This is a genomic window from Streptomyces sp. NPDC091282 (assembly GCF_044757385.1).
GTDB lineage: Bacteria > Actinomycetota > Actinomycetes > Streptomycetales > Streptomycetaceae > Streptomyces > Streptomyces gramineus.
Genome location: NZ_JBIVUX010000010.1, coordinates 19,643 through 128,964 on the forward strand (window position 1 = coordinate 19,643; position 109,322 = coordinate 128,964).

The following is a 109,322-nucleotide window of genomic DNA, read 5'->3' on the forward strand; positions in this document are numbered from 1 at the left end:
TTTCGGCGGGGGGCCCGGGGGGGGGGGTGGCGTGGTTGTCCCCCCGCGCGCGCCCCCGCGCCCCGCCGCCCCCCCCCCCCCCCCCCCCCGCATGGCCTACCTTCTCGACGGGCTGCCGGTCGAGGTCCTGGGACGGATGCGATCGGACCGTGTCATGCGACGGCCGACACCCACACAGCTGGAGTACGCCCTGGCGTATCCCCAAGGCGGTCCCCCACCGTGCGGAGGAGGCGTCATCGTGCGAGAGGTCCCGTGGGGCGCCCTAAGCGCTCACCCGTCGGTCAGTTCCTCGGTGGCCAGGCGGCCCGCGTCGGCTGTGCGGCGGAGGAAGTCGGCGAGCAGTTCGAGGGCGGACTCGTCGTAGTCGGCGCAGATGCGGTCGACCGAGGAGTTCATTCCGGCGAAGAGGGCAAGCAGTTCGCCGTTGCGCTCTCGCAGGGCCCGGACCAGCAGTCCTCGTCGGTCGGCGGGGTCGCGGTCGCGGGCCACCCAGCCGGCGCGTTCCAGGCGGTCGAGGACGCCGGTCGTCGTGGCCGCGTGCAGGCCGGCGCGTTGGGCGAGGGCGGTCGGGCTCAGCGGGCCGTGTGCGTTGATCAGGTCGAGGCAGTCCAGGTCGATGTCCTTGAGGCCCAGCTGGGTGCCGACCCTGCGGTTGAGCAGGGCCAGTTCGGCGCCGAGGGCGCGCAGGCCCTGCTTCACCTCGACCGTGGCCTGCCGCCGGCGGCGAGCACCCTCCCCAGATGTTACGGGTTCCATAATGTATGACTCCTAAATTGATGTGCTACGGTTCTCGTATATTACGCGCTTCGAAATACCTTGTCGATCAAGGAAGGCTGGCCATGTTCGTGGTGATCGGTGCGACCGGAAACGTGGGGCGCGAGGCGGTCGCCCTGCTGCGGAGGACGGGTGAAGAGGTGGCGGCGGTCAGCCGCGATCCCGCCGCCGTGCTGCCCGACGGGGTGCGGCTGGTGCGGGGTGATCCGTCCGAGCCGGACAGCATCACCGCCTGGCCCGACGACATCGAGGCGGTGCTGCTCAGTCCGCGGGCCGTCGGCGGAGCCACCGCAGACCTGCTGGCGCTCGCCGCGGCCCGCGGTGCGCGGCGGGTGGTGTCGCTGTCGGCGGCGACCGTGAAGCATCCGGCCGGAGAGCGTCGATTCGCCGACGAGTTCAGGGCCGTCGAGCGGGAGGTACGGGAGTCCGGGCTGCCCTGGACGTTTCTTCGGTGCGCCGACTTCGCGGCCAACTCCCTCGCCTGGGCGCCGCAGATCCGCGCGACCGGTGTCGTCCGGGGTGCCTACGGCGGCGCGGCGACCTCGCCGATCCATCACCGTGACATCGCGGAAGTCGCCGTCCGGGCCCTCACCGGCCCCGACCACGCGGGACACGCCTACCTCCTCACCGGCCCGCAGCGACTCGACCAGCGCGACAAGGTCCGCCTCATCGGCGAGGCCCTGGGCCGCGACCTGGCCTTTGAGGAGATCACCCCCGAGGAGGTCCGGCGGGCCATGCTCGGGCAGGGACTGCCCGAGGACGTACCCGACCGGTATCTCGGCTCCTTGGCGGACTACGCGAAAACGCCCGGACCGACCACGGACACCGTCCGGCAGCTGCTGGGCCGGCCCGCGCTCACGTTCGCCACCTGGGCCGCCGAGAACACCGCCGCCTTCATGATCCCGGCCGGCTCATGACGCCCCCACGCGTGGAAGCGGGAGAACCGCGGTGAACAGCCCGCTCGCCAGAGCCGCGCGCTGGGCGAGCCGCCTCTTCTCGGGAGTCTTCGCCGGCTTCCTCATGGGCGTGCTCGTCCTCGAATGGTCCCTGCGGTCCTTCGACCGCCATGTGTACACCCAGGTCCGACAGGTCGAACTGGACTCCCTGGACAGACTCGCCGTCGGCACGCTCCTGCCCGCGCTCCTCGCCACGGCACTGCTCACCGTCATCAGCGCCAGAGCGACCAAGCGCGTTCCGTGGCTGCCGTTGACGGCGTTGACCCTGCTGATCGCGATCCTGGTGCTGACCGTGGAGATCAACCTTCCCATCAACGCCGACCAGCTCGCATGGAACGCACAGGCGCCGCCCGCCAACTGGGCCTCTGTACGCGACCGTTGGCAGATCGCTCACGCCGTACGGTCCGCGGCCGCGCTGCTCGCCTTCGCGGTTCTGAGCGCCGACACGACGAAGGGGGCGGCAAGTCGTGCCGTCCCGGACGCCGTGTCCACGGACCGTGAACTCCCCGCCGTACCGACGAACTGAGGGAGATTGTCATGCCGGAGATCGAACTGTCGGCCGGGACCATCGCCTACCGGGACACCGGCGGTGACGGGCCGGTGGTCGTACTGCTGCACGGACTGATGATGGACGCCTCGCTCTGGGACGGGCCCGTCGCCGAGCTGTCCGCCGATCACCGGTGCGTGGCGCCCACACTGCCGCTCGGCGCGCACCGTCACGCGATGGACCCTCACGCGGACCTGTCACTGCCCGGAGTGGCGGGGCTGGTCGCGGAGTTGCTCGACCGGCTCGACCTGCGGGACGTGACCCTCGTCGGCAACGACACCGGCGGAGCCCTCGTCCAGTTGCTCATGCGCGACGAGGTCACCCGCGTCGGACGGGCCGTGCTCGTCTCGTGCGACGCGTTCGACAACGTCCCGCCCGGCCTGACCGGCAGGACGCTCGTGCTCGCGGGCAAGCTACCGGCCCGGCTGTTCGGGCTGTTCATGCAGCAGATGAGGCTGAAGGCGGTCCGTCGGCTGCCGATCGCGTTCGGGTGGCTGACCCGGCGCGGTGACGCCGCCACGCTGCGCTGGGCCGGGCCGGTCATGCGGCGGTCCGACATCCGCCGGGACACCGTACGGGCCCTGCGCGCCCTCGCCGCGGACACCGCCGTCCTGGAGAGGGCCACGGACCGACTGCGGGGTTTCGAACGACCCGCCCTCGTGATCTGGGCGAGCGAGGACCGCGTCATGCCCCTCGCGCACGGCCGACGCCTGTCCGAGCTGTTGCCACGAGGGCGGCTGGTCGAGATCGAGGACAGCTACACCCTCGTACCCCTGGACCAGCCGCGGCATCTCGCCCGGCTCATCCGGGAGTTCACCTCCGCCGCCACCGACGTCACGCCCTCCGGGAGCGGAGGTCCTCAGCCGTCGTAGCGGGTGGGCGGAAACGGATCGCGGTCCTTGCGCCGGGACGTGCTGGACTGCACCTCGCCCGTGTCGACCTGGCGATCGACCTCCGCCTGGGCCTCCTCGTACTGCGCGCCTGCCGACTCGGGCGCGCCCGCCCGCAGTCCGACGTCGCGCCGGTCCTCCTCGGTACGGCGCTCCAGTTCCGTCTCGTCGGGCCTGCGGGGCATGCCGCGTCCGTGGTCGCTGTCCGGGTCTCCCTCGACCTGCCGGTTGGCCTTGTGGTGATGCACCATGGTCTTCTCCTTGAGGTGAGCACCCGGGTGCCGATGCGACCGGGTCTACCACCGTGTCGCGCGCCGTCCCTGCGGGCGGGCCACGCGCGCCGGCCTCACGGGTGTCCGGTTCCGCTGCCGGTTCCTCGTAGCATCCGGGGAATCGCCGCCGCCGTATGCCGGCCGTCGGACGTCGTACGCAAGCCGTCGGACGTAGACCGGCGGCCAGGGGCGATGAGGCTGGTTTTGTCCGCTTCGTCTCATGCTATACGGCCGACGACCCACCTTCTCGGTCAACCGTTCAACCGTTCCGCTTCCTGGCCCGGCGGCAGCCCGGTCCGTCTCGCGCGCGGACCGGTCACCTGGCCCGTCACCACTGCACAAGCACGCGACGGGCCAGGCGGATCACGACGAGGTCGCCGTCGGCACGCTGCGCCTCACGACCGGTGGTCGCCGCGTCGGAAGGGACTCACAGCGAGGGCCGGAGTACCGGCGGTCATCAAGGCCAGGCGAACCGCCGACGGCGCCGCCGTTCGGCCGGCTCCTCCTCACGGGCGACGATCAAGACGGCCCCCGTCCGTGACAGCCCGACCCGGCACACCCGCCGGCGGCGCCTACCGGCTTCCGTCCCGGCCGCCCGGCGAGTGGCCGGCCGACGAGTGGCCGTCCGGCGGGCAGGAGGCGTCCTGGGTGTCCTTCGGCTCCGGCCGTACGGTGCTCGACGCGGCCAGGGCGACGAAAAGCGGCATCTTGTACAGCGGAGGGGGCTCGCCCGCCAGGCCCAGGCGCTGCCAGGCCAGCCGAGCCGAGATCTTCAGGACCCGGCGTGCGCGCAGAACGAGCACGCCGGCGAGCGGCAGCTCCACCAGCACCGCCGAGGCGACGCTCTCCCAGACATCGTCTCCGCCCACGTTCAAGGAGACGTCGAACCAGGCGTCGCAGACCAGCAGGGTGGCCGCGACGAAGGACAGCGGAATCAGCGCCTGCCGTCTCAGCAGGACCGCCACCCCCGCGGCGGCCAGCGAGACGAGCAGCATGATGTCGAAGCCCACCCACACCATCGGCCAGTACCGGGCCTCGAAGCGATGGGGCAGGGAGAAGGCCAGGTACACGGTCCAGGGAACGAGCACGAACACGCACAGGGCGAACTGCACCACCGCGCTTCGGTGGTGGCGGCGCAGTGTGGAACGGTCCGGTAGGAGCGCCTTGGCTCGGCGGACCGCCGAGTGGGCGGGGTCGTGCTGCTCGCTCAACGTCGTCTGTCCCTGCTGTCGGCTCCGGGCGGGCCGCTCCCCCGAGCCGGCTCCGTCGGCGTGCGCGCGGTTGCTGTCGTCGCACGGCAGCCGACGGGCGTCAGGCCGAGCCGCGAAACCTGTGGATCGTCCCTCGATGGTACGGCGCGCGCGTTTTCCGTCCGCGGCCGGTGCTACCGGCCGGGCAGCGGGACGCCTCCTGTCATCCTCACGCCGGCCTCGGCGACGCGGGCCGCGATCCCGGCGGTGGCGCGTTCGGCCAGTGCGGCGATGGTCAGGGACGGATTGACGGTGAGGGAGGCCGGAACAGCCGAGCCGTCCGTGACGAACAGGCCGTGCAGTCCGCGTAGTTCATGTGTGTCGTCCAGGGCACTGGTGGCCGGGTCGTCACCGATGCGGGCGGATCCGAGGGGGTGGGCCGTCACCGTGCCGGCCAGGGACTCGCTCCACGGCCGGACCTGGGACAGGCCGTCCTTCTCCAGGATGCCGCGGAGCGCCGTGTCCGCCCGTTCCCATGCCTGGCGGGTTCGGTCGGTGGGTCGGAAGGACATCGTGCCCTGCCCGAGTCCGGGTGCCAGGCGGATGAAGCTTCCGGTGGGTGGCACCGCCCCGAAGGTTCCTTCGTTGTCGTCCTCGGTCATCGCGAGCAGGGTGAGCCATGACGTCCAGCGGGCCCGCATCCGCCGCTTCTCCACGCCGAACCAGCCCGGTGAGCCGGCCGCCTGCGCCAGGACGTCGGTCAGCGGAGGGAAGTAGATCTGCTGGAGCATGAACCGGCTGTACTCCGGTGCGGACGCGTCCAGGTGGTCGTACGTGGCGGAGGTGATCGGCCGGCCGATCGGCAGGCCCTGGTAGCCCGTACCGTCGGGGCGGGTGAGTCCGAGCAGCGACTTCACCTTGCCCTCGTCGACGTCGGCGACGCTGACGTGATCGCCGTTGCCGGAGAAGTAGCGGCCGACCGCGCCCGGGATGCCGCCGAGCAGCGGGGCCGACCGCCGGAGGATCACCGGCGTGCCCACCGCTCCCGCGGCCAGCACCACGGCCCTGGCGTGGATGATCCCCGCGTTCGCGGTGCAGGTGTAGTCGTCGGGGTCGAGGACCGTGTAGGCGACGGCGTAGCGGTAGCCGGACTCCGGTGAGGGCGTGATCAGCTGTACCTCGTGGAGCGGCCGGATGACCGCGCCATGGGCCTCCGCCGCGGGGAGGTAGTTGAGCAGCATGGAGCGCTTGGCGTCGAACGCGCAGCCCGACAGCATCCAGTTGCAGTTGGTGCAGGCCTCGGTGTCCACGGCCACCGGCACCGGATTGCAGGTGTGCCCGGCGCGGCGGCAGGCGGCGGCCAGCACCCCGCCCGCGTAGGAGACGTCCTGCCAGCCGGTGCGGGCGACCGGCAACGCCTCCTCCACCCGGTCGTACCAGGGGTCGAGCGTGGCACGGCTGATGGACGTCGGCCACATCCGCCGCCCGATGCCGCCGCGGCGCTCGAAGGCGTACGACGGTGCCCGCAGCGAGGCGGCGAAGTAGACGACGCTGCCGCCGCCCACGCAGTTGCCCGCGACCACCGACACGCCGTCGCCGCGGATCACGTCGACGATCTTGTTGTAGGTGCCCAGGCGCATGGAGTGGCTGAACTGCGCCGCGCCGAGTCGGGGTCCGCGCTCCAGCACGGTCACGCGCGCGCCGCCCGCGGCCAGGTAGTAGGCGGGGATGGCGCCGCCGAAGCCGCTGCCGATCACCAGGACGTCCGTGGTCTCGGTCATGCCGGGCTCCCGGAGGGGGTCGTGGCGGGATGGAGTTCCGCGAGCGGGCGGCCGTAGGAGAAGTCGGGGAACCGCCACAGGCCGTCCGGTCCGGGGGCGGGAAACCTCAGCCAGGTCAGGCCCGGATGGCCCTGGGCCAGGGCGGTGGCGGTGTCCGTCTGCCCGGCGGTGTCGAACGCGATTCCGACGATCAGGCTCATCACCTGCCAGACCGGTTCGTCGATGTCGTCCGAGCCGAACAGTGCGCCGACCAGGTCGGTGCGGTGCGCGAAGGTGAGGCCGACGAACGGCGGCCGGCCGAGGGGCAGCCAGATCAGCCGGGCCGTCGCGTACGCGACGGCCCGTGCGTCGAGCAGGGCCGCGATCTCCGGGAGCAGCGGGGCCAGTGGCAGCTGGGGTGACTTCATGACGTCGATGACGCCCGCCTGGACGGCGCCCGGCCCGGTGACCGCTCCGGCGCACACCTGGTCTCCGGGGAACCGGTGCTCGCCGGGAACGATCGTGTCGGCGAAGGCTCCGAGGGTCTGGGTCGTCCAGTCCTCGGCGACGCGCGCCGCGGCTGCCGCCGGGGCGGCGGTGAGCCCTCCGGTGGCCAGGACGGCAACCGATGCGGTGAGCGCCTTGAGGATCGCTCGTCGGTCCACGGTGGACATGGCCGGTCAGCCGATCAGCGCGCAGCCGGGGTCGGACGGCAGCGCCACCGTCAGACCGGTCTCTCCGGCCTCCTCGCCGTACGCGGACAGCGCGTCGGCGAGGTTGTCGAAGTGTGAGGCGCGCAGGGCGGCGACGGCGTCGCCGATGCCCGCCGTCCTGCCGTCGACGCTGAAGTGGGTGAGGCGGGCGCCGGCCCGTCGGCCGGTCCTGTCCCACCAGTACTGGCCGTCCCACGCCACGTACGGGACGGCGCCGCCGGTGGCCTGCACGCTCCAGTGGTCCTTCTGGTAGTAGCGGCACGTCAGCATGGTGACGGCGAAACGGGAGGGTTCGGCGGCCAGGAAGCGCAGGGCCCCGCCGTCGTCGAAGGTGATGTCGCGCTTGCTGTACTCCACGCACAGCGGGTTCGCGAACATCAGCCACAGGGGCGGCCGTTCGCCCTCGCCGAAGGTGTGCCAGGTACAGGTGGCGGCGAAGCCGGGCTCGGCGAAGGGCCCGACAGGAGGCACGTCCAAGGACGTCCGTACCGCTGGGGAACTCACGTTCCGGACCGTGTGGACGGCGGCGGCCGGTCCGGCGGGTGCGGCGGATGCGTCATGGCTCGGGAACAGCGTGGCGCAGACCCCGAGGGCCAGCGCGAAACCGGCCGCGGTCGTACGCGGGTGTGCGGGGGACACAGGACCTCCTGGACGCGGAGAAGTGTGGTGTCGCTCGGGAAGGGCCGCCGGGGGCGGAGCACCGGCGGGCCGGAGGTGGGCACTTGGCTCAGGGGCAGAGGCGGTGCGAGTGACGGGCCGGGACACGATGGCGACGACGGTCGTCCCGGCGGGGGCGGGGAGGGGCTGTGCGACGGGTCATCGGTCGCCGACTTCGGCGTGGGCGGTGCCCGACAGCCGCCAGACGGCTTCCCGCCGCCATGTGCCCCGCCAGCGCTCCAGGCTGACCACCGCGTCCGCCCTCTCGCTGTTGCGGCAGACCGCGGCGGAACCGTCGGGGTCGGTGTAGTCGAGCGTCAGTGTCCGGTGCGGCGGCTGGGTGACGGTCACCTTGATGCGTCGCAGGCCCGACCGGCCCTCGACCCGCCACTCGGGCAGGCCGAGGTCCGCGCGGAACCGGCCGATGCCCGCCCAGCCCACGGCGGAGCGTTCCGCGCGTCGGGGCCAGCTGCGGCCGTTCCGGTGCAGGCGCAGGAAGACCAGCGGAGGCAGCCTGTCGAGTCCGCGGCGCATGGACACCGCGGCGACGACCTCCAGGACGTCACCGCCACCCAGGTCGGCGTGGAGCCAGGCCCAGCGGCGGGCGTTGCCGTGGCCGTAGATGCGGGCCTCGGCCCCGGGAGCGTGGTCCAGTCGCAGCTCACCGGCGCCGTACTGGACGGTTCCGTCGTAGCGGGAGCGGACCGCGGGGAGCATGTGCGCGGCCGGAAGCCAGGGACGCCGCCAGGACCAGCGGGGAAACGTGTACAGCGGCGGGCCCTCGGGGCTCTCGGTGAGCGACCAGGTGAAGTCTCCCGCGGAGCCCGTGAGCCGTCCGGGCCGGACGCGGACGCCCTCGGCGGTGAAGCCGTCCGGATGCGCCGTCCACGGCACGGGGCCGAAGCGCGCGTGTTCGACGGGGCCGTCCTTGGGGAAGACGGCGATCCAGCCGTGCGCGTAGGCGGCGGAGCCGTCGGACGGCGCGACCAGTTCGTGGTGCAGCCAGATCCCGCTGTCCGTGGCCGGATCGGTCAGCGTCGTGTACCAGACCTCGGTCCGCCCCGGTGTGCGATCCCAGCGCGACGCCTGCTGCCGGTCGGCGGCGGCCACGTCGGCGGCACGCGGGAACCGGAAGCTCGCGAGGAAGGGCAGCAGGCCGGTGAAGAGAGGAAACCGCAGCGTCCCCTCGCCCACGGGGTCACCGTCCTCGTTCTCCCTGAACTCGGTTCCGCGTGACCTCACAGGGCACCTCCCCGGCGTCGCCCGGAGCACGCCGGCCCGTCGGGCATCGTGCGTTCCGTCGCCGCCGGACGCTCGGCGGCGACGGAACGCACCGCACGCTCGGAAGGCGGGTAACTCCCGGCGGGACGACGCTCGGTGAGGAAGTCCTCGCGCGGTCGTCGCTCCAGCGCGTCGACGGTCGTCTCGCGTGGCAGTGCCTCCACCCTGGCCCCCAGCCGTTACGTGGTTCAGTGGCTGAGCCACTGAACCACCGCCGGTGACACGACGTCAATAACCATGCGGCAAAAGGGGTTACGCCTGGACGGATGGGATTGGCTGGTCCTGAGCGCGGTCGCAAAGCCGCGCGCGTCAGGCGGTGAAGCCGCCGTCGACGTGGATCGAGGCTCCGGTGATGTACGCGCCGTCCGCACTCGCCAGGTGGGCGACGGTGGCCGCGATCTCGGCCGGTCGGGCGTAGCGGCCCACGGCCGTGAACCCGGCTGCCACCGGTGATCAGGGCCACGCTTCCTTCAAGTCGCTTCATGATGTTGAGCATCGCTGGCACCGGTGCCGGAGGCCGGCGGTGATCAGACCTGGCGCTCGCCCTCGGACGAGGTCTGCAGGACCGTGCGCCTCACGCCCGGCAACTCCACCTCCCTCAGGCGCCGTTGCGGCCGAGACTCGCACCGCCGTCGACGCGCAGGGTCTGACCGATGATGAACCTTGCGCGGTCGGATCGGCCTCCCCCACGGGCGTCGGCCGCACCACACCCACGCCGTCGAACGGTCCGGCGGCCAGCACCTCGTCCAGGACCCGACCGGTGACAGCCCGGTCGGCGAGGTCGGCTTCGTAGAACCCGCCGGGAAAGGAACGCGGTGCACTGCGGGCGACACCCACAGGGGTACCCCCTTGCTCGCCATGGGCTCGGCCACGGCGCCGCCGATGCCGCCGTACGGCTCTCGCACCCCGGCTCGCGGCTGCCCGTCCACCAGGACGGCCGTCGACACCCGAGCCCCGCCGACGGAGCCTTCGGCAGAGCCGTCGGCCGCCGTTCGGCGCGATCGGCACCGGAGGACTGCCGGGCCGGTGCCGACCTGCGGAGGAAGCGTCGAGAGGGACCGTTTCGCTCGCCGCCGCACGGGCACGCGGCCAGTGAGATCCGCGGAGGTGCTGACATGAGCGTCGGAGAGAAGACGAAGGCGAAGGCCGAGCAGATCGCCGGAAAGATCGTACGGAAAGCGGCCCACGCGGCGCACAACGAAACCCTCGCGGCCAAGGGTGCCGCCCTCGAAGCGCGGGGCAGGGGCCGGGGCATGAAGGAGAGCGCGAAGGACACCTTCCGGCACTGATGACCATGCGGGCGCCCATGACCTCGTGCGGGCGCCGCTGCCTTCCGGAGAGCGGCCCGCAGGCGCGCCATCTGCCCGCGGGGCGGGTACCGTACGCCTGTCCCGCGGCGCTCAGGGCCGCCGTCGCGAGGCCGGCCGCTGGATAGGCTCGCACCGGAGCGACCCCGCACCACCGTCCGTTCTCACCGTCTCCGGGAGCCCTCATGTTCCGCGGCCTCAGCGCGTTCCCTCTCACGCCCACCGACGAGCACGACATCGACCACAGCGCGTACGCGACGCTCGTCTCCCGTCTCGCGGCCGCGGGCGTCGATTCCATCGGCGCGCTCGGCTCCACCGGCGGCTACGCCTACCTCAGCCGCGAGCAGCGCGCCCAGGCCGCGAAAACCGCCGTGGAGGCCGCCGAGGGCGTCCCGGTGATCGTCAGCATCGGCGCCCTGCGGACCTCCCAGGTCCTGGAGCTGGCCGAGGACGCGCAGAACGCGGGAGCCGCCGGGGTGCTGCTGGCCGCGATGACGTACCAGCCACTGACGGACGAGGAGGTGTTCGGCCTCTACGAGGACGTCACCCGCGAGCTGTCCGTGCCGCTGTGCGTGTACGACAACCCGCGCACCACGAAGGTACGGTTCAGCACGGAACTGCACGGCCGCATCGCCCGGCTCCCGAACGTCGGCTCGATCAAGATCCCCGCGGTGTCCGACGATCCCGGCGAGGCGAGGGCACGCGTCGACGCGCTGCGGGCGGTCGTCCCGGAGACGGTCACCATCGGTGTGAGCGGTGACTGGGCAGGCGTCCGCGGCCTGAACGCGGGATGCGACGTCTGGTACTCGGCGGTCGGCGGCCTGTTCCCGCGGGCCACCCTCGCCCTGGCCCGCGCCGCGCAGGCGGGCGAGGCGGCGAAGGCCGACGCCCTCTCCGACGAACTCGCGCCCCTGTGGGACCTGTTCACGCGGTACGGCGGACTGCGTGTCCTGTCCGCCGCCGCCTCGCAGCTCGGCCTGGCCGCGGAGCCGAACCTGCCGCGCCCCCTGCTCGGACTGGACGAGGCGGCCCGGGGCGAGGTCGCGGAGGTGCTGGAACTGCTCCGCCTCACGGCCGACTGAGACCCGGACACCGAGCGGCGAGGCGCATCCCGACGTGCGGGGCCGGTTCGGCGACCGTCTCGGCGTTCAAGTCACCGTCGTCGACCCTCACCGTCGTCATCGATCGTCAGCGGCGACTGCGGCGAGCGGATCAGTTTCCGTCGCTCAAACGGACTCAGAACGCAGCGCTTCGGTCAACATGCGTCAGACCCGGAGACGACGTCCCTCCCGCGCGCGCCCCGGCCTACGGTCCGTGCAGGGGCCGAGGCCGTGACGGCCGGTCCCGCCGCAACCGGAATCCAAAGGGGAGGCGCCGCCATGGCGAGCGTGGAAGTGTCACTGAAGGAAATGATGACCGTCGTCGAGGGTTCGCTGGGAGCCGCGGTCGTCGACTACACCACCGGCATGGCCCTGGGGACGTTAGGCGGGGGCAAGGATCTCGACCTGACGATCGCCGCCGCCGGGAACACGGACGTGATCCGGGCCAAGGTACGCACGATGGGAGAGCTGGGCCTCAAGAGCAACATCGAGGACATCCTGATCACACTCGAGAAGCAGTACCACCTGATGCGCCTGATCACCGGGCGCAACGGGAACGGGCTCTTCCTCTACCTGGTCCTCGACAAGGAGCGCTCGAACCTCGCCATGGCCCGTCACCAGCTCAGGCGCGTCGAGGAACAGCTCGAGGTCTAGAGACGGCTCAGGGCACGGGGCCTCGCGCGCCCACGATGTGAAGACTTCTGCAAGTCACCACATCAGCATGATCCCAAGTCATGTCTGCGCGTGGCCCCGGAAGGCAAGGATCGGCCGTACAGGACCGACGCGGCGGCGCCGCCAGGCGCCGCCGCACCCCGAAGTCCCCTCCAGACCCGACCGGCAGAGAGCGAGCGGTCATGCAAGTCCCCCTCTACCAAGCCAAGGCAGACTTCTTCCGCATGCTCGGGCACCCGGTACGGATCAGGGTCCTGGAACTGCTCCAGTACGGGCCCGTCCCGGTGAGGGACCTTCTCGCCGACATCGAGATCGAACCGTCCAGCCTCTCGCAGCAACTGGCCGTCCTGCGCCGGTCCGGCATCGTCGTCTCCATCCGGGAGGGATCCACGGTCAGTTACGCGCTGGCCGGCGGTGACGTCGCCGAACTCCTCCGCGCGGCCCGCCGCATCCTCACCGAACTCCTCGACGGCCAGAACGTGCTCCTCGCCGAACTCCGCCAGGCCGACGCCTCCGCCTCGCCGCTGCCCGCGGCCAACGGGGCCAACGGCGGCTGACCGGCGGGGCACACGGCGTCCGAGGACGCGCCGCATGCGGTGTCCGGGGCTCTTGTCCACGTCCAGGCAAAGGCCGCGCCCCGCCCCTTGACTGGTCTGGACCAATCAGGCTTTGCTGCTGAAGCCACCACTCACCCCCCTACCTCTGGAGTGGCAGATGAGCACAGCCATGCCCGGCGAGCACCGCAGATTCGCCTATGGCAGGTACATGACTTCCCTGCTGGCCGTCCTGGCCTGCCTTTTCAGCGCGTTCACCGTCCTCGGCACCGCGAGCCCCGCGGCGGCGGCGAGCTGCGCCACGGCCTGGAGCTCCGGCGCCGTCTACACGGGCGGCATGACCGCCTCCTACAACGGCGAGAACTGGCAGGCCAAGTGGTGGACGCAGGGTGAGACGCCCGGGGTCGCCGAAGTCTGGGCCGAGCAGGGAGCCTGCGGCGGCTCCGGCGGCGGAGGCGGCGGCACCACCTGCAACTACCCCGCCTGGGCGGCCGGACAGTCGTACGCGACCGGAGCCATCGTGCGGTACACCCCCAACGGCCAGTACTACATAGCCACCCACGACAACCCCGGCTACGACCCCACCATCAGCACCTGGTACTGGTCTCCCTACACCTGTACCGGAGGCTCCGGCGGAGGCGGCGGGGGCGGCGGCACCGGCGGATTCGTGGTCAGCGAAGCCCAGTTCAACCAGATGTTCCCGGGCCGGAACTCGTTCTACACCTACAGCGGTCTGGTGGCCGCGCTCAGCGCCTACCCCGGGTTCGCCACCACCGGCAGCGCCACCGTGCAGAAGCAGGAGGCGGCGGCGTTCCTGGCCAACGTCGACCACGAGACCGGCGGCCTCGTCTACATCAACGAGGTGGACCAGTCCGGGAACTACTGCGCGAGCGAGCCGTACGGCTGCCCCGCCGGCACGTTTGCGTACTACGGACGCGGCCCGATGCAGCTCAGCTGGAACTTCAACTACAAGGCCGCCGGCGACGCACTCGGCATCGACCTGCTGGACAACCCCGGCCTCGTCGCCACCGACCCGGCCGTCTCCTGGAAGACCGGCCTCTGGTACTGGAACACCCAGACCGGTCCCGGCACGATGACCGCCCACAACGCCATGGTGAACGGCGCGGGCTTCGGCCAGACCATCCGCAGCATCAACGGCAGCATCGAGTGCAACGGCGGCAACACCGCCGAGATGCAGGACCGCGTCAACGACTACGTCTCCTTCACCTCCATCCTCGGCGTGCCCGCGGGCTCCAACCTCACCTGCTGACCACTGCCCTCAGCATGAATACCTCCTGAGCGTGTGCGCGTGTGGTCCCGGTTCGCGCAGCCGGGGCCACACCACACCCGCGAGCCTGCGCCGCCGCGGCGGCGGCCGGCTTCCCGGGCCGATCCGCAATGCATCCAAAGCTCCTATCACTCCCGAAGAGACAGGTAAGACGCATTCCGACCGAATGCCTCCATCACCGTTTCTGTCACATCGGGAGTGATCATGGTCGTGCAGAAGCTCCACGACGCAGGCGTCACCAGCGAGCACGCCTACATGGCGGCGACCGCCTCGATCGGTCTTTCGCTCGTCTCCTGGCTGACATCGAGCAGGACGGAGGACCTTGAGCGCGCCGACCGCTGGGGCATATTCGTCGGCGAGTGGGCGCCCACCTTCTTCGCCCTCGGACTGGCCTTGGCCAACTACGAGGAGCGGGAGCAACGCCTCGGCGCGAAGGACGCGGTCTCATGACGGACGCGCTTCGCCCACCTGAAGAGACTCCCCCGGCCGAGGGATCGACCGCGGAAGCCCACCCCGAGCAGCCGGACGGAGGGATCTGGGAACACCCTCGCTTCTGGCTGGCCCTGATCGTCATCGGGTGCCTGCTGGTGGCCGCGTTCTTCGCCGTCCGGTTCATCGACCTGTGACACCGGGAACCGATCACCAGCCGCCGGTGCGGTCGCCGCCCTTGAACGGTCCCCTGACCTCGGGGGTGATCCAGCCGCCGTAGAAGTCGCCCTCCTGCGGCCGCACCGTGTGGCCGGCCACCGTACAGCGGTCCACCCTCCCCGCGTAGAAGGCGAAGTGGCCGACGAGCTGCTCGTAGGGAGGACGGGGTGCCGGGTAGCTCCAGGCCGCGAGCAGGCGGATGTCCGGTCCGACGACGACGTCCCAGTACTCGGCGCCTCCCTTCCACTCGCACCAGCTGTGATGGGCGGCCGCACGGAGCAGGTCGGTGCGGACGTCCTCCGGCGGGACGTAGAAGACCGGCGGATGGCTGGTCTCCAGGATCTTCAGCGCCCCGGTGGTGGCGGCGACGATCTCTCCGGCGCACTCGACGACGATCCGCCGTGAGTCGCGGCGCAGGGCGGGTGGCCGCGGGTAGTCCCACACCGACTCCGTCGGCGGCATCTCGTGTGAGGGCATGACGGGCCTCCTCGGGGGCGGTCAGCGGACTGCTCTGTATTCCACCGGTACCCCCGGGGCGGATGCGATCCGCCCGGAGATTCGACGTCGAAGGGGAGGCCGCCGTGGTCGGCCCCGGACCGGCGGCTGGCTTCGGAGACCGGTCATTCGGGTGGGGCCGCGCGGCCGCTGTCCTCGGCGAGCAGGCGGGAGATCGCCCGCGCCGTCGCCCGTACGGCAGGACCGAAGGCCGGGGTTCCCGGACCCGTGTCCGGTGCCACGACCGACAGGGCGGCCACCACCTCCTTGCCGTCCCGGACCGGAGCGGCGACCGTGATCACGGGCCAGGGCCGGTCCTGGCGGCCCACGGCGTGGTCCCCGCGCCGGATCTCCGCGAGCACCCGGCGCAGGTCGTCGAGCGTACGGATGTCGTCGTCGCCGCGCTCCGGGCGGTGGGCGGCCACGGCCTCCTCCTGCACGGACGGCGGCGCGAAGGCGAGCAGCACCAGGCCGACCCCGGTCGAGGTCAGCGGAAGACGGCCGCCCACGCGGTAGCGGACCGGGCTCGCGTCCCGCGCCGACAGCCGTTCGACGAGCAGCGCCTCCCCGGCGTCCCGCACGGCCAGCAGCACGTGCTGGCGGGTGACGTGGAACAGATCCTCCATGTACGGCATCGCCACCGCCCGCAGCCCGTGGCCGCGCGGTGCCAGGGACGCGGTCTCCAGGAGCCGCAGCCCGACGACGTAGCGGCCGTCCTCCAGGCGCTCCAGGGCACCCACGCTCGTCAAGGTGCGGGCCAGTCGCAGCGCGCTGCTGCGGGGGATGCCGCTCCGTTGCGCGAGTTCGGCGAGCGTCTGCGCACGGTGGTCGCCGTCGAAGGAGGCGAGCAGGGCGAAGGCCCTCTCGATCACCGGCTGCCCCTCGGGCGGCCGCCCTCCGCCCCTGCGCCGCGCACCGCTCTCCGACACCGCCGTCCCTTTCCCGTTCCCCTCATCATGTTCCATTCATCGGAATGGACGATGCCAATGAACGGCCCGCTTCCTAACGTGGCGTCCGTAGTCACCCGCGGCAGGCGGCGCCGGAGTACCCGAGCACGGCCCCGCGGGATTCCCGGAGCGAAGGAGACCTCATATGCCGTCCACCGGACTCGTCGACGTCCACGCGCACTTCCTCACCGACGGGTACGTGACCGCCGCCCGGTCCGCCGGGGTGGAGCATCCCGACGGGATGCCCGGCTGGCCTTCCTGGAGCGTGGAACAGCACCTCGGCCTGATGGACCGTTCCGGGATCGAGAAGTCCTACCTGTCGGTCTCCTCCCCCGGTGTGCACTTCGGGAACGACGGGGCGGCCCGCGCGCTGGCCCGCGAGGTCAACGAGTTCGGCGCCCTCGTCCACGCCCGGCACCCGCAACGGTTCGGCCACTTCGCCTCCCTGCCGCTGCCCGACGTGGAGGGTGCGCTCGTCGAGGCCGCCCACGCGCTCGACGTCCTGGGCGCGGACGGCGTCACGGTGGAGAGCAACCACCACGGCGTCTACCTCGGTGATCCGCGCCTCGAACCGCTCTGGGAGGAGCTGGACCGACGCGGTGCCGTCGTCTTCGTCCACCCCACCTCGCCGCCCCACGCGGGCGACCTCGCCCTCGGCCGTCCCCGGCCGATGCTGGAGTTCCTGTTCGACACCGCCCGTACGGCGAGTGACCTGCTCTTCCGTGGCGTCCTCGCCCGCCGGCCGCGCATCCGGTGGATCCTCACCCACGGCGGAGGAGCCCTGCCATTGCTGGCCGACCGGATGGAACTCTTCCGCACCCACCTCGGCGGCGGCCCCGCGGACGGGCCGAGCGTCATCGATCAGCTCGGCCGCCTCTGGTACGACGTGGCCGGTACGCCCTTCCCCCGCCAGGTCCCGGCCTTCGACGCCGCCTTCGGGACCGAGCGGCTCCTCTACGGAAGCGACTACTGCTGGACACCCGTCGAGGCCGTCCTCGCGCAGGTCGCCTCGGTCGACTCCGCGCCCGGTCCGTCCGGCGCCGGGTCCTGGCGCGATCTGACCACGGGCAACGCGCTCCGTCTCTTCTCGGCCGCCACCCGCTGACCACGGTCGCGCGCCGCGGCCGCCTCAAGGATCCGTGGGTGTGGTGGAACGCAGGTGGCGCAGGCACAGGAGGGCTGCCACGGCGGTGGCCAGCTCGCCGGTGACGAGGGCCGCCCAGACGCCGTCGACGCCGAGCCGGCCCAGGGCGACGACGAGGGGCACTTTGATCAGGAGCAGGGTGCCGAGGCTGAGGAGGTAGGCGGGCAGGGGGCGGCCCAGTGCCTGTGCGTAGGCGGCGACGAGCGGGCCGATGCCGGCGACGGCGAGACCGACGACGAGGACGCGCAGGGCCTGGGTGGCGGTGGCGACGGCGGCCGCGTCTTTCAGGAAGACGGCGGCGAGGGGCCGGGCCGGCAGGGCGAGCGCGACCGCGGTGAGCAGTCCGTAGCAGAGGGATCCGCGCAGGGCGAGGTCGCGGGCGCGCAGGGCGCGGTGGTGGAGGCCGCGGCCGGTGTTGTAGCCGACGATGGGCTGCAGGCCCTGGCCGATACCGGTGTGCGGCATCGTCGCGAAGGTCTGCAGACGGGCGCAGACGGCGTAGGCGGCCAGGGCGGTGGCCGATCCGGTGGCGGCCAGGGTGGTGTTCACCAGGACGGCGAGCACGGTGATGCCCGTTCCGGCCAGGAAGGACGGCAGGCCGACGGCGAGGAGGGCCCTGAGGGTCGGGCCGTGCGGCAGCAGGTCGCGAAGGCCGATGGCGTACGGGCGTCCGCGTCTGCGCAAGAAGAACCACAGGCTCATCGCCGCGGAGACGGCCTGGCCGCCGACGGTTCCCAGAGCCGCGCCACGCACGCCGAGGCCGCATCCGAAGATCAGCAGCGGGTCCAGGGTGATCTGTACGGCGACGGCGACGACCCACAGCAGCGTGGAATAGCCGGTGCGGCCCTCTGCTCGTACAAGGCTGGAGAAGCCGGTGGAGACCATCGCCCCGCACAGCAGCACCACGGCGTAGGGGCGGGCGATCTCGCGCAGTTCGCCGTGGGCGCCGAGCAGGGCGAGCAGCGGGTCGAGGAAGGCCAGTCCCAGTCCGGTGGTGGCGGCGGCGCAGATCCAGAACAGGGCGAAGGAGTTGCCCGTCGCCCGGGCGGCGGCGTCCCGGTCGCCCGCGCCCAGAGCGCGGGAGACGAGGGAGGCGCCGCCCGCGCCGACGGTGGTGGACACCGCGCCGAGCAACAGCAGCAGCGGGGCCGCGAGGTTGACCGCGGCCATCGCGTCGTCGCCGACGCCGTGGCCGACGAACCAAGCGTTGGTCAGGGCGTAGACGCCGTACACGCCGACCGCGGCGGTCGTCTGGGCGCAGGCGCGCCACAGCAGCCGGCCCACCGGCTCGGTGCCGAGCCGGGTGGTGCTGGTGTCGGGGCCGGCGGCGACGCGTGTGCCGGTCAACGGCGGGTGCGGCCCAGCGACGCCATGGCCTCGTCGAGCTTCGGGCGGGCCCAGTCGTACTGGGTGGTGTCGGCGTGCGCGCGGAAGACGGTCTCGATGACCATGATCAGCATCAGGTACAGGCCGTACAGGTTGCGGCGGACCTGCTGGGTCGCGGTCAGCTCGCCCTGGCCGTAGCCGCGCATGAAGGCCGCCGGGTCGCCGAAGGCGGACAGCTGGCTGCCGGTGAATCCCGCCTCGATCAACGGGTCGCCGTAGAAGGCCCGTTCGTGGTCGATGACGCAGACGAGCTTGCCGTCGCGGACCATGACGTTGCTGTCCCAGAGGTCCCATTCGACCAGACGCGGTTCGGTGACCTCGTCGAGGCCGGCGGCGTGTTCGGCCAGGACCGCCCGGACCGTGTCGTAGTCCCATCCGATGTCCACGCCCCGGCGCTCGCCGTCACGCAGGACGTCTTCGAACATGCCGGTGAACACCCGGCGCCAGCTGGGATCGCCAGGTCCGGCCAGGGGTCCGAACGCCGTGCCGCGCAGCGAGTTGATCTCCCGGTTGGCGGCGCCTACCTGTTCCATGTAGGCGTCGTGGTCGGCGGTGGGAAGCGTCTTGGCGATGATCCCGAGGTTCTCGGCGTCGATGTACGGCATGAAGAAGTAGTCGGCGTCGCACAGTTCGTGGCTCTGGTCGGCGAAGTCGACGGTCGGCACGGGCACGGAGGTGTGTGTGCGCAGAAGCTCCAGCGTGGCCAGTTCGGTCGACATCGCGCCGCGCTCGTAGGTCATCACCTCCACCTGCGGCGGCGGGGCTATCTTCAGAACGACCTCGGCGCCGTCACGCAGGCGTATGCGGTAGGCCACGTTGAACCAGCCGTGTCCCAGCTCGCTCGCCCAGCCGTCGCCGGCCGGCACCCGGTCGGTGCCGTAGGCGCGCTCGACCATGGCCCGCAGGGCGTCCGGCGACTGCCTGTTCTTGGTGATGCTCTCCACGCGTGCCCCTTTGTTCCCGCCGTAGGGCCGGCCGCACCGGGGAGTTGGCTCCCTGACGAGCGACCGGCGCTGCGGACGCAGCCGTTCCACGCGTATGACACCACATGGCTTGATCCCTGAACACGGGCGGTGCGTGGGCGGCAGCGGCTTCACACCAGGGGCTCGGGTGCACCCGTCCGCGCGGCTCCCGGCTGGACACGGCTCGGTGGGGTCACGCCTGGAACTCGGTGAGATCGATGGCGTGGACGTGCAGCGGATAGCCGTGCACCGGGTGTGCGGTCTCCCGTTCCGGTGCCATGCCCAGCTTGCGGATGACATTCTCGGAGGCCGTGTCGCCCACGCGGCTGATACTGATGACACGGTCGAGACCACGGTCCTGGAGCGCGAATTCCAGCGCTGCCTGGGCGGCCTCGGACGCGTACCCCTGCCCCCAGAACTGTGCGCCGAGCCGCCAGCTGATCGCCACCGCGGGCATCACCTGCGGCAGGAAGTGCGGGACGGACAGCCCGGTGAATCCGGCCAGTTCCCCCGAGGCGAGCAGTTCGACGGCGAAGAGCCCGAAGCCCTCCTCGTCCCACTCCTCCTCCCACTCCTCGATGGCTTCCGCCGTGTGGTCCAGGTCGTACACCGAACCGTCGTCGACCCAGCGCATGACCCTGGGGTCCGCGTTGATGTCCGCCATGGAGGTGAGGTCGTCGTCATGCCAGCGGCGCAGGAGAAGGCGGGGTGTGTGAATTTCGGTCATGCGGCTCATCCTGCCGAAGGCGGCGACGTCATGGGTAATCGCCTGGGCGCCCGGCCACGGACGTGGGGCCCCTTCGACGTGGGGCAGCCTCGTGGTGTCATCGACCCTCTAGCTGTTCACCAGGAGGATCTTGCCGAGGTGGCCGCCGGTCTCCATGAGGCGGTGGGCCTCGGCGGCCTCGGCCATGGGGACGGTCCGGTCGATGAGCAGGCGCACGGCGCCGTTCTCGATCATCGGCCAGACGTGCTTCCGCACGTCGGCGATGATGGCCGCCTTCTGTTCCTTGGACCGGGTGCGCAGGGTCGTCCCGTGTACGGAGGCGCGCTTGAAGACCAGTTCGGCGAGGTTGAGGTTGCCCTCCAGGCCGTTCTGCAGGCCGATGACGAGCAGGCGACCGTCGGCGGCGAGGGAGCGGACGTTGCGTTCGAGGTAGTCGCCGCCGACGACGTCGAGGATCACGTCGTACGGGCCGGACTCGGCGAAGTCCTCGGTCCGGTGGTCGACGGCCACGTCGGCGCCCAGTTCCCGCGCCCGTGCGACCTTCTCGGGTCCGCCGACCGTGGTGACGACCCGTGCGCCGAGCGCCTTGGCGATCTGGATCGCCGCGGTGCCGACGCCTCCGGCCCCGCCGTGCACGAGAAGGGTCTCGCCCCTCTTCAGTCCGGCGGTCATCACGATGTTGGACCAGACCGTGGCCACCGCTTCGGGCAGGCCCGCCGCCTCGACCAGGCCGATGCCCTCGGGCACCGGCAGCAGTTGCCCGGCGGGGACGGCGACCTTCTGCGCGTAGCCGCCGCCCGTCAGCAGCGCGCACACCTCGTCGCCCACCTGCCAGCCGGTCACGCTTTCGCCGACGGCGCTGATGCGGCCCGACGCCTCCAGCCCCGGATACGGCGACGTACCGGGCGCCAGCGGGTAGAGGCCCAGGCGCTGCATGACGTCCGCCCGGTTCAGGGCGCTGGCCGCCACATCGACGACCACCTCACCGGCCGCGGGCCGCGGGTCCTCGGCCTCGATCCACTCCAGGACCTCGGGGCCGCCGGGTTCCTTGATCGATACTGCCTTCATGATGCTCCGTTCATATGATGGGGCCAGGGGCTTCTGCGGACGTACGGGGCGCCCGCGCATCCCCTGTGTTGCCTCGGCGCCGTCGTCTCAGCGGACGCCGGTCGCCTTGAGGACCTTCAGCGCGCCCGTCAGCAGCGTGGCCCAGGTCTCGGGGCTGATGCGCGCCGGTGGCGTGAATCCCTGGACGCGCTGGTGGGCGACGGTCTGCGGCTCGGTGTACTTGAGGATGCCGTCGGCTCCGTGCCGCCGGCCGAGACCGGAGTCGCCCATGCCGCCCATCGGCGCGTCGACGCTGCCCCACGCGGCGGCGAACGCCTCGTTCACGTTGACGGTGCCGGCGTGCACGCGGGCCGCGACGGCACGGCCGCGAGCCCCGTTGCCTGACCAGACACTGGCGTTGAGGCCGTACGGGGAGGCGTTGGCCAGGGCGATCGCCTCGTCGACGTCACGGTAGGAGTAGACCGAGACGACGGGTCCGAACGTCTCGTGCTCGCACAGGGTCATGTCCGGGGTGACGTCGGTGAGGATGGTCGGCTCGTAGAACAGCGGGCCCAGGTCAGGTCGCGCCTTGCCCCCGGCCAGGACGGTCGCACCCTTGGCCACCGCGTCGTCGACGTGCTCGGTGACGGTCCGCAGCTGGGAGGGGGTGGTGAGGCTGCCGACGTCGATGCTGTAGTCGTAGGCGGCACCGACCCTGAGTTGCCCGGTACGGGCGGCGAACGCGGCGACGAACCGGTCGCGTATCGACTCGGCCACGTACAACCGCTCGACGGAGACGCAGAGTTGGCCCGCCGAGGGGAAGCAGGCGGCCACCGCGCCGTCGGCTGCCCTGTCGATGTCCGCGTCGTCCAGGACGATCATGGCGTTCTTGCCGCCGAGTTCGAGGGACGCGCCGATCAGGCGCCGCCCGGCATCGCTCGCGATCTTCCGTCCGCTGGCGGTGGAGCCGGTGAACATCACGTAGTCGGCGTTGTCCATCAGCGCGTCGCCGATCGAGCTGCCGCGTCCGACCACCATCTGCCACACCCCGGACGGGAGACCGGCCTCGCGCATCAGGTCCAGGGACCACAGGGCGGTCAACGCGGTCTGTGTGTCGGGTTTCTGGACGACGGCGTTGCCGGCCATCAGGGCGGCGACCGCGTCGCCGGCGGCCATGCTCAGGGGGTAGTTCCACGGGGAGATGACCGTGACGACGCCTTTGGGGTGGCGCAGTTCGGTGGTGTGGGTCAGCACCGGGATCGCCCCGCGACGCCGCCTGGGCGCCAGGTACTTCGCGGCGGTGCGGGCGTAGTAGCGGGAGGTGATCGCGATGTCGGCCACCTCCAGGAGCGCGTCGCGGCGGGTCTTGCCGTTCTCCGCCTGCATCAGGTCCAGCGCCTCGTCCCGGCGGGCGAGCACCAGGTCGTGGAAGCGCAGCAGGACCTGCTTCCGGCGGCTCGACGAGAGGGCGGCCCAGGCCTTCTGGGCGATGCGGGCGCGGGCGAAGGCGTCCGCCACGTCACCCGGCGTGGCAACCGGCAGGTCGGCCAACGGGGCCCCGGTGTACGGGGCGTTGGTGGTGACCCGGGCTGATCCGGGTGCGGCGACGGCGAGTTCCGCCAGCCGCGCGATCCTCGTCGCGGTGAGGGACGCGGGCAGGACGGAACCGTGGGACGCGGCAGCGGGAGGGGCGGCGCTCGGGCGGGTCCCGGCGGCGGAGGGGACCGTGTGCTCGGTGGTCATGGAAGCGCTCCTGTCCTACCGGCCGCGGACCGAGGTCGGGACCGGCATGTGCAGAGCGAGCTGCCCCTCGGTGACGACGTCGAACTGAATCGTGCGGACCGGCCTGAGGGAGCGCAGGTCGTCGGCCATCCGCCCCTCCCCCACCCGCAGCGCGAGCTTGCGCGGGACCAACTCGGTGCCCGCCGACAGGATGTTGGTCTGGCTCAGCGTCGAGTGCCACGCGTCGCCGATCGACGTGTACGAGGTGAGGGCCGAGACCCGGCTGCCGCTCGGGTAGGCGGTCTGGCCCGGTGTGGGTGCGGAGAGCGCCAGATCGGTGCCGCCGTGGTCGTTGGCCACGTGCGCGGTCGTCCGCCGGGCGTCGATGTCGACGTCGAGGGCGGTGACCCACTTGGGGAATCCGTATCCGTCGTGGCCGCGCACCTGGGCTATCTCCGTGCTCACTGGCAGGGACAGCACGTACGAGTCGAGGTGTTCGTTCTTGAGTGCGGCGACCAGGTCGACGAAGCCGAGCTTTCCGTGCCGGGCCGGCTTCACGGCGATCCCGACGGCGGCTTCGGTGTAGAAGTCGATGTCGCACACGTCGTAGCGGAAGAACATGACCGAGACGAGGCCGAGTCCGGGCGCCACCTCCAGCGGTGCCAGTTCCCCGGGCAGCCGGGAGCGGATCGCGCGGGAGCGGGCGAGCATCGTGATCCGGGCGGTGGAGATGCGGTAGTAGAAGTTCGGGGTGAGCGTGGCGCCGATCGGGGATTCGACCCTGGTCTTGGGCAGCGGCCGGAAGAAGTCGACGCCGCTGACGCGCGGGTCGCGGGCGACCTCGTCCAGATCGGTGTCCATCCGGTAGCGGTCGTACAGACCGCCCTTGGGGACCGTGACCGTACGGCCTCCCAGATCGACCTTGACTGTTTCCTGCTGGGGCGAGGGCATGAGGCGGCTCCCTGGCTCAGATGTTGACGGTGATTACATGAGAGTAGACCCGCATGTGAGCACCGTCAACACCGACCCTGGGGAGCACCCCGAGAACGACGAAGCCGGGTCCGCCGGTACCCCGCGGGGTACCGGCGGACCCGGCTCACGAGTCCCTGCGGCAGCCTCAGCCGCCGTGCAGCGCCGTCTTCAGGAAGTCGACGGAGATCTTGCGAGCGATGTTGGCGGCCCGCGTGTCGCGCAGGCTGTCCAGGAGCATGAAGTCGTGGACCATGCCCGCCACCCGGACCGCGGTGACGTCCACGCCCGCCTCGCGCAGCTTGTTGGCGTACTGCTCGCCCTCGTCGCGCAGCACGTCCGCCTCGTCGGTGATCACGAGAGTCGTGGGCAGCCCCCGCAGCAGTTCGAGCGGCGCTTGGAGCGGAGAGGCGTGCACCTCGGCACGCTGGGAGTCGTCGCTGGTGTACGCGTCCCAGAACCACTTCATGCCGTCACGGGTGAGGTAGTAGCCCTCGGCGAACTGGTGGTAGGACGGGGTGTCGAAGTCGGCGTTGGTCACCGGGTAGAGCAGGCACTGGGCCTTCAGGTCGATGCCGTTGCGCTCCTTGTTCATCAGCGCGAAGACCGCCGACATGCAGCCGCCGACCGACTCGCCCGCGACGGCGATCCGCGAGGTGTCCAGGCCGTGTTCCGAGCCGTGCTTCACGACCCACTGGCCCACGGCGTAGTTCTGCTCGACCTGCGTGGGGTACTTCGCTTCCGGCGCACGGTCGTAGACCGGGAAGACACCCGCCGCGTTCGCTCCGACGGTCAGTTCGCGGAAGAGGCGGTCGTGGGTCTTGTCGTCGCCGAAGACCCAGCCGGCACCGTGGATGTAGAACACCACCGGCAGCGGCCCGGTGACGCCCTTGGGCCGGATGATGCGGGTGCGGACCGTGCCCCACTCGCCGGCGTCGACGTCCACCCACTCCTCGTCGACGTCGGGGCGGGGCACGCTCGTGTCGCTCTGCAGGCCGAGGAGGATGTCGCGGCCCTTCTCCGGCGGGACCTCGTAGATCCGCGGATGCGGGTCGGTCGCCTCCGTCAGCTCCTTCGCGGCGGGTTCGAGGTACGGGGTGATCGGCGGCGGAAGATCGGTCACGCTCACCACTCCATGTCTCGGGCCCGGTGGGCCCGGTCATGCGGCCGGGCGCACCGGCCGCCCACAGTGACGGACACCCCCCGGGACGAGCCTCCCCGCCCCATCGTCGGCGCACCCACCACGGCGCGCAACCGCCACCCGCGGCCCCGGCCAGGAAGTGCCGGCCCCCGCGGGCGCGCGCCACCCGTACCGGAAGGAGTGTCGACACTGCCTGCTTGGCGTTCCACGCTCCACATGCAAGCGATGCATACATACATCTGCATACATACATCTGGAGGAGAGGCGCAGGACCACGGTCCGGTTCGTCGTGTCCGCAGCCACCATCCAGAGCCGGCTGGACACCCCCGAGGCACTGGAGACGATCGACCCTGGCGGCTTCGACGGTAGTCCGAGAACTCAGCCGCGGGGGCTCGTGATCCGTTCGGGCTCGATCAGGTAGATCACGCGCACCTGGTCGCGGCCGCCGAACCACGGGTAGGGCCCGCCGAGGTACTTCTGCGCGAGCGCCTCGATGTGCTCGACCGCCCCCTCGGTGGTCACCCGCACCACCCGGCCGCGGATCTGCACGTACGAGGACGGGTCCGCGGGATCGGAGACGGCGAGGGCGATCCGCGGATCACGCGCGATGTTCCGGGTCTTCTGATGCGATTCCACGCTGTTGATCAAGACGTGCTCACCATCGGTGTCGACCCAGGTCTGGGTGAGCTGGGGCGAGCCGTCGGGCATCGTCGTGGCGATGTAGCAGGTGCTGGGGCGTCGCAGCAGCGTCAGCACGTCCTCGCCGAGAGGCACGGACACGGAGATCTCCAGGGGTAGAGCAGGTGAGTACGGCGCCCACGGTAGTCATGCGTGCCGACCGGTCCACGTCCGGCCCCGGCCGGCGCGCACCGCACGCCACCACACGGGCGGACGACGGACAGGCCGGTGGCGGCCTGCCAGGCCTGGTCCTCGTCCTCATCCGCCGCGTTTGCCCGCGTCATGGACGGGATCTACGGTCGAAAGGTATGCGCGCCGCCTGAGCGGAACCCCGGACGACGAGCCGGTGCCGGTGCCGGCGAGGGGGACGCACGAACGGAGCAGACATGCCCAGCGAGACCCACACCGTCACACGCGTCGACGTCCACACGGGCGTGCCCTACGCGCAGTTCGTCACGGCGCTGGAGAAGGCCGCACCGCCCTTCGACCCAGGTGTGTTCGAACTGATCGACGAGGAGGGCGGCAGCTGGGACGACGTCCGTGACGCCATGGCCGCCGAGGCTCCGCACCACCTGATCCGCTACTGGAGGATCAACGCCACTCCGGCCCTCAAGCTGGCGGGCGGGTCGGTCCGCTCCACGGAGTACCTCATCGGCAACCACGTCATCGCGGAGAGCATGTTCCGTCACGATCCTCGCGCCCTGCTGTACGCGCCGCTGCGCATGCTGGTCCGCAGCGACGAGAACGGCGACGCGATCTTCACGATGCACCGCCCGAGCGACGAGTTCCGCAGCCTCGGCAACGCGGAAGTGACACAGGTCGGTGAAGTCCTCGACAGGTACGTGATCGAACTCCTCCGCCTGTGCGGCGTGGACGCCGAAGCGGACTTCGCGTAGCCAGACGGCCCGCCGCGGAACCGACGCGTGCGGAGCCGCGTGATCACGTCCGCCCCAGCGGAAACGTGGCTCGCTTCCGCCAGCGTGTCCCGTCGTGCACCAGCAACTCGACCGCCGAGACCTGCGCGACGACGGGCAGGCCTGCGAGCAGATCCGCCTCGGCCTTCCTCATCACGGCCTCCGTCTGGCCCTGGGCGACGGTCAGATGCGGAACGGCGTCGTCGAACTGCCCACCGAAGGGCGGGTTTTCCGGCCACCGCTCCACGATCGCCTCCGTCAGGCGCCGAAAGCCGGTGTCCGGATCGGGGGCGAGATACAGCACTCCGGGGAACCTGCCGCACTGCTCGAACCGCGCCTCGAAGGGCTGTTGCCCGCCCACCACCTCGCCGATCGCACGGCGGACCCGCTCGTCCACGCGGTTCGCGTCGAGGAACGGGAAGAGCACCGTGACGTGGGCCGGAACGCCCGCGCGGGAGGAAGGGTCAAGCGTGTCACGCCACGGTCCCACCAAGGGCTCCGCCTCCGGAACCCTCACGATCAGCCCCGACTGTCCCGCCCGGAATGCCTGCGCGTCCTCGTCCGCCATCGCATCTGTCTACCAGCCGCCGGCGACCGGCGGGGAGCACTCCGGCTTCCCCGCTGGGCCCAGCGGGGACGGAGCACCGCCCGTGCACGGAGGTGACGGACCGAGGTGCCTCGTACGGGCGCACTCAGTCGCCCGTGGTGAGGACCATGCGGAAGCGGGCCTGTCCCGACTGCTGGATCTTCAGTGCCTCGGCCGCCTCGTCCAGCGGCGCGGTCCGCACCTGCGGGCGTACCCCGGTCGCCAGGGCGAAGCGCATGGCCTGTTCGGTGTCGAGCGGGCTGCCCGTGACGTGCCCGGTGACGTGTCGGGCGTGCATCACCAGCTTGTCCAGCGGCAGTTGCAGAGGCGTTCCGTCGAAGCCGACGACCGTGAGCCGGCCGTGCGGTGTGAGACCGTCGACGAGAGCGGCGAGCGGCTTGCCGCTGGAGGCCGTGGAGAGGATCAGTCGGGCGCCGCCCATCACGCGCAGAGTCCTGCCGGCGTCCTCGGCCGCACCGTCGACGTAGTGGTGCGCGCCGAGGCGGAGCGCGGCCTGCCGCTTGTCCTCGCCGCGGCCGATGGCGACCGTCTCGAAGCCCATGGCGGCGGCGAACTGCAGGGCGAGGTGGCCCAGTCCGCCGATTCCGAGGACGGCGACCCGGTCGCCCGGCTCCGCCCCGCCGTGCCACAGCGCGTTGAAGGTGGTCACGCCCGCGCAGCCGAACGGCGCGGCCTCCTCGAAGGAGAGGCCGTCGGGGACACGGATGAGGGCGGTGGCGGGGACCGTGACGGTGGTGGACCAACCGCCCGCGTAGCTGAGCCCGGGAACCCGGCGTTCCGCGCAGCGGACCACGTCGCCGGAACGGCAGGCGGGGCAGTGCCCGCAGGAACCGCCGAACCAGCCGACAGCGGCCCGCTCCCCGATCGCCCAGCCCGCGACACCCTCGCCCACCGCGGCGACGACCCCGGCGGCCTCGTGTCCGGGAGTGATCGGAAAGCCGTAGGCGGGTGACGGGTGCGCGGCCATGCCCGCGTCGGCCCCGCAGATGCCGGACGCCTTCACCCGCAGTCGTACCTCGCCCGGTCCCGGCTCGCGCGGCTCCACGGCGACGACGCGCAATGGGCCGCCCGATTCGGTCACCTGCGCGGCGCGATGCGCGGGACGGTATTTCTGGGGCACGTTCCTCACTCCTGACGATGGGCCCCCGTAGGAAAGCCCGACGGAAATGTGCGGGAATTGCTTCGCCCACCGTAGGACGCGTACTCGGCGTCCGGTAGAAGGTGATCACGAATGCGGCTATAGCCTGGGGCTGTGACCGGAAGGGGTTCACGATGAACATCGAAGGGCTCCGGTACGCGCAGGCCGTGTCCCGGACGAGGTCGTTCAGCGCCGCGGCACGCGACTACGGCGTCACGCAGCCGGCGCTGTCGAACGGGGTGGCCCGCCTGGAGGCGGAGCTGGGCGTCAAGCTGTTCGACCGCTCACCGCGCGGCGTCACGCCCACGGCGCACGGTGCCCGCGTGCTGCCGATGATCGACCGGGCCCTGGAGGCGCTGGACTCGGTCACGGCCGAGGCGCGGCGGCTGATCGGCCCGGCCGCCGGGGCGATCCGCGTGGGTGTCTCGCCGCTGATCGGCGCGGATCTGGTGGGCTGCGCCTTCAGCGCCGCCCGCGCTCTGAGCCGCCCGCGTGACCTGGTGCTGCGCGAGGCGGACCTGGATCTGCTGCGGGTCGCCCTCAAGGACGGCGAGCTGGACGTGCTGCTGGTGCCCGAGGTGGAGGCCATGCCCGCCCACCGGCACCGCACCATCTTCACCGAGGCGGTCGTCGTGATCGACCCGGCCCTCTCCCCCGGCGCCGACGGACCTGTGGAGCTGAGCGACGCCGCCGGCGCCGACTTCATCCTCGTCCCGGACACCTGCGGCCTGACCACCTTCACCACGCGGCTGTTCCAGGACGCCGATCTGCCGCTGCGCACCTATCCGGGCGAGGCCGCCAGCTACCGGGTCCTCGACGAATGGGCGCGCCTGGGCGTCGGGGCCGCCCTTCTGCCCGGCTCCAAGGTGACGGCGGACCACGCCGGCTGTCGTCCGCTGGTGCGCGGCGGCCGGCCGGTGGAGATCTCCTACGAGGCGGTCTGGGGCCGTGACAACCCGCTCGGTGCCGATCTGGAGGCGTTCGTCGGCCACCTCGCCGACTCGGCGGCCTGTCGTCCGACCGGCCGTCGGCCTGATGGCGCGAACCGTGCGGACCGGGACGGGGATCCGCCGCCGCCAGGTTCCTCCTGACCCATTCACACTGGTTATATCCGCATCACAAAAGATCCTCTACCGGACGCTTTCGCAGACGCCTACCTTTTTCTCGTCCGAACCGTTCGCGGACATATCCGCGAGCGCATTCCGGCGGGCGCATATCGGTAATGACCTGCCGGGAAATCACCAAGGACGCCTAGCCCCCACTCACCACTTTTCATCAGGAGCACGGCATGTCCCGCACCACCATCGACCTCACCGGCAAGAAGGCCGTCGTCATCGGCGGCACCAGCGGCATCGGCCTGTCCGTCGCCCGGCGCGTCCTGGACGCCGGTGGCAGTGTCGTCGTCACCGGCCGGTCGGACGCCAGTGCCGCGAAGGCCGTGGCCGATCTGGGCGGCCCGCACGCGCGAGGTCTCGGCGCCGACCTGAACGACCCCGCGGCCGTGGAGCGCCTGCGGACCGAGTTGGCGCGCGACCACGCCGACGCCGCTCTCCTGGTCAACGCGGCCGGTGTCTTCGCGCCCAAGCCGTTCCTGGAGCACACGCCCGAGGACTACGACCGCTACCAGGCCATCAACCGGGCTTTCTTCCTCGTCACCCAGACCGTCGCCGCCGGCATGGTCGAACACGGCGTCAAGGGCTCCATCGTCAACGTGGGGTCCATGTGGGCCCACCAGGCCGTCGCCGCGACGCCGTCCTCGGCGTACTCCATGGCCAAGGCGGGGCTGCACTCCCTCACCCAGCACCTGGGCATGGAGCTGGCGCCGTACGGCATCCGTGTCAACGCCGTCGCCCCGGCCGTCGTACGCACGCCCATCTACGAGGAGTTCATCCCCAGGGCCGAGATGGATGCCACGCTGGACGGCTTCAACTCCTTCCACCCGCTGGGCCGTACCGGCACCCCCGACGACATCGCCGCCACCGTGCTGTTCCTGCTCTCCGACCAGACGGACTGGGTGACCGGTGCGGTCTGGGACGTCGACGGCGGTGTCATGGCCGGCCGCAACTGACAGGGCCGCCGGGAACGGAGCGGGTCCCGTCGATGAAGAGGGACGGGTCGCCGCCGGGGAGTCGGGCGCGCGGTTGCCCTCGTTGGACTCGTAGAGGCGTGAGCGACGATCCCTCCCCCAGGCGCAGACGGCGTGGACGCGGTGCACGGGAGCGGATCCTCAAGGCGGCCACGGAGCTGTTCACCGCCCAGGGCGTCAACGCGACCGGCATGGATCAGCTGACCTCCGCGGGCCAGGTGTCCAAGCGCACCCTGTACACGCACTTCGGAGGCAAGTACGACCTCGTCCTCGCCTACCTGCGCGAACTCCAGGACGGACTGCTGCCCGGCGCGCCCTCGGCCGGTGCCGATCCCCGCGACCAACTTCGGCGAGCGGCTCGCCCTGCTCTACGACGGCGCCGTGGCGCTCGTCGACCCGCCGATACGCGGACGGGCACGCCTGCCTGACCCGGCCGTGCTCGCCCTCCCGCGCCGTCGGGGACGGTGAGCCCGCATGACAGGAATGTGAAACATCCCCCCGACGGGATGATGTGCGCGGACACCTCCGTTGTGCGCAGGACAGGACACGCACCGAGGGGAGACCGACATGAGCGTGCAGGACGTCGAGCGGGTGGGCTTCGTGCAGGAGTGGACGGAGTGGCACCGGCAGAGGGAGGCGGGGCTGGCCGGGCCGCACGGTTTCCTGGCGATCACCGGCCTCCACTGGCTCAGCGACGTGCCCACCCGGTTCGAGGACGCACCCGGCGCCTGGTCGAGCACCGCCGAAGGAGTGGTCGTGGAACTGGACGGCGACGAGGAGGTGGCCGTCGACGGGCAGGCCGTACGGGGCCGCCACGACTTCGGTGTCCTCGCCGAACGCGCCAGCGTGTACGTCGGCTGGGGAGACGCGGTGATCGAGGTCGCCAAGCGCGGCGGCCACGACATCGTGCGTCCCCGCCACCCCGGCAACGCACTGCGGACGGCGTTCACCGGCACGCCCGCCTACGAGCCCGACCCGCGCTGGGTGCTCTCCGGCCGCTTCCAGCCCTACGACACCCCGCGCCCGGTGACCGTGGGCGCCGCCGTCGAGGGCCTGGAGCACGTGTACGACTCCCCCGGCCAGGTCGAGTTCGAACTGGACGGCGCCGTGCACCGGCTCACCGCGTTCAACGGTCACACGCCCGGAGCCCTGATGGTCCTCTTCACCGACAAGACCTCCGGCGTGACCACGTACGCCGCGAACCGCTCCCTGCAGATCTCCGCCCCCGACGCCGAGGGCACGGTGACCATCGACTTCAACCGCGCCACCAACCTGCCCTGCGCCTACACCGACCTGGCCACCTGCCCGCTGCCGCCGGCCGAGAACCGGCTGCCGGTCGCGATCGAGACGGGCGAGAGGATCCCGCTGGAGCGCGGCGGACGACCCTGACGAGACCGGCTCACCCTCGTCGTCCTTGACGGGGCCGACCTCGGGGGTACGCCACCACGTTCCCCGCGGTCGCCTCCCGTCAGGTGCGCCCCGGACGACACGCGTCCGGCCTGTACGACACCACGTGGTGAGTGAATTTCCGTGGCGCACGGTCGTGTCGGAACGCGCCCGGGTCGCGTCGGCCGGACGCTGAGGAACATGTCCCACCACCTCAGCGGGCCCGACCTCCGGCCGCCCATGAACGACGGCCGACTCGACATGACCGACCTGTTCGCGTTCACGACGGACGACGACCGCACCACCTTGATCATGAACGCGAATCCCGTCGCCCCGACCATGGGGGACGCCTACCACCCCGACGCGGTGTACCGCATCAACGTGGACACCGACGGCGACCACCAGGCGGACGTGGCCTTCAGCTTCGTCTTCGGCCGGCCCGAGAACGGCCGCCAGACGTTCACGCTGCACCGGGCCGACGGCGTACAGGCGCGGGCCCACGCGGCGGGCGGCCGAGCCATCGTCAGCGACGGGCCGGTCTCCTTCGGGCAGCGACCCGAGATCGTCACCGCCGGTCCCTACCGCGTCTCCGTCGGGCTGCGCAGCGACCCGTTCTTCGCCGACCTCGAAGGCATCGGCAACGACTTCACGTGGACGGGCAAGGACTGGGGAGCGGACAAGAACGTGTTCGGCATCGTCCTGGACATGCCCTCCGCCGAACTGAGCCCCGATCCGGTCATCGGCGTCTGGGGCCGGGTGAGCGTGCACCACGACGGCCTGCTCAAGTCCGTCGACCGCGGCGCCCACCCTTCCGTCACCGCGTACTTCAACCAGGAGGACGCCAAGGACGCGTACAACGAAGGGGAACCGGCACGGGACTGGGACACCTATCTCCAACCGTGGAGCGCGGTCCTCGCACACACCGGCCAGTACAGCGCCGAGGAAGCCGAGGCGACGCTGCGGACGATCCTCCCGGACGTCCTGCGCTACGACCGCGGCCGCCCGGCCCGCTACCCCAACGGCCGCACCCTCACCGACGACGTCGAGACGGCACGGATCGACATGGTCTCGCGCGGCCGGATCCCCCACGCCGGCATCCCCCCGCACACCGACCTCCTGCCCGAGTTCCCCTACCTCGGCACGCCCCATCCGGCCCCACCCGCCTGACCGTCCCACAGCGTTCATCGATCGGCGAGCACGGCGGCGTCCCGTGTCACGCCCGCCGTGCCTCGCACCCCGAGGCGCTGTCGGTCCCTGGTGCCGTCATCCTCCAGACCCGGTCCCGACCGAAGTAGCCTCACCATGCCGGAGCGCACCGTTGTGGGAGCACAGCGCCTGCTCCTCTCCCAGCCTCCGATGCGCCCTCGCAGTCGGTGCGTACGGCACGAAGGCGTTACCGTGCCGCTGTGTGCATCTCAACAGGTGAAGCCGTGTTCTCCGGCACGATCGTGTACTGCGGACGGCAGCACCACCCCGAGCACGGCCTCATCCACGTCCTGGGCTACCAGAACTCCGCCGCCAACCTGGCGGACGGCCCGAACGCCATGCTGCTGCATCTGCCCACCAGGCAGCTCACCCCTCGGCACTTCCTGTCCGCCGGACGCACCGGCGACGTCCTGCGCCGTATGGTCACCGCCGTCGAGTCCAGCGCCGCGGACGTTGAGGGCATCGCCTGGATGAGCGCGGAAACCCCGACCGTCCAGGTCTTCGACCATGACGTCTACACGGTGCTCCTGGCCGCCGACCCCACCGCGATCCCGGCCGCGCTGCGACAGGTACCGCCGCACCGGCGCCCCGACCTCGCCCCGGACCTTCTGCGCTTCTACGCCGACCACTTCCCGGACCACACCATCGCCGTGTGCTGTTTCGACAACCCCGACGCGCAACGCGCCAAGCCCCTGCTGCTCTGGTACCCGCCCCTGGACCCCGACCGGCTGACCCTGCCCGCCCTCGACAGCCATACCGGTGGGGCGCCGGACCTCGACACCGCCGTTGCCGTCGACCCCGACCGGCGGGACAACACACTTCTGCCGAACCGCGCGTCGCCCAGCCGAGTCCAGTAGCGTCAGATCCATGATCGTATGGCTCAACGGCACCCACGGCGCGGGCAAGTCGACGACCAGCACGCTCGTACAGCAACTGCTGCCGCAATCACGGGTGTTCGACGCCGAGAAGGTCGGCGAGACGCTCATGGACATCACGCCGCGACTACCGGCGACCGACAACTTCCAGCACTGGCCGCCGTGGCGCGTCCTCGTGGTCGAGACCGCCCGTCACGTCCTCGACTACACCGGCGGCACCCTGGTGATCCCCATGACGGTCCTGGTCGAACAGTACTGGCGCGAGATCAGCTCGGGTCTGGCCCAGCACGCCATCCCGGTACGGCACTTCGTGCTCCACGCCGACCAGGACACCCTCCGCGCGCGCATCGCCGGGGACACCGTGCTCGGCCCCGACTCGCCGTTCCGTCTCCGACACCTGGAGCCCTACGCCGAGGCGTCCCGCACCTGGCTGCACGCCGAGGCCGAGGTCGTCGACACCACGCACCTCACACCGGCCCAGGCCGCCTTGCGTATCGCGGAGGCCGTCAAGAACTGATCCCCCGTCGCATCACTGCACGTCCGACGACCCCAGCCTGACGAACTGCTCCAGGACCTCCCGCGCCCGCGCGCCGAGGGCACTCAGCTCCGTCTTGTCGGCCGCCTTGTGCAGGTTCGACGTCAGCGTGTAAGCCTCCTGCGCGGTGTCGATCAGCGGCCGCGCGCTCGCTATGAGCTGGACCCTGAACAGCGCGTGCAGGGCGACCCCGCGGAGCCGGTGAGCGTCCGTGCGAGCTTCGGCGTAGGCGGGCCCGTACGGATCCTCGTCCCTGCGATGCCAGCGGTCCTGTTGCCCGCGCCGGAACTCCGTCAGCGCTCCGGCGAAGTCGCTGTAGACGGCCATCCGGTCGGCGCGGAGCTGCTGCTGACTCACGAACAGCTGGTCGCGCGCGGACGCGCTGCGCTGGAAGACATGCGTGACGGCGGAGCCCAACAGCGTTCCCACAATGGCGATCAAGGCCGCGATGACACCATCCACCGCAGTATGAGACCACGAGATCGTTTCCCCTGCCCAGCACCGGGACGAGCCGCACTGACCCGAAGTGCCTGACGGCACTTCAGCTCAGCAGCCCCTCGGCACCCGGGCCCGGCAGGACCCGCCGGCAGACGCGTCAGGCCGTCGGACCCGGTGACGACCGTCGTCTACGGCACGGACGCGACGGCCGAGGGCTCCGGCTGCGGAACGGTGGTCGTGGGGGCGACGGTTGGGCTCGAAGGCCGTGCGGGCGGTGCCGGGTGGGAGCGGTCCGGAGTGGCGGCGAACAGCACGATGACGATGGCGGCCGCGGCCGCCGCCGTGGCGGCGACGGCGACGGACAACACCCTCCGCATGCGCCGCGTGCCCCAGGTACTACCGGTGGGCGGGCGGCCCGGTGACAGGTCGTGGGCGCTGATGAGCTGCCCGCGCGCTTGGAGTGCGGCGCGCAGCCGCTCCTCGAGCGGTGCCTGATGACTCATCGGTCCACCTCCAAAAGCTTTTCCAGAGTGGCGAGCGCACGGCTCGCGGTCGACTTGACTGTGCCACGTGAGATGCCGAGGGTGTCGGCGATCTGCGCCTCGGTCAGGTCGGACCAGTAGCGCAGGACCAGCACCTCGCGCTGGCGGGCGGTGAGTTGGGCGAGCGCGTCGAATACCTGCCGGTGCTCCTCGGCGAGCAGCAGCAGTTCGTCGACCGGCGCACCCGGGCCCTGGTGGGGCGGGGTGTACGCGCGTGCGGTGCGCCGCCGACGCAGCATCGAGCGGGCGGCGTTGACCACCGCGGTGTGCAGGTAGGCGTGCGCGTCCTGGAGGTCGTCGAGCCGTTCGCCGTGCCGGCGGCAGACGGCGGCGAAGGCGTCCTGGACGACGTCCTCGGCGGAGTGCAGGTCGTCCACCAGGAACGTCGCCAGCCTGACCATGTCGAGCCGCCGGGTCCGGTACAGGTCGGCGAGTGTGGGGGCATCCTGCCCGCCGTCCCGGTCAGCGACCGAATACAGGTTCCGGAATCGCCGGCCGGTGTGCGGCGCGCCCGACGCCGGAGTGGAGGTGGTGGTCCGGGCGCGGCGCAAGAGCCGGGCCCACCAGGGCGGGGCAAGGGTGAGCTGCATCGTCCTCGTTCAGATCAGGGGTACGGCGGGGCCGGCTCCGGTCCGGCCCCGCTCATGGTCAGGCGGCTCAGCGGCCGGTGGTCCCCGGGTAGGGCTTGCCGTTCGCGTCGCCCGGAACCGGAACCGGGTCACCGTGGCCGGAGCCGTGCGTGCCCGGGGTGGAGGGGACCGGCTTCGGGTAGGGCTTGCCGTTCTCGTCACCCGGGACCGGGGTCGGGTCGCCGTGGCCGGAGCCGTGCGTGCCCGGGGTGGAGGGAACGGGCTTCGGGTCGGACGGTGCCGACTGGGTCGGGTGGGCGTGGCCGCCGGTGGCGGCCTGGGCGGCGATGCCGCCGCCGACCACCAGGGCGAGACCGGCAGCCGGCCCGAGCACCCAGGTGCGCAGGGAACGGTTCGACTTCTTGGGGCGGGAGTGCCGCATAGGAAAGGACTCCAAAGAGTTCAGAGACGACGCTGACGTGTCGGGCGGCTCCCCGGGGCCGTACATGCCGTCCCGGGAACCGCCTTTCAACCCACCAGACGTGCGGCCCCGTCCGAGGTTGTCGCGTTCCGCGAAAAATTCTTCAGCCTTCGTGAACCCGGCCGGTGCGACGTCCTCGGAGGGACGCCGGTGAGGCCCTGCGACGCCTCGGCAAACCTGGTCACACGGTGGCCGACGCATGCGTCGAGGACACGGAGACCCCACCGGGCGCCGCGGTTCGTGCGTGTCTCCGGCTGCTCGATGACGCCCGGGGATGTCACATCTCGTCGACGAGGTCACTAAGCCGACGGGTCAGCTCGGTGACCACGGCCCGCTGGTCGGGCGTGAGTTCACGGAAGGCACGGAGCTGGCGTTCCCGCAGTCGGCTGCGGTGGTCGGCGAGCAGGGTGGCGCCGGATTCGGTGAGCGCGATCTCGACCCGGCGTTCGTCGCCGGGTGTGCGGGTGCGGGTGACGATGCCGTCGCGTTCGAGCTGCTTGAGCATGCGGGTGGCGGTGGGCGTGGTGACGCCCGCGTACTCGGCGGTCTCGCTGACGCCGAGCGGGCCGTGATCGGCGAGTGACTCCAGCAGCTGGACCTGGGACAGCGACAAGGTGGGCCGCGTCTGACCGGCGAGCCGGCCGCGGCTGCGGCGGACGGCGGTCAGGAGATCCTGTACGGCCCGGGTGAACTCCTGGAACTGCGCGTCGTCGGCCTGCGGCAGCGCGTCGCCGGTCCGCCCCTCGGCGGGGTGTCCGTTTTGCCTGGGCGAGGTCATGGGCCTACCGTAGCAGCGAAGCTAATAATTAGCTTGCTAAGTTACTGAGAGGTGAGTAACCGTGACCACTCCCGCGCGCATCGACACCCACCATCACATCGTTCCGCCGCAGTACCGCGACTGGCTGCTCTCCCACGGGGAGACCGCCGGCGGCATGCCCGTCCCGCGCTGGGACGTGGACACCGAACTGGCGTTCATGGACAGCCAGGGCATCCGGACCGCGATCATGTCGGTCTCCACTCCCGGCACCCACCTCGGTGACGACGCCGAGGCCACCACCTGGGCCCGCAAGGTCAACGACTACGCCGCCGAGATCGCCAAGGACCACCCCGACCGCTACGGCTTCTTCGCCACCCTCACGCTGCCCGACGTGGACGGCGCGCTCAACGAGGCCGCCCGCGCCTTGGACGAACTCGGCGCCGACGGCATCGTCCTGCTCGCCAACCACCGCGGTGTCTACCTCGGCGACCCGGCCTTCGAACCGCTCATGGCCGAGCTCGGCCGCCGCGGCACGACCGTCTTCGTCCACCCCTCCGAGCTGCCCGGACCACTCGTCCCCGGCCTGCCGCCGTACGCCGCGGACTTCCTGCTCGACACCACCCGCGCCGCGATGAACCTCGTCCTGTCCGGCACCACCGCCCGCCACCCGGGCATCCGGTTCATCCTGTCCCACGGCGGCGGCTTCCTCCCCTACGCCGCCCACCGCATCGCCCTGGCCCTCCAGGCCCACCAGCAGGTCGGCGGCGTCCAGCCCGTCATGGACCACGAGACGATCCTCGCCGAACTCCGCCGCTTCTACTTCGACACGGCCCTGAGCGCGAACCCCGACACCCTGCCCACCCTTCTCACCTTCGCCGACCCCACCCACATCACCTTCGGCAGCGACTTCCCCTACGCCAGTCCCGAGATGTCCGCCTACTTCACCCGGCAACTCGACGCCTACCCCCTCGACGACGACCAGCGCACCGCCATCAACCACGGCAACGCCCAGACCCTGTTCCCGCGCCTGTCCGACAACGACCAGTAATCCAGTGTGCCTTCGTGATCGATCTGCTTGAGTGGTCGCCGAGTCTTCACCGGTAGCGGCTGCGGTCGGGCCGTCCGGGATGACGAGACAGCTACGTACCTTTGCCCGACAAAAGAACTGCCTGCAGTTGGCCGAACAGCCTGGCCACGCCCGACGTTCATTCAGTGGACGACCCAACTCCACGGTGCAACGCCCCGTAGGAAAACCGGTGGACTACGTCGGGATACTGCCGTCATGGCCGTCACTCAGCAACTCGCTCGGATCCCCGTCGGGTACCTAGCCGCCTGCCGGCAGTCGGCCGATGCGTCGGCGGAGGGTGATCCGTTCTGGGATCCACCGTCGGCGGACGTCCTCGACCTGGATTGGGCGCCCGTGCTGCTCGAACGGGTCTGCGAGCTGGGAGGGCTCGACGACGTCCGCCGCCACGCTCTTCAACAGGCCCTCGACGGCGACACCGTCATCGACGTCGCCTTCCTCAACACCCCTCGGCATGCCATCGGCCCCTTCGGGCCGGCGCCCACGGCTCTGTCTCCGGCTCAAGTCGCCCTGGCTGCCGAACTGCTCGATCAGATCGACTTTCCAGCACTCCTGGCCGCCCTGCCGGCAGACCAGGCAACGGCCGCCTCCCTGATAGGAAACGGCGCGGACAAGATCGCCGGTGGCGTGACGGCCTACCTGCTGGAGCACTTCACCGCGCTGCGCGAGTTCTACCGCACCGCCTCCCAACGGCGCCTTCTCGTTGTGCTCTGGTGGGACTGAGCCGAACCGTCCGGCCCTCGGCTCGTGTCAGGGACCGGGCGGACGTGACGCGGATCATGGGTCTGGGAGAGCATGGATGTCGTGCGCCGCCCGCTGTTTCGTTGGCCGCATGAACAGTCATCGTGAAGATCTTCCCCCCGTTCCGTCCCACTGGATCGACGGCCGTGCCGTGATAGGCCGCGGACCGCGCATCGAGATCGTCAATCCGGCCGACGGGTGCGTGAGCGGGTTCGTCCATGAGGCCACGGCCGAGGAACTGGACGATGCCGTGGCGGCCGCGCTCACCGCCTTTCCCGCCTGGTCGTCGACGTCCCCGGAGGACCGCATCGCGATCATGCGGAACATCGCGCTCGGCATGCAGGAGCGTTCCGAGGATCTCGCGGCCGCGATCACCCTGGAGATGGGTGCTCCCATCAGCTTCTCGCGGCAGGCGCAGGTCGGGTTTCCGGTCGCCTCCACGCTGGCCGCGGCCGCCGCGGCCGAGACGTACACGTGGTCGGAGGAGGTGGGGAACTCCCTCGTCCTGCGAGAGCCGATCGGTGTCGTAGGCGCCGTCACACCGTGGAACTTCCCGCTCCAGCAGTTGGTGACCAAGGTGGTCCCGGCCCTGCTGGGTGGCAACACGGTCGTACTCAAGCCCTCGGAGTCGGCCCCCGCCGGCGCCCGGATGTTCGCGGAGATCGCCGCCGAGGCCGGTCTGCCGGCCGGCGTGTTCAACGTGGTGCAGGGCACCGGCCCCGTGGTCGGAGACGCCCTCGCGCGGCATCCGAAGATCGACATGATCTCGTTCACCGGGTCCACCAGGGCGGGCAGGAGCGTCGCCGCCGCGGCCTCCGGGACGGTCAAGCGGGTGGCGCTGGAGCTTGGCGGCAAAGCCGCGCACATCGTGCTGCCCGAGGCCGACCTCGACTTCGCGGTCCAGCGCGGACTGGCCTACGCCTGGTCCAACGCGGGCCAGGCGTGCGGTGCCTACTCCCGCATGCTCGTACCCGAGCACCTGCAGCAGACCGTGGTCGAGAAGCTTCGTGCCGCGGCCGAGCAGTACCCGCTCGGCGCGCCCGGCGACGAGACGACCCGGATCGGGCCGCTCGCGTCGGAAGCCCAGCGTGCGCGTGTCGACGGCTACATCCGGCGTGGTGTCGCCGACGGAGCCACCCTCGTAGTCGGAGGGCCCGGCAGGCCGGAAGGGTTCGAGACCGGCGCCTACGTCAGGCCGACGATCTTCTCGGACGTCGACCCCAACTCCGTCATCGCGCAGGAGGAGATCTTCGGACCGGTGCTGACCGTGATCCCGTACGGCGACGACGATCACGCCGTCGAGATCGCCAACGGCACCGTCTACGGCCTGAACGCCGCGGTCACCGGGGCCGAGGACCATGCCATGGCGATCGCGCGGCGGCTGCGCGTGGGCCAGGTCGACGTCAATGGCGGAGAGCACAACTTCCAGGCACCGTTCGGCGGTTACAAGCAGTCCGGGAACGGCAGGGAGATGGGTCACGCCGGTATCGAGGAGTTCCTGGAGACCAAGGCGATCACCCGCTGACCCTGCCACGGTCCTGTGCGGCCCCCGGCCCGGAGTCCGCGGTCCGCCACGCCCGGCCCCGTGCGGCGTCGGATGTCACATCGGCTGGTGCTGAGCGGTCTGATGGAAGAGGGCCGCTCATCGGTGGACCCGCCGTCGCGTCACCCGCGCACGTCGCAGGAAAGGACCCGAGCCATGTCGTATCCCTATCCGGAACAGAAGTACTGGGGCGAGGACGGAGAGGTCAGCGCCGTTTTCCGCCCCGCGAGCACCCCGCCGGACATCGGGGAGAGCGGCACCGGGAAGGACGCCCTCCACTACCTGGCGACCACGGACGTCACCCGAGGTGAGTTCGGGCTGTACCGGGTGGAGATGAGGCCGCGGGCCGGCGGCCCCAAGACACACTTCCACCGGCGCATCTCCGAGTCGTTCTACATCCTGGAGGGCACCGTGCGGGTGTTCGACGGTGTGCGGTGGGTCGACGCGCGCAAGGGCGACTTCCTGCACGTGCCGCAGGGCGGCCTGCACGCCTTCCGCAACGACTCCGACGCCCCGGCGGACATGCTCCTGCTGTTCACGCCGGGCGCACCGCGCGAGGAGTACTTCGAACAGGTCTCGCAGCTGGCGGACGCCTCGGAGGAGGAGCGTGCCGCGTTCTTCGACAAGCACGACTCCTACTTCGTGGAGTAGCCGCGAGGAGCCGCCTCGACGGTGAGGCGCCGGCCGAGTCATCGGCCGGCGCCTCTCGCTGTCCCCGCGGTGCGCGCACCGGCTCAGTCGTCGGGGTGGGCCGCCCAGTGCGCTTCCAGGAGCGAGGCGACCTCCGCCGGCCGTTCGAGCACCGTCCAGTGGTTGCAGTCGAGCCGGGCGACCCGGGTCGCGCGCAGGGACGCGCCGAGCCGCTCGCCGAACTCCAGCTGGCAGGCGGGGTCGCGTGCGCCCCAGAACACGAGACACGGAGCAGCGACGTCGGCCAGGCCCGGTTCCCACTCCTTGCCCATCGTCAGCGCGGACCGGTACAGCCTGAGCACGCTGTCCTTCATGACGTCGTCGACGCGGCCGGCCATCTCCTCGGCGGCTCGGGCGGGAACGTCGAAACCGCGCACCAGGTCCGCGGCGAAGGAGTCCGCTTCGAGCAGTTCCATGAAGCGGTCTCCGGCTGCCTGGTCCTGCCATGTCCGCGCGAGCGGGTGCCAGGCGTACTCCGCGCTGATCGGGCCGTTGCCGCCGGCCCAGGTGCGGACGAGATCGGGACGCAAGGACGCGACACGGGCAGTGAAGATGCAGCCCCAGTCGTGACCGACCAGGTCGACCGGCTCACCGATCCGCTCCAACCGGTCGATGAGCCAGACGACGTACTCCTCCTTGGTGGACGCGAACCCGTCCGGCCGCGGCGCGGCAAAGCCGGGGAGGTCCCAGGCTTCCACGTCGGTCCGGGAGAGGTTGCGGCGGACGTCGTCCCACACGTGGTGGGTGTCAGGTACGCCGTGGATCAGGATGGCGGGCATGGATGGTGCCTTTCGTCGGCGACGGGCGTGGGCGTGCTGGGGCGCGAAGTGGTGGGGTGGGCGGCCGGTGCTCGCCGGGGCGTGCGCTCGGGCCGTGCTCTTCTCAGCGGGCGGGACGATGTCACACGGTGGTACGGCTCGGTGAATGGATGGCCCCGGCGGGGAACTCTGCCTCCCAGGAGGCCAGTTGACCGAGCCGAGCACTGCCATGAAGACCGGGTGGACCGCGGAATTGTGACAGCCGTGCCGTCAGGTCCAGGAGCGGAGCTTGTCCGGATTCAAGGTGACCCAGACCTGGACGACGTAGGGAGCGGCGACGTCCAGGGTGAGGACCGCGGCTATCTCACGGTCGTAGTGGGCGACGAGGCCGGTACGACCGTTCACGGAGCCGGTGTTCAGGGTGGTCCGGGGCTGCGGCGCCAGGAGGGTCAGCAGGCTGCGGGCGACCTGTCGGCTGCCGTGGACGCTGCGGACCCGGGTCCGTACCTTGCCTCCTCCGTCGAAGGAGACGCTCACGTCCGGCGCGAGCAGCGCCGCCAAGGCCTCGGGGGCCTGTGTCACGCAGGCGTCCCGCAGTGCGCCGCTCACCGCGTCGTGCTCCTGCGGGGCCGTGGGCCGTGCGCGTCGGGCCCGCAGGCTGTGACGTGCGCGGTCGCCGGGCCCACCGCGTTCCCAGTCCCACTCCCGCTCCGGCTCCGGCTCCGGCTCCGGCTCCGGCTCCGGCTCCGGCTTTCCGACGATGGCGGAGTGCGCGTCCGGTGTCGTGCCGAGGACCCGGTACCGGACGTTAGTGGCCTCGCCCGGTCGGCCGGGGGGCGGGCCGTCCGGCGGGCTCGACGGTCCGGCGGCGAGCCGTGCCAGACAGATGTGGCCGGTGCTCGTGACCAGCCAGGAGAGCGGCCGCACGATCCGCGCCCGCTCACGCGCGGACAGGCCGTACCACCGCCGGTACACCTCGTCGACCACGCTGCCGGCCCCGGCTCTGCTGCCGAGCATCCGGTGCGCGACTGCCGTCAGATGCCGCCGCTCTTCCACCATCTCCGCGATCGACATCACATCGTCGACGGAATCCATGCGCGCGCCTCCACACCCACAGCGTCGAGCTGGGCGTTCCTCCGGCGGCCTCCCGGTCGTGCGCCCGGCGCGCCTGCGGCCTGCCCCCTTCACAAAGTGTGCACGGATTTCACGGCGCGCGCCAGGGAGTCCAGCACATTGTGTTTTGGGCTGCGCGTCACGTCGGACGATCGTCACGGGGACCGTGTCGAACACGATGGGATTGACGTTGTGTTCAGCGTACGCGCACCGGTTCAACGCCAACGCCCGTCACCGCGACGTCCTGGCCGCCGAGCGCAGGGAACACGCCTTGACCGCGAACCCACCCGGTCACAGCCCTAGCTTCCGGTGAAGGCGTTGATCAGGTTGTGGGGGGTGTCGGCGCCCAGCATGTCGTGAAGATCGGGGGCCTGGGCGTTGGCCGCGGCACTGCGCGCGAACATGGCCTGCTCGTACGCGGTGAGTGCGGTCTCGATGTCGTCGGGGTGCGCGGCGATGGCCTTGCCCAGTTCGGCGCCGTCGTACATGGCCAGGTTGGCGCCTTCGCCGTTGGGGGCCGTCAGATGTGCGGCGTCGCCGAGGAGCGTCACCCCGGGCGTCCGATCCCATCGGTGCTCGACGGGCAGGGTGTAGATGTGGCGCAGGACCGGCGGGGTCTCGCCGTCGGTGACCAGAGCGGTGAGTTCCGGCGCCCACCCGCTGAATTCCTGGACGATCCGTGCGGTGGCCGTGGCGGGATCGGTGAAGTCGACACCGGCGAACCAGTCCTGCGGCCTGGCGAGCATCACCCAGGTGTGAAGGTTCCCGCCGCGCTCCCGGTGAGCCAGGATCCCCTTGCCCGGTTCGAGCACCATCATCGCTCCGCCGCCGACGATTTCCGCGCTGGTCGGATGCCGGGTGTCACCTTCGAACAGGTGGGTCTCGACGAAGGAGAAACCGGTGTACTCGGGGACCGCCTCGGAAAGCAGCGATCGGACCCGGGACCAGGCGCCGTCCGCGCCGACCAGCAGGCTCGTGGTGGCGGTGGTGCCGTCGGTGAAGGCCACCTCGTGGCGCCCTTCGCCGACGGCACGGATGCTGCCGGCTTTGCGACCCCACCGGACGGTGCCGCTCGGGAGCGAGTCGAGCAGCATCTGCCGCAGTTCGCCGCGCTGCACTTCCGGGTTGCCGCCCGTACCGTCGTCGGGCACGTCGAGCAGGACCTTTCCGCCCCGGTCCAGGAGCCGCATCGCCTGGCGTCCCTCCAGGATGAGCCTGCGGAACTCCTCGGTCAGCCCCGCGGTCTCCAGCGCCGGCTGGCCGTTGTAGTCGCGGATGTCGAGCAGGCCCCCCTGCGTGCGCGCCGTCGCGGACGTCTCTCCCTCGTACACCGTGGAGGTGATCCCGTGGACATGCAGCACGCGGGCGAGCGTGAGACCGCCCAGGCCTGCGCCGATGATCGTGACGTGACTGCTCATAGTGCTTCCTCACCTGTTCACGCCTGCCGGAGGAACGCCCGGCAGGATCTCCGCACAACGTGACAGGCCCCGCCGACAGGGGGCCGACAAAGCACCGACACCCACCGACACCTCGGCTACAGCCGTTCCCGGCTTCCGACAGCGCACAGACAGGCGCACGGGCAGCCGGACCGGCACACCACGGACGGGCGACGCCGGGCCGATGTGCCGGGTGCCTATCGCAGGCCTTCGCGGGAGGGGTCGGTGGGCCGCGGCAGCAGGATGCCGTCCACGTACAGGTCGACGTGTTCGTTGTAGAAGGCGACGAGTCCGGCCACGCGGTTGGCGTGGATGGTCGGGAAGTCGTAGCCCCAGGCGATGTCCTCGTGGGCGCCGCTCGTGCCGTCGAAGGACCAGTATCCGCTCGTCGTCCCCTTGTACGGGCACTGGCTGACCGTGGCTGACCGGCGCAGCCTGGTCCAGTCGACGTACATGCGCTCGACGTAGTAGCGCGTCGGCAGCCCCGTCTCGAACAGCTTCACGCAGCTGGGCGCGTCCGCGAGCACGACTCCGTCGAGTTCGACACGGACGCTGCTCGACGAACGCAGGGCGTCCACGCGGGAGTAGGGGCTCCTGGGGTGCACGTAGACCGGCTCGTCCTCCTCGAACCAGGTGTCCAGCGCGTTCCATTCGAACCGGACGGTGCCGTGCAGGGAGTTCGGGGCGTCGGTGTCCCACACCCATGCCGCGCCCTCGCGGACTTCGGGGCCGACCCGCAGGGTGTGGCGGTGGGCGTGGCCCGCACCGTGGTGCTCGGTGTGATGGTCGTCGACGAGCGTCGCGTCGACCAAGTCCTCGACCGGGATGCTGAATTGCGGGTAGGCACGCCACTCCCACACGTAGAGCGCGCGGCGGCTGTCGAAGACGACCCGGCCTCCGATGACACCCCGGACGCGGCGCGGGACGGGCTCGACGTGACCGACCGGGACGATCAGGCTCGGGTGCAGGATGCTTTCGGTTGCCATGTGGTGCCTCGCAGGAGTCGGAACGGGAGAAGGAGCTTCTGGGTGGCGGCCGGGCACCTGCGCGGGAGGGACACGCAGGTGTGCGCACCGGCCGTGGCCCGGGGCACCGCCGGCCTCCTCCTCCACTGACCGGACGGGCGGCGCAACTGTGACGGCGTCAGGCGCTCCGGCCGCCGCGGAACCGCACTGTCACATCGCCCGCTGGCAGGCGGTCAGTGTTCTCGTACGCGGTCTGTGCCCCGCGCGGAGGCGAACGCTCCGAGGTCATCGCATGCGATGCGCCTGGTGCGCCACCGGCGTCCGCGCTCCCCACCTCCCGGCAACGAAGGGACGACGCACCATGGCATCTCACGGCCGGCTCCCGGCGCCTGAACACGGCCTTCTCCTCTCACACTTCCTCACCGTGCGGGACGTCGCCGTCTCGCGGCGGTTCTATGCCGACGTGTTCGGCGGCGAGGTGGTGATGGACGAGAATCCGGCGATCGTGCAGATCGCCAACAGCTGGATCATCATGAATCCCGGCGGTGGACCGACCCCCGACAAGCCCGGCGTCACCCTGGAGGTGCCGCAGGACAGTGAGCGGGTGTCCGCCTTTCTCAACGTGCGCGTCGCCGACATGGCCGCGTTCTACGCCCAAGCCGTCGCCAAGGGCGCCCGGTTCCTCACGGAGCCCGTCGACCGTGCCTCCGAGTTGCGCTGCTATCTCCGCGATCCCGACGGCTACTTGATCGAGGTGGGCCAGTCCACCGGCCTGACCAAGGGCATCAAGGCCGCCCCGGCGGCTCCGGAAGAGTAGGCCGTCCGTCGGCAGTGCTCTAGGTTGGCCGACGTGCTGGAGCGTGGGCGGAGTTATCGGTACGTCGGACCGGCTGAGCTGAAGGCCGCGGTCCGGCCTGACGAGGGCGGTCGCCGGATCGGTTCGGCGACCGCCTTCGACGGCTGGATCGCGGAGCAGTCGGCGGCGGAGCTGACCGAACCGTTCACCTTCGTGGTCGGCCTGGACGGAGTGCTCCGGCTGGCACCGCGGCGCGGCGAGCATGTCGCCTGTGCCGGCGGCGACACGGTCCTGAGCGCCGGCGAGATCAGCTTCACGCGCGCAAGGGACCGTTGGACCGTGAACGAGGTCAGCAACCAGTCCACCGGCTACTGCCCGGACGTCACCTCCTGGCCGGAGGTCGCGCGTGCTCTGGACGCGGCGGACCTACGGCATCCCTCCGGCTTCACCCACGAGGTGGTGTTCCGGCGGTGCCCCGACTGCCAGGAGCACAACATCGTCCGCGAGGACGACTTCGTCTGCGTCTTCTGCGGCAGCGATCTGCCCGCGGCGTGGAACGTGGATCCCAGGGCGTGACAGCCGGGGGTGGCGACCGCTCGCCGCCGGCTACGAGGTCAAGCTGTTCCGGTTCGCGTTCACCTTCACGGGGTGGACACCTTCGTTGTCATCTCCGCAGGCACCCCGTCGACCACTCGACCAGGAGGAACCCGTGTCACTCCCGCGACTGAGTATCCCTGAGGAGAAACTCGCCGCCGCGAAGGAGGAGTTGAATCTCCCGCGAATCGTCGTGATCTGCGGCTCCATCCGCTTCATGGCCGAGATGCGCGACGCCGATCTGCGGGAGACCACGGCCGGAAGGATCGTCGTCAAGCCCGTCTGGGAAATGAAGTCGCCGGGCGGATTCTGCTCCGATCCTGTCGAGGCGGAGGCGTTGAAGGTTCGACTCGGCGATCTGCACCGGGCGAAGATCCGGCTCGCTGACGAGGTGCTGGTGGTCGGCGACTACGTCGGAGACAGCACCCGGGCGGAAATCGCCTACGCCCGGTCGCTGGGCAAGCCCGTACGGTTCACGCACCCCGAAGTCGACCCCGACGCCTGACCCGCTCACGGTGGCCCCGCCGTCCCATCCACCCCGCAACTCCCCCTGGGCGTCCGTCGATCAGGTGCGGTGGTGGCCGGCGTTCTCGTACTCCTGGCGGGTTGGCTTGGGTATCTGGGTGCCTGGGCCGTAGAGGGCGCGGCTGAGGGCGGCGCGGAGGCGCTGTGCGCGGCGTGCGGGAGCGCTGTCGGTGGGCCGTGGTGGCATCTCCAGGGGGCTGTACTGCACATGCGCGGTCAGTGTGTGGAGGCGGGCCTGGTCGAGCGGCTCGTGGACTTCGACGTACTCGCCGTGCGGGAGACGTTCGACGGTGCCGGTCTCGCGGCCGTGCAGGACCTCGTCGCGGTCCCGTCGCTGCAGGCCGAGGGCCCAGCGTTTGGCGACGACGAAGACGACGACCGGTGCGGCGAACAGGCCGATGCGGACCGTCCAGGTGACGGCGTTCACGGAGAGATGCAGGTGGGTGGCGATCACGTCGTTGGCGGCGCCGACGAGTGCCATGACGTAGACGGTGATCCAGGCCGATCCCAGGGCGGTGCGCACGGGACGGTTCCGCGGGCGGTCCAGCAGGTTCCGCTCGCCGTCGTCGCCGGTGACCCACGCCTCCAGGAACGGGTAGGCGCCGAGCGCGAGGAACATCAACACCCCGCCCAGCAGCGGCAGGAGGACGTCCAGCGCCAGGGTGTGACCCCAGAGGCCGACCTCCCACCCGGGCATCACCCGCAGCAGTCCGTCGGCGACGCCCATGTACCAGTCGGGCTGGGAGCCGCTGGAGACCTGGTCGGGCCGGAAGGGGCCGTAGTGCCAGACGGGATTGATCTGCGCGATGCCGGCCAGGAGGGCGATCACGCCGACGACCAGGAAGGAGAAGGCGGTCGCCTTGGCCGCGGTCACACGCGGCGGCAGACCGGTCACCCGGGTGTCCGTGCGGCCGGATCCCGGGTACTGGGCCGGCCTGTGACGGATCGTCAGCATTACGCACAGGGCGATCAGGGCGGCCATCCCGCCGGGCAGGATCACGGTGTGCAGGGTGTTGAAGCGGGCGATCAGGTCGCCTCCGGGGAACTCGCCGCCGAAGAGGAGGAACGACAGGTACGTGCCGACGACCGGCAGGGAGAGGATCGTGCCGTTGACGACCTGGAGGCCGGTGCCCGACAGCAGGTCGCCGGGCAGGTCGTAGCCGGTCAGGCCCGCGAACATGCCGAGGACGAGCAGCAGGAACCCGGCCACCCAGCCGATCTCCCGCGGTCTGCGGAACGCACCCGTGAAGAAGATCCGCAGCAGGTGGACCAGCAGCGACGCGAGGAAGATCAGCGCCGCCCAGTGGTGCGCCTGCCGGACGAGCAGTCCGCCGCGGACGTCGAAGGAGACGCGCAGGGTCGAGGCGTAGGCCTCCGACACCGGCAGACCTCGCAGCGGCGCGTAACTCCCGTGGTAGATCACCTGTTGCGAGGACGGATGGAACCAGAGGCTCAGCCAGACGCCCGTGATCACGAGGACCACGAAGCTATTGAGCACGATCAGTCCGAGCATCAGCGACCAGTGGTCCGGAAACACCGCGTGCCGCAGGCGACGGGCGACGCCGCGGGAGCCCAGGCGGCTGTCGGCCCACACGGCGAACCGCTCCTCGGTGCGGGCCTGTCCGGCGGCGGCCGGGGCGCTGTCGTCGCCCATCACTTCACCGTTCCTTTCCTTCGCCACACCCGACGCTCGCGCCCGCTGGCCGCCGCGTCGGCGACGCCTGCGCGTGGCGCACGCTCTGGACGGGTTCGTCGCGAGTCGTCCGCGGTGGTACCGACCGGGCGTGGTTCGCTGGCTGTTGTCCCTCATCTGACCGACCACGGCAGCCGGGTGTGACACGCATGGGACACATCGCACAAGGAGCCCTGACACCGTCCTGCCGCACCCGCACCCGCACCCGCATCCCGTCTCGGTCGGTGCGCCGGCCGCCGCATGTCTGTCACAGGCGCGCCGACAGCGCGGTCATGGTGGGTGACGGCCGACGACGGCCGCGGAGACGATCCGACGAGGAAGGACGCCCGTCATGTACCTGGACTCCGACATCAGGCTCTCCCTGGCAGCCGAGGCCGCCGCTCTCGAAGCGCATGCCGTGATGCTCGGGGAGGCGATCGAGATGCTCGATGGCGACATCCGGGCGGCGAGCGAACGTCTGGCGCGGCTGCGCGGCCCGGCCCGCACCGGCCCGGACGACGCAGCCCCGGTGGACCCGCGCGGCCGGCTTCCCTGACATCGGTGCGCGGTGGGAAGCAGGCGGCCGGGACGACGATGAGTGCTGCCGAATAACAGCGTGTGTCACGACATGACTGCGTGCCTCCGTGCGGTCACACCTTTCGAGCAGCGTGCTGGGGACACGCTGCTAGCATGGGCGGTGACCAGGTCAGAGGGGACGTTTCATGCACGGCGACGCCGGATCCGAGGCCCTCGATCAAGCGACGAGGGACTTCCTCGCGGTCCGGTCGCGGCTCTTCGGCATCGCCTACCGTGTGCTGGGCAGCGCGGCGGAGGCCGAGGACGTGGTCCAGGAGACCTGGCTGCGGTGGCAGAACACCGACCGTTCGAAGGTGATCGAACCCGCCGCTTTCCTGGCCACGACCGCGACCCGCCTGGCGATCAACGTGGCGCAGTCGGCCAGGGTACGGCGGGAGTCGTACATCGGGCCGTGGCTTCCCGAGCCCGTCGACACGCGCAACGACCCCCAGCTCGGTGCCGAGCGGGACGAGGCCGTGGAGATGGCCGTCCTGCTGCTGATGGAGAAGCTGAACCCGGTGGAGCGCGCCGCCTACGTGCTGCGGCAGGCGTTCGACTACCCGTACGCGCGGATCGCCGACATGCTGGAGACCAGCGAGGCCAACGCCCGCCAGCTGGTGAGCCGGGGGCGCAGGCATCTGGCCGCCGAACGCAGGGAGCAGGTCAGCCCGGAAGCCCACCGCCGTTTCCTCGAAGTGCTGCTGTCCGCGGCGCGGACCGGGGATCTGAAGGTGCTGGAGGACGTGCTCACCGCGGACGTCGTCAGTTATTCGGACGGCGGCGGGATCCGTGGGGCGTCCAGGATCCCGGTCGTCGGACGGCCGCACGTCTCGCGGTATCTCGCCGCCTTCGCGCCGCGCTTCTGGCCGGACAAGGAGATCCGCTGGGTCGAGGCGAACGGCCGCCCTGCGGTGCTGGTGTCGTCCGACGGGGAGGCGGTGGCCCTGCTCTCCGTGGACGTCTCCGTGGACGGCATCGACCGGCTGATGTGGGTGATGAACCCGGACAAGCTCCTGCCGTACGCGGCGTCGCTGAGCGGCTGACCGCCGTACGGTCCGCGCGGCCGTGTCGGCGGCGCCCCTTGCGGGCCCCGGTCGGAGACGTGGAAGAGCGTGTTCGCGCGGACGGTGGAGACGGAGGAGGACGGCATGGCGGACCGTGCGGCGCTGGCCGCGTTCCTGCGGACGCGCCGGGAGGCCCTCCAGCCCGAGGACGTCGGTCTGCCCCGCGGACGCCGCAGACGCACCGGCGGACTGCGCCGGGAGGAGGTGGCCGCGCTGTGCGACGTGTCGGCCGACTACTACGGCCGTCTCGAACAGCCGCGGGGCCCTCGCCCCTCCGAGCAGGTGCTCGCGGCGCTGGCCCGCGGCCTGCGCCTGTCGCCGGAGGAACGGGATCACCTGTTCCGCACCGCCGGGCACCCCGTGCCGCGCCGGGAGCGGCGGGGCGACCAGGTCGGCGCGGGGATGCTGAGCATCCTCGACCGCCTCGCGGACACCCCCGCCCAGGTGGTGAACCAACTCGGTGAGACCCTCGTGCAGACCCGCGCAGCCGTCGCGCTGCTCGGCGACGAGACCGCCCACACGGGCCGGGCGCGCAGCGCGCACTATCGCTGGTTCACCGATCCGGCCTCCCGAATCGTCCGTCCCGCGAGCGACCACGCCGCGCTGAGCCGCCTGATGGCGGCCGACCTCCGGGGCGCGTACACCCAGGACGGAAGCGACTCGCCCACGGCGCACCTCGTCGACGCGCTGCTTCGGGAGAGCCCCGAGTTCGCCGCCCTGTGGTGGGAGCACCTTCTGCCGGGGCCGAGCTGTGCCTCGGAGCGTTTCGTGCATCCGCGGGTCGGCCTCCTGGAACTCGACTGCCAGACGCTCCTCGACCCCGACCGGTCCCAGCGGCTCGTCGTCTACACGGCCGCTCCGGGATCCGCGAGCCATACCCGGCTGCGGGAGTTGCAGCCGCCCGGCCTCCGCTGAGGCGGGGTGACACGGGACGCTGTCACAGATACCGGCCCTCAACGGTCTTCATGGATGTACGACATGGATGTACGACTGGATGTACGACGACTTCCGAGGGCGCCCGGCACGGCACAGTGCACGGGCTGACGGGCGGTGGAACGTGATCACGAAACACGGCGGTGTCCAGGTCTTCCGGATCACCACGGCGAGACAGGGACTTCACGAGGACGTCCGCGGCCGTCAGCGCCGCTACATCGCCTCCATGTCCGTGCGCACGCTCTCGGTGATCCTGGCGGCCACCCTGTGGAACGTCGAACGGTACGTCGCCCTCGTCGCGTTGGTGCTCGGCGTCCTGCTGCCGTGCGCGGCCGTCGTCGTCGCCAACGCCGGCCGCAGGAGTGACACCGCATCGCTGCCGGCCGTCGAGCCCGCCGCCGTCTCCCGCCCGGCGATCTCCCCGCTGCACGACGGCGCACCGACGCGACCCTGATCGTAGGGGGCGCTCTGGCCCGGAGCGGTTCAGCCGGTCGGCGTCGTCCGGTCGAGGAAGCGCCGCAGGCCGGTTCGGACGCCGTCCGTGGGCACCGTGGTGGCGAAGGAGGCCGCTTCGACGGCCGGCCCCTCGTCGACGGGCAGGTTGACGCCGCGGGTGACCGCCCGCAGGCAGTGCGACGCAGACCGCGAGCGGCGCGGCTTCGGTGATCTCGCAACCACCGCCGTACGCGAAGCCGTTGACCGCGACGATCATGGGCTTCGGGAATTCCTTGATGCGCCGGGTCAGTGCCTGGCCGCGTCGGACGATCTCGCGCAGCGCTCGTTCGGGACCGCCGGCGATACTGGCCGCGAGCGGCGGATCGCGCTGGCCACGGCCACCCGTGTCTACGCCGAACTCGGCGCGCTGGGGCTGGTCGTGGGAGAGCCGGGGCGGGGCACGTTCGTCAGGGTGCGCTCCGGCTTCGACGGGCTGGAGCCGTCACGCGATCTGCCGGTGCCCCGGGTGGCGGACCTGTCGTTCAACCAGCCGCTCGCCCCGGGGCAGGGCGACCAGTTGCGGCAGGCCCTGCGCGCGCCGGCGACCGCCGGAGACGTCGAGGCGCTGCTGCGCGGGCAGCCGCCGGGCGGGCATCGCCACGACCGTGCGGTGGTGGCCACCCATCTGCTGGGGCGGGGCATCGACACCGTGCCGCACAACGTCCTGCTCACCAGCGGGATCCAGCAGGCGCTCGACGTCGTGCTGCACGCGGTCACGCGTCGGTGACGTCGTCGCCGTCGACGCGGTCACCTGTCCCGGCATCAAGCTCCTCGCCTCGGCACACGGCCTCGACCTGGTGCCCGTCCCGGCCGCGGCCAGCGGTCCGGACCTCGACGTCCTCGATCGGCTGTGCCGTGCCCGGCCCGTCCGCGCGCTCCACACGATCCCGACCGTGCACAATCCGCTCGGCCGGGTGCTCGACCGGGACCGGCGCGAGCGGCTGGCCGCCGTCGCCCGGTCGCACGACTGCGTGATCGTCGAGGACGGTACCCATGCCTTCCTCGAATCCTCTCCCCCGCCGCCGCTGCAAGCCCTCGCGCCCGAGCGCACCTGTCACGTCGCCGACCGCCGCGAGGAGGCGGCCGCCCGGCAGGGCATCGCCCGCGCCGCTCTGGCCGGCCTGGACGTCACCGCCCACCCCGTCTCCTACGTGGTGTGGCTCGGCCTGGAGCCGCACCAGTGTCCCGACCAGGTCGCGGACGCGCTCGCGGAGCGGGGCGTCCTGGTGTCCACCCGCGACGCCTTCGCCGTCGGCCCGCACCGTCCCCGAGCGCTCCGGCTCGCGCCGGCGGGCCCGCGCCGGGACGACCTCGGGCCGGTGCTGCGGACCGTACGGGACGTCCTCGACGCCATCCTGCCGTGAGGTCCGTGTGCGTCTCCCTCATCGATCGGAAACGACCAAAAGGTGTGACACGGATCCCCGCGCACGGGAACGGTGCCTATCATGTGTGTGCGGTATCCACGTCCGCGTCCGGGCCGGCCGGCACGCCGTCGGCGGGATGTGGCCGCAGCGGACAGAGGATGAGAGGAACGCATGGGCTCTGCAACCCGCTCGATGCACGACGTCGAGGCCACCGCCGAACGTCTCCAGGAGGACCTGGCCCGTCTGCAGCTCCAGAAGCAGGCGCTGGAGAGGGAACTGGCGGCGGTCGTGGCGCATCTCGGCTCGGTGCGCCAGGCTCTCGGCGCCTTCGAGGCCCTGATGCGTACCCCGGCCGGCGCCGAGCAGGTGACGGTCCCTCAGCCCGCCGCCGGCGAGGCGGAAGCCGGCGTACCGGAGGCCGCGGCCGTCCCGGCGCCCGCTGCTCCCCGCAGGCCCCCGGCCGAGACCGAGGACACCGGCTCTCCCGCCCCGGACGGGGACGACACGGACGGGCAGCAGAAGTACGGCCGCCTGACCGAGCAGATCATGGACTTCTTCGCCTCCGCCGGCGACACCGACGTACGCGCCCGTGACGTGGCCGCCGCCCTGGGCCGTGACACCGACAGCGGAACCATCAACGGCGTCCGCAGCACACTCGACCGTCTGGTCGGCGCCTCCCGCATCCAGCGCACCGGGCGAGGCCTGTACCGCGCCCGTCGTTCCTAGCGCGGACGTCTCACACCGCCGTGCAGTCACTCCTGGGGCGCTCGTCGGGCCGCCGCGGGTCGCCGCTGGTGACGAACGCGTCCCGTGGATGCTGCACGGAGGCGAGGGACACCAGGTCGCGTCCGAAGACGGCGGCCGTGAGCCAGACCGCGAGGACGCGGATCTTGCGTTCCCAGGAGGGCACGGCCAGCACGTGGTAGCCGCGGTGCATCAGCCAGGCCGGGAATCCCTTGATGACGATCCCCTTGTACTGGAAGATCCCTCGTCCCAGCCCCAGCGTGGCCACCACGCCGAGACTGCTGTGCCGGTAGTCCGCGACGCGTCCGCCGCGCAGGTCGGCGACGATGTTCTTCGCCAGGCGCCGGCCCTGCCGCACGGCGTGCTGGGCGTTCGGCACGGTGTGCGCGCCCGGCACCGTGGACGCCAGGTCGGGCACCGCCGCGTCGTCTCCGGCCGCCCACGCGTCCGGCACGGGCTGCCCGTCGGTGCCCACCCGCAGGTCGGCCCGGACCACGAGCAGGCCGCGTTCGTCGACCGGGAGATCCGTGTGGTTGTGCACGACGGGGTTGGAGGCGTTGCCCGCGGTCCACACGACGAGCGCGGAGTCGAACTCCTCACCGTCGGAGAGCACCACCCGGCCGTCGGCCAGCGAGCTGATCTGCGTGCCGAGGTGGACGTGCGCGCCGCGGCGCTCCAGTTCGCGCACCACCCAGGCGCCCGGCCCGTCGCCGACCTCGGGCAGGATCCGGTCGCGTGCCTCGACCAGGTGGAAGGACAGCTCGTCGCGGCTCAGTTCCGGATACGACGTGAGCATCGCCGTGGCCAGTGACAGCAGTTCCCCGAAGCCCTCGACGCCGGAGAACCCGCCGCCCGCGAAGGTCACGGTCAGCAGCCTCCGCCGCTCCGCGCCGTGCGGCAGGGACGCCGCCTGGTCGAAGGCGGTCATCAGGCGGTCCCGGATGGCGACCGCCTCCTCGACGTGCTTCAGACCGATCGCGTGCTGCGCGAGTCCGGGGATCGGGAAGGTGCGGGTGACGGCGCCGGCGGTGACGACGAGGGTGTCGTAGCCAAGCTCGTACTCGGCGCCGTGCACGGGCCGTACCGTCAGCGACCGGTCCGCGTGGCGGATCGAGGTCACGGTCCCGGCGATCAGCCGGGTGCGGCGCAGGTGGCGCCGCAGGGAGACGGCGGCGTGCCGGGCCTCGACCGATCCGGCCGTCACCTCGGGCAGGAACGGCTGGTACGTCATGTACGGGCGGGGGTCGACGACGGTGATCCGCGCCTCCGCCGGACGGAGCCTCTTCTCCAGGCCCCACGCGGCGTAGAAGCCCGCGTAGCCGCCACCGACAATCACAATCTCACGCATCAGGCCCTCTGTCTGTTGTCCGACACCATGGAGACCGGACAGCCACCCACCATGTGACACAGCGTGTGAACGGCTTGCCTCGCGGGTCCTGCCGGCCCGGTCACAGGCGTTTGACAGCGCGGCCGGACTTCCACCATGCTTCCATTAATTCATTAGTACAAGCATGGTGGAACCGAGGAAGGCGACGTGATCGACTACCGGATCGACCGCGGCGGCGGCGTACCGGCTTACGTGCAGATCGTCGAGCAGACCGAGCGGGCGCTCCGGATGGGCTTCCTCAAGGTCGGAGACAAGCTGCCCACGGCCAAGGAGGTGGTGGCGGCGACCGCCATCAACCCCAACACCGTGCTCCGGGCCTACCGCGACCTGGAGCAGGCGGGCCTCGTCGAGCTGCGTCGCGGTCTCGGGACCTTCGTGACGCGGTCGCTCGCCAGGCCAGGCGCGGAGGACGACTCGCCGCTGCGCCGCGAGCTGGGCGACTGGGTGGCACGCGCACGGGCCGAAGGCCTCGAACGGGCCGACGTCCTCGCCATGGTCACCGCGGCCCTCGACACCCATGACACCGCACACGACAGCCGTGCCCCGCAGGACCGGGCACGGACGAAGGAGGACGCATGACCGGGCCTGACGCGCCGGACGCACTGCGCGCCACGGGACTCGGATTCCGCTACCGAAGGCGAGGCGGCTGGGCCTTGCGGGACTGCGGCTTCACCGTGCCCCGCGGCCGCATCACCGCGCTCGTCGGACGCAACGGCGCCGGCAAGAGCACCCTGCTGCACCTGGCCGGGGGCCTCCTGCGGGCCGGTCACGGAGACCTGCGCGTCCTGGGCGCCGAGCCGGGTACGGCCGAGGCGCGCGACCGGGTCGCCCTGCTCACCCAGGACAAGCCGCTCTACCCCCGTTTCACCGTGGCGGACACCCTGTTGATGGGCGAGAAGCTGAACCTCTCGTGGGACCGGACGGCCGCCGAGCGGATCGTCCACGGGGGCGGCATCCCGCTGCATTCCCGCGTGGGCGAGCTGTCCCCCGGGCGACGCACCCGGGTCGCCCTCGCCCTCGCCCTCGGCAAGCGCCCCGACCTCCTGCTCCTCGACGAACCGCTCGCCGACCTCGATCCCGTGGCGCGTGGGGAGATCATGGCGGAGCTGATGGCCGAGGCCGCCGAGCGCGGCACCAGCATCGTGCTGTCCTCGCACGTCCTGCCCGAACTGGAGGAGACCTGCGACTGGGTGCTGGCGTTGCGCGACGGCCGCGCGGAACTGAGCGAGGACGCCGAGGCACTGCGCGAGAGCCACACCGTCCTGACCGGATCCGTCGGCCAGGCCGACGCCCTGACCGGCACGCACACCGTCGTACAGCGCCGGACCGCAGGCCGGCAGGTGACCGCGCTGATACGCCGGAACGGACCGCTGCGCGGTGACTGGCACACCGCACATCCGAGGCTGGAGGACATCTTGATCGGCTATCTCCAGGCGGACGAACAGCCGGAGCGGGCCACCGCTGCTGCGCGGACGGAGGCCGCGGCGTGAAGGGTTCTCTCTGGCTCGCCTGGCGCCAGCAGCGGGTGGCGGCGGGAATCGGCGCGGGCGTCCTGCTCCTCGCCGCGGCGATCGCCGCGTACTCCCGCTCGGACATGCTCGACGCCTTGCACAGCGGGCTGTTCGACCACTGCGCCACCGGTCCGCTGTACTGCACTCAGTCCGGCACGGGCCTGCCCCTGCTGCTAGACATCGAGCCGCTGAAGTATCTCGGGGCGCTGAACATCGCGCTGCCGGTCCTCATCGGCGTCTTCTGGGGTGCCCCGCTGCTGGGCCGCGACCGGGAACTGGGCACGCACCGCCTGGTCCTCGCGCAGGGCCTGAGCCGCGGCCAGTGGTTCGCCTCCCGGTTCGCGCTGGCCGCGCTCACCACGACCGCCCTCGCCGGGCTGCTGGCGGGGCTGTTCGCCTGGTGGTGGCGACCGGCGGCCGACCGCAGCTACGGACTGTTCTGGTACGACAACACCGCCCTCAGCGGTTCGGGCCCGCGCGTCGTCGCGGCCGCCCTGTTCGGCCTGGCCGCCGGCACGCTGCTGGGCCTGCTGACCCGCCGGGTCCTGGCGGCGATGGGCCTGACCCTGCTGGCGACCGGAGCAGCGACGCTCCTGCTGGAGTGGACGCACTGGTCCCGGATCCTGGTCCCGCCGCACAGCTACGTCAGCGCCGGCGACGTCCCCAAGGCCCCGATGGGCGAGAAGTGGTCCACCGGCGACTACGGCCTGATCACCGCTTCCGGCCGCCACGACTCGGTGTTCGCCTGCGCGTACCCCTCGGGAGCCCAGCTCAGGGAGTGCATGTCGGCACACGGCTACGTCGCCCGCTTCTACCGGGCCAACCCCGCCGGTGACTACTGGGCCTTCCAGTGGACCGACACCGCGATCCTCGGCGGCCTGGCCGTCCTGCTCACGGTCGTCACGGTGCTGATGCTGCGCCGCCGCGTCTGACACACCGCTGCCGCACACCGTTCGTGCCGCCGCCTCCGACCGAGGCGGCCGCATCGAGGCCAGTCGCCCGCCTCACCATTCCTCATTCCTCCACGTCCCACTGTTCCCATTTTCCGCACCGCACGGAGGTCACTTCGTCATGCCCACCGACGCCAACTCGCCGATACGTGTCAGCCGTACGCCGCTCCCCGCCGCGTCCTGACACGGCCGCCCGTGACACCATGCCGTCTCCCGATACCCACGACGACCGGCCGCGCCTCGCGGCGATAGACGGACTCCGTCTGCTGGCCGCGTTGATGGTGGCCGCCTACCACTTCCTCGGCACGCCCACCCCGCACTTCTGGGGCCGCGTCGAACTCCGCGCGTTCGCCCCGTTCCTGCACGAGATCAGCCGCTACGGCTGGCTCGGCGTCGAATTCTTCTTCCTCATCAGCGGATTCGTGATCTGCATGAGCTGCTGGGGACGGACTCCCGCGCAGTTCACCGTCTCCCGCATCGCACGCCTCTTCCCCGCCTACTGGTGCGCCGTCGTCCTGGTGGTCCTGCTCGTCCTGGTCTCACGTCTGGGGCACCGGGCCGCCGCCACGTCCATCGACCCCAGGACCGTCCTCGGGAATCTGACCATGGCCCCGGGGCCCCTGGGGCTCGATCCGGTCGACGGCGTCAGCTGGACCCTCTGGGTGGAGGCCCGCTTCTACCTTCTGATGGCCGTGCTGCTGGCCTTCGGCCTGACCTACCGGCGCGTGGTGGCCTGCTGCGGATGCTGGCTGCTCGCCAGCGTCATCGCGCTCGAACTCCACGCACCGCTGCTCGACGAACTCCTCCTGCCCCGGTACAGCGGCCTGTTCGTCGCCGGGATCCTGCTCCACCTGATGCACAGGTTCGGGCCGAGCCTCCTGCTCTGGCTGCTGCTCGGTTTCGCCTGGTGCTACCAGCTCACCGTGCTCGACCTGCGTGTCGCCGACCACGCGGCCGTGCCTCCGGGCGAGGCCCGGCCCTCCTGGGCCGTCTGCGCGGTCGTCCTCACGCTCTGCCTCGGGCTGCTGGCCCTCGCCGCGACGGGCCCGCTCACCGGCGTCCGCCGGCGTTGGCTGGTCACCGCGGGCGCCCTCACCTACCCCTTCTACCTCGTCCACCAGAGCCTCGGAATCCCCCTCGCCAAGGGACTGATCCAGGCGTTCCCGGCGCTGGGACCGCTGCCCTCGATGACCTTGTCCGTCGTCGGCATGCTGGGCCTGTCGCTGCTCGTCCACCGTCTGGTGGAGCGCCCGCTCGGGCGCCGCCTGAGGCGTCGGCTGGCGCTCGACATGCGCAAACCCGACCCCGCCGCGCACCTGTCGCTCAGCCGCGCGCGCTGATCCCGGACCCGCACCGGGGCGCGCCGGCACCGGACCGCCGCCGAAGCGCGACCACCCTCGCATCACACCGAAGGAAGCACCCGCATGATCTTCAACGCCTCTCCCAGACGGCGGCGCGTCCTCGTCGCCGCGGCGACCGCCATAGCAGCCGTCCTGGCCGTCGCCGTGACGCTGGCCCTGACGGTCACCACCTACGACCACACCTCGCCGCGCGCCGCACGGGAGGGGGCATCGGGATCGGTCAGCGGATCCGTCGACTGCCGCAAGGCGAAGTGCGTCGCCCTCAGCTTCGACGGCGGTCCCAGCCCGACCACTCCGAAGCTCCTGGACATCCTCCGACAGCGCAGACTGCACGCCACGTTCTTCGTGCAGGGCAAGGGCCACATCTCCAAGTACCCGGACATCCTGCGCCGGATCGCCGACGAGGGCCACGAGATCGGCAACCACACGTGGAACCACAAGAGGCTGACCGACCTCGACGAGAGCGACGCCCGCGAGGAACTGGCCAGGACGCAGAACGCCATCGAGCGGATCACCGGCACCACGCCGGTCCTGATGCGGCCGCCGGAGGGCCGCACCAGCCGCAAGGTGGCCAAGGTCTGCCAGGACCTGGGACTGGCACAGGTGTTGTGGAGCGTCACCGCCAAGGACTACGAGACGACCGACTCGGCCCTGATCACCGAGCGGGTGCTCGACCAGACCCACCGCGACGGCATCATCCTGCTGCACGACCTGCACAAGGGGACCGTGCCCGCAGTGCCGGGGATCCTCGACGCGCTGGAGCGGCGCGGATACACCATCGTCACGGTGTCGCAGCTGCTCGCTCCGGCCAAGCCGCGGCCCGGCATGGTCTACCGGCCGTGAGGTGCCGTACGCCGCGAGGCGAACCCGCCGTCGGGTGAACCCGCCGTCAGCCGAGGCGGCCGGAGGTCGGCTCCGGCGGTGCCGAGGTGTCCGACCACGACCTGCCGGGCTGGTCGATCATCTGGGCCAGTTGGAGCGGGCTGACGTTCAGCAGGCGCAGCAGCGCGGCCGTCTGCCGGGCGTCACCGGTCCACAGGCTCCGTTCCTCTGCCTGCTCGTACTCGACCGTGTCCATGCCGATGGAGTGGGCCAGCCTGGCCGTCGTGAACTGCCGTTCCAGACGGTGCTCCATCAGCGTGCGGGATTCGTCGATCCCCATGAGGTCCGTGGTACGGCACCACAGGACGTCGGCGAGGGCGAACAGCTCCTGCTCCGTGGGGTGGTAGTCGCCGAACTCCCAGGCGTGGACGTGCGAGATGTCGATCGAAGCACCGCACGCGTTCATCTGCTCCGCCACTTGCTGCGGCGACATTCCCAGGCTCTGCCTGGCCGCCAGGGCAACGGCGGGCACGAAGGGCGGTCGGTTCACGGGGCGGCCTCTCCTGTTGCTGTGTGCTGAGGACCTGTGCCGACGAGACTCCGTCGCCGGGTGCCGGTCCGGGCGCGCGAGCCTCGGTGCCGCGGACACCGGCACCTCGCGTGATCACGCTGCCGAGCAGAGTGTCCCTGCCGCACTCCTCCACATGCGACGCATGTAACACACATGTGCACGGCCGACCCTCACACCTGCCCTGCCGGTCATCACCGTCCACCACCACGGGTCCTCACGGGGCACAGGCGTGGTGGCCGACAGGGCAGCGGCCCGCCGACGCGTGGAGCCGCGGGGTTCGGGGGATCAGTCTCGCGTCGCCGCCGCGCAGGGTTTCTCCATGAGGGTGAACGACTTGGGTGGACCGCCGGGTTGCGGCTTGCCCTCCTTGTGGCCGACGACCCGGTAACCGGCCTGTAGGTAATAGGAGTTGAGGCGCGCGTTGCCGGACAGGCAGTCCAGGCGCACGAACGCCCGCCCCTGTGCGGCGATGCGCTGCTCCGCCGCACGGAGCAGGACCCGCCCCGTCCCCGGTCGGGCGTTGCCCCGGTGCACCATCAGCCGGTGCACGTAGCCGGCCACCGGCGGCTGCGGCCCCCACGCGTCCTCGTCCTCCCACCACAGCTCCCAGGCCCCGGCCACGCGGCCGTCGGCCTCGGCGATCCAGACCTCACCGCGGCGCATGACCCCGCGGAAGTGGTCCGCGTCGAGCTGACCCGGCTGCCACTGACCGGTGATGCCCTGGGCGAGCATCCAGCGGGCGGCGTCGTCACGCAGCCGCACGAGAGCGGCGAGGTCCGTCTCCTCGGCGGGACGGAAGCACAGATCGTTCACGCCGGGATCCTCGCACAGGCCGGGACGGACGTCGGAGACGGCGCTGCCGGCAGGACACCGCACCGGGCGTCGGTGTGACACATGCGTCGAACGGCGTCGGCGCGGCGGTGCCGCTGCGCGTCACGTCGTCACAGATCGGTTCCGTGTCCGGTCAATGGAGGTGGAAGAGCAGGTGGTGGCGAGGACCACCAGCACGCGCCGGACGGCCGACGGACCGTCCGGGCGCGGTCGAGTCAGGGAAGGTACGTCACAGTGTCAGAGAATGCGCAGCACAGCCACGGTCACGGGCACGGTCACGGGGACGGCGGTGAGGACGGGCCGAGCTGGACCAGGGCGGCCACGCTCCTCCAGGACGCGGCGCCGATCACGATTCCCGAGGGCGCCTCGGCGATGACCATCCACGTGGCGTGGGAGCCGGGCGACCCCGGAACCCCGCCGCACCGCCACTCCGGACCGGCGTTCGGCTACGTCGTCAAGGGTGCGGTCCGCTTCGAACTCGAGGGCGAGCCCGAGCGCGTCGTCGAGGCGGGCGGCACGTTCTGGGAGCCCGGCGGCGACGCCATCCACTACCAGGACGGCAACGCGCTGGCGGACGCCAGGACCGAGTTCGTCGTCACCATGATGTGCGCCCCGGGCAAGCCCATGCTCGAACTCGTCGACGAGGAGGAGCTCAAGCAGCGCGCCCACCTGCGCGCTCCGCGGCCCACGGCCTGATCCGCCTCCGCCCCACACGCCACGCGGGAGGGGACGTGCGGACATGAACGCCTCCGGCGTCGTGCACATGATGCTGACCGTGCTCTTCACGGCCACCGCCGTGCACGGCGTGCACCGGGCCGTGGCGCCCCGCCGGGCGGGATGGCGTGAACGCGGAGACCAACTGCTGCATGCCGCCATGGCAGCCACCATGGCGGCCATGCCGTGGAGCCACGGCGCGTCCCTGCCCCACCCCGCAGGAACGGCGTTCTTCACGGTCGCGGCGCTCTGGTTCCCCGTGACCGCCGTCCGCCGAGACCATGGGTCCCGGCTCGCCGCCCTCGCCAGGAGGCTGCCTCCCGCGACCGGCATGGCCGCCATGGCGTGGATGGAGTGGCAGACGCACGCCATGGCCGGCCTGTCGGCCCCCGCACATCACCTCGGCGCGCTCGGCCACACGGCCCACCTGTCGGCGACCGTCCGGACGGTCACCGCCGCACTGGCCCTGTGCCTCCTGGTCTGCGCGCTGTCGTCACTGGCCCGCGTGCTACCCGGCCGGCGCACCCGGTCCGCCCCGGCCGCGGACTCGATCGACTGGCCCGAGCCGTACGGGCCGTTCTGGGACGGTTCGATGGCACTGGGCACGAGCATCATGCTGCTCCTGCACCACTGAACGGCACCGAGCGCCCGTCATCGCGCATCCGCGGGCCGAGCCGTCCGCATGTTTCGCGGTCACTCCGCGCGGGTGCGGAGGTCGGTGTCCAGGGTGCGGGTCAGTTCGCCGACCCGTCCGCCGCCGCTCGGGGCCGCCGGATAGCGTTCGAGCACGTCCAGGACGGCCGGTGTCGCCAGGTGTGCGGCCCTCCGGAGGTGTTCGGCGGCCACGTTCCGATCGTCGTCGGCGGCGGCGAGTTCGGCGGCTCTGGCCACGTGGGCGGCGGCGCCGAGAATGTGCTTGACCTGGGTGCTCCTGGCCAGCGGATGCAGATACGCGGCGGCTGCCGCGGCCATGGCCGCGCGGGCTCCCTCGCCCGCGGCCGCGGTGTCCGTGTCCTTGGCCGCCCTGAGCGCCGCCCATGCTCTGTCGCGCAGCTCCTTCCCTCGCTCACCGCCGCGGGCGAACGCCCACGCGGCGGTGACGGCGTCCCTGGGCCGCGAGTCGTCCGGCTGGTCGGTCTCGAACACGTCGAGCACCGTTTCCGCGCACGCCGCGGCGAACCCGGTGACCTCGCGGAGGTCCCGCATGCTCAGAGCGATCTCGTCTGCTTCCCCTCTCATGTCTCCATTCTTGTGCCGGCGCGCTCGTGGCCCGTCTTGATCACGTCACCGCGGGCGGGACGTGCCGGAGGGACGCGTCGGCGGTTTGGCGCGGTCCGGTCGGGTCGTGGCATCGCGCCGGTGCCCGCCGTTCAGGGTGGCGGCGCCGGAGAGGGCGTCCGGCAGCGCGCGGCGCGAGTTGATCCCGAGCTTCGTGTAGACCTTCCGCAGGTGCCACTCCACCGTGTGCGGACTGATGAACAGCTCGGCGCCGATCCTCGCGTTGGTCATCCCGTCGGCGGCGAGGGCCGCGATCTGGGACTCCTGCGCCGTCAGGCTGTTCGTCGCCTTGGTCACGCGGGCCTTGACGTGCTCACCGGTGGCGATCAGCTCGCGGCGGGCGCGCTCGGCGAACGCGTCGGCCGGCATGCCGTCGAACATCTCGTAGGCCGTGCGCAGGTGGTCGCGGGCCTGCGACGGTCGACGGTTGCGGCGGAGCCACTCGCCGTACAGCAGGTGGGTGCGGGCGACTTCGACGGTCACGCCACCACGGCCGAACTCCTCGACGGCGGTCCGGTAGAGGGCGTCGGCCTCGTCGCCGTCGGCGAGCAGGGCCCGGCTCCGCGCGCCCGCGCCCGCGGCCCATCCGGATTCGGCGGCACGGGTGAGTTCGAGCAGCCGGGCGAGGGAGGCGTGGGCCAGGTCGGGTCTGCCGCACCGGGTGGCGGCCTCGATGTGTTCGACCAGCGACAGGCCGGTGAAGTTGAACCCGTCGTGCTCGATGCCCGAGCGAGCGGCCGCCAGGGCGTCCTCGTAGCGCGCCAGTCCGTTGAACAGGACGCCCTGGATGTAGCCGGTGGCGCCGAGGAGGGACACCTCGCCGCGTTCCACGGCTCGGGTCCGGGCGTCGTCGATGATGCGGGCGGCCGCGTCCGCCTCGCCCCGCCACGCGGCCAGGACGAGCGCCGCGTACGTGTGCGGTGCGTGCCCGGTCGCGGCGGCGAGCGTGTCGGCTTCGTGGATCATCCGGGCGGCCTCGGCGAAGTCGCCGTCATGGATGCGGACTCCGCCGGCGTAGATCAGCGCCGGCGGCAGCGCGCCGAGCGCACCGATGTCGCGGGCCAGCCGTACCGCGCGCGTCGCCAGCCTGTCCCAGGCGTGCAGGTCCCACGCGTAGTGGATGAACGCCTCCAGGGCGACCGGGACGAGCAGGAGCCAGCGCATGGTGGCCTCACGGGTGCGGAGTTCCTCCTGCGCGAGGAGGTCCAACGCGCGGCGCAGCGCCGGGAGTCCGGTCTCGTAGCCGTCGGTGAGGATCGCCGCAACGCCCTCCAGGAGGAGGTCGGCCGCCTCGGACCCCGAGGGCGGCGCACCGGACGCGCGTGCCGCCGCGGCGGCGGCACGCGCACCCGTCGGACCGTGCACCCGGCCCGCGAAGATGGTCGCGCTGATCGCTTCGAGGTAGGTCTCCCGTGCCAGTGGTGACTTGGCGGCGGTGAACTGCGCTGCGGCTTCGAGGAGGAGCGGGGCGGCCTCGTCGCTGCGGCTGCGTGCGAAGAGGATCCGGGCGCGCAGTCGCGCCAGGCGCGCGCGGTCCAGTGAGCTGAGGGTGCACAGTTCGGCGAGCGTCGCCTGTTCGGTGGCGCGATCGGGCGAGGCGGCCGAGAAGTGGGCCTCGGCCGCGGCGACGGCCCGGCGTCCACGGCGCCGGGCGTCCGGCGTCAACTGCGACGCGCGCTCCAGGAGTACCGCCTCGGCGGCGATTCCGCCGCGCTGTCGCGCCCGGTCGGCCGCCCGTTCCAGCTCCACGGCGACCTCCTCGTCCGGCCCGCAGGCGGCCTGCGCCGTGTGCCAGGCACGCCGGTCGGGATCCTGTGCGGGGTCCGTTGCCGCGGCCAGCGCCCGGTGCACCGCCCGGCGCTCCTCGGGCCCGGCCCGGTGGTAGACGGCGGAGCGGACGAGCGGGTGCCGGAAGCGGAGGAACCCGTGGAGGTCGATCAGCCCCGCCGACTTGGCCGGAGCGGCGTCGGGAACGATGTCGAGCGAGGCCGCGGCGCGCGTCAGGAGTCCGGCGTCCCCGACCGGTTCCGCGGCGGCGATGAGCAGCAGGGTGCGGGTCGGTCCGGGCAGCGAGCCGAGCCGATCGGCGAAGTCCCGTTCCAGGCGGCTCGACACCGTTGCCTCGAACCCCGGAGAGGCGGACGAGTCCAGGCCGTAGGCCAGTTCGGCGGCGGTACGGCCGCGGGAGAACTCCAGCAGGGCGAGCGGATTGCCGTGCATCTCGGCGACGAACCGGTCCCGGACCCGCTTGTCCAGCCGCCCGCCCACCGTGGACTCCAGCAGTTCCGAGGCCGCGAGGGCGTCGAGTCCACCGATGCGGGTCCCCGGCAGACCGGCGAGCGCGGCCTTCCCCTCGGGATCGCGTACGGCGAAGACCATCGCGACGGCCTCGGCGAGCAGCCGTCGGGCCACGAACTCCAGTGTCTGCAAGGACACTTGGTCGAGCCACTGGGCATCGTCGACCACGACGAGCACCGGCCGGGTCTCCGAGGCCCGGGTGAGCAGGGACAGCACCGCGAGGCCGACCAGGAAGCGGTCGGGCGGGTCTCCGGCCGCCGTCCCGAAGGCCACGCGAAGGGCGTCGCGTTGGGGTCCCGGCAGCGCGTCGACCTGCCCCAGGAACGGAGCGCACAGCTGGTGCAGGCTCGCGTACGGCAGTTCCATGTCCGCCTCGACGCCTTGCGCCCGGGTGACCGTCACCTGCGTCGCCCGGGCGACGGCGTACTCCAGCAGTACCGACTTCCCGATGCCGGCCTCGCCACGGAACACCCGCACGCGGGACTCACCGGCGCGCAGACCGACCAGGAGGTCGTCGAGCGCGGCTCGTTCATCCTGCCGGCCGACCAGATCGGGAAGCGTGCTGGTGGTCATGGGACGCGACTCCTATCGGGCTGCGGGTACCTCGCGCGGACTGTGCATGTGCGCGCACAGGCCCGTACACCCGACTGACCGGGAACCGGCAGGATTTGTGACGAGCGGACCGCGGCCGATCCGTCAGTGCGGGCGGCGAGCCTTCCAGCGCCCGCCGCAGGGTCCGCCGACCCCGGCCAGGACGAGGCGCTAGCCGCACCACTCCGGCGACGCGCCCGTGTCCCGCTGCTCTCCCCGCAGGTACCGCAGCAGCTCTCCGTCGGTGTCCTCGGCGGCCATCTGTCCGACGGCGCCGGTGACGGCCCGGTGCAGGACCGGCGTGCCGATCCGCAGCGTGTCGTGGGCGACGGCGGTGAGTTCGATCTCGATGCTGCGACGGTCGTCGCTGGAGGTGCGGACGGTGATCAGGCCGCGGTCCTGGAGGCGGGCGACGAGACGGCTGGTCGCGGACTGGCTCAGCCCGACGACCGCGGCGAGGTCACCCAGGTAGAGGGACCCCTTGCCCGCCCACGTCCCGCGCCGCAGGGCACCCAGCGCGGAGAACTCCCGGGCCCCGAGACCCACGTGCCGGCGAAGATCTCCCTCGATCCGGGCCTCGATCCTCTTGTGGACGCGGTTCATCGTGGTCCATCGCCTGACCATCACCAGATCGTCGCTCACCGGAGAGTGCTCTTTCCCTGTCATGGCCCGTCCGTCACCTCGTGGGACGACCACCGTCCCGGCCGCCGGGGCCTCGGCGCGCCTTCCCCATCAGACAGGGCAGCGGCTCCCCACGTGACACTCGACGGGCACCGGCCAGGCGCCGACGGTCCCCGGTCCGGGGCGGCGTCAGATGAGTTCCAGGCCGCCGTCGACGGTGATGACCTGTCCGGTCGCGTGCCGTCCTGCGGGCTCCGCGAGGCGCAGAACCCAGTGGGCGACCTCCTCGGCATCGGCGATGCGGTGGGTCGGGATGCGCTCACGCTCGTAGGCGTACATGTCGTTCGCGGCCTCGGGGCTGAGGCCGGCGTGCAGCATGACGTCGGTCCGCGTCGGGCCGGGAGCGATCGAGTTGACGCGGACGCCCTCGGCGGCGAGTTCCAGCGCCCAGCTGCGCGTCAGCTGCTCCACGGCGGCCTTCGTGGCCGCGTAGTGGGCGCCTCCTGCCATGGGCCGGTGGCCGTAGGTGCTGGACAGGTTGAGGATCGTGCCGGAGGTTTCGCGCAGGTGCGGCAGGGCCTCGTGGGCGAGCAGGCTCGGGGCCACGACATTGAGCGCGAACAGGTCCTGCACCACCTTCTTGTCCGTCTCGGCCAGCGGCATGACGGCGGTCGCTCCGGCGTTGTTGACCAGGTGGTCGAGGCGCCCCCATCTCCGGACGGCGGCGCCGACGATCTGCGCGGGTGCTCCGTCCTCGCACACGTCGATGGCGAGGATCTCGATGTTGCCGTCGATCGCCGCCGTGTCCTTCAGCGGCTTCTCACGCCGGCCCACTCCGAGCACGTGCGCACCGGCCTGCGCGAAGGCCACGGCCGTGGCCCGTCCGATGCCGGACCCGGCACCGGTGACGATCGCGACGTGTCCGGAGAAGCTTCGGTCCGTTGATTTCGTGATCATGAGACTCTCATCGTTCGAAGGTCGTCGTCCGCGAAACATGATGTGCAAGCGTTTCCCACGCAGTCAAACATGTCCGGCGATCCGTGACGCGAGGCACAGAAAAGTGTCACACCTTGTTGTTCGTCATGCCGCTCGACGGCCGCACGTCCGAGCCGGTTGTCACAGAACGTCCCGGTCGCCGGTCTGTTGACCGACCCACCCAAGCGATCGGAGCAGTCGTGGTTGCCACCGAAAAACGTCTTTCCACCATGGTGCTGGTGATCGGTACCGGCGGCGCGGGCCTGCGCGCGTCGATCGAGCTGGCGGAGGCCGGCGTCGATGTCATCGCCGTGGGCAAGCGCCCCAAGGAGGACGCCCACACCTCCCTCGCCGCCGGCGGCATCAACGCCGCCCTGGCCACGATGGACCCCGAGGACAGCTGGCAGCAGCACGCGGCCGACACCCTCAAGGAGAGCTACCTGCTGGGCGACCCCCGCACCGCCGAGATCGTGACCCGGGGCGCCGCGCGGGGCATCGACGACCTGGAGCGCTACGGCATGGCCTTCGCCCGGGAGGCGGACGGCCGTATCTCCCAGCGGTTCTTCGGGGCCCACAAGTACCGCCGTACCGCTTTCGCCGGCGACTACACGGGGCTGGAGATCCAGCGGACGCTCATCCGGCGCGCCGGCCAGCTGGACATACCCGTGCTGGACGGCGTCTACATCACCCGCCTGCTGGTCGAGGACGGTGCCGTCTTCGGTGCCTACGGCTTCGACCTGGCCTCCGGTACCCGGTACCTCGTGCACGCCGACGCCGTCATCCTGGCCGCGGGCGGCCACACCCGGATCTGGCGCCGCACGTCGTCCCGGCGCGACGAGAACACCGGGGACTCCTTCCGGCTCGCCGTGGAGGCCGGCGCGCGGCTGCGCGACCCGGAGCTGGTCCAGTTCCATCCGTCGGGGATCATCGAGCCGGAGAACGCGGCGGGCACCCTGGTCAGCGAGGCGGCCCGCGGCGAGGGCGGTGTCCTGCGCAACGCCCTCGGCGAGCGGTACATGAGCCGCTACGACCCGGCGCGGATGGAACTGTCCACCCGCGACCGGGTGGCCCTGGCCTCCTACACGGAGATCAAGGAGGGCCGCGGCACACCCGACGGCGGCGTGTGGCTGGACGTGTCGCACCTCCCCCGCCAGACCATCATGCAGCGGCTCCCCCGGGTCTATCAGACCCTCCTCGACCTGCAGATGCTGGACATCACCCGGGATCCGATCGAGGTCGCCCCGACCGCGCACTACTCGATGGGCGGAGTCTGGGTGCGCCCGGAGGACCACGGCACGGACGTACGCGGGCTGTACGCCATCGGCGAGGCGGCGAGCGGCCTGCACGGCGCCAACCGGCTGGGCGGCAACAGCCTCATCGAGCTGCTGGTCTACGGCCGGCTCACCGGGCAGGCGGCGGCCGCGTACTCCGAGTCGCTCACCGCTCAGCGACGGTCGGCCTCCGCGGTCGCCGAGGCGCGGGCCGAGGTCGACGGGCTGCTCGCCGCGGACGGGCCCGAGAACGTGCGCGCCCTGCAGCGTGCCATCCGCGACATCATGACCGAGTACGCCGGTGTCGTCCGCGACGAGCAGGGGCTGCGCACCGGACTCGCGGAGCTGGCGGCCGTCGAGAAACGGATGGACGACGTCGGTGTGCATCCCGACATCGCCGGCTTCCAGGACCTCGCGCACGCCTTCGACCTGAAGTCGGCGGCGCTGGCGGCCCGGGCCACCCTGGAAGCCGCCCTCGAACGGCGGGAGACACGCGGCTGCCACAACCGCAGCGACTACCCGCAGACCGATCCCGCGCTGCGGGTCAACCTGGTGTGGTCCCCCGCGACCGGCGTCACGCGCGAGAGCATCTCCGCCGTCCCGAACGAGATCGCCTCCTTGATGGAGGACGTCACGACCGACGGGAAGCTCGTCGAGTAGGCCCGGAGCCGGCGCTCCGCCCTGTCGGTGTGCCGCAGCCCGCGCGCGTGGCCGTGCCCGGGGCCCGTCGTCCGCACCGGGGAACGGCGGGCCCTTCGCGCTGCCCGTCACCGGTTCCTCCTCCGGCGAGGCCAGGGTGTCCCCCCTCCCCCTCCCCCTCCCCCCGGGCCCCTGGTCCCCGGCCACGCAGCCACCACGCGCTCACCACGTACCGGCCACGGACGGTCAAGGGCGCGACCCACCACCTCGGGAAGCGAGGTTGGTTGCGCGGCCGTCGCGGACCGCTCACCCCCCACAGGACCGAGGAGAAGACCGTGGACACCACCCTCATGGAAGCGAGGCGCGAGCCCGGCGTGCAGGACGCTCCCGCGCTGCCGGACATCGCGGAACTGGACGACGCGGTCGCCGTGTTCACCCGGACCCGCCCCTCGCTGCTGCACATAGCGCACCGCATCGTCGGCAGTCCGACGGAGGCCGAGGACGTCGTGCAGGAAGTCTGGCTGCGGCTGCAGGGCACGGACCGGACGGTCGTGAAGAATCCGTCCGCTCTGCTGCGGACGATCACCGCGCGGTTGGCGGTGAACGTGGCCCTGTCGGCCCGCAGACGCCGCGAGGTCAGCGCCAGTCCCTGGATTCCCGATACGGCGGACCTCGACGTGTCACCGGAGTCGGTCGCCGAGCGGCATGACACCGTGGCACACGCCGTCGCCCTGCTGCTGGCCACGCTGACACCGAGGCAGCGAGCGGCGTACGTGCTGCGCGAGGGGTTCGGGTACTCCTACGACGGCATCGCGGCGCTGCTCCACCTCAGCGTCGTCAACGCACGGCAGCAGGTGGCACGTGCGCAGCAGCGGCTCGGCAGCCGTCGTCACCGCCAGGAGGTCGATCCCGTCGCGCACCGCCGCCTGGTGCAGGCGTTCCTCGGGGCCGCGCGCACCGGCGAACTGGCGCACCTGGAGCGTGTTCTCGTGGCGGACGCGCAGTGAGGGCCCCCAGCACGCGCACCGCCCGATCAGGTCAGCAGGCCGACGAGCAGAGCCGTGCAGGCGATCACCACGACGAGGGCCAGGGCCATACCGATCAGTGTTCCGCGCAGCCACCGTCCGAGGCGCACACGGTGCATCTCCTCCGCCGCGCTGATACTGCCCGCGATGTGGTCCGTGACCATGCGTGCCACGTACCGCTGCTCGTCGAGGTACCACCTCTCGAGCGCGTCCTTCTGGGCCGGGCTGAAGTCGTCTGCCCGCGCGATGAATTCGGCCAGTCGCCGGCGGGCCGCGCCGAGGTGGGCCTCCTGGTAGAGGTAGGCCTCGATGTCGATCAGGCCGCGGGCCGCTGCCTGCTTGTCCGTGTCCATCGTGCGCTCCGAAGTGGTGGGGTACGGCCGCTCGGGTCCCGGTGGCGGCGGCCACCGGCGGGCCTGTTAGCGGCGCCGGAACCCGGGTGGGGGTTTTCACCCCATAGGACCGGGTCGGAGGGTCCGCTGTGACACCGCTCGACGGCCACCACGGCGCGCACGAGACAGTGGCACCACTCTCTGAGAAGTATCCTTTTCCTCCAGTGTCTTACGGTTCGGTACGTATCGCGATACCCGCCCCGCCCCCGCCCCGGCACGCCCGTCCGTCAGGCGGGGGTCTCGGCGTTCGCCACCAGGACCGCCCGGCCGAGGGTGTGGCCGGCCATGGTGAAACCGAGGACGGCCGGGGTGGCGTCGGCCGCGACCCCCGTGGACTCGACGTCGAGGGCGTGCACCACGACGAAGTAGCGGTGCGGGCCGTGGCCGGCCGGCGGGGCGGCGCCGATGAAGCGGGCCGCGCGGGCGTCGCCCGGTATCTGGAAGGCACCGTCGAGCAGCCCCGATCCGGTGTCGTCGCCGGCGCCCTCGGGCAGGTCGGTGACCGTGGCGGGGATGTCGGCGACCGCCCAGTGCCAGAACCCGGACCCGGTGGGGGCGTCGGGGTCGTAGACGGTGACGGCGTAGCTCCTGGTGCCTTCCGGGGCGCCGCTCCAGGACAGCTGCGGGGAGACGTCCTTGCCGCCGGGGACGCCGAAGATGCCGGAGAACTGCTCGGGCGGCCAGGTGCCGCCCTCACGGACGGTGGTGCTGGTGACGGTGAAGGGGGCTGCTCCATCCCGTCGGGGAAGGGGAAGCAGATGCTCTCCGAGCAGGTCCACGCACACCTGCGGGACGCGATCATGCGCGGGGACCACGCCTCCGGCGCCGTCCTCAAGCCGCAGGAGCTGGCCAGGGAGCAGGGCGTGAGCCTGGCCGTCGTACGCGAGGCGCTCGTACGGCTGGTCGGCGAAGGACTCGCCGACCGGCTGCCCAACCGCGGCTTCGCCGTCCCCGCCGCCTCCGACCGTCGCTGGCAGGAGATCGCGGAGGCCCGCCGTACCGTCGAACCGGTCCTGCTGCGCATGTCGATCGAGCGCGGCGACCTCGACTGGGAGGCGCACGTACGCGCCGCCCACCATCGCCTGACCCGCACCCCGCCCTACGTGCCCGGGGAAGGCGAGTACTACAGCGAGGCGTGGTCCGAGGCCCACCGCCTCTTCCACCGCGCCCTGTTGGAGGGCTGCGGCAACCCGGTGCTGCTGGAGACCTTCGACCGGATGTGGACCGCGAGCGAGCTGGCCCGCCGCTTCTCGGCCCGTCGCAATCCGGACCGGGACGGCTTCGACGAGCACCGCCGCCTGGAGGAAGCCGCCCTGGCCCGGAACGCCGACACGGCGGCGGCGCTGCTGACGCGGCACCTCACGCAGACCGCCACCGGGCTGTCGGGCACCTGACCGACCTCCGCGGGTGGCGGCCCGCGGCGGGTCAGCGGGCCGGGAAGGCGTTGAGGTTGCCGAAGTCCTCGGCGCCGTCCAGGGCCGTGCAGGTGCCGCTGGAACGGAATTCGACGGCGGTCTTCTTCGCCAGGCCGTGGAGGGCCTGTGGGCGCCCACTTCGGCAAGCGGATGCACACGACCCCGACCTCGTACCGGCGCACGTTCGCCAACCGGCCCCGGTGGTCGATCACTCGGCCTGACGGCCGGCCCGGCCGAAGATCGACCGAGCCGCTAGTCTCCGAGGCGTGGATCAATCCCCTCGCCCCCGGCAGACGGTCACGCGACTCGTCGGCGGGCACATCTGCGCCTACGAACCGACCGCCGACGCCATGGGTGTTCTGGCCCCGGCAGCAGTGTTTCCGCCCTCCCCGGCCGACGACGTCGCGGGCCGCGCCGTCGCCTCGGACCTGCGGCGCGCCTACTACACGACCCTCGACGCCGCCGTCTGCGTGACCGCGGACGGGACCGAGGTCTGGCGGTCGCCGTTCGAGCCCCGTTCGGACCGGCGGCACGGACACCGGCCCGGCTGCGTGCTGTCGTCGGACCAGCGGGTGCTGTGGGTCTATCGCCCGGACGCCATGGCCGGCCGCGACCGGCCCGACCAGTGGGTCGCGCTGGACTCCGGGACCGGAGCGGTCGTCGCGCAGGCGGATCTGGACACCGTCGGGCACGGCGGGCTGCAACTGCCGCATCCGGCGGACGGTCACGTCCTCCTCGACGTGGGCGAGGGACAGGACGGCTCGGTCGTCTACCGCGCGTCGCTGACCGGGTCCCGGATGGACCTCGTCGCCTATCCGTGGGACGACCGGTGTCTCATCGACCTGTCACCGGACGGCCAGCAGTTCATGACGATCGATCACGGACAGGCCGACGTCGCGGTGCACACCTACCCGGACGGCGCGGTGAGGTTCACGCTGCCCGTCGACGCCTTCGGGCACGATCCCGACGAGATCTGCATGGAGTGGAGCGGCGGCTACCTGACCCAGGACACGATCGTCGTCACCCTCGCCGGCGAGACCGAGGACGAGCAGGAGTGGTTCCGCCACTACCGCGTGGACGCGCTCTCCGGCCAGGTCCGAGCGGTGTTCGAGGCGCACGCCGACAACCCCTACGACATCCAGCCGCTCGGCGACGGGTCCTGGCTCACCACGGACACGTCCGGCCACCCCGTCCGCCGGACCGACGCGTAGCCGCGGCCGCCGGGCCTCCGGGCGGGGCACGGCACCGTGGGCCGCGGTGCCGTCGTGCCCGACCTGGCCCGACGGGTCAGGGAGATCACTCGCCGTATGCTCGCTGCCATGAGTGCCGTACAGCCCGCCCGGAAGCGCGACAGCGCCGCGACGCGTGAGGCCATTCTCGCCGCCGCGATCATCGAGTTCACCGAGCACGGGTACGCCGCGGCCGGGGTCCGGCAGATCTCCGAGCGGGCCGGCGTCACGGCCATGATGATCAACCGCTACTTCGGGTCGAAGCGGAACCTCTTCGCCGAGGCCGTGGAACGCGCTTTCGCACCGCCGACGATCATCGGCGACGATCCGGCCGGGCTGTCCCACGCCGTCGCCCGTACCCTCGCGGAGCGCACGGCGCCGGACGCCGAACGGCTCGACCCGTTCCTTCTCCTGCTGCGTTCGGCCGCGGAACCCGAAGCCGCGGACATCCTCCGCGCGGGCATCGAGTCCCACGTGGGCGCCCGCTTCGCCGGGCTGCTCGACGGACCTGACGCGGAGGTTCGCGCACAGCTCGGCCTCGCACTGGTCGCGGGCACCTGGCTGCTGCGTGCCGTGGTCGGCACGACCGCACTGGCGGAGGCCGGTAACGAGGAGCTGGCGGATCTGGTCTCCGGCATGCTCGATCCCGTCGTCGGCCGGCGCGAGCCCGCCCCGGCGGCCGACGGCGCCGAGCAGTAGCACCGCGCCGCGGCCGGGCGAAGCGCGGGAGAAGCCCCCAGCACAACCGTTCGCATATGCGAATAATTGTCCACAGTGCGGGCCCGCTCATCCTCCCGCGTCAGAACGCGGACCGGATCACGCCGCCGTCGACCCGGAGGGTGGCTCCGCTGACGTACTGGGCGTGCTCGCTGCACAGGTAGGCGACGGCCGCCGCGATCTCGCGCGGCTCGCCGAACCGCTCCTGATCGTTCGGGATGAGCGCCTCGACGGAGTTGCGCTCGATCTCCTCCCACGACTCGCCCCACCCGCGAGCGGGCGCGATGCCCGTCAGGAGGTCCTTCACCGAGTCCACGAGGATCGCGCCGGGCGACACCACGTTCGAGGTCACCCCGGTGCCCTTGAGTTCACGGGCCAACGAGACCGCGAGGTTGTGCCGAGCGGCCAGGGTGGCGTTGTACTGCGGGTGCGTGTCCATCGGCTGGGAGGCGAGCCCGCCGCCGATCGTGACCACCCGGCCCCAGCCCCTCTCACGCATGGGCGGCACCAGGTGCCGGATCATCCGCACCCCCGAGACGACGTTGATGTCGTACGTCGAGAGCCACTCCTCGGGAGTCGCCTCCGACCAGCCCAGATGCCGGTAGAAGCCCGCGTTGTTGACGAGGATGTCGACCGGGCCGTGCTCGGCCGCCGCGCGGGCGACGTCGGCGGCCTCCCCGTCGTGCGCGAGGTCGCCGAGCGCCGTGGTCGCCGAGCCGCCGGCCGCGCGGATCTCGTCGGCGACCCGTTCCGTGCGGCCCTTGTCCCGTCCATGGACGACCACCGCCGCGCCTTCGGCCGCCAGCATCTTCGCGACGGCCTCGCCGAGCCCGGAGCTCGAACCGGTGACCAACGCCCGCTTCCCCACCAGATTCAGGTCCATGCCGTGTTCTCTTCCGTGAGCAGATCACATCGGGGCACCGTCAGGTGACGTTCCCGACAGCAAGTCTACACTTGCATACTTACGACATGCCGACCTTCGTGACCCGCCCCCGCGCCATCCCGGAGCGCACGTCGGCGCCTCTCCGGGGGACATCCCCGGGACGTACTTGGCCGAAAGCGTTTGCTCGACGCTCGAATCGTGTTCTCGGCGTGCGGGCGTCCGCACACCGTCGTCACAGAATGCCGGGTTCCGGACGTTCAAGATCAGTCAGAAACGGGTCAAGTTGCGTATCACACGCATGTGTGGCGAGGGCGGTTTCCCGACTAACTGAACTCGTGTGAGGGATCAGGTCGTTGGTACAGTCCGAGGGGTTCGAGGGGTGGCTAGCATGAGCGGCGTGCGTGAACCGGAAGCCCGCCGTCCTGAAACGGCTGTGCTCCGGGACGTCTACGACGTCCAGTCGCCCACGTGATCTCTGCTCATACGGACCGAGGGACCGCGGAATGCCAGTGCCTGCTCGCCCCCGTCAGCGTCGACGCGGGAAAGGGGCGCGCTCATCCCCCACCGTGTTCCCGGTGATCCTGGTCCTCGCGGCCGCGGGCGCCGCCACCACGGTCCTCCTCGCTCCCGAAGGCGCCCGCACCTGGGTCATGGGCACGGCCGTCGCCGCCTGCGGCTGCCTCGTGGCCGTCGTCAGCACCGCCTCCTACCTCCTGCGCCGCGCCCTGCGGCAGGCGGACGCCTCCGGCGGCGAGCTGGAGATGACCAAGGACAACTGGCGGCAGCAGGAGGCGCAGACGGCCCAGCTCGTCGGCGTCACCCTGCCGGGCGTCGCACGGCACCTGAAGAGCGGCGCCGGCGCCGACGAGGCCCTGTCCCGGGTCGCCGTCCCGTCCGACCCGCAACTGCGCCAGATGCTGCACACGTTCACCGGCGAACTCGCCGAATCGGTTCGACGCGCCGTCCAGGCCGAGGAGCAGCTGCGTGCCGCCCGGACCGAGCTGACGCAGGAGAGGGCCGAGCTGGAGCGCCTGATCGGCGAGACGCTGCCCGCCGCGGTGGCCCTGCTGCGGGAAGGCAGTTCGGGCAACACCGTCCTCACCAAGCTCGCCTGGCCGCAGGACGACGTGCTGGCCGGCTCGGCCGAGTGGTTCGTCCGGGAACTGGCCTACAGCGAACGGCGGTCCGCCGCCGCCCAGGCAGCCTCGGCCAAGGCACTGAGCCGGGTCCAGGCGAAGACCGTCTCCATGCTCGCCGACCTGCGGGACATGCAGGACCGTCACGGCGGCGAGGTCTTCGGCGACCTGCTGCGGCTGGACCACAGCACCTCCCAGCTCGGCCTGATGACCGACCGGCTCGCGCTGCTGATGGGCGGCCGGTCCAGCCGCGTGTGGAACAAGCCGATCATCATGGAGAGCATCCTGCGCGGCGCGGTCGGCCGGATCGCCGCCTACCGGCGCGTGCGGCTGCACTCCTCCAGCAAGGCGGCGATCGCCGGCTTCGCCTCCGAAGGCGTGATGCACCTGCTCGCCGAACTCATGGACAACGCCGCCAACTTCTCGCCGCCCATCGACGAGGTCCACGTCTACGTGGAGGAGCGCAGCGCGGGTGTCGTCGTCACCATCGAGGACAGCGGTCTGAAGATGTCCGACGCCGCCATGCGCCGGGCGGAGGAGTCCGTGTCGGGCCGTGTCACCGACCTCGCCTCGCTGCAGGGCACCCGCCTCGGCCTGGCCGTGGTGGGACGCCTCGCCGAGCGGTACGGCATCAGCGTCAACTACCGGCCCTCCTCGCGCGGCGGCACCGGTGTCGTCGTCCTGCTGCCGCCGCAGCTGGTGGCCCAGCAGCGGGAACCGCTCGTCGAGCGGCCACGGCGCGGCGCTCAGGCCCCGGCGACCGTACCCGCTCCCGCGGCGCCGGAGCCGGCCGCCCGGCTCGCTCCGCCGGTCGCTCCTGCGGACCTCGTGCCGGATCCCGGTCCCGCACCTTCGGCCGACCAGGACACCGTCACCGACAACGGACTGCCCGTGCGCGCCCCCGGCCGCACCATGGCCGAGGCCGAACGCGCCCGGCAGAAACCGTCGGTGCCGGCGCCCTCGGCCGGGTCCCGTGAGCCGGGACCCGCGCGCAGCGCCGGAAGCCAGTTCGGTGCCTTCCACCGTGCCCGGCACGGCGGTACGGCCCCCGACCCGGCCGCCCGCCCCGACGACGGGCCGGGAACAGCGGCCGACTAGGCCGCGAGCGACCACACATCCACGTACGCCCCTGCGCGTACTCCTCAAGGGCAGCCGCCCACCGCCATCGCGCCTCGCCGCCGCCGACGATCGATTGGAGGAACGGGCCGGGTGACCTCACCGGTCACAACCCGTCCCAGCCACCATGGAGACCACTGACAACAGCCTCACCTGGCTCCTGACGAACCTCTTGGAGCGCACCCCGGGCACCCGCCACGCGCTCGTCCTGTCCCGGGACGGCCTGAAGCTGTGCTGGACGGAGCACATGGCCCTCGACCAGGCCGACCAGCTGGCGGCCATCTGCTCCGGCATCCAGGCCCTCGCGCAGGGCGCGTCCGCCGAGTTCGGCGACGGAACGGGCGGCGTACGGCACTCCATGACGGAGTTCCACGGCGGCCTGCTGTTCATCGTCGAGGCCGGTGAGGGCGCGCACCTCGCGGTCGTCGCGCAGGAGGACGCCGACCCCGGTGTCGTCGGCCACCAGATGACGGAACTCGTCGAGCAGATCGGCGAGCACCTGCGGGCCGAGCCGCGCACGCCCGCCGGCCGAGGTGCCTCCGCGTGATGCACAAACCCGTGGACGTGGGCGATCCCGACCGGCTCTACATGGTCACGGGCGGCCGCAGCACCGCCGACGACGCCTTCGACCTGGTGACGCTGATCGTCAGCGAGAGCGAACCCAGCACCGGCATGCAGTCCGAGCACGTGCGGATCCTGGAGCTGTGCCGGCACCCCACGGCGCTGGTCGAGATCTCCGCAGAACTGAAGCTGCCCATCACCGTCACCCGGATCCTCGTCGGCGACCTCCATGACATGGGCAAGGTCAGCGCCCGTCACCCCCGGGCGGCCGAATCGGTCGCCTCGCTCCCCGAAACCGCCCTGCTCCAGGAGGTCCTCCATGGGCTCCGCAACCTCTGAGCTGCCCTCCCAGCGCACGCCGCTGACCGACACCGCCGAGACCGGCCTGAAGATCGTCGTCGTCGGCGGCTTCGGCGTGGGAAAGACCACCCTGGTGCGCTCGGTGAGCGAGATCAGGCCGCTGAACACCGAAGAGGTCATGACGCAGGCGGGACAGGGCGTCGACGAGACGGCCGGGGTGGAGCGCAAGACCACCACGACCGTCGCGTTCGACTTCGGCCGCATCAGCCTCAATCAGCGCATGGTCCTGTACCTGTTCGGCGCACCGGGCCAGGAGCGGTTCTGGTTCCTGTGGGACCGCCTGTTCTCCGGCACCCTTGGCGCGGTCGTCCTCGTCGACACGCGCCGCATGCAGGACTCCTGGTACGCGATAGACCGACTGGAACACCACCGGACGCCGTTCGTGGTGGCCGTGAACCGCTTCGACGACGACGCGAGCCGTTTCTCGCTCGAAGAGATCCGCAAGGCCCTCGCCCTCGGCGAGCACGTCCCGATGGTCGACTGCGACGCCCGGGTCCGGTCCTCCTGCAAGGAGGTCCTCATCACCCTCGTGGACCACCTCTACTCAATGGCCCTGTCCCAGGAGAGCACACCGTGAGCGACCCCACCGGCTCCCCGTCCGCGCCCCCGCCGCCACCCGGCTGCCCCGCGCACGGCTCGGCCGTGCAGCTGGCCGGCCTCCAGTACCAGCAGACGCCCTCGCAGCTGTACCGCTCCCTGCGCCGGGAGCACGGTCCGGTCGCGCCGGTGCTGCTGGACGGCGACATCCCGGCCTGGCTCGTCCTCGGCTACCCCGAGGTCTCCTACGTCACCAGCCACGACGAGCTGTTCGCGCGGGACTCGCGGCGGTGGAACCAGTGGGACGCCATCCCGCCGGACTGGCCGCTGCTGCCGTACGTCGGCTACCAGCCCTCGGTGCTGTTCACGGAGGGGACGGAGCACCAGCGCCGGGCGGGTGTCATCACGCAGGCGCTGGAGGGCGTGGACCAGTTCGAGCTGGCCCGTGAATGCGAGCTGATCGCGGGGCAGTTGATCTCCTCGTTCGCCGGCAGCGGCGAGGCCGAGCTGATGAGTACGTACGCGCACGCGCTGCCGGCCCGTGGCGTGCTGTGGATGTGCGGCATGCCGCAGGACAGCACGGACACCGAGCAACTCGTCGACGACCTGCGGATCTCGCTCGACGCGGGCGAGGGCGACGACCCGGTGGCGGCGTACATGCGCGTCGGCGAGCGGATCATGCAGCTCGTCAAGGAGAAGCGGGATCGGCCGGGCTCGGACGTCACCTCGCGGATGCTGCTGGATCCGGCGGGGCTCAGCGACGAGGAGATCGTGCAGGACCTGATCTCCGTCATCGCCGCCGCGCAGCAGCCGACGGCCAACTGGATCTGCAACACGCTACGGCTGCTGCTCACCGACGAGCGGTTCGCGCTCAACGTCTCCGGCGGCCGGGTGAGCGTGGGCGAGGCCCTCAACGAGGTGCTGTGGCTGGACACTCCGACGCAGAACTTCATCGGCCGCTGGGCCGTGCGCGACACGCAGCTCGGCGGGCGCCTGATCCGGGAGGGCGACTGTCTCGTCCTGGGCCTGGCGGCGGCCAACACCGACCCGCAGATCTGGCCCGAGTCGCACGTCGGCGCGGAGAACTCGGCGCACCTGTCCTTCAGCAACGGCGAGCACCGCTGTCCCTATCCGGCGCCGCTCCTCGCGGACGTGATGGCGCGTACGGCGGTGGAGACGCTGCTGGAGCGCCTCCCCGACCTGGTGCTGGCCGTCGAGGCGGATGACCTGACGTGGCGTCCGTCGGTGTGGATGCGCGGACTGACGTCCCTGCCGGTGCGGTTCACCCCGACCGTCCAGTAGCGGCCGCGGCCCGCGCCGCCGGGCCGGGCAGGTGTACGGCGGCTGCCCGGATCGCCGGCGGGACCGTGGAGCCGGCGGCGGCTCTCAGCCGGCGTTCGGAGTGAAGCGGACCGGCAGCGACTGCGGTCCGCGGGTGAACACCCCCTGCTCGACCGGGTCGAAGCCGTCGGCGAGGCGGAGGTCGGGCATCGCGTCGAGCAGCTGGTTCACGCCGGTCTCGACCTCCGCCTTGGCCAGCAGGGCGCCGACGCAGAAGTGGCGGCCGAGCGCGAAGGCCAGGTGGTCGGCGGCCGCCGAGAACGCCGACGTCGTGGTGAGGTCGTCGCGGAAGATGTCGAACCGGTCGGGCTCGCGGAAGCGCTGCTCGTCCCGGTTGGCGGCACCGATGAGGCAGGTCACGGTGGCCCCGGCCGGGATGGTGCCGCCGCTGACCTCGACGTCCGTGGCCGACTGCCGCATGATCATGTGCACCGGCGGGGTGTAGCGCAGCGTCTCCGCGAAGGCCGCGGATATCAGGCTCCGGTCCTCGCGGACGGCCGCCAACTGCTCCGGATGCACCAGCAGGTTGGCCAGGATGCTCGCGATCGCCTTGTCGGTGGTCTCGCCGCCGGCCGCGAGGAGCAGGCTGCAGAAGGCCTTGATGTCCTCGTCGCTCATCCGGACGCCGTCGACCTCGGCGGCGCACAGCGAGGACAGCAGGTCGTCCCCCAGGTTGTCGCGCCGTTCGCGGATGATCGGGATCATGTACTCGGCGAACTCCACCCGGGTGCGCTCGCCCGCCGCGGTCACACCGGGGTCGCCGGAGAGGTTGCCGAGGAAGGCGATCACGGCGGTGTACCAGCCGTGGAAGCGGGTGTGGTCCGCCTTGTCCAGGCCCAGCATGTCCGCGATGACGTTGACCGGGAACCGGGTCGCGTAGTCGGCGACGATGTCGGCGGAGCCGGAGTGCCGGAAGGCGTCGATGAGTTCACGCGAATTGCGCTCGATGACCGGCATGAACTTCTCCTGCAGGTCGCTGCCGCGGAAGGCGGGGGCGACGAGCGCCCGGCGCACCGCGTGCTCACGGCCGCTCAGCTGCAGGATGGTCTTGCCGTGGACCGGCTCCAGCTGCCAGTCGTAGTTGTCGGTCGTGAACTCCGCGTTCTTGTCCTTGAAGACGCGCTCGACGTCCTGGTAGCGGGAGATGACGTAACTCTGGGTCGCCTCGTGCCAGATGAGCGGTTCCTTCTCCCGCATCACCGCGTAGGCGGGGTAGGGGTCCATGGCGAACTCGGGGGAAAGGATGTCGGGTACCAGCGGGGCAGCGGACACGGAACTCCTCAGGTAGATGCCTGCGCTCACGCGACACATTAATGATCTTCCGGTGACTCAAACAGGCCAGTCCTGGCCGAAGTTGAGCGTGCAACCGATTCATCTGGCGCGCAAGGCATGCGGAGTTCGCCCGGACGCCGGTTCAACGGGCCCTCACATAGGCGGAGCCCGCGATCCGGAGGGCGGTGTGGGAGCTTCGGCACCGCGCCCGCGCGGCTTCCAGGGCTTCCTCGACCTCCGGCGCGAACCGGCCACCGCTCACCGGCCCGAGGACGATGTCGGGCAGATCCATGGCCGCCCGCCACGCGGTCTCGATGGCCCCCACCAGCACGGGCTCGGCGTCGACGAGGAGGCCGACCCGGTCACGGGCGACCGTGGCCGCGCTGCGCGTGGTCGCGCGGGCCGCGCGCTCCTCCGCCGTCTCGGCGTCGCCCGCGCGGCGGGACTCGACGAACAGCCAGTGCACTTCACGGTGGCGTACGACGGCCTCCAGCAACTCGGCGACGGCGCGCGTCACCTCCTGGCGATGCGCGTGCAGGCGAGCCTGCCGATCGCTGGACCGCTGGGCGTGTCCCGCCAGCGCGACACCGGCGAGTGTGCCGAGGACGGCGACGATCGTGGACCACATCAAGGACTCCTTGGACGTGCGGCCACAGCCGGGTTGTGGAGCCCCGGCATCGCCGCGGACGATCTCGACGACGTCGATCTTCCCGCGCCGACGGCGTCGCGGGGAGTCTCGGTGGCGCCCTTCGTGAGGGTCCTGCCGCCCGGCCGGTACGGGTCCGCCCGCACACGGCTGTGGCCCGCCCCATGGGAAACGGGACGGGCCACAGTCGGGTGAGGCGGCGCGGAGGGCGCCGTACGTGCCGGACGCCTTCCGCGTGCGAAGCCTAGGCCGCTCCGAGCGGTTGTTCCGCCGGTACGGGGACCGGCGCGCCGGTGTGCGGGATTCCGCTGTGCGGGAGAGGTGTGGCACCTGCCGGGCTCTGGAGCCGGCCGGCGGGCAGGACGGCCCGCACCCGGTCCGTCCCGGTCGCCGCGCCCGCACCTGCGCCGCCGCTGCTGTCGATCGGCTGGTCGAGGTAGTCGTGCGCCGCTCGCAGGGCGTGGGCGATCTCCCGCGTCCCGGTGGACACGCACAGCGTGTAGACCAGGTCCTCCAGGCGTGCGCCGGGCGCGGTGCCGTCGGCGCGTGTGTCGGCCGCGAGGAGCGTTTCGTACTCCGTGAGCAGTCTGCGCAGGGTGGCGGGGTGGGGCATGAGCATGGGACGGGCTCCTCGGATGCCGGCTGTGGGTAGCGGGGTGTGCGGGGTGTGCGGGGTGTGCGGGATGGCGGCGTGCGTCACTGGTGGAGGGCCTGGGCCCGGACCGTGGCGCAGCTGCGGGTGATGAGGCGGGAGACGTGCATCTGGGAGATGCCGAGCTTGTCGGCGATCCGGCTCTGCGTCATGTCCTCGAAGAAACGCATGTAGAGGATTTCCCGCTCCCTCTCGGGCAGCCGGCGCAGGCCTTCCTTGACGGCTTCCCGGTCCACGACGGTGTCGAAGGAGCCGTCCACGTCTCCGAGGGTGTCGGCGAGGCTGTGGCCGTCCTCGCCGGCGGAGAGTTCGGCGTCCAGGGACAGGGTGCTGAAACTCTCCAGCGCCTCCAGACCGGCCTTGACCTCGTCCTCGGTCAGCCCGGTGTGGGCGGCGAGTGCGGCCCGGGACGGTTCCGGGCTGCCCGGCCGCTCCATGAGTTCGCGACGGGCCACCCGTACGCGGTTGCGCAGTTCCTGCACGCTGCGGGGCACGCGCAGCGCCCACATCCGGTCGCGGAAGTGCCGCTTGACCTCACCGGTGATGGTGGGGATCGCGTAGCTCTCGAAGGCGCCGCGGGACGGTTCGTAGCGGTCGACGGCCTTGACCAGCCCGAGGGCGGCCACCTGGCGCAGATCCTCGATGTTCTCGCCGCGGTCGCGGAAGCGGCCGGCGAGACGGTGCGCCATGGGCAGCCAGGCGGCCACCAGTTCGTCGCGCAGGGCGTCCCGTTCGGGGCCGTCACCGAGGGCGGCGAGCCGGGCGAAGCGGGCGGCGGTCTCGGGGGCGTCGTCGTGGGGGTGCCGGGACGGGGCACGCGCGGGCGTGCGGGACCGGCTGGAGGCGATGTTGCCGGGCATGCGAACAACTCCTGGACGGATGTTCGGAAAGCCCCGGAATTCGGATTCCGGATCTCTGAACGCGTGGTCAGGGGTGCCGCAACGAGGGGACCCGGCACCAGAGGAGCCGGGCAGTCGGGGATGTCCCCGCTGGGCATGCGCCTCCGGTCCGAAGCACTGACCTTCGCGTGCCCCCGATCGCGCACCGCAAACCGAGGAGTGGAACGCACGGGAGCGGCGCGTCCCGACGCGGAGGTCTGAGACCGATCAGGCAGGGGACCCGGGGACAAGGAACGGGTGCGGGAGATTTCCCCCGGGGGAGCCGGCCCGGTCCAGGCTTCTCCGGTTCAGACCGTGAGCCGGAGAAGCCGCCTCCACCGCGACTACAGAGCGCCCTGTTCGCACATCCGGCGGGCGACCTCGCGGAGCTTGACGTTCTGTTCCTGGGAGTACCGGCGCAGGACGTCGAAGGCCTGGTCCTCGGTGAGGTGGCGGGCGCCCATGAGGATGCCCATGGCCTCGCCGATGGTGTGGCGGGTGGTGACCGCCTGTTCCATCTGGGCGTGGGTGCGGGCGGCGGAGAACGCCACCGCGGCGTGCGAGGCCAGCAGCAGACCGGCCGTCTCGCTGGTGGCGGTGAACGCGCCGGGCTCGCGGGAGTACAGGTTCAGGGCGCCGAGGTCTTCGTCGTCGGTGTACAGCAGGAAGCCCATCATGCTGCCGATCCCCAGCTTGTGGGCCTGCGGGGCGTAGGCGGGCCAGCGCTGATGGGCGGCGGTGAGGTCGGAGATACGGAAGACCCGCTCGCCGAGCGAACTCCTCGCGGCGTCGAAGCACGGGCCCTCTCCGAGGTGTTCCTGGAGCCGGTCACTGTCGACGGCCAGCTGGGCGGTGGGGGCGAGCGTCTCCACCTGCCGGTCGTGCAGCACGAGGATGCCGGCCGCGTCGCAGCCCTCGACCAGCTCGGTCGCCGAACCGGTGATCCTTTCCAGCGTGCCGGCCACCGAATCCTGTGCCAGCAGATCACGCGCCATCGCGGCCATCTGCTGCGCGAACCGACCCCAGTCCACGTCGTCCACCCTCTCGTCTCCGGTTACGAGGAGTCTTGTACCCCGTCCTCCGCACACCGCGCAGGGCGAGTTCGACGAGAGCGGCCTTCCGCTTCCCCGGCCCGCGGTCCGCCCCGCAGCGGGGCCGGCCCGTCACCCGCCGATCGAGTCCGCCACGGTGGGCCGGACGTCCAGCACCCGGTCCGCTCCCGTGAGCGCCAGCACCCTGGCGAGCGGGGACGCGGGAGAGGCCACGCGCAGCACGGCCTTCCGGTGGAAGTGCAGCAGCAGGTTCAGGACCGTCGAGTCGGCGAAGGTGAGGCCGGAGGCGTCCACCACCACCGTGGAGTGGGTCCGGACTCCGCTCTCCAGCGCCGCCGACAGCGCGGAGACCGAGTTCAGGTCGAAGGCGCCGACGACGGTCACCACCCACGCGTCACCCTGCGCCTCCTGCGTGACGTGCGGCAGCGACCCCGTGGGCGCCGTGGTCGGTTCCGGCGGCCTCTCTTCGCCGCCACTCGCGGAATTCATGCCGGTGAGTATGTCGTGAAGATCGTGCGTGCGCGAGGGGGCACAGGCACCCGTCGTGCCGAGGGAGCGCGTCTCGCGGGCTCCGGGGCGCGGCGCGGGGAGCACGAGAAGGGGAGGCCGTCGTCGTTTTCCCGGCGGTGCGGCGGGCACCCGGCCGGTGGACGGCCACAGGCCCCGGCCGTCGGCTTCCGCCGCGGCCGGACCGGCGGTTTGCGCCCGCGGGCGCGGACGAAGACGGGCCGAAAGGCGTCCGTGCGGGTCGGCGGCCCGGCTGGTGTCCGACCCCGATCCCCGACCGCGGGAAGGAGCGACGTGATCATGCCGACCGCGACGAAGAAGGCAACCGTCGACGCCCTGCTCACCGCCCACGGTCAGACCTACGCGCAGGAGGCGGGCGTGCGCCTGCGCGACACTCCCCAGCCTCTCTACCAGTTGCTGGTCCTCGCCCACCTGCTCAGCGCACGCATCAGGGCGTCCGTCGCCACGGACGCCGCCCGTGCGCTGTTCGACGACGGGATGCGCACCCCGAAGCGCATGAGCGACGCCACCTGGCAGCAGCGCGTGGACGCGCTCGGCAAGGGGCACTACCGCCGGTACGACGAGCGCACCGCCACTCAGCTCGGCGAAGCCGCCGACCAGCTGCTCGACCGGTACGGCGGCGATCTGCGCAGGCTCCGCAAGGCCGCGGGCGGCGACATCGGGGAATGCGGGCGCCTGCTGCGCGAACTGCCCGGCATCGGTCCCGCCGGATCGGACATCTTCCTGCGCGAGGCCCAGGGCGTCTGGCCCGAGGCCGCGCCCTACTTCGACGCCAAGGCGCTCCAGGGTGCCGCCCGCCTCGGCCTCCCGACGTCACCGGACGCCCTCGCCCGCCTGGCCGGAGCCGAAGACTTCCCGGCGCTCGCGGCGGGCCTGGTGCGATCCGCCCTCGACCGCCGGGTCGCGGAGGACGTCACCGCGCGGGCCGACCGCTGACGGCACCGGACGACGCGGAGGGAACGGCGCCTATGCACGGTCCCGGAGCGGGTACCCGGCCGCGGCGACGGACCGGCCCACGGCACGGGCCGCCACCCCGGCGCCCTGCCCGGCCCCTCCCCCGCGCCGTGGCCACCGCCACCGTCACCGCCGCTGCCACCGCCCTCAGCACATCAGGAAAGGTCGTCGAACATGTCGAAGAAGGTCTCCGACAAGATCCTTGAGCGTCTGCGCGAATGGGGCGTGGAGCACGTCTTCGCCTATCCCGGCGACGGGATCAACGGCCTGCTCGCGGCCTGGGGCCGCGCCGACGACAACCCCCGCTTCATCCAGGCCCGCCACGAGGAGATGTCCGCCTTCCAGGCCGTGGGCTACGCCAAGTTCTCCGGCAAGGTCGGTGTCTGCGCCGCCACTTCCGGCCCCGGCGCCATCCACCTCCTCAACGGCCTGTACGACGCCAAGCTCGACCACGTGCCCGTCGTCGCGATCGTCGGGCAGACCAACCGCAGCGCCATGGGCGGCTCCTACCAGCAGGAGGTCGACCTGCTGAGCCTCTACAAGGACGTCGCCTCGGACTTCTGCGAGATGGTGACCGTCCCCGAGCAGCTGCCCAACGTGCTGGACCGGGCCATGCGGACCGCGATGGCCCGCCGTTCGGTCACGGCCGTGATCGTCCCCGCCGACGTGCAGGAACTGGACTACTCCGCGCCCGGACACGCCTTCAAGATGGTCCCCTCCAGCCTCGGGGCGCCGCACTACGCGCCCGTGCCCGCCGACGAGGATCTCACCCGTGCCGCCGACGTCCTCAACGCCGGTGAGAAGGTGGCGATCCTCATCGGGCAGGGCGCCCGCGGAGCCCGCCAGGAGGTCATGGAGGTCGCCGACCGGCTCGGCGCCGGAGTGGCCAAGGCGCTGCTGGGCAAGGACGCCCTGGACGACGGCCTGCCGTACGTCACCGGCTCCATCGGTCTGCTGGGGACCCGTCCGTCGTACGAGCTCATGACCGGCTGCGACACCCTCCTTGTCATCGGCTCGTCGTTCCCGTACAGCCAGTTCCTCCCCGAGTTCGGCAAGGCACGGGCCGTGCAGATCGACATCGACCCGCACATGGTCGGGCTGCGCTACCCGTTCGAGGTCAACCTGGTCGGCGACGCCCGCGAGACGCTGAGGCGGCTACTGCCGCTGCTCGACCGGGTGGAGGACCGGGGCTGGCGGGAGAAGATCGAGAAGGACACCGCGCGCTGGTGGGAGGTCATGGAACGGCGCGCCGCCGTGGACGCCGACCCGGTCAACCCCGAGTACGTCGTGCACGCCCTGAACGACCTGCTGCCGGAGAACGTGATCCTCTCCGCCGACTCCGGGTCCGCCGCCAACTGGTACGCCCGGCACCTGAAGCTGCGCGGCGCCATGCGCGGTTCGCTGTCCGGCACGCTGGCCACCATGGGCCCCGGCGTGCCCTACGCCATCGGCGCCAAGTTCGCCCACGGCGACCGGCCCGCCGTCGCACTCGTCGGCGACGGTGCGATGCAGATGAACGGCATGGCCGAGCTGATCACCGTCGCCAAGTACTACCGGGAGTGGGAGGACCCGCGTCTCGTCGTCGCCGTCCTGAACAACCGGGACCTCAACCAGGTCACCTGGGAGATGCGCGCCATGGGCGGCGCCCCGCAGTTCGAGCCCTCCCAGTCCCTTCCCGACTTCCCCTACGCCGAGGCCGCCCGGCTGGCCGGCCTGGAGGGTCTGCGGGTCGAGAAGCCGGAGGACGTCCACAGCGCGTGGCAGACGGCGCTGGCCGCCGACCGGCCCTGTGTGCTGGACTTCGTGACCGACCCCGCGGTCCCGCCCATCCCGCCGCACGCCACCCTGGAGCAGATCGAGGCCGCGGCCTCCTCCGTGCTCAAGGGGGACAGCGACCGCGCGGGCATGGTGCGCCAGGGCTTCAAGGCCAAGATGCAGGAGTTCCTGCCGGGTCACCGCCACCGCGAGGACCGGCCCGGCACCGAGGACGGCGCGTGAGCGACACCCCGGGCGAGGGCGGTGCGGACACCACCGTCCGCACCGCCCTCGCCCGGTCTCCCCGCGAAGGCCGTTCCCCCGCCGTAGTCCGCCGTCGCCGGAGGTGGCCGCGGCGCGGTGCGCCCCCGGCCGTGGACCCGCGGCGTCTCAGCCCGCGTCCGGCAGCCGGACGGCGAGGACGCCGTCCGGTTCGGTCCTGGTCTCGAAGCGCGGCTGCGGCGCGGTCGCCGGCCCGCGCACCGGGGCGCCGTCCGACAGCCGGAACACGCTGCCGTGCCAGGGGCAGACCACGCAGCCGTCCGTGACGTCGCCCTCGGACAGCGGTCCCGACAGATGACTGCACCGGTCCGCCAGTACGTCGATGCCGCCGTTCTCGTCCCGGACGACCAGCAGGGACACCTCGCCGAGCATGCGCCGCTCGGGGACTCCCGGCCTCAGGGTGTCCACCGGGCCGAGCCGGTGCCAGCCCGGCTCCACCAGGTGGGCCACGGGCTCGGCCTTGTTGGGGCCCGCGGCCTGCCGGTAGGCGAGATGGCCGCCCACGAACCCGCCGACGCCCGCGCAGACCAGACCGCCGAGTCCGAGCGCCCGGCCGGTCAGCGGGCGCCGCCCCCGCACGACGAACGAGGCGCCGAAGAGCCACACGGCGCCGGCGTTGGCGGCCGCGTGCACCAGGCCGGTCCGCATCTGCTGCTCGTGCTGTTCCGCCCAGTCCGTCCATCCGGCCAGCCCCGCGGGCAGCGCCGCCAGCGTGCCCACCCCGACGAGGACGCGGGCGGACCGCCCGGCGCCGGGCACGAAGTCCAGGATCACGGACGACAGCCAGGCACCCATCGGCACCTGCACCAGCACCGGATGGAGCGGATGGCCGAGCTGACGGCCGTGCAGCACGTCGCGAAGCGGGCCGAGCGGCAGGACCCGTACGGCCATCCGCACGGGTGTCACGACGTGGTCGAGGGCCTTGGCGTTCTCCACCCGGTCGAGGAGACCGATGCAGGAGCGCAGCAGACGGGGCACGGAGGCGGCGGCCCGGACGGGCAGGGTCCGGTGCGGCGGGGCGGTGGTCATAGCTGCCGGTTCCCCTGCGCCATATCCGGCAAAACAGAACATGCGTGCCGTCACCTGAACGGCCATGCGCCCGGGCCTCTCGCGTCCCGACCGCACGGGTACGGCCGTCAGCGGCTCCCGGGCGGGACGTCCGCGACGGTGCCGTCGGCCAGGGCGATGCGGGCGGTGACGCTCTTGCCGGACGACTCCAGGCGGACCTGGAACGACTCGGCGACGGCCATGACGATCTCCAGGCCGTGCTGACCGACCCGGCCCGGATCTCCCGGCCGGGCGGCGGGGTGCAGGCGCACGCTGTCCCGCACGGTCACCTCCACCGTCCCGGCCGCCAGACCCAGCTCCATCCACAGGGGTCCGGGAGCGTACTTGCGGGCGTTGGTGACCAGTTCGCTCACCACGAGCCGGGTGAGGTCCACCGCTCGCGCCGACACCGTCACGCCCTGGTCGGTCCGGGCGCGGTCCAGGAAGTCCGCGGCGAGATGGCGTGCCTGGGCGATGCAGGAGTCGTCCTCTTCCAAGGGGAAGACGGTGGTCGCCGGACGGACACGTGATTCCTCGTCGCCGTCACTGTCGACAGACTGCACGCTTGGTCACCTTCGCTCCCCTTGCCCGCGGGCGTCCGCCACGTGCGCCGCGCCTCTTGTTCTTCTTACTCCAAGTGCCCAGTTCCACGAGCGCTGTTCCCCGTAGTATCTGCGGTGACTCCTCACACAGGAGTCGGCGGCCCAGCCGCTCCAGCGAACGCAGTCGAGGAATCGGTGACAGACGCCCATCCGGACCAGCGTGGCCAACTGACCGTCAGCGAATCCACCGTCGCCGGCATCCGGGTCGTCGCCCTGCGAGGCGAACTGGACCACACCACCCGAGACATCGCCCGGCGGGCACTGGCACCGGCGGCCGACGGCACCTCCTCGCGGACCGTCGCCGACCTCACCCGGCTGACCTTCATGGACTCGGCAGGCATCAACGCGCTCATCGCCGCCTACCGCGCGTCCGCGGACGCCCAGGGCTGGCTGCGCGTGGCCGGCGCCCAGCCGGCCGTCCTGCGTGTGCTGCAACTCGTCGGCATCGACGCCCTCATCCCCTGTCTCCCCACGGTGCGCGACGCGCTGGAGAACTGACCCCGACAGGGGTGCCGTAAGCTGCACAAGCCATATGTTGGCACATCAGTACGAAAACCGAAGGGGCGTCCACATGGCGAAGCCGGGCAACACCGTAGAGCTGGTGAGGCTCCTCTCCGACAAGGACCAGGACCTGGCCGCGGTGTGGGTCGCCGAGGTGACGCGGACGCTGGGCAGTCGCGTGAGCGCGGCCGAGGTCGACCGCGAGCTCCGCGAACTCTACGACGCCCTGGTGGCGGCGCTGCGCGAGGGCGCGTCCGACGTCCACTCGGAGCAGATGTACGAGGTCAGGGCGCTGCTGACCGAACTGTCACGGAACCGTGCCCGGCAGGGCTTCTCGCCGAGCGAGACCGCCGTCGGCGTCTTCGCCCTGAAGCAGGTGCTCGAACCGCTCCTGGCGGACGGCAGCACCGAGGAGATCCAGGCCTACCTGCGGCTCGGCCGCATCCTGGACGGCCTGGGACTGTTCACGATCGAGACCTACACGCAGACCCGCGAGGAACTGATCACCGCGCAGGCCGAACAGCTCCTGGAACTGTCCACGCCGGTCGTGCGGCTGTGGGACGGCGTGATCGCCGTACCGCTGGTCGGCACCCTGGACTCGGCGCGCACCCAGGTGGTGATGGAGAAGCTGCTGCAGGCTCTCGTCGACACCGGCTCCGAGCAGGCGATCATCGACATCACCGGCGTCCCGGCCGTGGACACCCAGGTCGCCCAGCACCTCCTCAAGACCATCGTCGCCGCCCGCCTGATGGGCGCCGAGTGCACCGTGTCCGGGATCAGCCCGCAGATCGCGCAGACCATCGTGGCGCTCGGCATCGAGTTCGACGGGATCGTGACGAAGGCCAGCCTCGCGGACGCCCTCAAGCTGGCCCTGCGCCGGTCCGGCGTGGACATGGTCACGCACCGGAGCGAGCAGCGATGAGCGAACGCATCCCGATCCTGCGGATCGGAGACGTCCTGCTGGTGTCCGTCCAGTCCGACCTGGAGGACCAGACCGTCCTGAACCTCCAGGAGGACCTGGCCGACCAGATCGTCGCCAGGTCGGCCGGCGGCGTCGTCATCGACATCAGCGCCCTGGAGATCGTCGACTCCTTCGTGGGCCGCATGCTGGCCACCATGGCCGCCATCTCCCGCATGCTCGACGCCCGTACCGTGGTCGTGGGCATGCGCCCGGCCGTGGCCATCACCCTGGTCGAGCTGGGCCTCTCGCTCGGCGGTGTCAGCACGGCCCTGGACCTGGAGAAGGGCCTGGCGAAGCTGCGGCGGCCGTCCGGTGCGGCTCCGCGATGACCGCGCCCTGGACGGCCGAAGAGGAGCTCCAGGTCCATCCGATCGCGCGCAGCGGCGACCTCGTCCAGGTCCGCCAGGTCATCCGGACGCTGTCCCAGCAGTGCGGTCTCTCCCTGGTCGACCAGACGAAGATGATCACCGCGGCCAGCGAACTCGCCCGTAACACGCTGATCTACGGCGGCGGCGGCACGGCCAGGACCGGCCTGGTCAGCGCGCGCGGCCGACGCGGTGTGGCGGCCGTGTTCGAGGACTCGGGACCCGGCATCCCCGACGTCGAGCAGGCGATGACGGACGGCTGGACATCGGGCAGCGGCCTGGGCCTGGGCCTCAGCGGCGCCCGTCGCCTCGTCGACGACTTCGAGCTGAACACCGTGCCCGGCGAGGGCACGTCCGTGACCATCGTCAAGTGGGTCCGGTGAGTACCGCGACCACGGTGGACGGCGAGGACGTGGCCTGGTTCCGGGACGACGAGTCGCTGGCACCGGCCGCCCGGGGCGCGGCGGCGACGCTCGCCCGGCGACTGGGACTCACCGGCCACCGCGGCGCCGAGGTCGCCCTCGCCGTCACCGAGGCCGCCACGAACCTGCAACGGCACGCCGAGGACGGCGCGCTGCTGCTGCGCGTGGTGCGCACCGGCGGCGAGGCCGGAGTCGAGTTCCTCACCATCGACTCGGGCCCCGGTATCACGGACATCAGCGCCGCCCTGAGCGACGGCACCTCCAGCGCCGGCACCCTCGGGATCGGACTGGGCGCCGTCGCCCGGCTGTCGGACCACTTCGACCTGCACTCCGTACCGGGCCGCGGCACGGTCATGACCGCGCAGTTCTGGCCCCGCACCGCCGAGAGCCGTGCCGTCCCCGCCGGCCCGCCGCCGGCGCCGGCCGCCGGTGTGACCAGGCCCATCAGCGGGGAGAGCGTGTGCGGGGACGCGTGGGCCACCCGTACCGTGCCCGCCGCGAGCGGACCGCCCGTCATCCTGGTCATGCTGTGCGACGGACTCGGTCACGGACCCCTCGCGGCCCGCGCCAGCCAGAACGCGGTCAAGGCCTTCCACGAGACGGACGACCTGACCCCGGAGGGCGTCCTCGACGCCGTGCACCGCGCCCTGCGCGGGACCCGCGGCGGAGCGGTCGCCGTGGCGCGGATCGAACCCGCCGCCGGCCGGGTGCTGTACTGCGGCATCGGCAACGTCAGCGGTTTCCTCATCGGCGGCAGCCGGCGCCGTGCTCTGCTCTCGGCTCCCGGCATCGTCGGAGCGCAGATGCGGCGCCTGCGGACGTTCGAGGAACCGCTGCCGCGGCACGGCGCCCTGGTGATGCACTCCGACGGCCTGACCGAACGCTGGGACCACGAGACGCTGCCGGGCCTGCTCGGTCACTCACCGCTCGTCGTGGCCGGACACCTGCTCCGCGAAGCGGGCGTCCGACGGGACGACGCGAGTGTGGTGGTCGTCAAGGATGCCTGGTGACCGGTGACGAGTGAGGTGATCATGACACCCGACGGGCTTGAGCGGACTCCGGGCGGCCGCGCACGGGTCCCGGGTCCCGTGTCCGTCGCGACCGACCCGCCGACCCACTTCCGCCTGTTCTCCGCCCAGGACGTCTTCGGTCTGCGCCGCAGTGCTCAGCAGGCGGCCACGGCGGTGGCGCTGGACCGGCAGGACCAGGTCCGGCTGGCGACCGCGCTCAGCGAACTCGGACGGGACCGGCTCGGATGCGATGAGCTGGAGGTCACCTTCGGCCTGGACAGGGCCGACCGGCCCACCGCCCTCGTCGTCACGTTCTCCTGGAACGGCGGACCGCCGCCCGCCCAGGACACGCTCGACCTGGTCGCAAAGCTCGTGCAGGTCGACCACCAGGCCGGCACCCCGGTCAGCCGTGTCGTCATCACGCAGCCGCTCCCCGCCGAGGACACGAAGCCGGACGAGCTGCGCAACCGGCTGGCCGACGCCCTCCATGGCGGCACCCGGACCACCGAGGCGGACCATCTCCGCGCCCAGACACGGGACTTGATCGCCACCCTGGAGGAGACCCGCGCCCAGCGCGAGGAACTCCGCCGGCTCAACGAAGAGCTGGAGGAGACCAACCGCGGAGTGCTCGCCCTGTACTCGGAGCTGACCCAGGAGCTCGAGACCACCAACAGCGGTGTGCTGGCGCTCCACTCCGAACTGGAGGACAAGCGCCACCAGTTGCAGGAGGCCAGCGAGGCGAAGACCCGGTTCTGGACGAACATCAGCCACGAACTGCGCACCCCCGTCAACTCCGTGGTCGCCCTGTCCAGACTGCTGCTGGCCCCCGGCTCCCCGCCGCTCCTCGGTGAGCAGCTGGAACAGGTCGAACTCATCGCGTCCTCCGGCCAGTCGCTCCTGTCCCTCGTGAACGATCTCCTCGACGTCGCGAAGGCCGAGGCCGGCCATCTCGACATCCATCCGGAACCCGTCGACCTGCGCCTGCTCGTCACCCACCTCAGCCGGCTCCTCGTCAGCAGCCACGGCAGGGAGGGTGTCACGCTGGCCACGCCCGGCCTGGAGGACCTCCCGACCCTGGTGACCGACGAGACACTCCTGGTCCGGATCCTGCGCAACGTCCTGTCCAACGCCCTGAAGTTCACCGAGCGGGGCGAGGTGAACCTGACCGTCACCGCGGACCCCGAACCCTCCGCCCCCGCGGTCCTGTTCACCGTCACGGACACCGGCATCGGGATACCTCCCGAGGAGACCGACCGGGTCTTCGAGGCGTTCTACCAGGTCCGCGGCCCGCTGCAGAGCAGGCGGCCCGGCACCGGACTGGGCCTGCCCTACGCCCGTACCCTCACCGAACTCCTCGGCGGTTCCCTCACCCTCACCAGCCAGGCCGGAGCCGGTACCCGGGTACGGATACGGCTGCCGGACCTCGGTCACGCGTACCCGAAGCAACCAGAGGCGGGAGGATCGAGCCGTGACCGGTAGAGCCGAGGACCTGCTGCCCGCGACCGTGCTCGTCATCGACGACAACGAGACGAACCGCTACCTCCTCACCAGCTGGCTGCAGCGCGCGGGACACACCGTCACCGCCGTCGAGACCGGCCGGCAGGGCCTCGACCGGCTGGACTCCACGTCCGCCGACGCGCTCCCGGACCTCGCGATCATCGACGTCCTCCTCCCCGACATGAGCGGCTTCGAGGTCAGCGAACAGCTCAAGGGGTCTTTGCGGACGGCCCATCTGCCGATCATCCAGATCTCCGCGGCCGCCATGAGCCCCGACGACCACGCCGAGGGCCTGCGGCGCGGCGCCGACGCCTATCTCGACCAGCCGATCGATCCCGGTGAACTCCTCGCCACCGTCACCGCCACCCTGCGCTACGCCCGGGCCCGCCGACGCGCCGAACGGCTCGCGCAGCGCCTGTTCGCGCTGAACAGCGCCACGCTGAACGTGTACAGCGCCGTCGGCTTCCACTCCTTCGCCTCCGCGGCGACCGGCGGAGCGGCCGCCGTCCTCGCCAGTCCGGCCACCGCCGTGTTCCTCTCGCCGCACGGGCAGGCGGTGCACAGCGCCGTCGACGGCCCCGAGGACACCGTCGGCACCCACCCGGTCCCTCCCGGCCTGCTGGACCAACTGGCGGCCCGCTGCCTGCCGGAGGAGACCGGTGTCGCGATCACCCGCCTCCCGGCCGGCCAGTGGCGTGCCCTGCTGCCCGCCGACCGCCTCCGGGGCGACGTCGCCCTCGCGGTCGCCCGGACCAAGCGCGGCCGTCCGCCGGTCTGTCTCGCCGTACCCGCCGCAGCCCTGCACGGCACCGACGACGAGCAGTTCTTCCAGCAGCTCGCCAACTCCAGCGCGCTCGCGCTCGAAGCCCTGCGCACCTACAACGAGGAACACGCCCTGGGCCTCGCCCTGCAACGCTCCTTCCTCCCCAAGGAGATGCCGACCGTCCCGGGCGTCGAACTCGCCTTCCGCTACCTGCCCGCGTCCGAACACGCCGAGATCGGCGGCGACTTCTACGAGGCGGTGCCGACGGTCAACGGTCTGCTGCTCGCCATCGGGGACGTCGTCGGCCATTCGCTGGTCGCCGCCACCGTCATGGGCGAGGTCCGCCACGCCCTGCGCGCCTACGCCATCGAGGGCCACCCCCCGCACCACATCCTGCAACGGCTCGAAACGCTGCTGTGCCAGTCCCAGCCCGGCATCACGGTCACCCTCTGCCTCGCCCTCATCACCCCCGACCACCACCTGCACATCGCCAACGCCGGCCACATCCCGCCGCTGGTCATCGACCCGCGGGACGGCCCGCGCTTCCACCACCCGCACGGGCCCCTGCTGGGTCTGGGCCTCCCCCATCCGCCGCCCGCCGTCCTCCCGGCCCCGCCCGGAACCCGGCTGCTCATGGTGACGGACGGCCTCATCGAGGTGCGCCACGCCACCCTCGACACCAGCCTCACCGAACTCAGCGACACCGTGGCCGCCGGACCGACCGGCCTGGAAGACATGTGCGACCTGCTGCTCGACCGCTTCGGACAGAACAAGGACGACGACATCGCCCTGATCACGGCGTCACTCGGGTGAGAAGGCCGAGGATCCGGGCACGGCGCCGTCCGATGAGCTGACGGCGCGTCACGCCACCCGTCGTGCGGCGTAGGAGGGGTTCCGCGGGATACCCGGCACGCATGCACAGGCTTCGTATTCCACGGCGGACGGCAGACCGGAACACCGGCGAGGACACGGCACACCCGATACCGACGCCCGAGGAAGCGGGGCCCGGAGCCGACGTGGAACGGCGGGCGCCGGACGCGCCGACGAAACTCCCCCGACGGGCCTGGGCCGCCGTCTTCAAGGGCTCCCTGCGCGAGTTCGGGGCGGACGAGCTGACCGATCGCGCCGCGGCCCTGACGTACTACGGCGTACTGTCGATGTTCCCGGGCCTGCTGGTGGTCGTCTCCCTGCTGGGGTTCGCGGGCGGGTCGACCGTCGACGCGGTCCTGCGCACGGTACGGCCGCTGGCACCGGGAGCGGCGCGGGACATCGTCACCGAGGCCGTGGAGGAATTGCGGGGCAAGGCCGGTGCCGGGTCCGTCATGGCGGTCGTCGGTCTGGTGCTGGCCCTCTGGTCGGCCTCCGGCTACGTGGCGGCGTTCATCCGGGCCGCGAACACGGTCTACGACATGCCGGAGGGCCGCCCGCTGTGGAAGATCCTCCCCCTGCGCGTCCTGCTCACCCTGGCGTTGATGGTGATGGCGGCGGCCGGTGCGCTCATCGTGGTCTTCACCGGCGGCCTCGCCCGCCGGGCCGGCGCGACCCTCGGACTCGGCGACGGCGTACTCACGGTCTGGTCGATCGCCAAGTGGCCTGCGCTCGTGCTCCTGGTCACGCTGATGATCGCCGTCCTCTACTGGGCGAGCCCGAACGCCAAGGTCCGGGGCTTCCGCTGGATCACGCCGGGCAGCGTCGTCGCCCTGCTGATCTGGCTGACCGCCTCCGCCGGGTTCGGGATCTACGTCGCGGGCTTCGCCTCGTACAACAAGACCTACGGGACCATGGCGGGCGTCGTCGTGTTCCTCGTCTGGCTGTGGATCAGCAACCTGGCCATCCTGCTGGGCCTGGAGTTCGACGCGGAGACCGCACGCCAACGGGCCGTCGCGGGCGGCCTGCCACGCGACACGGAGCCCTACACCGAGCCCCGTTCCACCCGGACCTGGGACGAGGCCGACGTACGCAGGCTGGACGAGGCATCGCCCTCCCCCGCCGACACCGCCGGCGACGACTGTCCTGAAACCGGCTGATCGGGGTACTCGCGCGAACGTCACACCGCCGGGCACGACAGGCCCGACGGGCGGGAACGGAAGAGGAGGTGAACGCCGTGTCGAGCACAGAGCCGTACCAGGCCTCGACGAGCCCGGGCACGGAGCGCCCCGGCCAGGAGCCGGTCGGCGAACTGGTGCAGCGGGCCTCGCAGCAGCTGACCGAGCTGGTCCGCGGCGAACTGAGGCTGGCGCAGGCCGAGATCAAGGAAAAGGGCAGGCACTACGGCAAAGGGGGCGGCCTGTTCGGCGGCGCCGGTGTCGTCGGCTTGCTGACGCTCCAGGCGCTGGTGGCCACCGTCATCGCCGCGCTCGCGTTGGTGCTGCCGGTCTGGGCCGCCGGGCTGATCATCACGGCCGTACTCGGCGTGACCACCGCGGCGCTCGCCCGGAGCGGAAAGAAGCAGATCGGGCAGGCGGCACCGCCCGCGCCCGAGCAGACGGTCGAAAACGTGAAGGCCGACGTGGCCACGATCAAGGAGAGTGCGCACCGATGACCCAGCCGCCCCACGACGAACCCACCGCTTCCACTCCCGAGGAGCTCCGCGAGCAGGTCGAGCAGACCCGTGCCGAGCTGGGAGAGACGGTCGAGGCCCTCGCGGCGAAGACCGACGTCAAGGCGCGCGCCCGGCAGAAGGGCGCCGAGGTCAAGGAACAGGCGGCGGAGCGGGCCCAGGTGGTGAAGGAGCAGGCCGCGGACCGGGCCCACGTGGTCAAGGAACAGGCCGCCGCGAAGGCCGAACAGGTCAAGGCCAAGGCCGCCGACCTCGCGCACCAGGCCCAGGACCGGCTGCCCGACCCCGTCACCGACAAGGCCGCGCGAGGAGCACGTCTGGCCCAGGACAACCGCAAGGTGCTGTGGGCGATAGCGGGTACCACCGTCGTGCTGTGGGCGATCCTCCGTCGTTCGAAGAGGTGAGCGGCGTGAAGGCTTCGAAGATCGCTTACAAGCCGGTGGGGCTGGCTCTCGGTGTGGCCGGCGGCCTGGCCGCGGGGGCCCTGTTCCGGCAGACCTGGAAAGTGCTCGGCCACGACGAGGACGCTCCGAAGGCCACCGACGAGTACCGGTCCTGGAACGAGGTGCTGACCGCCGCCGCGCTCCAGGGCGCCATATTCGCGGTGGTCAAGGCGGCCGTCGCCCGTGGCGGCGCCACCGGCGTCCGCGGCCTCACGGGCACCTGGCCCGGCTGACACGGACGGGAGACACCCCGGCACCGCGACGCGGCGGTAACCCGCCTGCGTCCGGTGCCGGGGTGTCTCCCGTCCCCGCCGCGGCCGGCGGCGCCGGACGGTAAGGAGTGCGGGGGAAAGGTGTGCGGTCCGGGCGGTGGTGTCACTGCCCGCCGAGTGCTTCGGCGCGGACGCGGGCGCAACTGCTGGTGATGAGGCGGGAGACGTGCATCTGGGAGAGGCCCAGGCTCTCCGCGATGCGGCTCTGCGTCATGTCCTCGAAGAAGCGCATGTAGAGGATGGCGCGTTCCCGTTCGGGGAGCCGGCGCAGCCCTTGCTTGGCCGCCTCCCGGTCGATGACGGTGTCGAAGGAGCCGTCGGCGCCGCCGAAGGTGTCGGCGAGGCTGTATCCGTCGTCGCCGGCGGAGAGTTCGGCGTCCAGCGACAGGGTGCTGAAGCTCTCCAGCGCCTCCAGACCGGCGCTGACCTCGTCCTCCGTCAGCCCGGTGTGGGCGGCGAGGTCGGCCACGGTGGGCTCGGCGGAACCCGGGTTCTCGGTGAGTTCGCGGCGGGCGACCCGGACCCGGTTGCGGTATTCCTGGACCCGGCGGGGGACCCGAAGCGCCCACATGCGGTCGCGGAAGTGCCGCTTGACCTCGCCGGTGATGGTGGGCACCGCGTAGCTCTCGAAGGCGCCGCGGGAGGGGTCGAAGCGGTCGACGGCCTTGACCAGGCCGAGCGCGGCAACCTGACGCAGGTCCTCGATGTTCTCGCCGCGGTCACGGAAACGCCCGGCGATGCGGTGCGCCATCGGCAGCCAGGCGGCCACCAGTTCGTCGCGCAGGGCGTCCCGCTCGGGGCCCTCGCCGAGGTCGGCGAGCCGGGCGAAGACGGCGGCGGTGTCGGGGGCGTCGTCGTGCGAGCGGCGGGACGGGGTGTGCGTGCTGCGGCCGGGCGCGGTGTTGATCGGCATGCGGATTCGCTCCTGGACGGTTCCAGAAGACCCGGAACTCGGTTCCGGGAATCTCCTGACTTCTTCTCGGGGGAGTCGCCGCAGCGGAGTGAGACGCCGGCACCGGAGGGCGCCGACAGCTCGGAAGACGTTCCCGCTGGGCAGGCGCCTCCGGTCCGAAGCGCTGGCCACCCGTCTGCCCCCGGCCATGGGCCGCAAACCCGGTACTCCGAATACCTCGGACAGTCCTGTGCGACACCCGTGCGCAACGCCCCTGAGCTGCGGTGCGGGCACTTCGGCCGCACTCTGGGGAAGAGGCCGCACAGACGTGAAGGAGTGCTGTCGTGACACGCAGGCACAAGGCGGGCAAGGACCTGAAGAAGGACGACAAGGTGACGTGGGAGAGCCACGGCGGGCACGCCGAGGGGAAGGTCGAGAAGAAGATCACCGATCGTGTGGAGGCCGCCGGCCGCACCGTGGACGCGTCGGCGGACGAGCCGCAGTACCAGGTGCGGAGCGACAAGTCCGGCCGGTCCGCGGTGCACAAGCCGTCCAGCCTGAAGAAGAAGTGAGCCGGCACGCCCGGCCGGAACGGGGCGTGCGGCGACGGGACACGCAGTCGACGCGTCCATGAGGCATGGCCGCTGCCGATCGGGCAACGCGGCAGGGGTGACACGTAGACGGGCCAAGGGCACGGACGCCGAGGAGCCGTACGGCACCGAACGGGACGTGTACCGGCCGGGTCACGAGTTCCTGGTGCCGTCGATGGCGCCGTGCCCGGTGCCGGAGACGCCGCCGCGCGTGCGGATCGGCGGGCCGGACTGCGGCCGTCCGTACGACATGGCGCTCCTGAACGTCTCGGCGATGAGCTTCGGCTCGCTCTCCGCCAACGCCGTGCTCGCGCTCAACGGTGGCGCGGCCGCGGGAGGTTTCGCCCAGGACACCGGTGAGGGCGGTCTCTCCGAGTACCACCTCCGTCCGGGCGGCGACCTCATCTGGGAGATCGGCACCGGCTACTTCGGCTGCCGTACCGACACCGGCGACTTCGACGCGGCCGAGTTCGCCGGGAAGGCCGCCCACGACCAGGTCAAGTGCGTGTCCCTGAAGCTGTCGCAGGGCGCCAAGCCCGGTATCGGCGGTGTCCTGCCCGGCGCCAAGGTGAACGCGGAGATCGCCGGCGTCCGTGACGTACCCGAAGGGCGGACGGTGGTCTCACCGCCGTACCACCGGGTGTTCTCCACTCCGCGCGGGCGATGATGTTCGCCGTCGGCTGCATCCAGGCCCAGAAGTGCCATACGAACAAGTGCCCCACCGGCGTCACGACCCAGGACCCCCGCCGCGCCCGCGCCCTGAACGTTCCCGACAAGACGGCACGCGTGCGGCGCTTCCAGGAGGCGACCGTGGCGAGCGCCTTGCAGATCATGGCGTCCATGGGAGTCACCGATCCCGGCCGGCTCGCCCCGCACATGCTCCGCCGACGGGTGGACCCCAGCACCGAGCGCTCCTTCGCGGAACTCTACGAGTGGCTCGCGCCGGGAGAACTGCTCGCCGCTTCCCCGGCCTCCTGGGCGGTGGACTTGGCGCGGCGGATCTTGTCCTCCGTGAGATCCAACCGGTCGGCTCGCGCACCGAGGCAGGTGTGTGGCGGCGGTCAGTCCTCGCCGCGTACGACGTTCCAGTCGTCGTCCCGCCGCGTGCCCAGCGGTTCGTGGTCCAGCGTCGCGCGCAGGCAGGTGCGTACGCCTCCTCGCCCGCGCAGCCGACGTGCCCTCGCCCAGCCCGTCTCGGGTCGGCGAACGACGGTCGTACCGAGGGTTTCCGCAGTCACGGCGGCTCAACTTCCTTCCGGATGGGTCTGGTCGAGGTCCGTGGCATCCCGCCCGTCCTCGACGTCCGTCCCGTGCCGGGTGTCCAACGGGCCGTGCGGGAAACCCGATTCGCCCCGGCTGAGACCCGGTCCTCACGAAATCGCCGGAGTCACGGCGTCCTGCTCGCGCAGCGCGGTTACTCCCCCGCGCCAGGCTCCGAGGATCCTGTCGGCGAGCCGGTTCTCCAGCCAGGTCGTCGCGCGGATGCCGAACACGATGTCCGTGTCGAGGTGCGGTTCGCACTCCAGCAGTCCGCCGACGACGTCGTGGCGTACGACCTGTTCGTGCACGGCGTCCGCCTCCACGTGCTCGGTGTAGAACCGTACGGCCGCGGGGCCCGCGCCGGCGCGGCGCATCGCCTCGGCGAGGCGGCGCGAGGCCGGGGACGAGGTCACCTCCACGGCGGCGAAGTGCCCGACGAGCGCGGCCCGCAGCGAGCGGTGCAGACCGAGCAGGGACATCAGGTTGACGGTGGCGAGCGCTTCGGCGGGAGCGGCGTCCACGTACCGGCCGTAGGCGGTGTCCAGGCCGAGGTCCGCCATGAGGGCGGCGAAGAGTTCCGCGTGGATCTCGTCGGCGCGGCCGGCGCCGAACTCGTCGTACTCGACGGCGACCATGGCCGCCTTGGCGCGCCCGCGCAGCCGTGGGATCACCCAGGCGTGCGGATCGGCCTCCTTGAGGTGATAGAGCGAGCGCAGTGCGGCGTACTCCCTCAGGTGCGGGAGGGAGCCTTCCGCCTGGAGGTAGTGCGAGACGCTGTCTCCGGGATCGGCGGCCGGTTCGATCTGGAGTGCGTCGAGGGCCCGCTCGGCGGTGTCGGTGTCCACGTCGACCGGTACGTCGGCGTGGAGCGCGCTCAGGAAGCGGTCCTCCAGCGCATGGCGGACCGCCAGCAGCCCGCTGTCCCATTCCAGGTCGTCGGGTACGGCGTCGAAGCCCCGGTAGTGCAGTTCGTAGAGGGCGTAGAGCGCGAGTTGGAGGTCGTCACCGTAGGGCGACGAGTGCGCCGTGGACGGCACGGCCGCCGGGGCGGCGCCGCGCAGGGCGTCGAGTACGGCGCAGGAGAGCGGGCCGCGGGGCCCGGGCAGTGGGGGCGCGGGGCTGCGGGTCATGCCGCACCGCCTTCCTGCGGTCGCCTGCCGCGGCAGCGATGACTGGTGTCGCACCAGGGGAAGATCCGGCTGCGGCGGCAGGTGCAGACGGCCACCGCGAACCGCTTCGACGCGGTCACCTCGCCGTCCTCGCCCACGACCTCGACCGGACCCTCGACGAGGAGCGGACCGTCGCGCTGGACGCGGATGCGGCAGGGGCGCTCAGGTGTGTTCGGCACGGATCACCACCAGTTCCTCCGTCGTGCCGTCGTGGGTCAGCCCGCGTGCGCGCAGCCAGTCCAGGCGGGAGCGCAGCACCTGTCCGAACGGCAGCCGGGCCCGGTCGACCACGCGGGCGTGCAGACCGGCCGCCGCCAGCCGGGCGAGGGTGGTGCCGGTGCCGCACAGGTGCGAGTGCACGATCAGCAGCGTTCCCGCCGGCCGCAGGACTCTCGGTGCCGCGTCGCAGATGCGGTCGATCAGGACGCGGCCGTCCGCGCCGGCGTCCCACGCCCGGGCGGCTCCCCTGGACGGCACGCCGCCCGGTGCGGGCACGTAGGGCGGGTTGGCGATCACCAGGTCGAAGCGGCGTCCGCCGGGCAGGGCCGTCGTCAGGTCGCCGTGCCGCACGCGCAGGCGCTCTCCGTTGAGCAGGGCGTTGATCCACGTGACGGCGACGGCACGCCAGGAGATGTCGACCGCGGTGACCCGGCCGCCGAGCCGGGCCGCCTCCATGGCGAGCATGCCGCTTCCGGTGCCCAGGTCCAGGACGTCCGTCTCGCCGGTGATGCGCTCCCGGCGCAGCGCCCGGCGCAGGAGCCGGGTGTCGGTCTGCGGTGCGTAGACACCGCTGGGCGCCCAGCAGCGGAGCGGCCGGGGAAGGGCGAAGGAGTCGGCGGTCACGGTGCCCTCCTCAGTCGGCCGTCCGCACGGGCCGTGCGGTCGGGGCGGACGTCCTGAGCGTGCGCTGGACGAGGATCGCTTTCACAGTGGCTCCGGTGTACGGGGGGCTGCCTGGTGGCGCCGGTGCGCCCGGCTCGGGCGCGCCGCCGGCGTCAGCATCGCCGTCCGGGTTTCCGGCCCGCGCCGACCGAAAACCCCATTTGTCACATAACAACCGCTTCGTCGGCTCGAAGGGGCGTTTCCCGGCCCGTCCGGCGGACACTCGCACCGGACGGGCCAGGATTCCGAACGGCGGTCGCCCGACACGCGACACCCCTGGTCAGGGCGCATCCTCCCGAGGGCGGAAGATCCGCGCACGGAGCGAGGGGCGCTCCTCGCAGGACAAGGAGACGGTGTCATGCCGACAGGATCGTCCTCGCACGTATCCGGATCCCTCGACGGTCTGTCCGCCGTGATCACCGGCGGCTCCCGCGGCCTCGGCCTCCTCGTCGCCGACGAGCTGATGGGCCGCGGCTGTCGTGTCACGCTCGCCGCGCGGGACCCCGCCGAACTCGACCGGGCCGGCGCACTGCTGCGGCAGCGGCATCCCGCCGGAACCGTCCGCACCGACGTGACCGACGTGCGGGACCAACGGGCCGTCGCCGAGTTGTTCCGGCGGACCGCGGCGGCCTGCGGCAGCGTGGACATCGTGATCGCCAACGCGGGCATCATCCAAGTCGCCCCGGCCGAGACCGTCGGCGCGGCCGGGTTCGGCGACGCGATGGCCACCATCTTCGACGGAGCCCTCCACACCAGCCTCGAAGCCCTCCCCCACCTGCGCGAGAGCACCGCCGGCGGCAGGCTGGCCCTGATCGGCTCGGTCGGCGGCCTGCTGGCCGTGCCGCACCTGCTGCCGTACTCCTGCGCGAAGGCCGCCGTAGGGGCGCTGGCCGAAGGGCTGCAGGAGGAGGCGGCACGGGACGGCGTGTCCGTGACCGCCGTGCATCCGGGCCTGATGCGCACCGGCTCGCATCTGCACGCCGTGTTCGGCGGCGACCGGCGAGGCGAGTTCGCGTGGTTCTCGGCTCTCGCGGGCACCCCGCTGATATCGATGGACGCGCGCCGCGCGGCGGAGCGCATCGTCACGGCCGTTCAGCGCCGCCGCCTCCGGCTGGTCCTCACCCCGGCCGCCCGCGTGGCCGACAAGGCCCACGGCCTCGCCCCGGTCCTCACGACACGGCTCAGCCGCGCGGCGACCGCGCTGCTGCCGACCGCCGCGGGCGAACCGGAACCGAGCCCGGGCATCGACGTCGAGCCGGCCGCGCCGCGCACCCTCGGGGAGCGTCTGCGGTCCGCGGGCAGTGCGCTGAACGACCGGGCGGCACGCGCCTACAACGAACGCCACCGCATCGCAGCGGAGCGCCACCGGGCGTGAGAGCACGGCCGGTTGCCGTCCCGGCAGCCGGTCGGCCGCGTGCCGTGCGAGCCGTACGTGCACGCAGGACACCCATCTCATGCATGAGAAGCGCGCGACTGGACAACTGGATCACAAGTCAGTCGAGGACAGCGGGCCGTTCGAGGCCAGGGTGGAGCAGGCGTCATGCCGCGAGCACGTGAAGATGCCCGTCTCCGGCATCCGCGGCACCAACGGCGGGGAGAGGCCCGGCTGCCCGGAGTGGCCGCGACCCTCACCGCCATCGCGCTGTACCTGTTCCTCCCCCAGCAACTCCTGGTCGCGCCCCGATTCGTGCTGCCCGCCCTGGAGTTCCTGCTGCTCGTCCCTCTCGTCGCGGTCAATCCGCGACGGCTCACGCGGCAGACACGCGCACTCCGGGTCATGTCGCTGACGCTGGTGGCCGTCATCGCGGCGAGCAACCTCCTCGCGCTGGGAACGCTGATCCACGAACTGGTCTCCGCCGAAGTGAAGGACGGGAGCGCGCTGTTGGTGGCCTCGCTGCAGATCTGGCTCACCAACATCCTCGTCTTCGGCCTGGCCTACTGGGAGCTGGACCGCGGTGGTCCGGTCAGCCGGACCCAAGTGCCGCGCGAGAGGCTGCCCCTGGCGGACTTCCGGTTCTCGCAGGACGAGAACCACGACGCCGTCCAGGAGGTCTCGGACGGCTCCAGCAAGTCGTCCGACTGGGTGCCCACGCTGATGGACTACCTCTACGTGTCGGTGACCAACTCCACGGCCTTCAGCCCCACGGACACCATGCCGCTCTCCTCACGCGCCAAGGTCCTGATGAGCGTGCAGAGTGTGGCCGCGCTGCTGACCTCGCTCCTGGTGATCGCCCGCGCGGTCAGCATCCTCCACTGAACCTCCCGCGCAGAGCGCCGGAGCAAGCGGGGAGGCGTCAGGCGGCTGCCACGGGGAACCCGTGCGGGCATCAGCCCCAGGACGCCGATGCCGATCAGGGCGGAGTGTCCCGGTGGCCCCGCTCACGGACGAATGAGGCGCTCACCGTGGAATTCCGCAATGACCCCGAGGACGTCGTGCTCTCGACGCACGAACGCCTCGTCCTGTGGCACATCGAAGCCAAGCTCGACGGCGACCAGCGTCTCGTACGACGCATGCGCCGCGCGGGCACCCGGCCCTGGCTGCCCCTGTCGGTGGCCGCCCTGACCTGCGCGTCCCTGATACTCCTGGTCCTCGGGATCCTCACCTCCAGCCTCGCGGTCCTGGCGGCCTTCGCCACCGTGTGGCCCCTCACCCTGCTGCTGGCCTTCCGGCTGCCGCGCCGTCCGACCGACGCCCAGGGCCACATCAGGTGGTCGTGACCGCCGTCCGGCGGTCCCTCGCGGTGCGCTGCTCCACGGATTCGCCGAGCAGGTTGCGGATGCGTCCTCGTGAGGGGGAACTCCAGCACGCGCCACTGGCTCAGCCGTCCACCCCGAGGCCGGCGGAGGACCGGCCCATCTCGATGGTGGTGGTCACCCGGGTGAGGGCGGGCCGGTGCGGGACCGAGCCGAAACCGAAGCGGACGGGAGGCTCGACCGGCGCGAGAGCGCCCAGGTCCTCGCCGTCGTAGGTACCCGACAGGTCACGGATCGAGAGCAGGTCCTGCGCGCCGTACCACTCCCTGCGGCCTCCCCCCGCGCTGCCGCGGGTCCGTACACCGGGCAGCAGTGTGCGGGCGATCCCGTCCGTGACCGCGGCCCACGCGGGGCGCCGGGCCAGTGGGCCGGGAACGGTGCGCAGCAGATGGCCGAGGAGGGTGCGGCGGCCGGTGGCGAAGTACAGGTGGAGCCCTCCGGCCGTGACCGTCCAGGTGCCGGCGAGGACGGTCACGTCGACCGGAAGGACACGTACCGTGTCGAAGTGGTAGGTGTCGCCCACGAATTCGGCCGTTCGCCGGGTCGGAGCGAGCAACAGCCGTTCTCCGTCGCTTCGTTCCAGCATCACGTCGCTGAACGGACCGAACGGCGACCGGGGCCAGTGGCCCAGCACGATGCGGGTTCCGGAGGTGGTGCCGAGGCCCGCGATCCAGCCGTCGAAGCACAGCCGGGGGCGGCGGGAGCCCGCTCGCAGCATCCGCTTCATGCGTTGGCCTTTCCGTCGTGGTCCCGGTCGAGGCCCCCCTTCGCGAGGCGACGGCGGCCTGGGCCGGGACCCCATGGGCCCCGCCCACCACGGAATATACGGCCGGACCCACCGCCGCCTCGTGAAGCCGGCGGTTACCGCTCGTGGCTGTCGTAGGGCCGTGTGATGATCTCCATGCCGTGTCCGGCCGGATCCATGAAGTACAGGCCGCGCCCGCCGTGGTGGTGGTTGATCTCTCCCGGCTGCTTCAGCCGCGGATCGGCGTAGTACGTGATCCCGGCCTGCCGGATGCGGTCGAAGGCCGCGTCGAACTCCTCGTCGGACACGAGGAACGCGTAGTGCTGCATGACGATCGACTCGGCCGGGACGGCGGCGAAGTCCAGGGTGACCCCGTTGCCCGTGGCCACGGGGACGAACGGGCCCCACTCGGTCCCGACCTCAAGTCCCAGGACGTGCGCCAGGAACCGGGCCGATTCCCGGTTGTCCCGGGCGTGGACGATGGTGTGATTCAACTCGACTGACATGTGTGGAATGCCTCCGCAAGGCAATCTCACGGGCACCTCCATGCCTCACCCGGCCGGTGACCGACACGCGATGCCGTGCGCGTGATCCTAAGCGCCGTTCGGCGGAGCTGTCAGCAGCGCGACGACCCGAGCCGGTGCGGGCCGGGGGAAGGTGACCCGACGGGGATGCCCTGCTCCGGTGGCGGGGCAGGGCATCCGGCCGAGGGGTCAGCCGATGTGGTAGACCGTGACGGTCACCGCTCCGTCCGGGCCGGGAACGGTGTAGGCGCCGGGGCCGTGGAAGGGTTCGCAGCCCTCGGCGAGGACGTCGTCGGCGTTGATTCCCGTGTCGTCCTCACCGACGTAGGCGCACACCTCGCTGATGGCGTGGTCGGCGTACCGGTGCGTGAAGCCGGACGCCGGGTAGCGGGGCACGGTGGGGGTGTTGATGTCCAGGTCCGGGTGCTCCCACAGGGTGGTCGCCCGGAGGTCACCGTCGGTCACGAAGACCCGGCCGTAGGGCTCGGGCAGGTCGTTGTCGTCCTTCTCCTGCGGGTTGGAGAACTCGATCGCGTAGGTGACGAGGCCACCGGGATACCGTGCCGGAACAGCGGACCGCGCCTGGGCCGTTCCGGCACTCACCCCACCGGCCAGCAGAACGGCCATCGAGGCGAGGGCCACCAGCCGGCCCATGGACGTCGAACGCATCCCTCTCTCCCTTCACTCGGTGCAGTCGTGCGACTACGCCGAGTACGTTAGGGAGTCGCGGCGCCCCCTGGACCGCTCCGCCCTCCAAACCGCCCGCGGGAGGGAGAGCGGAGCCCCGCGCCGACGGTGTCGCGCGAGCGCACGCGCGGCACCTGGCGCACACGGTCACGTGAGCGGGGTGCACGACCGGACGCCACGCACCGCGTGCGCGCTCGCGCGGTGCGTTCAGCCGGCCTCAGGGCCGTAGGCCGCGGCGATGGTCTCCGACGACGCCCACCGGCTGTAGGTCGGGGACTGCGGCCAGCCCTCCGGTGAGTCCTGCCACTCCTCCTGGCGTCCGTACGGCAGGAGGTCGATCAGCGCGAAGCTGTGGCTGAGCTGCTCGGTGC

At 71.6% G+C, this 109,322-nt stretch carries 123 protein-coding genes and 3 pseudogenes (1 of these 126 cut by a window edge); 69 read left to right on the forward strand and 57 right to left on the reverse strand.

All coding sequences use genetic code 11. The features are described 5' to 3' along the window. Positions 1-85 precede the first annotated feature (85 nt). Positions 86-229 (forward strand): annotated as a pseudogene (locus ACIQOE_RS35260) (transposase); the annotation flags it as partial. Positions 230-270: 41 nt separating this feature from the next. Here ACIQOE_RS35260 and ACIQOE_RS35265 read toward each other — a convergent pair. Next, a complete protein-coding gene (locus tag ACIQOE_RS35265; RefSeq protein WP_362641617.1) occupies positions 271-756 on the reverse strand; it encodes a MarR family transcriptional regulator in 486 nt (161 codons plus the stop codon). Between the two features lie 83 nt (positions 757-839). Here ACIQOE_RS35265 and ACIQOE_RS35270 point away from each other — a divergent pair, with 83 nt between their 5' ends. From ACIQOE_RS35270 to ACIQOE_RS35280, 3 genes are read left to right on the forward strand one after another with little or no spacing between them, the layout of a single operon-like run. Continuing rightward, the gene (locus ACIQOE_RS35270) at positions 840-1,691 is read left to right on the forward strand and encodes an NAD(P)H-binding protein (RefSeq protein WP_401415891.1); all 852 of its coding nucleotides are present in this window, start codon (positions 840-842) and stop codon (positions 1,689-1,691) included. A gap of 31 nt (positions 1,692-1,722) precedes the next feature. Continuing rightward, positions 1,723-2,256 (forward strand): anthrone oxygenase family protein, encoded by a 534-nt coding sequence (locus ACIQOE_RS35275; protein ID WP_365555919.1) that lies wholly within the window; start codon positions 1,723-1,725, stop codon positions 2,254-2,256. 11 nt (positions 2,257-2,267) lie between these two features. Next, positions 2,268-3,149, forward strand: coding sequence for an alpha/beta hydrolase (locus tag ACIQOE_RS35280; RefSeq protein ID WP_365555921.1), 882 nt, complete (start codon positions 2,268-2,270; stop codon positions 3,147-3,149). Here ACIQOE_RS35280 and ACIQOE_RS35285 read toward each other — a convergent pair. From ACIQOE_RS35285 to ACIQOE_RS35315, 7 genes and pseudogenes are all read right to left on the reverse strand, one after another. Next, on the reverse strand, positions 3,137-3,418 hold the full coding sequence (locus tag ACIQOE_RS35285; RefSeq protein WP_362641610.1) for a hypothetical protein: 282 nt from the start codon (positions 3,416-3,418) through the stop codon (positions 3,137-3,139). The genes ACIQOE_RS35280 and ACIQOE_RS35285 overlap by 13 nt on opposite strands. A 593-nt stretch (positions 3,419-4,011) precedes the next feature. Beyond that, on the reverse strand, positions 4,012-4,650 hold the full coding sequence (locus ACIQOE_RS35290) for a hypothetical protein (RefSeq protein ID WP_401415895.1): 639 nt from the start codon (positions 4,648-4,650) through the stop codon (positions 4,012-4,014). Positions 4,651-4,823: 173 nt separating this feature from the next. Continuing rightward, positions 4,824-6,410 carry an FAD-dependent oxidoreductase gene (locus tag ACIQOE_RS35295; protein WP_401415898.1) on the reverse strand — a complete coding sequence of 529 codons (1,587 nt, stop codon included), beginning with the start codon at positions 6,408-6,410 and terminating at the stop codon, positions 4,824-4,826. After that, on the reverse strand, positions 6,407-7,063 hold the full coding sequence (locus ACIQOE_RS35300) for a DUF5987 family protein (RefSeq protein ID WP_365572950.1): 657 nt from the start codon (positions 7,061-7,063) through the stop codon (positions 6,407-6,409). Before ACIQOE_RS35300 ends, ACIQOE_RS35295 begins: the two co-directional genes overlap by 4 nt. A 6-nt stretch (positions 7,064-7,069) precedes the next feature. Continuing rightward, positions 7,070-7,741, reverse strand: coding sequence for a hypothetical protein (locus ACIQOE_RS35305; RefSeq protein WP_401415901.1), 672 nt, complete (start codon positions 7,739-7,741; stop codon positions 7,070-7,072). Positions 7,742-7,918: 177 nt separating this feature from the next. Next, positions 7,919-9,001 (reverse strand): hypothetical protein, encoded by a 1,083-nt coding sequence (locus ACIQOE_RS35310; protein ID WP_401415903.1) that lies wholly within the window; start codon positions 8,999-9,001, stop codon positions 7,919-7,921. 348 nt (positions 9,002-9,349) lie between these two features. After that, positions 9,350-9,481 (reverse strand): annotated as a pseudogene (locus ACIQOE_RS35315) (SDR family oxidoreductase); the annotation flags it as partial. Positions 9,482-10,155: 674 nt separating this feature from the next. Between ACIQOE_RS35315 and ACIQOE_RS35320 the strand changes: the two are divergent. The 7 genes from ACIQOE_RS35320 (at position 10,156) to ACIQOE_RS35350 (ending at position 14,587) form a co-directional block, all read left to right on the forward strand. Next, a complete protein-coding gene (locus ACIQOE_RS35320) occupies positions 10,156-10,329 on the forward strand; it encodes a hypothetical protein (protein ID WP_351327820.1) in 174 nt (57 codons plus the stop codon). 203 nt (positions 10,330-10,532) lie between these two features. Further along, entirely contained in the window at positions 10,533-11,429 is an 897-nt protein-coding gene (locus tag ACIQOE_RS35325; RefSeq protein WP_401415906.1) for a dihydrodipicolinate synthase family protein, read from the forward strand. A gap of 297 nt (positions 11,430-11,726) precedes the next feature. Further along, complete coding sequence (locus tag ACIQOE_RS35330) at positions 11,727-12,101, forward strand: hypothetical protein (RefSeq protein WP_351327818.1); 375 nt, start codon at positions 11,727-11,729, stop codon at positions 12,099-12,101. A 200-nt stretch (positions 12,102-12,301) separates the two neighbouring features. Next, positions 12,302-12,676 carry a metalloregulator ArsR/SmtB family transcription factor gene (locus tag ACIQOE_RS35335; protein ID WP_351327816.1) on the forward strand — a complete coding sequence of 125 codons (375 nt, stop codon included), beginning with the start codon at positions 12,302-12,304 and terminating at the stop codon, positions 12,674-12,676. A gap of 208 nt (positions 12,677-12,884) precedes the next feature. Continuing rightward, positions 12,885-13,943: a glycoside hydrolase family 19 protein gene (locus tag ACIQOE_RS35340; RefSeq protein ID WP_401416231.1), complete on the forward strand. Its 1,059-nt coding sequence runs from the start codon at positions 12,885-12,887 to the stop codon at positions 13,941-13,943. 222 nt (positions 13,944-14,165) lie between these two features. Then, the gene (locus tag ACIQOE_RS35345; RefSeq protein WP_351327814.1) at positions 14,166-14,411 is read left to right on the forward strand and encodes a hypothetical protein; all 246 of its coding nucleotides are present in this window, start codon (positions 14,166-14,168) and stop codon (positions 14,409-14,411) included. Then, positions 14,408-14,587, forward strand: coding sequence for a DUF6480 family protein (locus ACIQOE_RS35350; protein ID WP_351327812.1), 180 nt, complete (start codon positions 14,408-14,410; stop codon positions 14,585-14,587). Before ACIQOE_RS35345 ends, ACIQOE_RS35350 begins: the two co-directional genes overlap by 4 nt. 13 nt (positions 14,588-14,600) lie before the next feature. Here ACIQOE_RS35350 and ACIQOE_RS35355 read toward each other — a convergent pair whose 3' ends face one another. Next, positions 14,601-15,086, reverse strand: coding sequence for a DUF427 domain-containing protein (locus tag ACIQOE_RS35355; protein ID WP_365555940.1), 486 nt, complete (start codon positions 15,084-15,086; stop codon positions 14,601-14,603). A gap of 143 nt (positions 15,087-15,229) precedes the next feature. Then, the gene (locus ACIQOE_RS35360; protein ID WP_401415909.1) at positions 15,230-15,976 is read right to left on the reverse strand and encodes an IclR family transcriptional regulator; all 747 of its coding nucleotides are present in this window, start codon (positions 15,974-15,976) and stop codon (positions 15,230-15,232) included. Positions 15,977-16,196: 220 nt separating this feature from the next. On the opposite strand from ACIQOE_RS35360, the gene ACIQOE_RS35365 reads away from it, so the two are divergent. After that, positions 16,197-17,156, forward strand: a complete 960-nt coding sequence (locus ACIQOE_RS35365) for an amidohydrolase family protein (RefSeq protein ID WP_401415912.1) — start codon at positions 16,197-16,199, stop codon at positions 17,154-17,156. 24 nt (positions 17,157-17,180) lie between these two features. Here ACIQOE_RS35365 and ACIQOE_RS35370 read toward each other — a convergent pair whose 3' ends face one another. From ACIQOE_RS35370 to ACIQOE_RS35405, 8 genes are all read right to left on the reverse strand, one after another. Continuing rightward, positions 17,181-18,542, reverse strand: a complete 1,362-nt coding sequence (locus ACIQOE_RS35370) for an MATE family efflux transporter (protein ID WP_401415915.1) — start codon at positions 18,540-18,542, stop codon at positions 17,181-17,183. After that, positions 18,539-19,525: a phosphotransferase family protein gene (locus tag ACIQOE_RS35375; protein ID WP_401415917.1), complete on the reverse strand. Its 987-nt coding sequence runs from the start codon at positions 19,523-19,525 to the stop codon at positions 18,539-18,541. Before ACIQOE_RS35375 ends, ACIQOE_RS35370 begins: the two co-directional genes overlap by 4 nt. Positions 19,526-19,736: 211 nt before the next feature. Continuing rightward, the gene (locus ACIQOE_RS35380) at positions 19,737-20,270 is read right to left on the reverse strand and encodes a GNAT family N-acetyltransferase (protein ID WP_351327803.1); all 534 of its coding nucleotides are present in this window, start codon (positions 20,268-20,270) and stop codon (positions 19,737-19,739) included. A gap of 108 nt (positions 20,271-20,378) precedes the next feature. After that, the gene (locus ACIQOE_RS35385) at positions 20,379-21,338 is read right to left on the reverse strand and encodes an NAD(P)H-quinone oxidoreductase (RefSeq protein WP_401415919.1); all 960 of its coding nucleotides are present in this window, start codon (positions 21,336-21,338) and stop codon (positions 20,379-20,381) included. 87 nt (positions 21,339-21,425) lie between these two features. After that, positions 21,426-23,060 (reverse strand): succinic semialdehyde dehydrogenase, encoded by a 1,635-nt coding sequence (locus ACIQOE_RS35390; RefSeq protein WP_401415921.1) that lies wholly within the window; start codon positions 23,058-23,060, stop codon positions 21,426-21,428. Positions 23,061-23,075: 15 nt separating this feature from the next. Then, the gene (locus ACIQOE_RS35395) at positions 23,076-23,990 is read right to left on the reverse strand and encodes an acetoacetate decarboxylase family protein (RefSeq protein WP_401415924.1); all 915 of its coding nucleotides are present in this window, start codon (positions 23,988-23,990) and stop codon (positions 23,076-23,078) included. Positions 23,991-24,156: 166 nt separating this feature from the next. Then, positions 24,157-25,131 (reverse strand): alpha/beta hydrolase, encoded by a 975-nt coding sequence (locus ACIQOE_RS35400; RefSeq protein WP_362641542.1) that lies wholly within the window; start codon positions 25,129-25,131, stop codon positions 24,157-24,159. A 396-nt stretch (positions 25,132-25,527) separates the two neighbouring features. Further along, on the reverse strand, positions 25,528-25,929 hold the full coding sequence (locus tag ACIQOE_RS35405; protein ID WP_401415927.1) for a PPOX class F420-dependent oxidoreductase: 402 nt from the start codon (positions 25,927-25,929) through the stop codon (positions 25,528-25,530). Between the two features lie 284 nt (positions 25,930-26,213). On the opposite strand from ACIQOE_RS35405, the gene ACIQOE_RS35410 reads away from it, so the two are divergent. Beyond that, positions 26,214-26,723, forward strand: coding sequence for a DUF302 domain-containing protein (locus ACIQOE_RS35410; RefSeq protein WP_351327792.1), 510 nt, complete (start codon positions 26,214-26,216; stop codon positions 26,721-26,723). Positions 26,724-26,766: 43 nt separating this feature from the next. On the opposite strand, the gene ACIQOE_RS35415 is transcribed toward ACIQOE_RS35410, so the two are convergent. Then, entirely contained in the window at positions 26,767-27,309 is a 543-nt protein-coding gene (locus ACIQOE_RS35415; protein ID WP_399008884.1) for a 2'-5' RNA ligase family protein, read from the reverse strand. A 124-nt stretch (positions 27,310-27,433) separates the two neighbouring features. Continuing rightward, on the reverse strand, positions 27,434-28,468 hold the full coding sequence (locus ACIQOE_RS35420; RefSeq protein ID WP_401415930.1) for an alcohol dehydrogenase catalytic domain-containing protein: 1,035 nt from the start codon (positions 28,466-28,468) through the stop codon (positions 27,434-27,436). A gap of 152 nt (positions 28,469-28,620) precedes the next feature. Here ACIQOE_RS35420 and ACIQOE_RS35425 point away from each other — a divergent pair, with 152 nt between their 5' ends. The 7 genes from ACIQOE_RS35425 (at position 28,621) to ACIQOE_RS35455 (ending at position 34,556) form a co-directional block, all read left to right on the forward strand. Continuing rightward, on the forward strand, positions 28,621-29,577 hold the full coding sequence (locus ACIQOE_RS35425; RefSeq protein ID WP_399008887.1) for a LysR family transcriptional regulator: 957 nt from the start codon (positions 28,621-28,623) through the stop codon (positions 29,575-29,577). A gap of 197 nt (positions 29,578-29,774) precedes the next feature. Beyond that, entirely contained in the window at positions 29,775-30,554 is a 780-nt protein-coding gene (locus tag ACIQOE_RS35430; protein ID WP_365555964.1) for an SDR family NAD(P)-dependent oxidoreductase, read from the forward strand. 98 nt (positions 30,555-30,652) lie between these two features. Further along, positions 30,653-31,000: a TetR/AcrR family transcriptional regulator gene (locus ACIQOE_RS35435; protein WP_401415934.1), complete on the forward strand. Its 348-nt coding sequence runs from the start codon at positions 30,653-30,655 to the stop codon at positions 30,998-31,000. 139 nt (positions 31,001-31,139) lie between these two features. Beyond that, entirely contained in the window at positions 31,140-31,961 is an 822-nt protein-coding gene (locus ACIQOE_RS35440; RefSeq protein ID WP_401415936.1) for a DUF1684 domain-containing protein, read from the forward strand. 198 nt (positions 31,962-32,159) lie between these two features. Beyond that, positions 32,160-33,125: a DUF4331 family protein gene (locus tag ACIQOE_RS35445; protein ID WP_401415939.1), complete on the forward strand. Its 966-nt coding sequence runs from the start codon at positions 32,160-32,162 to the stop codon at positions 33,123-33,125. 263 nt (positions 33,126-33,388) lie between these two features. Next, positions 33,389-34,021: a hypothetical protein gene (locus ACIQOE_RS35450; protein WP_401415941.1), complete on the forward strand. Its 633-nt coding sequence runs from the start codon at positions 33,389-33,391 to the stop codon at positions 34,019-34,021. 10 nt (positions 34,022-34,031) lie between these two features. Next, complete coding sequence (locus tag ACIQOE_RS35455; RefSeq protein ID WP_401415943.1) at positions 34,032-34,556, forward strand: AAA family ATPase; 525 nt, start codon at positions 34,032-34,034, stop codon at positions 34,554-34,556. Between the two features lie 12 nt (positions 34,557-34,568). On the opposite strand, the gene ACIQOE_RS35460 is transcribed toward ACIQOE_RS35455, so the two are convergent. The 5 genes from ACIQOE_RS35460 to ACIQOE_RS35480 all read right to left on the reverse strand — a co-directional run bounded on the left by ACIQOE_RS35460 (position 34,569) and on the right by ACIQOE_RS35480 (position 37,382). Continuing rightward, positions 34,569-35,015: a hypothetical protein gene (locus ACIQOE_RS35460; RefSeq protein WP_351327772.1), complete on the reverse strand. Its 447-nt coding sequence runs from the start codon at positions 35,013-35,015 to the stop codon at positions 34,569-34,571. A 185-nt stretch (positions 35,016-35,200) separates the two neighbouring features. Next, positions 35,201-35,515: a hypothetical protein gene (locus tag ACIQOE_RS35465; protein WP_365572891.1), complete on the reverse strand. Its 315-nt coding sequence runs from the start codon at positions 35,513-35,515 to the stop codon at positions 35,201-35,203. After that, complete coding sequence (locus ACIQOE_RS35470; protein WP_401415946.1) at positions 35,512-36,144, reverse strand: SigE family RNA polymerase sigma factor; 633 nt, start codon at positions 36,142-36,144, stop codon at positions 35,512-35,514. Before ACIQOE_RS35470 ends, ACIQOE_RS35465 begins: the two co-directional genes overlap by 4 nt. A 67-nt stretch (positions 36,145-36,211) precedes the next feature. Continuing rightward, positions 36,212-36,565, reverse strand: a complete 354-nt coding sequence (locus ACIQOE_RS35475) for a hypothetical protein (protein ID WP_365572885.1) — start codon at positions 36,563-36,565, stop codon at positions 36,212-36,214. A 316-nt stretch (positions 36,566-36,881) separates the two neighbouring features. Continuing rightward, entirely contained in the window at positions 36,882-37,382 is a 501-nt protein-coding gene (locus tag ACIQOE_RS35480) for a MarR family transcriptional regulator (RefSeq protein ID WP_365555977.1), read from the reverse strand. A 61-nt stretch (positions 37,383-37,443) separates the two neighbouring features. On the opposite strand from ACIQOE_RS35480, the gene ACIQOE_RS35485 reads away from it, so the two are divergent. The 4 genes from ACIQOE_RS35485 to ACIQOE_RS35500 all read left to right on the forward strand — a co-directional run bounded on the left by ACIQOE_RS35485 (position 37,444) and on the right by ACIQOE_RS35500 (position 41,380). Continuing rightward, on the forward strand, positions 37,444-38,409 hold the full coding sequence (locus tag ACIQOE_RS35485; RefSeq protein ID WP_401415950.1) for an amidohydrolase family protein: 966 nt from the start codon (positions 37,444-37,446) through the stop codon (positions 38,407-38,409). A gap of 234 nt (positions 38,410-38,643) precedes the next feature. Further along, entirely contained in the window at positions 38,644-39,168 is a 525-nt protein-coding gene (locus ACIQOE_RS35490; protein WP_401415952.1) for a DUF1877 family protein, read from the forward strand. 76 nt (positions 39,169-39,244) lie between these two features. Continuing rightward, positions 39,245-40,711, forward strand: coding sequence for an aldehyde dehydrogenase family protein (locus ACIQOE_RS35495; protein WP_401415954.1), 1,467 nt, complete (start codon positions 39,245-39,247; stop codon positions 40,709-40,711). A 174-nt stretch (positions 40,712-40,885) separates the two neighbouring features. After that, positions 40,886-41,380, forward strand: a complete 495-nt coding sequence (locus ACIQOE_RS35500) for a cupin domain-containing protein (RefSeq protein WP_351327759.1) — start codon at positions 40,886-40,888, stop codon at positions 41,378-41,380. Between the two features lie 83 nt (positions 41,381-41,463). Here ACIQOE_RS35500 and ACIQOE_RS35505 read toward each other — a convergent pair whose 3' ends face one another. From ACIQOE_RS35505 to ACIQOE_RS35520, 4 genes are all read right to left on the reverse strand, one after another. After that, positions 41,464-42,198 (reverse strand): alpha/beta fold hydrolase, encoded by a 735-nt coding sequence (locus ACIQOE_RS35505; RefSeq protein ID WP_399008904.1) that lies wholly within the window; start codon positions 42,196-42,198, stop codon positions 41,464-41,466. A gap of 249 nt (positions 42,199-42,447) precedes the next feature. Then, a complete protein-coding gene (locus ACIQOE_RS35510; RefSeq protein ID WP_401415958.1) occupies positions 42,448-43,272 on the reverse strand; it encodes an RNA polymerase subunit sigma in 825 nt (274 codons plus the stop codon). Between the two features lie 317 nt (positions 43,273-43,589). Continuing rightward, on the reverse strand, positions 43,590-44,708 hold the full coding sequence (locus ACIQOE_RS35515; RefSeq protein WP_401415961.1) for an FAD-dependent oxidoreductase: 1,119 nt from the start codon (positions 44,706-44,708) through the stop codon (positions 43,590-43,592). Positions 44,709-44,923: 215 nt separating this feature from the next. After that, the gene (locus ACIQOE_RS35520; protein WP_399008908.1) at positions 44,924-45,712 is read right to left on the reverse strand and encodes a DUF427 domain-containing protein; all 789 of its coding nucleotides are present in this window, start codon (positions 45,710-45,712) and stop codon (positions 44,924-44,926) included. A 340-nt stretch (positions 45,713-46,052) separates the two neighbouring features. Here ACIQOE_RS35520 and ACIQOE_RS35525 point away from each other — a divergent pair, with 340 nt between their 5' ends. The 3 genes from ACIQOE_RS35525 to ACIQOE_RS35535 all read left to right on the forward strand — a co-directional run bounded on the left by ACIQOE_RS35525 (position 46,053) and on the right by ACIQOE_RS35535 (position 47,586). After that, positions 46,053-46,508: a VOC family protein gene (locus ACIQOE_RS35525; protein ID WP_351327751.1), complete on the forward strand. Its 456-nt coding sequence runs from the start codon at positions 46,053-46,055 to the stop codon at positions 46,506-46,508. Positions 46,509-46,541: 33 nt separating this feature from the next. Continuing rightward, positions 46,542-47,063: a hypothetical protein gene (locus ACIQOE_RS35530; protein WP_401415964.1), complete on the forward strand. Its 522-nt coding sequence runs from the start codon at positions 46,542-46,544 to the stop codon at positions 47,061-47,063. A 133-nt stretch (positions 47,064-47,196) separates the two neighbouring features. Further along, positions 47,197-47,586 carry a hypothetical protein gene (locus ACIQOE_RS35535; RefSeq protein ID WP_365572854.1) on the forward strand — a complete coding sequence of 130 codons (390 nt, stop codon included), beginning with the start codon at positions 47,197-47,199 and terminating at the stop codon, positions 47,584-47,586. A 60-nt stretch (positions 47,587-47,646) separates the two neighbouring features. On the opposite strand, the gene ACIQOE_RS35540 is transcribed toward ACIQOE_RS35535, so the two are convergent. Further along, positions 47,647-49,260, reverse strand: coding sequence for a cytochrome bc complex cytochrome b subunit (locus tag ACIQOE_RS35540; RefSeq protein WP_401415966.1), 1,614 nt, complete (start codon positions 49,258-49,260; stop codon positions 47,647-47,649). Positions 49,261-49,630: 370 nt separating this feature from the next. On the opposite strand from ACIQOE_RS35540, the gene ACIQOE_RS35545 reads away from it, so the two are divergent. The 7 genes from ACIQOE_RS35545 (at position 49,631) to ACIQOE_RS35575 (ending at position 54,436) form a co-directional block, all read left to right on the forward strand. Then, positions 49,631-49,834, forward strand: coding sequence for a hypothetical protein (locus ACIQOE_RS35545; protein ID WP_365572848.1), 204 nt, complete (start codon positions 49,631-49,633; stop codon positions 49,832-49,834). Between the two features lie 166 nt (positions 49,835-50,000). Continuing rightward, entirely contained in the window at positions 50,001-50,897 is an 897-nt protein-coding gene (locus ACIQOE_RS35550; RefSeq protein ID WP_351327743.1) for an RNA polymerase sigma-70 factor, read from the forward strand. A gap of 105 nt (positions 50,898-51,002) precedes the next feature. After that, positions 51,003-51,833, forward strand: a complete 831-nt coding sequence (locus tag ACIQOE_RS35555) for a helix-turn-helix transcriptional regulator (RefSeq protein ID WP_401415969.1) — start codon at positions 51,003-51,005, stop codon at positions 51,831-51,833. A 145-nt stretch (positions 51,834-51,978) separates the two neighbouring features. Next, the gene (locus tag ACIQOE_RS35560; protein WP_401416233.1) at positions 51,979-52,305 is read left to right on the forward strand and encodes a DUF3099 domain-containing protein; all 327 of its coding nucleotides are present in this window, start codon (positions 51,979-51,981) and stop codon (positions 52,303-52,305) included. A gap of 87 nt (positions 52,306-52,392) precedes the next feature. Further along, the gene (locus ACIQOE_RS35565; protein ID WP_401415971.1) at positions 52,393-53,073 is read left to right on the forward strand and encodes a hypothetical protein; all 681 of its coding nucleotides are present in this window, start codon (positions 52,393-52,395) and stop codon (positions 53,071-53,073) included. Beyond that, positions 52,970-53,710 (forward strand): aminotransferase class I/II-fold pyridoxal phosphate-dependent enzyme, encoded by a 741-nt coding sequence (locus tag ACIQOE_RS35570; RefSeq protein WP_401416235.1) that lies wholly within the window; start codon positions 52,970-52,972, stop codon positions 53,708-53,710. The genes ACIQOE_RS35565 and ACIQOE_RS35570 overlap by 104 nt, the downstream gene beginning before the upstream one ends. A gap of 171 nt (positions 53,711-53,881) precedes the next feature. Next, positions 53,882-54,436, forward strand: a complete 555-nt coding sequence (locus tag ACIQOE_RS35575; RefSeq protein ID WP_401415973.1) for a hypothetical protein — start codon at positions 53,882-53,884, stop codon at positions 54,434-54,436. Positions 54,437-54,446: 10 nt separating this feature from the next. Here ACIQOE_RS35575 and ACIQOE_RS35580 read toward each other — a convergent pair whose 3' ends face one another. Next, positions 54,447-55,802, reverse strand: a complete 1,356-nt coding sequence (locus ACIQOE_RS35580) for an NAD(P)/FAD-dependent oxidoreductase (RefSeq protein WP_401415976.1) — start codon at positions 55,800-55,802, stop codon at positions 54,447-54,449. A 186-nt stretch (positions 55,803-55,988) separates the two neighbouring features. Between ACIQOE_RS35580 and ACIQOE_RS35585 the strand changes: the two genes are divergently transcribed. The 5 genes from ACIQOE_RS35585 (at position 55,989) to ACIQOE_RS35605 (ending at position 60,506) form a co-directional block, all read left to right on the forward strand. Continuing rightward, positions 55,989-56,420 (forward strand): GntR family transcriptional regulator, encoded by a 432-nt coding sequence (locus tag ACIQOE_RS35585; protein WP_362176233.1) that lies wholly within the window; start codon positions 55,989-55,991, stop codon positions 56,418-56,420. Continuing rightward, positions 56,417-57,331 carry an ATP-binding cassette domain-containing protein gene (locus ACIQOE_RS35590; RefSeq protein WP_401415979.1) on the forward strand — a complete coding sequence of 305 codons (915 nt, stop codon included), beginning with the start codon at positions 56,417-56,419 and terminating at the stop codon, positions 57,329-57,331. The genes ACIQOE_RS35585 and ACIQOE_RS35590 overlap by 4 nt, the downstream gene beginning before the upstream one ends. Beyond that, entirely contained in the window at positions 57,328-58,284 is a 957-nt protein-coding gene (locus ACIQOE_RS35595) for a transporter (RefSeq protein WP_365572824.1), read from the forward strand. Before ACIQOE_RS35590 ends, ACIQOE_RS35595 begins: the two co-directional genes overlap by 4 nt. A 221-nt stretch (positions 58,285-58,505) precedes the next feature. Next, positions 58,506-59,642, forward strand: a complete 1,137-nt coding sequence (locus tag ACIQOE_RS35600; RefSeq protein ID WP_401415982.1) for an acyltransferase family protein — start codon at positions 58,506-58,508, stop codon at positions 59,640-59,642. 84 nt (positions 59,643-59,726) lie between these two features. After that, positions 59,727-60,506 carry a polysaccharide deacetylase family protein gene (locus ACIQOE_RS35605; protein WP_365556017.1) on the forward strand — a complete coding sequence of 260 codons (780 nt, stop codon included), beginning with the start codon at positions 59,727-59,729 and terminating at the stop codon, positions 60,504-60,506. Positions 60,507-60,552: 46 nt separating this feature from the next. On the opposite strand, the gene ACIQOE_RS35610 is transcribed toward ACIQOE_RS35605, so the two are convergent. Together ACIQOE_RS35610 and ACIQOE_RS35615 are read right to left on the reverse strand one after the other, a co-directional pair. Further along, the gene (locus tag ACIQOE_RS35610) at positions 60,553-61,035 is read right to left on the reverse strand and encodes a helix-turn-helix domain-containing protein (protein WP_401415984.1); all 483 of its coding nucleotides are present in this window, start codon (positions 61,033-61,035) and stop codon (positions 60,553-60,555) included. A 306-nt stretch (positions 61,036-61,341) separates the two neighbouring features. Continuing rightward, positions 61,342-61,869, reverse strand: coding sequence for a GNAT family N-acetyltransferase (locus tag ACIQOE_RS35615; protein ID WP_351327722.1), 528 nt, complete (start codon positions 61,867-61,869; stop codon positions 61,342-61,344). Positions 61,870-62,121: 252 nt separating this feature from the next. On the opposite strand from ACIQOE_RS35615, the gene ACIQOE_RS35620 reads away from it, so the two are divergent. After that, on the forward strand, positions 62,122-62,583 hold the full coding sequence (locus tag ACIQOE_RS35620; RefSeq protein ID WP_365556021.1) for a cupin domain-containing protein: 462 nt from the start codon (positions 62,122-62,124) through the stop codon (positions 62,581-62,583). Positions 62,584-62,626: 43 nt separating this feature from the next. Next, positions 62,627-63,235: a DUF5134 domain-containing protein gene (locus tag ACIQOE_RS35625; protein WP_401415987.1), complete on the forward strand. Its 609-nt coding sequence runs from the start codon at positions 62,627-62,629 to the stop codon at positions 63,233-63,235. Between the two features lie 59 nt (positions 63,236-63,294). On the opposite strand, the gene ACIQOE_RS35630 is transcribed toward ACIQOE_RS35625, so the two are convergent. From ACIQOE_RS35630 to ACIQOE_RS35645, 4 genes are all read right to left on the reverse strand, one after another. Next, complete coding sequence (locus ACIQOE_RS35630; protein WP_401415989.1) at positions 63,295-63,840, reverse strand: putative immunity protein; 546 nt, start codon at positions 63,838-63,840, stop codon at positions 63,295-63,297. Positions 63,841-63,885: 45 nt separating this feature from the next. After that, complete coding sequence (locus tag ACIQOE_RS35635; protein WP_401415991.1) at positions 63,886-66,750, reverse strand: helix-turn-helix transcriptional regulator; 2,865 nt, start codon at positions 66,748-66,750, stop codon at positions 63,886-63,888. Positions 66,751-66,939: 189 nt separating this feature from the next. Beyond that, entirely contained in the window at positions 66,940-67,410 is a 471-nt protein-coding gene (locus ACIQOE_RS35640) for a MarR family winged helix-turn-helix transcriptional regulator (protein WP_365556029.1), read from the reverse strand. Between the two features lie 168 nt (positions 67,411-67,578). Continuing rightward, complete coding sequence (locus ACIQOE_RS35645; protein WP_362641440.1) at positions 67,579-68,346, reverse strand: SDR family oxidoreductase; 768 nt, start codon at positions 68,344-68,346, stop codon at positions 67,579-67,581. 248 nt (positions 68,347-68,594) lie between these two features. Here ACIQOE_RS35645 and ACIQOE_RS35650 point away from each other — a divergent pair, with 248 nt between their 5' ends. Both ACIQOE_RS35650 and ACIQOE_RS35655 read left to right on the forward strand, forming a co-directional pair. Next, positions 68,595-70,295 carry an L-aspartate oxidase gene (locus ACIQOE_RS35650; protein ID WP_401416237.1) on the forward strand — a complete coding sequence of 567 codons (1,701 nt, stop codon included), beginning with the start codon at positions 68,595-68,597 and terminating at the stop codon, positions 70,293-70,295. A 314-nt stretch (positions 70,296-70,609) separates the two neighbouring features. After that, a complete protein-coding gene (locus ACIQOE_RS35655) occupies positions 70,610-71,281 on the forward strand; it encodes a sigma-70 family RNA polymerase sigma factor (RefSeq protein ID WP_401415993.1) in 672 nt (223 codons plus the stop codon). A gap of 26 nt (positions 71,282-71,307) precedes the next feature. On the opposite strand, the gene ACIQOE_RS35660 is transcribed toward ACIQOE_RS35655, so the two are convergent. Both ACIQOE_RS35660 and ACIQOE_RS35665 read right to left on the reverse strand, forming a co-directional pair. Beyond that, positions 71,308-71,652 (reverse strand): hypothetical protein, encoded by a 345-nt coding sequence (locus ACIQOE_RS35660; protein WP_365556033.1) that lies wholly within the window; start codon positions 71,650-71,652, stop codon positions 71,308-71,310. A 266-nt stretch (positions 71,653-71,918) separates the two neighbouring features. Then, positions 71,919-72,470: a YbhB/YbcL family Raf kinase inhibitor-like protein gene (locus ACIQOE_RS35665; RefSeq protein ID WP_365556035.1), complete on the reverse strand. Its 552-nt coding sequence runs from the start codon at positions 72,468-72,470 to the stop codon at positions 71,919-71,921. On the opposite strand from ACIQOE_RS35665, the gene ACIQOE_RS35670 reads away from it, so the two are divergent. The 3 genes from ACIQOE_RS35670 (at position 72,450) to ACIQOE_RS35680 (ending at position 75,034) form a co-directional block, all read left to right on the forward strand. Then, a complete protein-coding gene (locus tag ACIQOE_RS35670) occupies positions 72,450-73,085 on the forward strand; it encodes a GntR family transcriptional regulator (protein ID WP_401415997.1) in 636 nt (211 codons plus the stop codon). The genes ACIQOE_RS35665 and ACIQOE_RS35670 overlap by 21 nt on opposite strands. A 287-nt stretch (positions 73,086-73,372) precedes the next feature. Further along, entirely contained in the window at positions 73,373-74,317 is a 945-nt protein-coding gene (locus ACIQOE_RS35675; RefSeq protein ID WP_401415999.1) for a hypothetical protein, read from the forward strand. 108 nt (positions 74,318-74,425) lie between these two features. Further along, entirely contained in the window at positions 74,426-75,034 is a 609-nt protein-coding gene (locus ACIQOE_RS35680; protein WP_401416002.1) for a TetR/AcrR family transcriptional regulator, read from the forward strand. Between the two features lie 100 nt (positions 75,035-75,134). On the opposite strand, the gene ACIQOE_RS35685 is transcribed toward ACIQOE_RS35680, so the two are convergent. Next, positions 75,135-75,935: an SDR family NAD(P)-dependent oxidoreductase gene (locus ACIQOE_RS35685; protein ID WP_401416005.1), complete on the reverse strand. Its 801-nt coding sequence runs from the start codon at positions 75,933-75,935 to the stop codon at positions 75,135-75,137. Positions 75,936-76,438: 503 nt separating this feature from the next. Between ACIQOE_RS35685 and ACIQOE_RS35690 the strand changes: the two genes are divergently transcribed. The 5 genes from ACIQOE_RS35690 (at position 76,439) to ACIQOE_RS35710 (ending at position 80,947) form a co-directional block, all read left to right on the forward strand. Next, positions 76,439-78,169 (forward strand): ATP-binding protein, encoded by a 1,731-nt coding sequence (locus ACIQOE_RS35690; protein ID WP_401416007.1) that lies wholly within the window; start codon positions 76,439-76,441, stop codon positions 78,167-78,169. A gap of 145 nt (positions 78,170-78,314) precedes the next feature. Further along, positions 78,315-78,734: a roadblock/LC7 domain-containing protein gene (locus ACIQOE_RS35695; RefSeq protein ID WP_351939317.1), complete on the forward strand. Its 420-nt coding sequence runs from the start codon at positions 78,315-78,317 to the stop codon at positions 78,732-78,734. Then, positions 78,731-79,087 (forward strand): DUF742 domain-containing protein, encoded by a 357-nt coding sequence (locus ACIQOE_RS35700; RefSeq protein ID WP_351324382.1) that lies wholly within the window; start codon positions 78,731-78,733, stop codon positions 79,085-79,087. The genes ACIQOE_RS35695 and ACIQOE_RS35700 overlap by 4 nt, the downstream gene beginning before the upstream one ends. Further along, positions 79,068-79,685 carry an ATP/GTP-binding protein gene (locus tag ACIQOE_RS35705; RefSeq protein ID WP_351324384.1) on the forward strand — a complete coding sequence of 206 codons (618 nt, stop codon included), beginning with the start codon at positions 79,068-79,070 and terminating at the stop codon, positions 79,683-79,685. The genes ACIQOE_RS35700 and ACIQOE_RS35705 overlap by 20 nt, the downstream gene beginning before the upstream one ends. Continuing rightward, positions 79,682-80,947, forward strand: coding sequence for a cytochrome P450 (locus tag ACIQOE_RS35710; protein WP_351324386.1), 1,266 nt, complete (start codon positions 79,682-79,684; stop codon positions 80,945-80,947). The genes ACIQOE_RS35705 and ACIQOE_RS35710 overlap by 4 nt, the downstream gene beginning before the upstream one ends. A gap of 84 nt (positions 80,948-81,031) precedes the next feature. Here ACIQOE_RS35710 and ACIQOE_RS35715 read toward each other — a convergent pair whose 3' ends face one another. From ACIQOE_RS35715 to ACIQOE_RS35740, 6 genes are all read right to left on the reverse strand, one after another. Beyond that, a complete protein-coding gene (locus ACIQOE_RS35715) occupies positions 81,032-82,258 on the reverse strand; it encodes a cytochrome P450 (RefSeq protein ID WP_362641415.1) in 1,227 nt (408 codons plus the stop codon). Positions 82,259-82,400: 142 nt separating this feature from the next. Beyond that, positions 82,401-82,886: a hypothetical protein gene (locus tag ACIQOE_RS35720; RefSeq protein WP_351324388.1), complete on the reverse strand. Its 486-nt coding sequence runs from the start codon at positions 82,884-82,886 to the stop codon at positions 82,401-82,403. A 262-nt stretch (positions 82,887-83,148) separates the two neighbouring features. Continuing rightward, positions 83,149-83,523 (reverse strand): DUF5133 domain-containing protein, encoded by a 375-nt coding sequence (locus ACIQOE_RS35725; protein ID WP_401416011.1) that lies wholly within the window; start codon positions 83,521-83,523, stop codon positions 83,149-83,151. Positions 83,524-83,600: 77 nt separating this feature from the next. After that, complete coding sequence (locus ACIQOE_RS35730) at positions 83,601-84,416, reverse strand: SigB/SigF/SigG family RNA polymerase sigma factor (protein ID WP_401416013.1); 816 nt, start codon at positions 84,414-84,416, stop codon at positions 83,601-83,603. A 362-nt stretch (positions 84,417-84,778) separates the two neighbouring features. After that, entirely contained in the window at positions 84,779-85,465 is a 687-nt protein-coding gene (locus tag ACIQOE_RS35735) for a GAF and ANTAR domain-containing protein (protein ID WP_362641404.1), read from the reverse strand. Positions 85,466-85,597: 132 nt separating this feature from the next. Next, positions 85,598-85,975 carry an STAS domain-containing protein gene (locus ACIQOE_RS35740; RefSeq protein ID WP_351324394.1) on the reverse strand — a complete coding sequence of 126 codons (378 nt, stop codon included), beginning with the start codon at positions 85,973-85,975 and terminating at the stop codon, positions 85,598-85,600. A 318-nt stretch (positions 85,976-86,293) separates the two neighbouring features. On the opposite strand from ACIQOE_RS35740, the gene ACIQOE_RS35745 reads away from it, so the two are divergent. Then, positions 86,294-86,950, forward strand: a complete 657-nt coding sequence (locus ACIQOE_RS35745) for an endonuclease (RefSeq protein WP_401416015.1) — start codon at positions 86,294-86,296, stop codon at positions 86,948-86,950. Between the two features lie 192 nt (positions 86,951-87,142). Beyond that, positions 87,143-88,966: a thiamine pyrophosphate-requiring protein gene (locus ACIQOE_RS35750; RefSeq protein ID WP_401416017.1), complete on the forward strand. Its 1,824-nt coding sequence runs from the start codon at positions 87,143-87,145 to the stop codon at positions 88,964-88,966. A 147-nt stretch (positions 88,967-89,113) separates the two neighbouring features. On the opposite strand, the gene ACIQOE_RS35755 is transcribed toward ACIQOE_RS35750, so the two are convergent. Then, positions 89,114-90,034, reverse strand: a complete 921-nt coding sequence (locus ACIQOE_RS35755; protein ID WP_401416019.1) for a Rieske 2Fe-2S domain-containing protein — start codon at positions 90,032-90,034, stop codon at positions 89,114-89,116. 107 nt (positions 90,035-90,141) lie between these two features. After that, positions 90,142-90,615, reverse strand: coding sequence for an ATP-binding protein (locus tag ACIQOE_RS35760; protein WP_401416022.1), 474 nt, complete (start codon positions 90,613-90,615; stop codon positions 90,142-90,144). Positions 90,616-90,789: 174 nt separating this feature from the next. On the opposite strand from ACIQOE_RS35760, the gene ACIQOE_RS35765 reads away from it, so the two are divergent. From ACIQOE_RS35765 to ACIQOE_RS35815, 11 genes are all read left to right on the forward strand, one after another. Then, positions 90,790-91,152 (forward strand): STAS domain-containing protein, encoded by a 363-nt coding sequence (locus ACIQOE_RS35765; RefSeq protein ID WP_365572774.1) that lies wholly within the window; start codon positions 90,790-90,792, stop codon positions 91,150-91,152. A 73-nt stretch (positions 91,153-91,225) separates the two neighbouring features. Then, a complete protein-coding gene (locus ACIQOE_RS35770; RefSeq protein ID WP_365556058.1) occupies positions 91,226-92,077 on the forward strand; it encodes an STAS domain-containing protein in 852 nt (283 codons plus the stop codon). Further along, entirely contained in the window at positions 92,074-92,445 is a 372-nt protein-coding gene (locus ACIQOE_RS35775; protein ID WP_351324404.1) for an STAS domain-containing protein, read from the forward strand. The genes ACIQOE_RS35770 and ACIQOE_RS35775 overlap by 4 nt, the downstream gene beginning before the upstream one ends. Continuing rightward, positions 92,442-92,864, forward strand: coding sequence for an anti-sigma regulatory factor (locus ACIQOE_RS35780; protein ID WP_351939336.1), 423 nt, complete (start codon positions 92,442-92,444; stop codon positions 92,862-92,864). Before ACIQOE_RS35775 ends, ACIQOE_RS35780 begins: the two co-directional genes overlap by 4 nt. Continuing rightward, positions 92,852-93,913 (forward strand): ATP-binding SpoIIE family protein phosphatase, encoded by a 1,062-nt coding sequence (locus ACIQOE_RS35785; protein ID WP_351324408.1) that lies wholly within the window; start codon positions 92,852-92,854, stop codon positions 93,911-93,913. The genes ACIQOE_RS35780 and ACIQOE_RS35785 overlap by 13 nt, the downstream gene beginning before the upstream one ends. Positions 93,914-93,991: 78 nt before the next feature. Next, on the forward strand, positions 93,992-95,392 hold the full coding sequence (locus ACIQOE_RS35790; protein WP_399008946.1) for a sensor histidine kinase: 1,401 nt from the start codon (positions 93,992-93,994) through the stop codon (positions 95,390-95,392). Next, positions 95,382-96,986, forward strand: a complete 1,605-nt coding sequence (locus ACIQOE_RS35795) for a fused response regulator/phosphatase (RefSeq protein WP_365556063.1) — start codon at positions 95,382-95,384, stop codon at positions 96,984-96,986. The genes ACIQOE_RS35790 and ACIQOE_RS35795 overlap by 11 nt, the downstream gene beginning before the upstream one ends. Positions 96,987-97,087: 101 nt before the next feature. Next, positions 97,088-98,200: a YihY/virulence factor BrkB family protein gene (locus ACIQOE_RS35800; protein ID WP_399008947.1), complete on the forward strand. Its 1,113-nt coding sequence runs from the start codon at positions 97,088-97,090 to the stop codon at positions 98,198-98,200. Positions 98,201-98,277: 77 nt separating this feature from the next. Next, positions 98,278-98,715 (forward strand): phage holin family protein, encoded by a 438-nt coding sequence (locus tag ACIQOE_RS35805; RefSeq protein ID WP_401416028.1) that lies wholly within the window; start codon positions 98,278-98,280, stop codon positions 98,713-98,715. Next, positions 98,712-99,137: a DUF3618 domain-containing protein gene (locus ACIQOE_RS35810; RefSeq protein ID WP_365556064.1), complete on the forward strand. Its 426-nt coding sequence runs from the start codon at positions 98,712-98,714 to the stop codon at positions 99,135-99,137. The genes ACIQOE_RS35805 and ACIQOE_RS35810 overlap by 4 nt, the downstream gene beginning before the upstream one ends. Positions 99,138-99,142: 5 nt before the next feature. Then, positions 99,143-99,409 carry a DUF4235 domain-containing protein gene (locus ACIQOE_RS35815; protein WP_401416031.1) on the forward strand — a complete coding sequence of 89 codons (267 nt, stop codon included), beginning with the start codon at positions 99,143-99,145 and terminating at the stop codon, positions 99,407-99,409. A 142-nt stretch (positions 99,410-99,551) separates the two neighbouring features. Here ACIQOE_RS35815 and ACIQOE_RS35820 read toward each other — a convergent pair whose 3' ends face one another. Continuing rightward, positions 99,552-100,361: a SigB/SigF/SigG family RNA polymerase sigma factor gene (locus ACIQOE_RS35820; protein ID WP_351324418.1), complete on the reverse strand. Its 810-nt coding sequence runs from the start codon at positions 100,359-100,361 to the stop codon at positions 99,552-99,554. Between the two features lie 323 nt (positions 100,362-100,684). Between ACIQOE_RS35820 and ACIQOE_RS35825 the strand changes: the two genes are divergently transcribed. Together ACIQOE_RS35825 and ACIQOE_RS35830 are read left to right on the forward strand one after the other, a co-directional pair. Beyond that, positions 100,685-100,912 (forward strand): DUF2945 domain-containing protein, encoded by a 228-nt coding sequence (locus tag ACIQOE_RS35825; RefSeq protein ID WP_401416033.1) that lies wholly within the window; start codon positions 100,685-100,687, stop codon positions 100,910-100,912. A gap of 67 nt (positions 100,913-100,979) precedes the next feature. Continuing rightward, a pseudogene (locus ACIQOE_RS35830) lies at positions 100,980-101,917 on the forward strand (glutamate synthase-related protein); the annotation flags it as partial. Between the two features lie 74 nt (positions 101,918-101,991). On the opposite strand, the gene ACIQOE_RS35835 reads toward ACIQOE_RS35830, so the two are convergent. The 4 genes from ACIQOE_RS35835 to ACIQOE_RS35850 form a co-directional block, all read right to left on the reverse strand. Continuing rightward, positions 101,992-102,168: a hypothetical protein gene (locus ACIQOE_RS35835; RefSeq protein WP_401416035.1), complete on the reverse strand. Its 177-nt coding sequence runs from the start codon at positions 102,166-102,168 to the stop codon at positions 101,992-101,994. Between the two features lie 132 nt (positions 102,169-102,300). Beyond that, entirely contained in the window at positions 102,301-103,320 is a 1,020-nt protein-coding gene (locus tag ACIQOE_RS35840) for an iron-containing redox enzyme family protein (protein ID WP_401416037.1), read from the reverse strand. Further along, on the reverse strand, positions 103,317-103,538 hold the full coding sequence (locus ACIQOE_RS35845; protein ID WP_351324425.1) for a CDGSH iron-sulfur domain-containing protein: 222 nt from the start codon (positions 103,536-103,538) through the stop codon (positions 103,317-103,319). The genes ACIQOE_RS35840 and ACIQOE_RS35845 overlap by 4 nt, the downstream gene beginning before the upstream one ends. Next, a complete protein-coding gene (locus ACIQOE_RS35850) occupies positions 103,522-104,202 on the reverse strand; it encodes a HemK2/MTQ2 family protein methyltransferase (protein ID WP_401416040.1) in 681 nt (226 codons plus the stop codon). The genes ACIQOE_RS35845 and ACIQOE_RS35850 overlap by 17 nt, the downstream gene beginning before the upstream one ends. 397 nt (positions 104,203-104,599) lie before the next feature. On the opposite strand from ACIQOE_RS35850, the gene ACIQOE_RS35855 reads away from it, so the two are divergent. From ACIQOE_RS35855 to ACIQOE_RS35865, 3 genes are all read left to right on the forward strand, one after another. Then, positions 104,600-105,616, forward strand: a complete 1,017-nt coding sequence (locus tag ACIQOE_RS35855; RefSeq protein ID WP_401416043.1) for an SDR family NAD(P)-dependent oxidoreductase — start codon at positions 104,600-104,602, stop codon at positions 105,614-105,616. 165 nt (positions 105,617-105,781) lie between these two features. Next, complete coding sequence (locus ACIQOE_RS35860) at positions 105,782-106,498, forward strand: hypothetical protein (RefSeq protein ID WP_401416045.1); 717 nt, start codon at positions 105,782-105,784, stop codon at positions 106,496-106,498. Between the two features lie 146 nt (positions 106,499-106,644). Next, entirely contained in the window at positions 106,645-106,959 is a 315-nt protein-coding gene (locus ACIQOE_RS35865; protein WP_351324432.1) for a DUF3040 domain-containing protein, read from the forward strand. Positions 106,960-107,059: 100 nt separating this feature from the next. On the opposite strand, the gene ACIQOE_RS35870 is transcribed toward ACIQOE_RS35865, so the two are convergent. The 4 genes from ACIQOE_RS35870 to ACIQOE_RS35885 form a co-directional block, all read right to left on the reverse strand. Beyond that, the gene (locus ACIQOE_RS35870) at positions 107,060-107,722 is read right to left on the reverse strand and encodes a hypothetical protein (RefSeq protein WP_401416047.1); all 663 of its coding nucleotides are present in this window, start codon (positions 107,720-107,722) and stop codon (positions 107,060-107,062) included. A gap of 134 nt (positions 107,723-107,856) precedes the next feature. Continuing rightward, positions 107,857-108,246: a VOC family protein gene (locus ACIQOE_RS35875; protein WP_401416049.1), complete on the reverse strand. Its 390-nt coding sequence runs from the start codon at positions 108,244-108,246 to the stop codon at positions 107,857-107,859. Between the two features lie 207 nt (positions 108,247-108,453). Next, on the reverse strand, positions 108,454-108,933 hold the full coding sequence (locus ACIQOE_RS35880) for a hypothetical protein (RefSeq protein ID WP_351324437.1): 480 nt from the start codon (positions 108,931-108,933) through the stop codon (positions 108,454-108,456). 225 nt (positions 108,934-109,158) lie between these two features. Next, positions 109,159-109,322, reverse strand: the 3' portion of a protein-coding gene (locus ACIQOE_RS35885; protein WP_401416052.1) for a DUF899 domain-containing protein. The gene runs 526 nt beyond the window's last position; only the last 164 of its 690 coding nucleotides appear in the window; its start codon lies beyond the right edge, outside the window — the gene reads right to left on this strand; the stop codon is at positions 109,159-109,161.

What these genes read in the sequence shown, in the direction of transcription:
- ACIQOE_RS35580 (WP_401415976.1), bottom strand. Translation starts at nt 55,802, where the DNA reads ATGCGTGAGATTGTGATTGTCGGTGGCGGCTACGCGGGCTTCTACGCC.
- ACIQOE_RS35395 (WP_401415924.1), bottom strand. Translation starts at nt 23,990, where the DNA reads ATGCCCTCGCCCCAGCAGGAAACAGTCAAGGTCGATCTGGGAGGCCGT.
- ACIQOE_RS35295 (WP_401415898.1), bottom strand. Translation starts at nt 6,410, where the DNA reads ATGACCGAGACCACGGACGTCCTGGTGATCGGCAGCGGCTTCGGCGGC.
- ACIQOE_RS35445 (WP_401415939.1), top strand. Translation starts at nt 32,160, where the DNA reads ATGTCCCACCACCTCAGCGGGCCCGACCTCCGGCCGCCCATGAACGAC.
- ACIQOE_RS35330 (WP_351327818.1), top strand. Translation starts at nt 11,727, where the DNA reads ATGGCGAGCGTGGAAGTGTCACTGAAGGAAATGATGACCGTCGTCGAG.
- ACIQOE_RS35855 (WP_401416043.1), top strand. Translation starts at nt 104,600, where the DNA reads ATGCCGACAGGATCGTCCTCGCACGTATCCGGATCCCTCGACGGTCTG.
- ACIQOE_RS35695 (WP_351939317.1), top strand. Translation starts at nt 78,315, where the DNA reads ATGGAGACCACTGACAACAGCCTCACCTGGCTCCTGACGAACCTCTTG.
- ACIQOE_RS35540 (WP_401415966.1), bottom strand. Translation starts at nt 49,260, where the DNA reads ATGGGCGACGACAGCGCCCCGGCCGCCGCCGGACAGGCCCGCACCGAG.
- ACIQOE_RS35265 (WP_362641617.1), bottom strand. Translation starts at nt 756, where the DNA reads ATGGAACCCGTAACATCTGGGGAGGGTGCTCGCCGCCGGCGGCAGGCC.
- ACIQOE_RS35870 (WP_401416047.1), bottom strand. Translation starts at nt 107,722, where the DNA reads ATGAAGCGGATGCTGCGAGCGGGCTCCCGCCGCCCCCGGCTGTGCTTC.
- ACIQOE_RS35740 (WP_351324394.1), bottom strand. Translation starts at nt 85,975, where the DNA reads ATGAATTCCGCGAGTGGCGGCGAAGAGAGGCCGCCGGAACCGACCACG.
- ACIQOE_RS35465 (WP_365572891.1), bottom strand. Translation starts at nt 35,515, where the DNA reads ATGAGTCATCAGGCACCGCTCGAGGAGCGGCTGCGCGCCGCACTCCAA.
- ACIQOE_RS35725 (WP_401416011.1), bottom strand. Translation starts at nt 83,523, where the DNA reads ATGCTCATGCCCCACCCCGCCACCCTGCGCAGACTGCTCACGGAGTAC.
- ACIQOE_RS35345 (WP_351327814.1), top strand. Translation starts at nt 14,166, where the DNA reads ATGGTCGTGCAGAAGCTCCACGACGCAGGCGTCACCAGCGAGCACGCC.
- ACIQOE_RS35720 (WP_351324388.1), bottom strand. Translation starts at nt 82,886, where the DNA reads ATGTGGTCCACGATCGTCGCCGTCCTCGGCACACTCGCCGGTGTCGCG.
- ACIQOE_RS35550 (WP_351327743.1), top strand. Translation starts at nt 50,001, where the DNA reads ATGCACGGCGACGCCGGATCCGAGGCCCTCGATCAAGCGACGAGGGAC.
- ACIQOE_RS35775 (WP_351324404.1), top strand. Translation starts at nt 92,074, where the DNA reads ATGAGCGAACGCATCCCGATCCTGCGGATCGGAGACGTCCTGCTGGTG.
- ACIQOE_RS35705 (WP_351324384.1), top strand. Translation starts at nt 79,068, where the DNA reads ATGGGCTCCGCAACCTCTGAGCTGCCCTCCCAGCGCACGCCGCTGACC.
- ACIQOE_RS35415 (WP_399008884.1), bottom strand. Translation starts at nt 27,309, where the DNA reads ATGGCGGACGAGGACGCGCAGGCATTCCGGGCGGGACAGTCGGGGCTG.
- ACIQOE_RS35430 (WP_365555964.1), top strand. Translation starts at nt 29,775, where the DNA reads ATGTCCCGCACCACCATCGACCTCACCGGCAAGAAGGCCGTCGTCATC.
- ACIQOE_RS35755 (WP_401416019.1), bottom strand. Translation starts at nt 90,034, where the DNA reads ATGACCACCGCCCCGCCGCACCGGACCCTGCCCGTCCGGGCCGCCGCC.
- ACIQOE_RS35525 (WP_351327751.1), top strand. Translation starts at nt 46,053, where the DNA reads ATGGCATCTCACGGCCGGCTCCCGGCGCCTGAACACGGCCTTCTCCTC.
- ACIQOE_RS35385 (WP_401415919.1), bottom strand. Translation starts at nt 21,338, where the DNA reads ATGAAGGCAGTATCGATCAAGGAACCCGGCGGCCCCGAGGTCCTGGAG.
- ACIQOE_RS35745 (WP_401416015.1), top strand. Translation starts at nt 86,294, where the DNA reads ATGCCGACCGCGACGAAGAAGGCAACCGTCGACGCCCTGCTCACCGCC.
- ACIQOE_RS35280 (WP_365555921.1), top strand. Translation starts at nt 2,268, where the DNA reads ATGCCGGAGATCGAACTGTCGGCCGGGACCATCGCCTACCGGGACACC.
- ACIQOE_RS35670 (WP_401415997.1), top strand. Translation starts at nt 72,450, where the DNA reads ATGCTCTCCGAGCAGGTCCACGCACACCTGCGGGACGCGATCATGCGC.
- ACIQOE_RS35680 (WP_401416002.1), top strand. Translation starts at nt 74,426, where the DNA reads ATGAGTGCCGTACAGCCCGCCCGGAAGCGCGACAGCGCCGCGACGCGT.
- ACIQOE_RS35880 (WP_351324437.1), bottom strand. Translation starts at nt 108,933, where the DNA reads ATGCGTTCGACGTCCATGGGCCGGCTGGTGGCCCTCGCCTCGATGGCC.
- ACIQOE_RS35770 (WP_365556058.1), top strand. Translation starts at nt 91,226, where the DNA reads ATGGCGAAGCCGGGCAACACCGTAGAGCTGGTGAGGCTCCTCTCCGAC.
- ACIQOE_RS35455 (WP_401415943.1), top strand. Translation starts at nt 34,032, where the DNA reads ATGATCGTATGGCTCAACGGCACCCACGGCGCGGGCAAGTCGACGACC.
- ACIQOE_RS35875 (WP_401416049.1), bottom strand. Translation starts at nt 108,246, where the DNA reads ATGTCAGTCGAGTTGAATCACACCATCGTCCACGCCCGGGACAACCGG.
- ACIQOE_RS35515 (WP_401415961.1), bottom strand. Translation starts at nt 44,708, where the DNA reads ATGAGCAGTCACGTCACGATCATCGGCGCAGGCCTGGGCGGTCTCACG.
- ACIQOE_RS35410 (WP_351327792.1), top strand. Translation starts at nt 26,214, where the DNA reads ATGCCCAGCGAGACCCACACCGTCACACGCGTCGACGTCCACACGGGC.
- ACIQOE_RS35350 (WP_351327812.1), top strand. Translation starts at nt 14,408, where the DNA reads ATGACGGACGCGCTTCGCCCACCTGAAGAGACTCCCCCGGCCGAGGGA.
- ACIQOE_RS35325 (WP_401415906.1), top strand. Translation starts at nt 10,533, where the DNA reads ATGTTCCGCGGCCTCAGCGCGTTCCCTCTCACGCCCACCGACGAGCAC.
- ACIQOE_RS35390 (WP_401415921.1), bottom strand. Translation starts at nt 23,060, where the DNA reads ATGACCACCGAGCACACGGTCCCCTCCGCCGCCGGGACCCGCCCGAGC.
- ACIQOE_RS35750 (WP_401416017.1), top strand. Translation starts at nt 87,143, where the DNA reads ATGTCGAAGAAGGTCTCCGACAAGATCCTTGAGCGTCTGCGCGAATGG.
- ACIQOE_RS35335 (WP_351327816.1), top strand. Translation starts at nt 12,302, where the DNA reads ATGCAAGTCCCCCTCTACCAAGCCAAGGCAGACTTCTTCCGCATGCTC.
- ACIQOE_RS35475 (WP_365572885.1), bottom strand. Translation starts at nt 36,565, where the DNA reads ATGCGGCACTCCCGCCCCAAGAAGTCGAACCGTTCCCTGCGCACCTGG.
- ACIQOE_RS35810 (WP_365556064.1), top strand. Translation starts at nt 98,712, where the DNA reads ATGACCCAGCCGCCCCACGACGAACCCACCGCTTCCACTCCCGAGGAG.
- ACIQOE_RS35495 (WP_401415954.1), top strand. Translation starts at nt 39,245, where the DNA reads ATGTCGTGCGCCGCCCGCTGTTTCGTTGGCCGCATGAACAGTCATCGT.
- ACIQOE_RS35690 (WP_401416007.1), top strand. Translation starts at nt 76,439, where the DNA reads ATGCCAGTGCCTGCTCGCCCCCGTCAGCGTCGACGCGGGAAAGGGGCG.
- ACIQOE_RS35440 (WP_401415936.1), top strand. Translation starts at nt 31,140, where the DNA reads ATGAGCGTGCAGGACGTCGAGCGGGTGGGCTTCGTGCAGGAGTGGACG.
- ACIQOE_RS35480 (WP_365555977.1), bottom strand. Translation starts at nt 37,382, where the DNA reads ATGACCTCGCCCAGGCAAAACGGACACCCCGCCGAGGGGCGGACCGGC.
- ACIQOE_RS35730 (WP_401416013.1), bottom strand. Translation starts at nt 84,416, where the DNA reads ATGCCCGGCAACATCGCCTCCAGCCGGTCCCGCACGCCCGCGCGTGCC.
- ACIQOE_RS35355 (WP_365555940.1), bottom strand. Translation starts at nt 15,086, where the DNA reads ATGCCCTCACACGAGATGCCGCCGACGGAGTCGGTGTGGGACTACCCG.
- ACIQOE_RS35300 (WP_365572950.1), bottom strand. Translation starts at nt 7,063, where the DNA reads ATGTCCACCGTGGACCGACGAGCGATCCTCAAGGCGCTCACCGCATCG.
- ACIQOE_RS35365 (WP_401415912.1), top strand. Translation starts at nt 16,197, where the DNA reads ATGCCGTCCACCGGACTCGTCGACGTCCACGCGCACTTCCTCACCGAC.
- ACIQOE_RS35650 (WP_401416237.1), top strand. Translation starts at nt 68,595, where the DNA reads ATGGTGCTGGTGATCGGTACCGGCGGCGCGGGCCTGCGCGCGTCGATC.
- ACIQOE_RS35320 (WP_351327820.1), top strand. Translation starts at nt 10,156, where the DNA reads ATGAGCGTCGGAGAGAAGACGAAGGCGAAGGCCGAGCAGATCGCCGGA.
- ACIQOE_RS35660 (WP_365556033.1), bottom strand. Translation starts at nt 71,652, where the DNA reads ATGGACACGGACAAGCAGGCAGCGGCCCGCGGCCTGATCGACATCGAG.
- ACIQOE_RS35425 (WP_399008887.1), top strand. Translation starts at nt 28,621, where the DNA reads ATGAACATCGAAGGGCTCCGGTACGCGCAGGCCGTGTCCCGGACGAGG.
- ACIQOE_RS35625 (WP_401415987.1), top strand. Translation starts at nt 62,627, where the DNA reads ATGAACGCCTCCGGCGTCGTGCACATGATGCTGACCGTGCTCTTCACG.
- ACIQOE_RS35285 (WP_362641610.1), bottom strand. Translation starts at nt 3,418, where the DNA reads ATGGTGCATCACCACAAGGCCAACCGGCAGGTCGAGGGAGACCCGGAC.
- ACIQOE_RS35510 (WP_401415958.1), bottom strand. Translation starts at nt 43,272, where the DNA reads ATGGATTCCGTCGACGATGTGATGTCGATCGCGGAGATGGTGGAAGAG.
- ACIQOE_RS35630 (WP_401415989.1), bottom strand. Translation starts at nt 63,840, where the DNA reads ATGAGAGGGGAAGCAGACGAGATCGCTCTGAGCATGCGGGACCTCCGC.
- ACIQOE_RS35645 (WP_362641440.1), bottom strand. Translation starts at nt 68,346, where the DNA reads ATGATCACGAAATCAACGGACCGAAGCTTCTCCGGACACGTCGCGATC.
- ACIQOE_RS35505 (WP_399008904.1), bottom strand. Translation starts at nt 42,198, where the DNA reads ATGCCCGCCATCCTGATCCACGGCGTACCTGACACCCACCACGTGTGG.
- ACIQOE_RS35860 (WP_401416045.1), top strand. Translation starts at nt 105,782, where the DNA reads ATGCCGCGAGCACGTGAAGATGCCCGTCTCCGGCATCCGCGGCACCAA.
- ACIQOE_RS35545 (WP_365572848.1), top strand. Translation starts at nt 49,631, where the DNA reads ATGTACCTGGACTCCGACATCAGGCTCTCCCTGGCAGCCGAGGCCGCC.
- ACIQOE_RS35270 (WP_401415891.1), top strand. Translation starts at nt 840, where the DNA reads ATGTTCGTGGTGATCGGTGCGACCGGAAACGTGGGGCGCGAGGCGGTC.
- ACIQOE_RS35470 (WP_401415946.1), bottom strand. Translation starts at nt 36,144, where the DNA reads ATGCAGCTCACCCTTGCCCCGCCCTGGTGGGCCCGGCTCTTGCGCCGC.
- ACIQOE_RS35590 (WP_401415979.1), top strand. Translation starts at nt 56,417, where the DNA reads ATGACCGGGCCTGACGCGCCGGACGCACTGCGCGCCACGGGACTCGGA.
- ACIQOE_RS35600 (WP_401415982.1), top strand. Translation starts at nt 58,506, where the DNA reads ATGCCGTCTCCCGATACCCACGACGACCGGCCGCGCCTCGCGGCGATA.
- ACIQOE_RS35605 (WP_365556017.1), top strand. Translation starts at nt 59,727, where the DNA reads ATGATCTTCAACGCCTCTCCCAGACGGCGGCGCGTCCTCGTCGCCGCG.
- ACIQOE_RS35800 (WP_399008947.1), top strand. Translation starts at nt 97,088, where the DNA reads ATGCACAGGCTTCGTATTCCACGGCGGACGGCAGACCGGAACACCGGC.
- ACIQOE_RS35575 (WP_401415973.1), top strand. Translation starts at nt 53,882, where the DNA reads ATGGGCTCTGCAACCCGCTCGATGCACGACGTCGAGGCCACCGCCGAA.
- ACIQOE_RS35635 (WP_401415991.1), bottom strand. Translation starts at nt 66,750, where the DNA reads ATGACCACCAGCACGCTTCCCGATCTGGTCGGCCGGCAGGATGAACGA.
- ACIQOE_RS35820 (WP_351324418.1), bottom strand. Translation starts at nt 100,361, where the DNA reads ATGCCGATCAACACCGCGCCCGGCCGCAGCACGCACACCCCGTCCCGC.
- ACIQOE_RS35490 (WP_401415952.1), top strand. Translation starts at nt 38,644, where the DNA reads ATGGCCGTCACTCAGCAACTCGCTCGGATCCCCGTCGGGTACCTAGCC.
- ACIQOE_RS35380 (WP_351327803.1), bottom strand. Translation starts at nt 20,270, where the DNA reads ATGACCGAAATTCACACACCCCGCCTTCTCCTGCGCCGCTGGCATGAC.
- ACIQOE_RS35555 (WP_401415969.1), top strand. Translation starts at nt 51,003, where the DNA reads ATGGCGGACCGTGCGGCGCTGGCCGCGTTCCTGCGGACGCGCCGGGAG.
- ACIQOE_RS35840 (WP_401416037.1), bottom strand. Translation starts at nt 103,320, where the DNA reads ATGACCCGCAGCCCCGCGCCCCCACTGCCCGGGCCCCGCGGCCCGCTC.
- ACIQOE_RS35685 (WP_401416005.1), bottom strand. Translation starts at nt 75,935, where the DNA reads ATGGACCTGAATCTGGTGGGGAAGCGGGCGTTGGTCACCGGTTCGAGC.
- ACIQOE_RS35780 (WP_351939336.1), top strand. Translation starts at nt 92,442, where the DNA reads ATGACCGCGCCCTGGACGGCCGAAGAGGAGCTCCAGGTCCATCCGATC.
- ACIQOE_RS35520 (WP_399008908.1), bottom strand. Translation starts at nt 45,712, where the DNA reads ATGGCAACCGAAAGCATCCTGCACCCGAGCCTGATCGTCCCGGTCGGT.
- ACIQOE_RS35340 (WP_401416231.1), top strand. Translation starts at nt 12,885, where the DNA reads ATGACTTCCCTGCTGGCCGTCCTGGCCTGCCTTTTCAGCGCGTTCACC.
- ACIQOE_RS35500 (WP_351327759.1), top strand. Translation starts at nt 40,886, where the DNA reads ATGTCGTATCCCTATCCGGAACAGAAGTACTGGGGCGAGGACGGAGAG.